At 71.9% G+C, this 114,969-nt stretch carries 91 protein-coding genes, 2 tRNA genes and 1 pseudogene (1 of these 94 cut by a window edge); 66 read left to right on the forward strand and 28 right to left on the reverse strand.

Going from position 1 to position 114,969, the window contains the following annotated elements:
* Positions 1-448: 448 nt before the first annotated feature.
* Positions 449-1,273, forward strand: a complete 825-nt coding sequence (locus tag ACFY0D_RS01645; RefSeq protein WP_390796433.1) for a hypothetical protein — start codon at positions 449-451, stop codon at positions 1,271-1,273.
* 210 nt (positions 1,274-1,483) lie between these two features.
* Here the strand turns inward: ACFY0D_RS01645 and ACFY0D_RS01650 are convergent, their stop codons facing one another.
* Together ACFY0D_RS01650 and ACFY0D_RS01655 are read right to left on the reverse strand one after the other, a co-directional pair.
* The gene (locus tag ACFY0D_RS01650; RefSeq protein ID WP_390796434.1) at positions 1,484-2,197 is read right to left on the reverse strand and encodes a creatininase family protein; all 714 of its coding nucleotides are present in this window, start codon (positions 2,195-2,197) and stop codon (positions 1,484-1,486) included.
* A 19-nt stretch (positions 2,198-2,216) separates the two neighbouring features.
* The gene (locus ACFY0D_RS01655) at positions 2,217-3,410 is read right to left on the reverse strand and encodes a hypothetical protein (RefSeq protein ID WP_390796435.1); all 1,194 of its coding nucleotides are present in this window, start codon (positions 3,408-3,410) and stop codon (positions 2,217-2,219) included.
* Between the two features lie 375 nt (positions 3,411-3,785).
* On the opposite strand from ACFY0D_RS01655, the gene ACFY0D_RS01660 reads away from it, so the two are divergent.
* Positions 3,786-4,904: a hypothetical protein gene (locus tag ACFY0D_RS01660; protein WP_390796436.1), complete on the forward strand. Its 1,119-nt coding sequence runs from the start codon at positions 3,786-3,788 to the stop codon at positions 4,902-4,904.
* A 1,505-nt stretch (positions 4,905-6,409) separates the two neighbouring features.
* On the forward strand, positions 6,410-7,396 hold the full coding sequence (locus tag ACFY0D_RS01665) for a hypothetical protein (RefSeq protein ID WP_390796437.1): 987 nt from the start codon (positions 6,410-6,412) through the stop codon (positions 7,394-7,396).
* A gap of 121 nt (positions 7,397-7,517) precedes the next feature.
* Here ACFY0D_RS01665 and ACFY0D_RS01670 read toward each other — a convergent pair.
* The 3 genes from ACFY0D_RS01670 to ACFY0D_RS01680 form a co-directional block, all read right to left on the reverse strand.
* Positions 7,518-7,591 (reverse strand) — tRNA-Pro (locus ACFY0D_RS01670).
* Positions 7,592-7,629: 38 nt separating this feature from the next.
* Positions 7,630-8,337, reverse strand: a complete 708-nt coding sequence (locus tag ACFY0D_RS01675; RefSeq protein ID WP_390796438.1) for a Pr6Pr family membrane protein — start codon at positions 8,335-8,337, stop codon at positions 7,630-7,632.
* Between the two features lie 12 nt (positions 8,338-8,349).
* The gene (locus ACFY0D_RS01680; RefSeq protein ID WP_189743864.1) at positions 8,350-9,288 is read right to left on the reverse strand and encodes a metallophosphoesterase; all 939 of its coding nucleotides are present in this window, start codon (positions 9,286-9,288) and stop codon (positions 8,350-8,352) included.
* Between the two features lie 68 nt (positions 9,289-9,356).
* Between ACFY0D_RS01680 and ACFY0D_RS01685 the strand changes: the two genes are divergently transcribed.
* The gene (locus ACFY0D_RS01685; RefSeq protein ID WP_301368518.1) at positions 9,357-9,818 is read left to right on the forward strand and encodes a GatB/YqeY domain-containing protein; all 462 of its coding nucleotides are present in this window, start codon (positions 9,357-9,359) and stop codon (positions 9,816-9,818) included.
* A 120-nt stretch (positions 9,819-9,938) separates the two neighbouring features.
* Here ACFY0D_RS01685 and ACFY0D_RS01690 read toward each other — a convergent pair whose 3' ends face one another.
* Complete coding sequence (locus ACFY0D_RS01690; RefSeq protein WP_390796439.1) at positions 9,939-12,248, reverse strand: transglycosylase domain-containing protein; 2,310 nt, start codon at positions 12,246-12,248, stop codon at positions 9,939-9,941.
* Positions 12,249-12,727: 479 nt separating this feature from the next.
* Between ACFY0D_RS01690 and ACFY0D_RS01695 the strand changes: the two genes are divergently transcribed.
* The 3 genes from ACFY0D_RS01695 (at position 12,728) to ACFY0D_RS01705 (ending at position 15,069) form a co-directional block, all read left to right on the forward strand.
* Positions 12,728-13,963, forward strand: a complete 1,236-nt coding sequence (locus ACFY0D_RS01695) for an IS110 family transposase (RefSeq protein WP_390796440.1) — start codon at positions 12,728-12,730, stop codon at positions 13,961-13,963.
* A 50-nt stretch (positions 13,964-14,013) separates the two neighbouring features.
* Positions 14,014-14,316, forward strand: a complete 303-nt coding sequence (locus ACFY0D_RS01700) for a hypothetical protein (protein WP_328789435.1) — start codon at positions 14,014-14,016, stop codon at positions 14,314-14,316.
* Between the two features lie 402 nt (positions 14,317-14,718).
* Positions 14,719-15,069, forward strand: a complete 351-nt coding sequence (locus ACFY0D_RS01705) for a WhiB family transcriptional regulator (protein ID WP_030009547.1) — start codon at positions 14,719-14,721, stop codon at positions 15,067-15,069.
* A gap of 29 nt (positions 15,070-15,098) precedes the next feature.
* On the opposite strand, the gene ACFY0D_RS01710 is transcribed toward ACFY0D_RS01705, so the two are convergent.
* Together ACFY0D_RS01710 and ACFY0D_RS01715 are read right to left on the reverse strand one after the other, a co-directional pair.
* A complete protein-coding gene (locus tag ACFY0D_RS01710; protein ID WP_390796575.1) occupies positions 15,099-16,421 on the reverse strand; it encodes an ArsA family ATPase in 1,323 nt (440 codons plus the stop codon).
* A gap of 23 nt (positions 16,422-16,444) precedes the next feature.
* On the reverse strand, positions 16,445-17,428 hold the full coding sequence (locus tag ACFY0D_RS01715) for an ArsA family ATPase (RefSeq protein ID WP_390796441.1): 984 nt from the start codon (positions 17,426-17,428) through the stop codon (positions 16,445-16,447).
* A 266-nt stretch (positions 17,429-17,694) separates the two neighbouring features.
* On the opposite strand from ACFY0D_RS01715, the gene ACFY0D_RS01720 reads away from it, so the two are divergent.
* From ACFY0D_RS01720 to ACFY0D_RS01740, 5 genes are all read left to right on the forward strand, one after another.
* Positions 17,695-17,856, forward strand: a complete 162-nt coding sequence (locus tag ACFY0D_RS01720) for a DUF4177 domain-containing protein (RefSeq protein WP_007264966.1) — start codon at positions 17,695-17,697, stop codon at positions 17,854-17,856.
* Complete coding sequence (locus tag ACFY0D_RS01725) at positions 17,853-18,323, forward strand: RidA family protein (protein ID WP_030726704.1); 471 nt, start codon at positions 17,853-17,855, stop codon at positions 18,321-18,323. Before ACFY0D_RS01720 ends, ACFY0D_RS01725 begins: the two co-directional genes overlap by 4 nt.
* Before the next feature lie 200 nt (positions 18,324-18,523).
* Positions 18,524-19,504 carry an NUDIX hydrolase gene (locus ACFY0D_RS01730; RefSeq protein WP_390796442.1) on the forward strand — a complete coding sequence of 327 codons (981 nt, stop codon included), beginning with the start codon at positions 18,524-18,526 and terminating at the stop codon, positions 19,502-19,504.
* Entirely contained in the window at positions 19,501-20,346 is an 846-nt protein-coding gene (locus ACFY0D_RS01735; protein WP_030726710.1) for an MBL fold metallo-hydrolase, read from the forward strand. Before ACFY0D_RS01730 ends, ACFY0D_RS01735 begins: the two co-directional genes overlap by 4 nt.
* On the forward strand, positions 20,343-20,642 hold the full coding sequence (locus ACFY0D_RS01740) for a hypothetical protein (protein WP_390796443.1): 300 nt from the start codon (positions 20,343-20,345) through the stop codon (positions 20,640-20,642). The genes ACFY0D_RS01735 and ACFY0D_RS01740 overlap by 4 nt, the downstream gene beginning before the upstream one ends.
* An 84-nt stretch (positions 20,643-20,726) precedes the next feature.
* Here ACFY0D_RS01740 and ACFY0D_RS01745 read toward each other — a convergent pair whose 3' ends face one another.
* Entirely contained in the window at positions 20,727-21,533 is an 807-nt protein-coding gene (locus tag ACFY0D_RS01745; protein WP_390796444.1) for a nucleotidyltransferase domain-containing protein, read from the reverse strand.
* Positions 21,534-21,685: 152 nt separating this feature from the next.
* Positions 21,686-22,360: a Crp/Fnr family transcriptional regulator gene (locus tag ACFY0D_RS01750; RefSeq protein ID WP_003981529.1), complete on the reverse strand. Its 675-nt coding sequence runs from the start codon at positions 22,358-22,360 to the stop codon at positions 21,686-21,688.
* Between the two features lie 269 nt (positions 22,361-22,629).
* On the opposite strand from ACFY0D_RS01750, the gene nth reads away from it, so the two are divergent.
* The 3 genes from nth (at position 22,630) to ACFY0D_RS01765 (ending at position 25,572) form a co-directional block, all read left to right on the forward strand.
* The gene (gene nth / locus ACFY0D_RS01755) at positions 22,630-23,478 is read left to right on the forward strand and encodes an endonuclease III (RefSeq protein WP_382544357.1); all 849 of its coding nucleotides are present in this window, start codon (positions 22,630-22,632) and stop codon (positions 23,476-23,478) included.
* Positions 23,479-23,633: 155 nt separating this feature from the next.
* Entirely contained in the window at positions 23,634-24,356 is a 723-nt protein-coding gene (locus tag ACFY0D_RS01760; protein ID WP_390796445.1) for an NUDIX hydrolase, read from the forward strand.
* Between the two features lie 13 nt (positions 24,357-24,369).
* Complete coding sequence (locus ACFY0D_RS01765) at positions 24,370-25,572, forward strand: MarP family serine protease (protein WP_314242624.1); 1,203 nt, start codon at positions 24,370-24,372, stop codon at positions 25,570-25,572.
* A gap of 21 nt (positions 25,573-25,593) precedes the next feature.
* Here ACFY0D_RS01765 and ACFY0D_RS01770 read toward each other — a convergent pair whose 3' ends face one another.
* The 6 genes from ACFY0D_RS01770 to ACFY0D_RS01795 all read right to left on the reverse strand — a co-directional run bounded on the left by ACFY0D_RS01770 (position 25,594) and on the right by ACFY0D_RS01795 (position 33,730).
* Positions 25,594-25,767, reverse strand: coding sequence for a hypothetical protein (locus ACFY0D_RS01770; RefSeq protein WP_189743888.1), 174 nt, complete (start codon positions 25,765-25,767; stop codon positions 25,594-25,596).
* A gap of 198 nt (positions 25,768-25,965) precedes the next feature.
* Entirely contained in the window at positions 25,966-26,925 is a 960-nt protein-coding gene (locus ACFY0D_RS01775) for an alpha/beta fold hydrolase (protein WP_390796446.1), read from the reverse strand.
* Positions 26,922-27,380 (reverse strand): phage holin family protein, encoded by a 459-nt coding sequence (locus tag ACFY0D_RS01780; RefSeq protein WP_390796447.1) that lies wholly within the window; start codon positions 27,378-27,380, stop codon positions 26,922-26,924. Before ACFY0D_RS01780 ends, ACFY0D_RS01775 begins: the two co-directional genes overlap by 4 nt.
* 63 nt (positions 27,381-27,443) lie before the next feature.
* Positions 27,444-28,877: a Na+/H+ antiporter NhaA gene (nhaA, locus tag ACFY0D_RS01785; RefSeq protein WP_390796448.1), complete on the reverse strand. Its 1,434-nt coding sequence runs from the start codon at positions 28,875-28,877 to the stop codon at positions 27,444-27,446.
* Between the two features lie 241 nt (positions 28,878-29,118).
* Positions 29,119-31,116: an acetate--CoA ligase gene (acs, locus tag ACFY0D_RS01790; protein ID WP_390796449.1), complete on the reverse strand. Its 1,998-nt coding sequence runs from the start codon at positions 31,114-31,116 to the stop codon at positions 29,119-29,121.
* 160 nt (positions 31,117-31,276) lie between these two features.
* Positions 31,277-33,730, reverse strand: coding sequence for a SulP family inorganic anion transporter (locus ACFY0D_RS01795; RefSeq protein ID WP_390796450.1), 2,454 nt, complete (start codon positions 33,728-33,730; stop codon positions 31,277-31,279).
* A 235-nt stretch (positions 33,731-33,965) separates the two neighbouring features.
* Here ACFY0D_RS01795 and ACFY0D_RS01800 point away from each other — a divergent pair, with 235 nt between their 5' ends.
* Positions 33,966-35,273, forward strand: coding sequence for a hypothetical protein (locus ACFY0D_RS01800; RefSeq protein WP_390796451.1), 1,308 nt, complete (start codon positions 33,966-33,968; stop codon positions 35,271-35,273).
* Here the strand turns inward: ACFY0D_RS01800 and ACFY0D_RS01805 are convergent.
* A complete protein-coding gene (locus ACFY0D_RS01805; RefSeq protein WP_390796452.1) occupies positions 35,227-36,249 on the reverse strand; it encodes an ATP-binding protein in 1,023 nt (340 codons plus the stop codon). The two genes, ACFY0D_RS01800 and ACFY0D_RS01805, sit on opposite strands and share 47 nt — an antisense overlap.
* A gap of 109 nt (positions 36,250-36,358) precedes the next feature.
* Here ACFY0D_RS01805 and ACFY0D_RS01810 point away from each other — a divergent pair, with 109 nt between their 5' ends.
* Positions 36,359-37,180 (forward strand): oxidoreductase, encoded by an 822-nt coding sequence (locus ACFY0D_RS01810; RefSeq protein WP_390796453.1) that lies wholly within the window; start codon positions 36,359-36,361, stop codon positions 37,178-37,180.
* A gap of 416 nt (positions 37,181-37,596) precedes the next feature.
* On the opposite strand, the gene ACFY0D_RS01815 is transcribed toward ACFY0D_RS01810, so the two are convergent.
* Positions 37,597-38,472: an HAD-IB family hydrolase gene (locus ACFY0D_RS01815; RefSeq protein WP_351147987.1), complete on the reverse strand. Its 876-nt coding sequence runs from the start codon at positions 38,470-38,472 to the stop codon at positions 37,597-37,599.
* Between the two features lie 539 nt (positions 38,473-39,011).
* Between ACFY0D_RS01815 and ssd the strand changes: the two genes are divergently transcribed.
* Genes ssd through ACFY0D_RS01850 form a run of 7 tightly spaced genes read left to right on the forward strand, consistent with a single transcriptional unit; the run spans position 39,012 to position 43,884 of the window.
* Positions 39,012-40,127 (forward strand): septum site-determining protein Ssd, encoded by a 1,116-nt coding sequence (ssd, locus tag ACFY0D_RS01820; protein WP_390796454.1) that lies wholly within the window; start codon positions 39,012-39,014, stop codon positions 40,125-40,127.
* Positions 40,124-41,272 (forward strand): TadA family conjugal transfer-associated ATPase, encoded by a 1,149-nt coding sequence (locus ACFY0D_RS01825; protein WP_390796455.1) that lies wholly within the window; start codon positions 40,124-40,126, stop codon positions 41,270-41,272. The genes ssd and ACFY0D_RS01825 overlap by 4 nt, the downstream gene beginning before the upstream one ends.
* Positions 41,269-42,153, forward strand: coding sequence for a type II secretion system F family protein (locus ACFY0D_RS01830; RefSeq protein WP_390796456.1), 885 nt, complete (start codon positions 41,269-41,271; stop codon positions 42,151-42,153). Before ACFY0D_RS01825 ends, ACFY0D_RS01830 begins: the two co-directional genes overlap by 4 nt.
* Positions 42,153-42,929, forward strand: coding sequence for a type II secretion system F family protein (locus ACFY0D_RS01835; protein WP_390796457.1), 777 nt, complete (start codon positions 42,153-42,155; stop codon positions 42,927-42,929). Before ACFY0D_RS01830 ends, ACFY0D_RS01835 begins: the two co-directional genes overlap by 1 nt.
* Before the next feature lie 49 nt (positions 42,930-42,978).
* Positions 42,979-43,176: a DUF4244 domain-containing protein gene (locus ACFY0D_RS01840; protein ID WP_037882804.1), complete on the forward strand. Its 198-nt coding sequence runs from the start codon at positions 42,979-42,981 to the stop codon at positions 43,174-43,176.
* A 43-nt stretch (positions 43,177-43,219) separates the two neighbouring features.
* Positions 43,220-43,549, forward strand: a complete 330-nt coding sequence (locus tag ACFY0D_RS01845; RefSeq protein WP_390796458.1) for a TadE family type IV pilus minor pilin — start codon at positions 43,220-43,222, stop codon at positions 43,547-43,549.
* Positions 43,546-43,884 (forward strand): Rv3654c family TadE-like protein, encoded by a 339-nt coding sequence (locus ACFY0D_RS01850; protein WP_390796459.1) that lies wholly within the window; start codon positions 43,546-43,548, stop codon positions 43,882-43,884. Before ACFY0D_RS01845 ends, ACFY0D_RS01850 begins: the two co-directional genes overlap by 4 nt.
* A 110-nt stretch (positions 43,885-43,994) precedes the next feature.
* Here the strand turns inward: ACFY0D_RS01850 and ACFY0D_RS01855 are convergent, their stop codons facing one another.
* Positions 43,995-46,475 carry a DEAD/DEAH box helicase gene (locus ACFY0D_RS01855; protein ID WP_390796460.1) on the reverse strand — a complete coding sequence of 827 codons (2,481 nt, stop codon included), beginning with the start codon at positions 46,473-46,475 and terminating at the stop codon, positions 43,995-43,997.
* Positions 46,476-46,545: 70 nt separating this feature from the next.
* Here ACFY0D_RS01855 and bldG point away from each other — a divergent pair, with 70 nt between their 5' ends.
* The 10 genes from bldG (at position 46,546) to ACFY0D_RS01905 (ending at position 62,923) form a co-directional block, all read left to right on the forward strand.
* On the forward strand, positions 46,546-46,887 hold the full coding sequence (bldG, locus tag ACFY0D_RS01860; protein ID WP_008743037.1) for an anti-sigma factor antagonist BldG: 342 nt from the start codon (positions 46,546-46,548) through the stop codon (positions 46,885-46,887).
* Between the two features lie 122 nt (positions 46,888-47,009).
* The gene (locus ACFY0D_RS01865) at positions 47,010-47,450 is read left to right on the forward strand and encodes an ATP-binding protein (protein ID WP_390796461.1); all 441 of its coding nucleotides are present in this window, start codon (positions 47,010-47,012) and stop codon (positions 47,448-47,450) included.
* 267 nt (positions 47,451-47,717) lie between these two features.
* Positions 47,718-50,120, forward strand: a complete 2,403-nt coding sequence (locus tag ACFY0D_RS01870) for a sodium-translocating pyrophosphatase (RefSeq protein WP_390796462.1) — start codon at positions 47,718-47,720, stop codon at positions 50,118-50,120.
* A gap of 164 nt (positions 50,121-50,284) precedes the next feature.
* Positions 50,285-50,851: a small secreted protein gene (locus ACFY0D_RS01875; RefSeq protein WP_390796463.1), complete on the forward strand. Its 567-nt coding sequence runs from the start codon at positions 50,285-50,287 to the stop codon at positions 50,849-50,851.
* Positions 50,852-50,992: 141 nt separating this feature from the next.
* Positions 50,993-52,507, forward strand: a complete 1,515-nt coding sequence (locus ACFY0D_RS01880; protein WP_390796464.1) for a methyltransferase — start codon at positions 50,993-50,995, stop codon at positions 52,505-52,507.
* A gap of 623 nt (positions 52,508-53,130) precedes the next feature.
* Complete coding sequence (gene topA, locus ACFY0D_RS01885; protein WP_390796465.1) at positions 53,131-55,944, forward strand: type I DNA topoisomerase; 2,814 nt, start codon at positions 53,131-53,133, stop codon at positions 55,942-55,944.
* Between the two features lie 201 nt (positions 55,945-56,145).
* On the forward strand, positions 56,146-59,487 hold the full coding sequence (tmk, locus tag ACFY0D_RS01890; RefSeq protein ID WP_390796466.1) for a dTMP kinase: 3,342 nt from the start codon (positions 56,146-56,148) through the stop codon (positions 59,485-59,487).
* Positions 59,488-59,570: 83 nt separating this feature from the next.
* Entirely contained in the window at positions 59,571-60,782 is a 1,212-nt protein-coding gene (locus ACFY0D_RS01895) for a DNA polymerase III subunit delta' (protein WP_390796467.1), read from the forward strand.
* Between the two features lie 184 nt (positions 60,783-60,966).
* Complete coding sequence (locus tag ACFY0D_RS01900; RefSeq protein WP_390796468.1) at positions 60,967-62,517, forward strand: alpha/beta hydrolase; 1,551 nt, start codon at positions 60,967-60,969, stop codon at positions 62,515-62,517.
* A gap of 332 nt (positions 62,518-62,849) precedes the next feature.
* A tRNA-Thr gene (locus ACFY0D_RS01905) sits at positions 62,850-62,923 on the forward strand.
* A gap of 18 nt (positions 62,924-62,941) precedes the next feature.
* On the opposite strand, the pseudogene ACFY0D_RS01910 reads toward ACFY0D_RS01905, so the two are convergent.
* The 3 genes and pseudogenes from ACFY0D_RS01910 to ACFY0D_RS01920 all read right to left on the reverse strand — a co-directional run.
* Positions 62,942-64,002, reverse strand: a pseudogene (locus ACFY0D_RS01910) (site-specific integrase); the annotation flags it as partial.
* A 135-nt stretch (positions 64,003-64,137) separates the two neighbouring features.
* Positions 64,138-64,977 carry a DUF1932 domain-containing protein gene (locus tag ACFY0D_RS01915; RefSeq protein WP_390796469.1) on the reverse strand — a complete coding sequence of 280 codons (840 nt, stop codon included), beginning with the start codon at positions 64,975-64,977 and terminating at the stop codon, positions 64,138-64,140.
* Positions 64,974-66,344, reverse strand: coding sequence for a hypothetical protein (locus ACFY0D_RS01920; protein ID WP_390796470.1), 1,371 nt, complete (start codon positions 66,342-66,344; stop codon positions 64,974-64,976). Before ACFY0D_RS01920 ends, ACFY0D_RS01915 begins: the two co-directional genes overlap by 4 nt.
* A 265-nt stretch (positions 66,345-66,609) precedes the next feature.
* Between ACFY0D_RS01920 and ACFY0D_RS01925 the strand changes: the two genes are divergently transcribed.
* The 10 genes from ACFY0D_RS01925 to ACFY0D_RS01970 all read left to right on the forward strand — a co-directional run bounded on the left by ACFY0D_RS01925 (position 66,610) and on the right by ACFY0D_RS01970 (position 75,171).
* Positions 66,610-67,206 carry an ATP-binding protein gene (locus ACFY0D_RS01925; RefSeq protein WP_390796471.1) on the forward strand — a complete coding sequence of 199 codons (597 nt, stop codon included), beginning with the start codon at positions 66,610-66,612 and terminating at the stop codon, positions 67,204-67,206.
* Positions 67,207-67,361: 155 nt separating this feature from the next.
* Positions 67,362-67,796, forward strand: a complete 435-nt coding sequence (locus tag ACFY0D_RS01930; protein ID WP_390796472.1) for an NUDIX domain-containing protein — start codon at positions 67,362-67,364, stop codon at positions 67,794-67,796.
* A gap of 39 nt (positions 67,797-67,835) precedes the next feature.
* A complete protein-coding gene (locus ACFY0D_RS01935) occupies positions 67,836-69,722 on the forward strand; it encodes a radical SAM protein (protein ID WP_390796473.1) in 1,887 nt (628 codons plus the stop codon).
* Positions 69,719-70,351, forward strand: coding sequence for a hypothetical protein (locus tag ACFY0D_RS01940; protein WP_390796474.1), 633 nt, complete (start codon positions 69,719-69,721; stop codon positions 70,349-70,351). The genes ACFY0D_RS01935 and ACFY0D_RS01940 overlap by 4 nt, the downstream gene beginning before the upstream one ends.
* Before the next feature lie 5 nt (positions 70,352-70,356).
* Positions 70,357-71,082 carry a hypothetical protein gene (locus tag ACFY0D_RS01945; protein ID WP_390796475.1) on the forward strand — a complete coding sequence of 242 codons (726 nt, stop codon included), beginning with the start codon at positions 70,357-70,359 and terminating at the stop codon, positions 71,080-71,082.
* 6 nt (positions 71,083-71,088) lie between these two features.
* A complete protein-coding gene (locus ACFY0D_RS01950) occupies positions 71,089-71,736 on the forward strand; it encodes a hypothetical protein (protein WP_390796476.1) in 648 nt (215 codons plus the stop codon).
* On the forward strand, positions 71,733-72,599 hold the full coding sequence (locus ACFY0D_RS01955; RefSeq protein WP_390796477.1) for a protein kinase: 867 nt from the start codon (positions 71,733-71,735) through the stop codon (positions 72,597-72,599). The genes ACFY0D_RS01950 and ACFY0D_RS01955 overlap by 4 nt, the downstream gene beginning before the upstream one ends.
* A gap of 113 nt (positions 72,600-72,712) precedes the next feature.
* Positions 72,713-72,856, forward strand: coding sequence for a hypothetical protein (locus ACFY0D_RS01960; RefSeq protein WP_267841490.1), 144 nt, complete (start codon positions 72,713-72,715; stop codon positions 72,854-72,856).
* Between the two features lie 111 nt (positions 72,857-72,967).
* Positions 72,968-73,879: an aKG-HExxH-type peptide beta-hydroxylase gene (locus tag ACFY0D_RS01965; RefSeq protein WP_390796478.1), complete on the forward strand. Its 912-nt coding sequence runs from the start codon at positions 72,968-72,970 to the stop codon at positions 73,877-73,879.
* Positions 73,876-75,171 carry a serine hydrolase domain-containing protein gene (locus tag ACFY0D_RS01970; protein WP_390796479.1) on the forward strand — a complete coding sequence of 432 codons (1,296 nt, stop codon included), beginning with the start codon at positions 73,876-73,878 and terminating at the stop codon, positions 75,169-75,171. Before ACFY0D_RS01965 ends, ACFY0D_RS01970 begins: the two co-directional genes overlap by 4 nt.
* Positions 75,172-75,369: 198 nt before the next feature.
* Here ACFY0D_RS01970 and ACFY0D_RS01975 read toward each other — a convergent pair whose 3' ends face one another.
* Together ACFY0D_RS01975 and ACFY0D_RS01980 are read right to left on the reverse strand one after the other, a co-directional pair.
* Positions 75,370-75,903, reverse strand: coding sequence for a TetR/AcrR family transcriptional regulator (locus ACFY0D_RS01975; RefSeq protein WP_390796480.1), 534 nt, complete (start codon positions 75,901-75,903; stop codon positions 75,370-75,372).
* Between the two features lie 99 nt (positions 75,904-76,002).
* Entirely contained in the window at positions 76,003-77,298 is a 1,296-nt protein-coding gene (locus ACFY0D_RS01980) for an MFS transporter (RefSeq protein WP_390796481.1), read from the reverse strand.
* A gap of 230 nt (positions 77,299-77,528) precedes the next feature.
* Here ACFY0D_RS01980 and ACFY0D_RS01985 point away from each other — a divergent pair, with 230 nt between their 5' ends.
* Positions 77,529-77,699, forward strand: coding sequence for an MbtH family protein (locus ACFY0D_RS01985; protein WP_189743929.1), 171 nt, complete (start codon positions 77,529-77,531; stop codon positions 77,697-77,699).
* A gap of 21 nt (positions 77,700-77,720) precedes the next feature.
* Here the strand turns inward: ACFY0D_RS01985 and ACFY0D_RS01990 are convergent, their stop codons facing one another.
* Positions 77,721-78,728 (reverse strand): helix-turn-helix domain-containing protein, encoded by a 1,008-nt coding sequence (locus ACFY0D_RS01990; RefSeq protein ID WP_390796482.1) that lies wholly within the window; start codon positions 78,726-78,728, stop codon positions 77,721-77,723.
* A gap of 187 nt (positions 78,729-78,915) precedes the next feature.
* On the opposite strand from ACFY0D_RS01990, the gene ACFY0D_RS01995 reads away from it, so the two are divergent.
* Positions 78,916-79,068, forward strand: a complete 153-nt coding sequence (locus ACFY0D_RS01995; protein ID WP_390796483.1) for a hypothetical protein — start codon at positions 78,916-78,918, stop codon at positions 79,066-79,068.
* A gap of 43 nt (positions 79,069-79,111) precedes the next feature.
* Complete coding sequence (locus tag ACFY0D_RS02000) at positions 79,112-80,017, forward strand: LysR family transcriptional regulator (protein ID WP_389114677.1); 906 nt, start codon at positions 79,112-79,114, stop codon at positions 80,015-80,017.
* Between the two features lie 76 nt (positions 80,018-80,093).
* On the opposite strand, the gene ACFY0D_RS02005 is transcribed toward ACFY0D_RS02000, so the two are convergent.
* Positions 80,094-81,125 (reverse strand): aspartate-semialdehyde dehydrogenase, encoded by a 1,032-nt coding sequence (locus ACFY0D_RS02005; RefSeq protein WP_390796484.1) that lies wholly within the window; start codon positions 81,123-81,125, stop codon positions 80,094-80,096.
* Between the two features lie 465 nt (positions 81,126-81,590).
* On the opposite strand from ACFY0D_RS02005, the gene ACFY0D_RS02010 reads away from it, so the two are divergent.
* The 15 genes from ACFY0D_RS02010 (at position 81,591) to ACFY0D_RS02080 (ending at position 109,331) form a co-directional block, all read left to right on the forward strand.
* Complete coding sequence (locus ACFY0D_RS02010; RefSeq protein ID WP_390796485.1) at positions 81,591-82,190, forward strand: NADPH-dependent FMN reductase; 600 nt, start codon at positions 81,591-81,593, stop codon at positions 82,188-82,190.
* Positions 82,190-83,098: a thioesterase II family protein gene (locus ACFY0D_RS02015; RefSeq protein ID WP_390796486.1), complete on the forward strand. Its 909-nt coding sequence runs from the start codon at positions 82,190-82,192 to the stop codon at positions 83,096-83,098. Before ACFY0D_RS02010 ends, ACFY0D_RS02015 begins: the two co-directional genes overlap by 1 nt.
* Entirely contained in the window at positions 83,095-84,780 is a 1,686-nt protein-coding gene (locus ACFY0D_RS02020; RefSeq protein ID WP_390796487.1) for a condensation domain-containing protein, read from the forward strand. Before ACFY0D_RS02015 ends, ACFY0D_RS02020 begins: the two co-directional genes overlap by 4 nt.
* Positions 84,770-86,635: an amino acid adenylation domain-containing protein gene (locus ACFY0D_RS02025; protein ID WP_390796488.1), complete on the forward strand. Its 1,866-nt coding sequence runs from the start codon at positions 84,770-84,772 to the stop codon at positions 86,633-86,635. Before ACFY0D_RS02020 ends, ACFY0D_RS02025 begins: the two co-directional genes overlap by 11 nt.
* Positions 86,632-91,218: a beta-ketoacyl synthase N-terminal-like domain-containing protein gene (locus ACFY0D_RS02030; RefSeq protein ID WP_390796489.1), complete on the forward strand. Its 4,587-nt coding sequence runs from the start codon at positions 86,632-86,634 to the stop codon at positions 91,216-91,218. The genes ACFY0D_RS02025 and ACFY0D_RS02030 overlap by 4 nt, the downstream gene beginning before the upstream one ends.
* A gap of 2 nt (positions 91,219-91,220) precedes the next feature.
* Complete coding sequence (locus ACFY0D_RS02035; RefSeq protein ID WP_390796490.1) at positions 91,221-92,513, forward strand: MupA/Atu3671 family FMN-dependent luciferase-like monooxygenase; 1,293 nt, start codon at positions 91,221-91,223, stop codon at positions 92,511-92,513.
* The gene (locus ACFY0D_RS02040) at positions 92,510-96,607 is read left to right on the forward strand and encodes an amino acid adenylation domain-containing protein (protein ID WP_390796491.1); all 4,098 of its coding nucleotides are present in this window, start codon (positions 92,510-92,512) and stop codon (positions 96,605-96,607) included. Before ACFY0D_RS02035 ends, ACFY0D_RS02040 begins: the two co-directional genes overlap by 4 nt.
* Positions 96,600-97,868: an MFS transporter gene (locus ACFY0D_RS02045; RefSeq protein ID WP_390796492.1), complete on the forward strand. Its 1,269-nt coding sequence runs from the start codon at positions 96,600-96,602 to the stop codon at positions 97,866-97,868. Before ACFY0D_RS02040 ends, ACFY0D_RS02045 begins: the two co-directional genes overlap by 8 nt.
* Positions 97,865-101,023: a condensation domain-containing protein gene (locus tag ACFY0D_RS02050; RefSeq protein ID WP_390796493.1), complete on the forward strand. Its 3,159-nt coding sequence runs from the start codon at positions 97,865-97,867 to the stop codon at positions 101,021-101,023. Before ACFY0D_RS02045 ends, ACFY0D_RS02050 begins: the two co-directional genes overlap by 4 nt.
* Positions 101,020-102,609: an AMP-binding protein gene (locus ACFY0D_RS02055; protein WP_390796494.1), complete on the forward strand. Its 1,590-nt coding sequence runs from the start codon at positions 101,020-101,022 to the stop codon at positions 102,607-102,609. The genes ACFY0D_RS02050 and ACFY0D_RS02055 overlap by 4 nt, the downstream gene beginning before the upstream one ends.
* Positions 102,606-105,143, forward strand: coding sequence for an amino acid adenylation domain-containing protein (locus ACFY0D_RS02060; protein WP_390796495.1), 2,538 nt, complete (start codon positions 102,606-102,608; stop codon positions 105,141-105,143). Before ACFY0D_RS02055 ends, ACFY0D_RS02060 begins: the two co-directional genes overlap by 4 nt.
* A 3-nt stretch (positions 105,144-105,146) precedes the next feature.
* A complete protein-coding gene (locus ACFY0D_RS02065; RefSeq protein WP_390796496.1) occupies positions 105,147-106,403 on the forward strand; it encodes an ATP-grasp domain-containing protein in 1,257 nt (418 codons plus the stop codon).
* Positions 106,396-107,124 (forward strand): HAD-IA family hydrolase, encoded by a 729-nt coding sequence (locus ACFY0D_RS02070; protein WP_351148215.1) that lies wholly within the window; start codon positions 106,396-106,398, stop codon positions 107,122-107,124. Before ACFY0D_RS02065 ends, ACFY0D_RS02070 begins: the two co-directional genes overlap by 8 nt.
* Entirely contained in the window at positions 107,121-108,254 is a 1,134-nt protein-coding gene (locus ACFY0D_RS02075) for a hypothetical protein (RefSeq protein ID WP_390796497.1), read from the forward strand. The genes ACFY0D_RS02070 and ACFY0D_RS02075 overlap by 4 nt, the downstream gene beginning before the upstream one ends.
* Before the next feature lie 99 nt (positions 108,255-108,353).
* Positions 108,354-109,331: an NAD-dependent epimerase/dehydratase family protein gene (locus ACFY0D_RS02080; protein ID WP_390796498.1), complete on the forward strand. Its 978-nt coding sequence runs from the start codon at positions 108,354-108,356 to the stop codon at positions 109,329-109,331.
* Positions 109,332-109,370: 39 nt separating this feature from the next.
* Here the strand turns inward: ACFY0D_RS02080 and ACFY0D_RS02085 are convergent, their stop codons facing one another.
* On the reverse strand, positions 109,371-110,222 hold the full coding sequence (locus ACFY0D_RS02085; protein WP_390796499.1) for a hypothetical protein: 852 nt from the start codon (positions 110,220-110,222) through the stop codon (positions 109,371-109,373).
* Between the two features lie 26 nt (positions 110,223-110,248).
* Complete coding sequence (locus tag ACFY0D_RS02090) at positions 110,249-111,667, reverse strand: PQQ-binding-like beta-propeller repeat protein (protein ID WP_390796500.1); 1,419 nt, start codon at positions 111,665-111,667, stop codon at positions 110,249-110,251.
* 325 nt (positions 111,668-111,992) lie between these two features.
* Here ACFY0D_RS02090 and ACFY0D_RS02095 point away from each other — a divergent pair, with 325 nt between their 5' ends.
* The 4 genes from ACFY0D_RS02095 to ACFY0D_RS02110 form a co-directional block, all read left to right on the forward strand.
* Positions 111,993-113,228, forward strand: a complete 1,236-nt coding sequence (locus ACFY0D_RS02095) for a serine hydrolase domain-containing protein (protein ID WP_390796501.1) — start codon at positions 111,993-111,995, stop codon at positions 113,226-113,228.
* Positions 113,229-113,439: 211 nt separating this feature from the next.
* Positions 113,440-113,946: a GNAT family N-acetyltransferase gene (locus ACFY0D_RS02100; RefSeq protein WP_390796502.1), complete on the forward strand. Its 507-nt coding sequence runs from the start codon at positions 113,440-113,442 to the stop codon at positions 113,944-113,946.
* Positions 113,947-114,047: 101 nt separating this feature from the next.
* Positions 114,048-114,563, forward strand: coding sequence for a SigE family RNA polymerase sigma factor (locus tag ACFY0D_RS02105; protein WP_390796503.1), 516 nt, complete (start codon positions 114,048-114,050; stop codon positions 114,561-114,563).
* A 77-nt stretch (positions 114,564-114,640) separates the two neighbouring features.
* Positions 114,641-114,969, forward strand: the start of a protein-coding gene (locus ACFY0D_RS02110) for a hypothetical protein (protein ID WP_390796504.1). The gene runs 925 nt beyond the window's last position; 329 of the gene's 1,254 nt are visible here — the first part of the coding sequence; the start codon lies at positions 114,641-114,643; the stop codon falls past the right edge of the window.

Raw genomic sequence — 114,969 nt, forward strand, 5'->3', positions numbered from 1 at the left:
ATCCCGGACGTAGGGGAATGAGACCAGAACTGAGACCACGGAGCGAGGTCTTCTGCCAGGATGGCAGCCCGATTCCGTAGCTGGTCACGGGGCTACGGTGCCCAGATCGACGGTACTCGGTTCGTGCAGGGCTTCTTACTGACAGTGAGGCATTTGTGAACCTCCCCAGGGCATAGGGACTTGTGATGGGGCTGAGCCCCGCGATGCTCGGGAGGGGGAGAACGTGTCGAAAGCCGAGTTTGGGGCTCTCATCTTCACTGCTTGGACAGTGTCGATATGGGCCCTGACTATGACGGCGACGTCGCAACGCCGAGGTAACAGAACGCTCTTGGAACGGATCTGCTGGGCTCGCGCGCGGGCACACGCAAGACGGCGCCGCGCTCACCTGGTTCGCCGGGTCCGCGACAGCTCCTTGGCGACGCGTCCAGACCGTCCGACACTGGACTACTTGCAGCGTGAAGATGTCCTGTACCAGGTGTCCCGCAGGGCACTCGCTCTCAAGATGATCGCCCCCGTCGCGATGTCCGTCTCAGCGGGTGGTGCCCTTGCAGCAACCATCCAGCGCAGAAGCGGGCACGTATGGCCCGACGCCGTCGCCATGGGGGCCATGGTGACGCCCATGTTGATCACTGCTGTGATCGCCTCGCTTGTCACAAACCAAGGCATGCAACGGTGGACAACCGAGGCCGTGACGGTCACGGTGCGTAGGGCCTATGAGGCACTCCTCCAGCCTCTGGAGCTAACGGGTAAGGAGCCTCCGACGGCATCGCCCTTCAACTCCCCACACGTTGCGGCAGTCCGAGCGCTGGAAGACTTCGCCATCGCGCTGGAGAGGTATGCCGTGCAACGTGCGCTTCCTGATGGCCGCAACCCCATGCCCCAGGTCGTGGCCCGGTTCTCAGCAGCCGCCGCCCTCGTGCGTGAGCTTCGGGACGGGGTTGAGCTTGATCGCATCGACGGCGCGAAGCGCGCTCTGCTCGAAATGGAGCGAATCCTGAAAGTGCTCGCCAGCAGCCAGCTGCAAGATCTTGCACCTGGGGACGTATCCGCCGAGGGGCTATTGCACAGTCACCGGGAGCGCAGAGCGTGGCGGCAGCAGGTACTGAGAGGATTTGCGTTCACCCTCTGTCTCGCTGGCATCGTCTTTGCCTTGGCTTCGTCAGCTGTCGGCGTCGCCCTGGCGACGGCCGCCGCTGCGGGGGTAGTGGCTACTTGGGACAAGATCCTTCGTCTCTCCACCAACTCGGATGCGAATAGGTCAGCGAGCACCTGACCGCTGGTGGTCGACTCGGATCGGGGGAGTCATCCCGAGCGCCCAGTGCCCACCTTGAAGCCCTCGGCCTGGACTGGGTCCACCGGGGCGCTGCGGATCGTGGGGTGCCACTCACCAGTAGCGAGTGTGGCGACACCGGGCTGGGAGCTAGCAGCCTTTGATGTCGTCGGCGCCGCCCGCCTCGCTCGACGAGCGTTGGCTTGGCCGGCTTCAGTCGTTCGTGCCGAGGGCTTCGAGGTGGCCCGCGAAGCTGCCGGTCAGGCTAGCCAGCACGGCTTTGCCCTTGCCCGCAGTGGCAAAGGACGGAAAGCCGATCACGCCGGATGCGGTGTACGCCCTCATGCCCTGGACCAGGAGGAAGGGGCGGGGGCCGCCGTCATGGTCGGCATTGGCGTTTCCGTCGCGCACGAGCTCTGGGACAGCGGGCAGGAGGATGGAGGTCTCGATCTCGCCTGCGTGCATGTCGGCATGGCGGTCGGAGATCAGGTCCGCGTGATCGCGTGCTCGGTCCCAGTCGGCGCTGAGCGGGAAGAGGGAGACGACGGGGCCGTCGACGTTGGCTTCCTGCACGATGTTCGACAGGACGTAGTTGCCGCCGTGGCCGTTGACGATCACGAGCTTGGTGATGCCAGAGCGCGCGAGGGAGCCCCGGATGTCGTCGATCATGGCGTACAGGGTTTTCGCGCTAATGCTGACGGTGCCAGGGAACGCGGCGTGCTCGTGGCTGCACGACATCGTGATCGGCGGGAGCAGGTGCACGGGGTACGCGCTGGCGATCTCCTGGCCGATGATGCAGGCGATCGCCGTGTCGGTGATCAGTGGGAGGTAGCGGCCGTGCTGTTCGAAAGAGCCGACGGGGAGCACGGCGACGCGTGGCTGCTGGTCCTGGACGTCTGTGCTGGTGGCGGTCGGCAGCAGGTTCACGGCACTCCCTAGGGGTCGACTACGGGGCGGCTCTCTTTAACGTGTCGAGCTCCCTGTTCAGCTCAGAAACTTCCACCAGTTTGCGCCAGGGCGCAAGGTGGGGTTGAAGCCGGTACAGCTCGTTCAGGATGCGTGCCGAGCCTGTCCGTTGGGCGATTCCCAGTGCTTGCTTGGCGGCCTGGTGGGCCCCTTCCACGTCTTCGAGGAGGGCGTTGGCCGTGGCGAGGCGTGCGAGGCACAGACCGCGGTCCCGTTCTTGTACGGCGGGCCAGTGGCTGAGGCTCTCCTGGTAGATCTCCGCTGCCTGGCCTGGCCGTTCCAGGCGGACGTTGCAGTTCGCGGCTTCTATTTCGATGTAGGCCATGGAGGCGTACCCGGGGTCAGCGTCATCTCCTCTGGAGGCGGCAGCGAGAGCTTGGTCGATCGCGCGGTCGGGCTCGGCCGCTTCGCCGAGCCCTGCCTTGCTGTTGGCGAGCTGGCGCAGCACGACCGCATGGACTCGCGGAGAGAGTTGTGCGGCGTAGCGGAGCGCGGCGCTGGCAAGGCCGGCGCCGTGCCCTGCGTGCCCCGCCTCGGTGGCGATGTTGCTACATCGCTGGAACAGGTAGGCGATCAGCATGGGGTCACCCAGCTCCTGGGCGTATTCCATGGCGAGGCTGGTCCATCGCATGGCTTCGTCTGAGTGGCCCGTGTCCTGATGCAACCACCCGAGGAACTCGGTGTACCGAGCGCTGATGCGCAGGACGTCCTCGGGTAAGGGTCCATAGGCGTGTTGGCACATCTGCTCGATGAGGGGCATCTGGCTCTGCACAGGTGCCATCAGGAACTGGGGACCTACAAGCGGTTCGGCCTGGGCGTGCTGGTCGAGGATGGAGGTCAGGTACCTCAGCATCTCCGGGCTGATAGGTACGGGAATCTTCGTCCGGAGTGCGCCCGCCGGTGGATGAGGTGGCTGGCTCTCCAGGAGGACCCCTGGCTCCGGGAAGCCGAGCTCCTCGTTCGTTGCTTGGTACGCCTCGCGGAAGAGGGGCTGGTGGTCCGCGCTCACTGGTCGTCGACCGTTCTCGTACATGGAGACGAGCGTCTTCCAGCTGGCAGGGCTGGGCGACTCGACGTCGAGGCGCTCGGCAGTGGCGACGAGAGCCTCGATGAGGTCGCCCTGCATCCACCCGCGGCTTAGCCGCGCTGTCTGGAGCCTGCTCTTGGACTTCATCGCTCCCCCGAAGCACGTCGCGGCCCGCCCTCTCTCACTATGCGGCCAAGGCGGCGTCTGACGTGGGGAGTTAACAGTTAACAGCTGGTCTTGTTAACCCCGTCCACTGACCGATGGCCGGGAGTCGGGCCTACTTGGCGCAAGCACGGCGGCGGAGCTCCTCCGCCGGCAGCGATCTACGTCCGGTCTGCTTCGGAAGGGCTCCGAGCAGTGACAGCACGAGTGGGAGCAATAAGGGTGGAAACCGACTCTCGAACGTCTCGGGCAACATCGACCTTGGTCTCCAGGCCTCCGACTGTCAGCTGTGTCGAGGAGCCGACTGGACGAGCTGCCGCTCGTCCAGGCCTCCCCGCCACCCGTAGGCACAACCTCGTGGTGGTCGGCTTCGACGAGATCGTCGCCAACAAGTACCTGCCCTGTATCAGGGACGCTGTCGAGGCCGGCTACGTCGACTCGTACTCCGTCATCGACCTGGACTCGGAGAGGTCGACGATCGAGGAACGCATACAGGGCGTCGACCTGAAGCCTCGGGAGGTCATCTACCTTCCGGACTCAGGCCACGGTCCGACCGTGCAGCGGGATCAGCCGGAGCTGATCGGAGCCGCCCTTAGGCAACTTCGTCTGCCCGAGCTGCCTATGAAGGTGTACATCGCGACCGAGGTGCGGGCGCACGAAGCGTATCTGCGCTACTGCGTTGAGAACGGCATCGATTCGCTGGTGGAGAAGCCGGTCCTGGCTCCGCTGGTGGACGGCCGGTTCGCTCCGTACCGGATCACGGAGGTCATGCAGGAGCTCATCGCTCAGGCCGGCCGTACCGGTGCCAAGCACTCCGTGATGACGCTGAGCCGGTATCACCGCATCTACAACGGGGAGTTGCTCCGCTCGCTCGAAGAGCGGGTGCGGGACTGGCAGGCCCCCGTCATGTCCTTCCACCTGCGAGCCGCCGGTGGCGTATGGAACCTCCAGCACGAGTACGAGTCACGGCATGATCACCCCTACCGGTACGGCTACGGGATGGTGATGCACGGCGCGTACCACTACATCGATCTCGCCGTGCAGTGTCTGTCCCTCAACAAGCTCGTGTTTCCCGACCGCCGCTTCAGGCTCGAAGTCAGCTCGTTCGGTGCCTTCCCGACCGACCAGCAGCTCCGGATCCCGAAGCCGGCCGCCAGCCGGTTCGAGGACGGGCACCCGCGCTGGCCGGACGCCGAGAGCCTGGCGCGTTCCTTCGGCGAGACGGACATCACCACAACGTTTTGGCTGGTCGACATCGAGTCGGATCGGACACTGACCGTCGGAACGCTGTCCTTCGAACAGACGACGCCGTCCATCTGCAGCTGGCAGGACCTTCCGGAGGACGTCTACAACAAGAACGGGCGCACTTCCAGCGTCGACCTCAAGCGCAGCTGTCGACCCTCTACTCCGCACACGTCCACTGCTACGACGTGCCCCGCGGGCACAACGCGGACAAGATCGATGCCTTCGCTCGGCTGACCACGAGGGCGAACGCCTCTTTGCTAGCCGCTCGGCCTCGAAGGGGTCCTCTGCCTGGGCTGCGGCCTCATCCAGTGCGGTGCAGAAGGTCCGGATCTCTCCTGCAGCTCGCCACTGTTCCAGCGCAGTGCCGAAGTGCTCGGCACGAGCCGCGTCCACCGCCTTGATCGAAGCCACGCCGACCGCGGCCTCCCACTCCCGCTGGGCGCGCTCCTGCCGCTCGGCCTCCAGTCGGCGGTTCTCAGCTGCTTGCCGTTCCCGCTCGTCCTGCTGTCGGCGCTGTTCGGCCTCCCGCTCCAGACGGGCCCGTTCCTGCTCATCGGCCCGAGTTCTCAGCGCCCGTAGTACCGAACCGATCTGGTCCTCAAGCGGCTTCCTCTCGGTGTCGGCCCACTCCTTCTTCCAGCCGTACTGGTAGCCCTGTTGCTGGGCGAGGACCATCTCCAGTTCCCCGGATGGCTCGAACCGTTGCGCCGGGACGACTCGCTGCCAGTCGTACGTGCGGCGGCCCGCAGGCTTGGGCACGTATCGGACCTGCTTCTGCCGTTCCTTGAAGGTGATCTCGTACGTCCGGCCATGGATCGTGAGCAGCGGTCTCGGCTGCCTGCGCTTCTTGGACACCGCGAGATCCCCGTGGAGAGGGAGGGCCTGCTCGGAGATGAGGCGGAGCAGGGACAGCACACGCGGCAGGACCCCCTCGGAGATCTCGAAGGCGCTGTGGTCCGCGGTCAGGGCTGAGAGGACCTCGTCCACATCGGTGATCACCCGACTGCGCGCCAGACGGATCCGGTTCCACTCCGTGTCGTCCTCGCCAGTCACCCGGAGCAGGCCCAGGAAGAAGTCCCCCTTGGTCCGCCCGCTGTACTTCAGGTGGTACCCGGCAGGCGCACACTGGCGAGCCGCGTCGAATGCCCTTCGGTAGCGGGCTCGCTCCTCCTCGTTCGGGTCGGGGACGCGCAGGAAGCGGCTGGCCTGCTGCACCTCGGTGATCAGCGCCCGTCCGATGTCGGCCGGAGAGGGCCGTGGGGTTCTGGTGATGCGCTGTGCCGGGGGCTTCTGTTCGACAGCGGCCTTCTGCTCAGGGCGGTCGGATTCCTGCTTCTTCGGTCCGGACGTGGTTGCCGCGCGAGACTTTCGTGGTGCCGGCTCGGGCCTGTTGGGGTGATGGCCGTGCTGGAGGTAGAAGCGCCCGACCTCGGTGATCTCCGCCCGCCACCTCCCGTCCTCCTTGGGCATGGCGATGTGCCCCCGTTCCTTCAGCGCTCTGGCGGTGAGGGCGAGTTCGGGTGTGTCTGACGTGACAGGTTCGACGCCTTCACTGATCCGGGTCAGGAGTGCGAGCTGGCGATCGTTGAGGGGTGACCAACGGTGCATGGTCTCGGTGGTACCGGCCGCGTGCAGCCCCGCACAAGCGGAATCGTGATTCGGCTGGAAATCATCGCATTAGCTGACACTGCGTCGGGGAGAGATGAGCGAGTCATCACCGACAGTGAAGAGGGGGTTGCATGCGGCGGAGGGCCGAGACGGACAAGGCACTCAGTCAACTCGACGTCATACGACGCACACTTGAGGACCCTGCTACGGGTCTGAGTGCGCTCTACGTGACGGTGGACCAGACACGCCAGAAGGTCCTCGAAGCAGTGGCGCAAGGCACGATGGGCCTGCGCGAGGAGAACCGTGAGCTCCGGCGGCGGCAGGAACGGATCCTTACCGACCTGGCGGAGGTGCGGAGCGGTCTGGAGGCCCTGGGCCGGCGCCTGGAAGAGAGCATCCAGGCGGTACCGCTGGTGCCGCCTCAGGTGGCGAGCGCCTTGGTGGCCGACGCTCCGGCCACCACCGAGTCCGTTGTGCAGCCGCCCGCTGGGCCGGACCCGGCCGAGCCCGAGGTACTCGGAGAGCCGGCCGAGCTGACCGAACGATCCGACGGGAAGGAACCCCGCGTGTTGGAAGAAGTCCGCAATGCCCACGGTCATGGGAACACGGCAGGAAAGCCGGAGACCGGGCCGCACCTGACGCCTGTCGCGGAGCCGGTCCAGGAGCCCGCTCAGGCCGACCAGGAGGACCAGCGCGCCCACCTGCAGTGCCTCCTGTCGGCTGCCGCGATCGCCTCCGCGACGCTGATCTGTCACCGGGAGACGTGGGACTTCATCGCAGAGCACACCAGTGGGCACACCCACTTCCGGCTCCCCGAGCGGATCGACGACACGGATGGCGGCCGGGTCGAGGCATCCCTCTCGGGAAGGTCGCTGCTCGCCGTGCTCACCACGATGTGGAAGGTGACCCGGGAACACGAGGGCGGCTCAACGTCGTCCGGTGGTGGAGACCAGGACCTGGCCACGTGGGCGCTCGCCGCGGCCGTCTACCGCAGGACGGCTCTCGCGGTCGACCACGTGACGCATCTGGCCGAGAAGGAGAACGGCCCCGCCTTGATCGTCCTCGACGACCGGAGCACGCGCACGACTGCCCTGGACCCCGGCGCCGCCGCTGCCTGACCGGCTCCCCGGGGAGCCGGATTCCGAGGTCGGCTCCCAGATGGCTTCCAAGACAGGCCGGTAAACGCAGGAAGGGCCTGATCCGCAGTGCGGATCAGGCCCTTGACCTGGTCTTACGAAGTCGGGGTGGCGGGATTTGAACCCACGACCTCTTCGTCCCGAACGAAGCGCGCTGCCAAGCTGCGCTACACCCCGATCGCCGCCTTGCAGCGCTTGCTGCCTGGCGACATCGATTACTTTAGCGGACCTCTCGCCGGAGACGAAATCCGGTTTTCGCGGAGCGGTCGCGGGGCCAGGGGTGGCGTCGGGCGCAAGCGGTCCGCAGTGACCAGGGCGAGGCCGAGCGCGTAGAAGGCCGCGCCCAGGACCAGCGCGTTCAGGGTCACCTGGGCGTAGCCGTACCGGGCCGCGTCGATGAAGGGGTACGTGTACCGGCGCGCGGTGCCCGGGGCGAGCAGGGCGCCGCGGACCAGCGCGAAGGTCACGTACGTCAGCGGGTACGCCAGCCACAACGCGGCGTGGCGCGGGCGCAGGGTGCGCGGCGTCGTGAGGAGGAGGAAGTCCAGGAGGGCGCCGGCCGGGGTGACCGTGTGGAGGAGCTGGTTGGCCACGGCCTTGGCGCCGGTCAGCCGGTCGAGGTCGGCGACCACGTTGAAGGGACTCGACGGGTTGGCGAGGACCAGGTGGAAGACGAGCCCGGTGATCAGGATGAAGAGGAGGACACCGCCCCGGTAGAGGGGAGCGACGTCGGGCCGGCGCCGCCAGGCCCGCTCGGCGGACAGGCCGAGGACGACCGCGACCAGGATGTTCGTCCAGATCGTGAAGTAGCTCAGGACGACGGGCACGCTCCCGTACGCGCACTCGATGACCAGCCCCACCACGGCCGCGGCGCAGACCAGGGCGCGGAACACCACCGGGACGAGGCGCGACGGGGTGGTCATCCCGGCAGCGTATTACCCCTTCGGGGTCAGCGTCAGGAGCGTCGCCTCCGGCGGGCACGCGAAGCGGACCGGGGTGAACCGGTTGGTGCCGCAGCCGGCCGAGACGTGCAGGTACGCGCGATTGCCCTCCGCCTCGTGCGTGGAGAGCCCCTTCACCCGCTTCGTGTCCAGGTCGCAGTTGGTGACGAGCGCCCCGTAGAAGGGGATGCACAGCTGCCCGCCGTGGGTGTGGCCCGCGAGGATCAGCGGGTACCGGTCGGCCGTGAAGGACTCCAGGACGCGCAGGTACGGGGCGTGCACCACCGCCATCGAGAAGTCCGCGTCCGCCTCCGGGCCGCCGGCGACGCTCGCGTAGCGGTCCCGTTTGATGTGCGGGTCGTCGAGCCCGGTGAAGGCCAGCTCCAGGCCGTCCAGCTTCAGCCGCGCCCGGGTGTTGGTGAGGTTCAGCCAGCCGGCCGCGTCGAAGGCGTCCCGCATCTCCTCCCACGGGTTGTGGACGGCGCCGACGACCGGCTTGTTGCCGTTCAGCCCGTGCCGGCCCTGGGTCCGCTCGATCAGGTAGCGCCCGGGGTTGCGCAGCCTCGGTCCGTAGTAGTCGTTCGACCCGAAGACGTACACGCCCGGGAAGGACATCAGGGGACCGAGCGCGTCGAGCAGCTCGGGGATGCCCTCGGTGTCGGAGAGGTTGTCGCCGGTGTTCACGACGAAGTCGGGGCGCAGCCCGGCCAGGGACTGCAGCCAGGCACGTTTCTTGCGCTGTCCGCCGACCATGTGGATGTCGGACACCTGGAGCACGCGCAGCGGGCGCATCCCCTGGGGAAGTACAGGCACCGTGACCCGGCGCAGGCGGAAGGAACGCGCCTCGAAACCGGCGGCATAGGCCACACCCGCGGCCCCGACCGCAGCGATTCCGGCAGCCGCCTTCAGGGGTACTCCGTAACGCGCACGCATGGACCCATCGTCGCAGACCGGGAAAACCAGTGAGCGCCACTGCCCCCGCACCTGGCAGACTCACCTGCATGACCACGCTCAAGGCCAAGCTCCAGGAAGACCTCACGACCGCCATCAGGGCGCGCGACGAGCTCCACTCGTCCACGCTGCGCCTGACCCTCTCCGCCATCACCAAGGAGGAGGTCGCGGGCAAGGAGGCACGTGTGCTCTCCGACGAGGAAGTCCTCAAGGTGATCGCCAAGGAGGCGAAGAAGCGCCGCGAGGCCGCGGACGCCTTCGCCCAGGGCGGCCGTCCCGAGCAGGCTGCGCGCGAGACCGCGGAGGGCGAGTTCCTCGACACCTACCTGCCCAAGCAGCTCAGCGACGACGAGCTCGTCGCGATCGTGGCGCAGGCCGTCGCCGAGGCCAAGGCCGCGGGTGCCGAGGGGCCGCGTGCCATGGGTGCCGTCATGAAGATCGTGAACCCGAAGGTCGCCGGGCTTGCGGAGGGCGGACGCGTCGCCGCCGTCGTCAAGCAGCAGCTCTCGTAGGACCGAGAAGCGCAAAGGGGGAGGGCCCCGGCCGGTGTCGGCCGGGGCCCTCCCCCCTTTTGCATGTCGTGCCGTGCGGCGATCGCTGATCGCTGATCGGTCATCGCCGGCCGCCACCGGTCAGTCGCGGCCGCCGATCACGCCGCCGGTGTTCGGGTCGATCGAGATCCCGGGGAACGGGGGCTGCGGCTCGACGTCGCCCGTGGCACCCGTGGCACCTCCGTTGTTCCCGCCGTTCTGACCGCCGTTCTGACCACCGGGCCGGCCGCCGGGCTTGCCGTCACCGCCGGGCTTGCCGGGCCGGGTCGGGGTCGTCGGCGGCTTGTTGCCGCGCGGGCCGCCGGAGGGGACGGTCGGCTCCGGGATGCCGACCGTGATGAAGTTCCCCGACTCGCGGCCGGAGAGCGCGCCGCTGACCGCGTCCTTCCAGATGGGGCCGGGCAGACCGCCACCGAAGACCTTCTCGAAGGGCTTGCCGCCGATCACGATGTTCTCCATCGTGATCTTCTTCGCGCCGCCCGAGCCGACCCACACCGCGCCGGAGACGTTCGGCGTGTAGCCGACGAACCAGGCGTTGTAGCGGGAGTCCGTCGTACCGGTCTTGCCGGCGCTGTCGCGGTCGCTCAGACCGGCGCGCTCACCGGTACCGGAGTCGACCACTCCGCGCAGCAGGGTGTTGATGGTGTCGGCCGTCTCGGTGGACATCGCCCGGTCGCACTTGGACTTCGGCACGGCGAGCGCCTTGCCGTGCGCGTCGGTGATCGACTCGATGGCGACGGGCGTGCAGTAGACACCGCGGTTGGCGAAGGTCGCGTACGCGTTGGCCATCGTCAGCGGGGAGAGCTCGGCGGAGCCCAGTGCGATCGACGGGGCCTCGGGGAGCTTGGAGCCGTCGGCCGGGACCACGCCGAGCTTCTGCGTCATCTCCGTGACCGGGCAGAGGCCGATCTCGCCGATCATCTCGACGAAGTACGTGTTGATGGACTTCTCCATCGCCGTCCGCAGCGCGTACGGCCCGATCTCGTCCTCGGTCTCGTTCTTCGCCGTCTGGATCTTGCCGTCGATCGGCAGGTTCAGCCACTGCGTGCCGTCGCACTTGGAGATCGGCGTCGGATAGTCGATCTTGTTCGGCGCCTGGTACACCTTGGTCGCCGGCATGCCCCGCTCTATGGCGGCCGCCGCGATGAACGGCTTGAAGGTCGAGCCGACCTGGAAGCCGAAGTTCGAGCCGCCCATCCGCTTGTCCACGGAGTAGTTGATCTGCGTCTCGTTCTTCCCGAAGCCGTACGGCTTGGACTGACCCATCGCCAGCACCCGGCCGGTGCCCGGCTGGACCATGGTCACAGCCGTCGCGATCGAGTCCTCCTGGTAGACGTGGTCCTGGATCGACTCGTTGGCCGCGTCCTGCGACTGCGGGTCCAGGGTGGTGCGTACCGTCAGGCCGCCCTGGTTCCAGACCTTCGCCCGGTCCTCACGCGTCTTGCCGAAGGCCGGGTCGGTCAGGAACGAGTTGCGCACGTAGTCGCAGAAGAAGCCCGCGCCCTTCTTGGCGGTGATGCAGCCGTTCTTCGGCTTGGTCACCTTGAGGGTGAGCGGCTTGGCCTTCGCCGCGTCGGCCTCGGCCTGCGAGACGTCCTTGGTGTCGGCCATCCGCTGCAGGACGATGTTGCGGCGCTTCGTCGCCTCCTGTGCGTCGTTCACCGGGTCGTACCGGCTCGGCGACTGCACGACGCCCGCGAGCATCGCGGACTCCTCCAGCGTCAGGTCCTTGGCGGGCTTGCTGAAGTAGCGCTGGGCGGCGGATTCGATTCCGTACGCCTGCTGCCCGAAGTAGGTGATGTTGAGGTAGTTCTCGAGGATCTTCTTCTTCCCGAGCTCCTCCTCGACCTGGATCGAGTACTTCAGCTCGCGGATCTTGCGGCCGAGGCTCTTCTCCTGGGCCTCGCGCACCTTGGTCTCGTCGTCGCCGGCCTCTTCGACGAACACGTTCTTCACGTACTGCTGGGTGAGCGTCGAAGCACCCTGTGCCGCGCCGCCTTCCTGTGCGTTGCGGTTGACCGCGCGCAGGATGCCCTTGAGGTCGACCGCACCGTGCTCGTAGAAACGCGAGTCCTCGATGGCGACGATCGCCTTCTGCATGTACGGGGAGATCGCCGTGAGCGGGACCACCTGCCGGTCGCGCGAATAGACCGTGGCGATCGTGCCACCCTCGGCGTCCAGAATCGTGGTCCGCTGGCTCAGCGGCGGAGTCTTGAGATTGGCCGGAATCTCGTCGAATCCCTCGACCGTCCCCTTGGCCGCCAGACCCAGGGCGCCTGTGGCCGGAATCGCCATGCCGGCCAGTACAACCCCGGAGAGGACGGACACTCCGAGGAACTTGGCGGCCTGCTGGCTCCCCGTGAGCCCGCCGCCCGAGCGCTTCTTTCCCATAGGGGGCAGCCTAATCCGTTGTTAGCGGCATTCCGCGAGACCAGGGGTCTGTCGGGATGTTCGAGTACCAGACCGTGACATCCAAGGGCAGCCGGGCTGTTAAGGCCTCAACGTAGACCGGGTGCGCGGTTGTGGTGCTCAGGGTGGTGGCGGCCAGGCGGGCGCTGAAGGGAATGCCTCCGAGAGACCGGGTCCTGGAGACCTCGGCCAAGATCGGCGACCTTCAGCGTTTGCCTGACCGCCACCACCCGCTTCGAGCACCGTTGGTGTTTGTGGTGCGAGCCCGCCGCGCGGCGACCTCTTGATACGCCCGAGCTTTCTGAGCTCCTGCTGAGACCGAGGCCCGTGGGGTGAGCTGGCGTCACGAACGGCTAGTGAGGTGGCGGACCGGCCCTTGTGCCGAGTCCTGGGATTAGGTCGCTGCGTGGCCCGCATGAGCTCGTGACCAGCGCAAACACCGAAATCTGGCGGAGGGAATCTTGATCTACTGCGGAATCGACTGGGCAGAACGAACCCACGACGTCGCCTTGGTCAACGACACCGGCCAGCTGCTGGCCAAGCGGCGCATCACCGACGACGCGGCCGGCTACAAGATCCTGCTGGAACTGCTCGCCGAGTACGGCGACACCGCCGAGGACCCGATCCCGGTCGCGATCGAGACCTCCCGCGGCCTGCTGGTCGCAGTCCTGCGGACCGGCAAGCGCAAGGTGTTCGCCATCAACCCCATGGCCGCCGCCCGCTACCGCGACCGACACAGCGTCTCGCGCAAGAAGTCAGACCCCGGCGACGCCTTGGTCCTAGCCAACATCCTGCGCACCGACATGCACGCGCACCGGCCCGTGCCCGACGACTCGGACCTCGGCCGCGCGATCGCCGTCCTGGCCCGAGCACAGCAAGACTCTCTGTGGAACCGGCAGCAGCTCGCCAACCAGCTCCGTTCCCTGCTGCGTGAGTACTACCCCGCCGCCCTGGCCGCCTTCGCGGCCTGGACCAACGGCCTGTGCCGCCCCGAAGCCCGCGAACTCCTCAAGACCGCGCCGACCCCGACCAGGGCCGCACGTCTGACCCGCACCCAGATCCAGGCTGCCCTCAAGCGCGCCGGCCGCCAGCGCGGCATCGAAGCCGAAGCCGAGCGTCTCCGCGAGGTCTTCAGAGACGAATGGGCCCACCAGCCGCCGTTGGTTGAGGATGCGCTCGGCAAGCAGATGCTCGCCCTCCTCATCCAGCTTGATGCGGCCTGCACCGCCGCAGACCAGCTCGCCGAAGCGGTGGAAGAAGCCTTCCCCCAGCACCCGGACGCCGAGGTCCTGCTGAGCTTCCCCGGCCTCGGAATCCAGCTCGCTGCCCGAGTTCTTGCCGAGATCGGAGACGACCGCGCCCGTTTCGCTGATGCCCGCGGCCTTAAGGCCTACGCCGGTTCCTCACCCATCACGCGAGCCTCGGGCAAGAAGTCCGCCATCACCAGACGGTGGGTGAAGAACGACCGGCTCAACCACGCCGGCTACCTCTGGGCCTTCGCCTCCCTGAGGGCATCGACCGGCGCCAACGCGCACTACCGGCGCCGACGCGAAGAAGGCGACTGGCACGCAGCCGCCCAGCGCAACCTGTTCAACCGCATGATCGGCCAGCTCTACCACTGCCTTCAGCACCACAAGCTGTTTGACGAGCAGTCCGCGTTCCCGGCACCGTCGTCGGCAGAAGCACAAGCGGCGTGACCTGGGAAGAAGCCTTGCTCACGGTGGCGCCGGCGACCGATCATTCGAACATGAGACCCGAAGTGCAGACGTTCGTTGATGACGGCCCGCTCCCCGACTGGGACGCGAGCGAAGAAGAGATCGACAGGCGTGACCAGCAGCTCCGCGCGATCGCCAAGCCGGTCACTAGGGACGAGGCGCAGGCTCTCGTCTCCTGCTTCGGCCCGGACGACTGCTACGGCGTGGCCTGGACCCTGCTACACCTCATCGAGACCGGCCCGAATCCCGTGCTGACCAGCAAGCCCGCATCTGGCGCAAACGAGTGGCACCAGCGCCTCTACGACCGCGCCGTGTTCGGAGGCCTCATCCCCTGAACTTGACGGCATAACAACGTGAGGTGTCTACGTTCTCATTCGCCGGACACACGCGAATGCCTTGGCCTAAGCTGACCCCAACTGTCACAGCAGTGTGGTGCGACATCAACCCCTCGGCTTGATTTTCACCCTTCCCGAATGGGGTGGACACATGTCCGAATCTTGCCCCTCTGCTGAACTGGAACCGACGATTACACCCGAATTGCCGCAATGGTCGGGCATGTCGCCGGATCACTCCGTCGGGTGATCTGCCGCTTACCCATAGTCCGTTCGGACCATTCAAGATTGGGCCCGTCGGGGGTGTTGCACTGTGCCCGCCTTCCGTAACGTCCTCAACTGGCAGCGGTGAATATGCCGCTACCGCCGTGGGGGAGCCTCGATTCGGGAGAGGACGGCGCCGGGATGGGCTGGGTTACCGACTGGAGTGCGCAGGCAGCCTGCCGCACTACCGATCCGGATGAACTATTCGTTCAAGGAGCGGCACAGAACAGGGCCAAGGCGGTGTGCACCGGATGTCCGGTGCGGACCGAGTGCCTGGCCGACGCGCTCGACAACCGTGTCGAGTTCGGCGTATGGGGCGGAATGACCGAGCGGGAACGGCGTGCGCTGCTGCGCCGGCGTCCCACCGTCACCTCGTGGCGACGGCTGCTCGAAACCGCACGTACGGAGTACGAGCGCAGTACGGGCATCCTCACCATGGATGCAGACGCGGAGATCGACGTGTCGTACGAGACATACGCGGCAGCCGGGTAGATCACACGGCCGCCACGACGTACGAACGCCTACGCTCCGGCCGGTACCCCGGCCGCGAGTCGTTCTCCGATGGCCCGTAGCCCGGCGAGGTCGTGCACATCGCCGGGCAGGGCGGCCACCTCCGCCACCGCCACCTCGGGGTGCAGTGAGGTGAAGCGATCGCGTGTGCGCTGTTCACGCGCGATCACCTGCATTCGTTCGGCGTGCAGGCGCAGCAGGCCTGCCGTGATCCGGTCGACGACCGCGGTATCGCCTTCGGTGCCGGGGGAGTCTGTCTCGGGAGGGTGTGCGGTCGGGGTGGTCCGTGTGCTGTGTGCGGTCTGCGCAGTCTCGGCGGACCCGGCGGTCTCCGCGGTTCCCTTGGGTTCCGCGCCCGGGTCACGAAGTCCAGCTTTCCCGGACTCCTGATCGACAATGCCGCCTTCTTCAAGATTCTCTGCGGCGGCCAACGCCCGCTCGGCGGACAGCTGGTCGGCGCCACTGCCGTGCACCCGGTTCAGTACGAGACCGGCCAGCGGCATGCTCTCCGCGGCCAGCCGTTCCACGAAGTACGCCGCCTCGCGCAGGGCGTCCGCCTCGGGCGCGGCGACCACCAGGAAGGCCGTGCCGGGAGCCTGGAGCAGCCGGAAGGTCGCGTCCGCGCGCGTGCGGAAGCCGCCGAACATCGTGTCCATCGCGGCCACGAAGGTCTGGACGTCCTTCAGCAGCGAGGCCCCCATCAGCTTGCTGAGGGTGCCGGTCATCATCGACATGCCGACATTCAGGAACTTCATCCCGGCCCGGCCGCCCACCTTCGCCGGAGCCATCAGCACCCGGATGAACTTCCCGTCCAGGAAGGACCCGAGCCGTTTCGGCGCGTCCAGGAAGTCCAGCGCGGACCGGCTCGGCGGAGTGTCGACGATGATCAGGTCCCAGTCGTCCCGGGCCCGCAGCTGCCCCAGCTTCTCCATCGCCATGTACTCCTGCGTGCCCGCGAAGCCGGCCGACAGCGACTGGTAGAAGGGGTTGGCGAGGATGGCCTTGGCCCGCTCGCCGTCCGCGTGCGCCTCGACGATCTCGTCGAAGGTCCGCTTCATGTCCAGCATCATGGCGTGCAGTTCGCCGTCCCCCGCCCCTACGGTCTCCACCTTCCGCGGGGTGTTGTCCAGCGAGTCGATCCCCATCGACTGCGCGAGCCGCCGCGCCGGGTCGATGGTGAGCACGACCGCCTTGCGCCCGCGCCCGGCCGCCCGTACGCCGAGCGCCGCGGCCGTGGTGGTCTTGCCGACCCCGCCCGCCCCGCAGCACACGATGATCCGGGTCTCCCGGTCGTCCAACAGCCGGTCGACCGCCAGCCGCGGCGGAGTGTCCATGCTCACGGTGTCCACCCCCTCGCTCATTCGGCCACCGACTGCTTCCGCAATTCCTTGGCCAGCGCGTACAGCCCGGCCAGATCCATCCCCGCGCCGAGCAGGGGCAGTTCGTACGTCGGCAGGTCCAGCCCCGCCAGTACGGCGCGCTGCGCGCGCTCCAGCTCCACCCGGCTCGCGTGCTCGGCCGCCTGGGTGAGCAGCGGGTCCACCAGCCGCTCGGCCAGCCCGCCGCGGCGTGCCCCGCCGAGGCCCGCCCGGGACAGCGACTTCGCCACCTCGGCGCGGTGGTCGCCGGCCGCGGTGCGCAGGGTGTCCTCGTCCAGATGGTGCGGCCGGACCATGTTGACGACGACCCGCCCGACGGGCAGTCCGGCCCCGCGCAGTTCCTCGATGCCGTCCGCGGTCTCCTGGACGGGCATCTCCTCCAGGAGGGTGACCAGGTGCACGGCCGTCTCGGGGGACTTGAGGACCTTCATGACGGCCTGGGCCTGGTTGTGGATCGGCCCGAACCGGGCCAGGCCCGCCACCTCGTCGTTGACGTTCAGGAACCGGGTGATCCGCCCGGTCGGCGGCGCGTCCATGATCACGTGGTCGTAGACGTACCGGCCGGACCTGTCCTTGCGCCGCACCGCCTCGCAGGCCTTGCCGGTCAGCAGCACGTCGCGCAGCCCGGGAGCGATGGTCGTCGCGAAGTCGATGGCGCCGAGCTTCTTGAGCGCGCGGCCGGCCGAGCCGAGCTTGTAGAACATCTGGAGGTAGTCCAGCAGCGCCCGTTCGGCGTCGATGGCGAGCGCGTAGACCTCACCGCCCCCGCCGGGCGCCACGGCGATCTTCCGTTCCTCGTAGGGAAGTGCCTCGGCGCCGAAGAGCTGCGCGAGCCCCTGCCTGCCCTCGACCTCCACCAGAAGAGTCCGGCCGCCCTCGCGTGCGAGGGCAAGCGCGAGTGCTGCGGCGACCGTGGTCTTGCCGGTGCCGCCCTTGCCGCTGACCACCTGGAGCCTGCTCACAGCGTCCGAGCCTAATTCCTCGGGTTCGACTCCGGTGGTGCCGGGTGGTTCTGCCGGAGTGTTCGGGGGTGAGCTCCGTTACGTCCGCGCCGGATGGGCCCGGTCCGGATCCGGTCGGGGTCCGGTCGGAGTCCGTGCCCGGGTCCGTGCCGGAGTCCGTGCCCGGGTCCGTGCCGGGGCGGTCCGGCGCCTGCCCGGGTGAGGTGCCCGACCGTCGGTTCCGGGGGCGGCATGCGCCCCGCACGACAGGCACTACCCTCGCTCCCATGACCAAGAAGTTCGAATATGCGACGGTCCCCCTGCTGGTTCACGCCACCAAGCAGATCCTGGACACCTGGGGCGAGGACGGCTGGGAGCTCGTCCAGGTCGTGCCCGGCCCGAACAACCCCGAGCAGCTCGTGGCCTACCTCAAGCGGGAGAAGGCATGAGCGCGGTAGAGGCGAAGCTGGCCGAGCTCGGCCTGACGCTCCCGGGCGTCGTCCCGCCGCTGGCCGCGTACCAGCCCGCCGTGCGGTCGGGCTCGTACGTCTTCACCGCGGGGCAGCTCCCGATGGTCAAGGGCAGCATGCCGATCACGGGCAAGGTCGGCGCCGAGGTCTCGGCGGAGCAGGCCAAGGAGCTGGCGGCGATCTGCGCGCTGAACGCGCTGGCCGCCGTCAAGTCCGTCGTCGGTGACCTCGACAAGATCGCGCGTGTCGTGAAGGTCGTCGGCTTCATCGCCTCCGCCCCCGACTTCACGGCCCAGCCGGGCGTGCTGAACGGTGCGAGCGAGCTGCTGGGCGAGGTCCTCGGCGAGAAGGGCGTCCACGCCCGCAGCGCGGTCGGCGTGGCGGTCCTGCCGCTGGACGCGCCCGTCGAGGTCGAGATCCAGGTGGAACTGGTCGCCGGAGCCTGACCTCCCGCTTCCGCCGGGACGGGCCGGGTCGCGCACCGCGCGATTCCCGGCCCGTCCCGCGTGGTGCCTCCGGGGGCCGGATCGCCTGTGCCAGCCACGCGTGCCGGCCACCTGTGCCGGCCACCCGTGCCGGCCCCGCGTGTCGGCCACCGGGACGGGTGACCCTCGAACATCGGGCCGGATGGCCGTAGCATCCGGCCATGCCGAATGGTCAGCATGGTCAGCAGCAGCCCCCCGCCGGAGGCCAGTGGTACCCGCCGGAGTGGCCCGACCGCATCCGCGCGCTCGCGGACGGCTCGCTCGTCCCGGTGGAGCCGCGGCGCGCCGCCACCGTGATGCTCCTGCGCGACACGCCCGACGGTCCCGCCGTGCACATGCTGCGCAGGCGGGCCTCCATGGCCTTCGCCGGGGGCGCGTACGCCTATCCGGGCGGCGGGGTCGATCCCCGCGACGAGGAGCACCAGGTCGGCTGGGCGGGCCCCTCCCGGGAGGACTGGGCGGCCCGGCTCGGGACCGACCCCCTCACCGCCCAGGCCATCGTCTGCGGCGCCGTACGGGAGACCTTCGAGGAGGCGGGCGTCCTGCTCGCCGGACAGACCCCGGACGAGATCGTCGGTGACACCACCGGAGACGACTGGGAGGCCGACCGGCAGGCCCTCGTGGCGCGGGAGCTGTCCTTCGCGGAGTTCCTCGACCGCCGAGGCCTGAGGCTGCGCTCCGACCTGCTCGGGGCCTGGGCGCGCTGGATCACCCCCGAGTTCGAGCCGCGCCGCTACGACACCTGGTTCTTCGTCGCCGCCCTCCCCGAGGGCCAGCGCACCCGCAACGCCTCCACCGAGGCCGACCGGACCGTGTGGATCCGCCCGGCCGACGCGGCCGCCGGATACGACAAGGGCGAGCTGCTGATGATGCCGCCGACCATCTCCACGCTGCGGTCGCTGGAGCCGTACCGGAGCGCCGGGGGCGCGCTCGCCGCCGCGGCCGAGCAGGACCTCGCCCCGGTGCTGGCCCGGGCCACGCTGGAGGACGGCGAGCTGGTGCTCAGCTGGCCGGGGCACGACGAGTTCACCAAGCGCGTCCGCCCCGGAGGTCCCGCAGGTCCCGCAGGTCCCGTCGCCCCCGCAGGTACTGCCGATCCTGCTGGTCCCGCCGATCCCGCTGGTCCCGGAGGTCCCGCATGACCGACGCCGCCGCTCTGCCCGGACAGCCCCGCGGAGTCGTCACCTCCGGGCCCGCGACCGCCCGCGCGGTGAACGTCCTGGCTCCCAACGCCTCCGCGATGACCCTCGACGGCACCAACACCTGGCTGGTGTCCGAGCCCGGATCCGACCTCGCCGTCGTGATCGATCCCGGCCCGCTGGACGACATACACCTGCGGGCGGTCATCGCCACCGCCGAACAGGCGGGCAAGCGGATCGCCCTCACCCTGCTCACCCACGGCCACCCGGACCACGCCGAGGGCGCGGGCCGCTTCGCCGAGCTCACCCGTACGAAGGTCCGCGCCCTGGACCCGGCACTGCGCCTCGGCGACGAGGGCCTGGCCGCCGGGGACGTGATCCGGACGGGCGGGCTGGAGCTGCGCGTGGTGCCGACCCCCGGCCACACCAGCGACTCGCTCTGCTTCCACCTGCCCGCCGACCGGGCCGTGCTGACCGGCGACACCATCCTGGGCCGCGGCACCACCGTCGTCGCCCACCCCGACGGCCGCCTCGGCGACTACCTGGACTCCCTGCGCCGCCTGCGCTCGCTCACGGTGGACGACGGGGTGCACACCGTCCTGCCGGGCCACGGGCCGGTCCTGGAGGACGCGCAGGGCGCCGTCGAGTACTACCTCGCCCACCGCGCGCACCGGCTCGCCCAGGTCGAGACCGCCGTCGAGAACGGCTGCCTGACCCCGGAAGCGGTCGTTGCCCAGGTCTACGCGGACGTGGACCGCTCCCTGTGGCCGGCCGCGGAATGGTCCGTCCGGGCGCAGCTGGAGTACCTTCAAGATCACGGACTGATCCCGGGAGGGCCCGAATGAACACCGTGTTCTTGCTGGTCATGCTGGTTGCGACGGCCGGTTGGATCACCTCGACGGTGACCCTCCGGGTGCAGAGCCTCCAGAACAAGGCGGACCGCATGGAACGCCGCCTGGCCCTGGTGCTGGACCACTTCGGCATCGAGGAGCCGGAGCCGGCCGGGATGGACGAGGTACGGGCCCATCTGAGGGCCGACCGGCGGATCTCGGCGATCAAGGAGTACCGCCGGATCACCGGCGCGGGCCTGGCGGAGGCCAAGCTGGCCGTCGACGCCCTCGCCGAGGCCGAGCAGGCCTGAGCCGGCCGCGGGGGCGCCTGAGCCGTCCCGCGGCCGTCCCGCGGAGCCCCGAAGGGGCCGCCGGGGCGCTGCCAGGGCCGGCGTTCAGCCCTGGCGCGGCGTCTTCGTGCCGTGCCGGGCCGTGTACTCGTCCGCCAGCCACGGCCCGAGGTCCTCGACGTAACCGCGCAGCACCTCCGGGTCCGCGACGGGATCCAGCGCGACGGCGGCCGCGGCCTCCAGCTGCGCCGCGCGTTCCGGGTAGTACATGCCGAAGATCTCCGCGGACTCGCCGAGGTCGCTGGTCCAGCCGCCCCACCGCGGCATGACCAGCGTGAAGGCGGTGCGCACCAGGTGCCGGGAGAAGAGGCGGCTCAGCTTCCGGTACTCCTCCGGGGTCGACGCCTCCCGCACCCGCGTCCGCCACCCGGGCAGCAGGTCGGCCAGGTCGCCGTTGGTCTCGCGGGCGAGCAGGCTGTCCGGCCGGTAGCGCGGCAGGTGCTCGGCCAGGTCCGCGCCGAGCAGCGGGGTGCACAGGCAGGCGAGGAACCAGCCCAGGTCGAATCGTTCCGCCTCGCTCAGCACGGCGGCCTTGTCCCGGAGCAGGATGCCGACCCCGTCGACCTCAGGGAAGTCCTCGTCGAGCCCGCGCGCGAGCACCTCGGCGGTGTCCCGGTCCTCGTCGGAGGGCTCGTGGTGCAGTACGAACAGCAGGTCCAGGTCCGACCGCCCGGGCCGGGCCGTCCCGCGCGGCACGGACCCGTAGAGGTACGCGCTGTGCAGCCGTCGGCCGTACGCCTCGGCGGTCCGGGCCCGCGCGGCCGCCACGATGCCCTTGAACCCGCTCTGCACCCGCCCGAGGGACCCCTCCCGCTCGAAGTACCCGTACGCGTCCAGCCCTCTGTGCTCCATGGCTCCACTGTGCCTGGCCGCCCGCCCGGGGCGGCGGACCGACCGCCGTGCGTCGGCCGGGCCGGGCTCGCCAGGGGCCTGCCGCGCCCGGGGAAACGCGAAGGGGCCCTTGCCCGGTCGGGCAGGACCCCTTCGAACGGCTGTGGCCGGCGTCAGCGGGAGCGCTTCGCGAGGCGCTCCACGTCGAGCAGGATGACCGCACGCGCCTCCAGGCGCAGCCAGCCGCGGCCCGCGAAGTCGGCCAGGGCCTTGTTCACGGTCTCGCGCGAGGCGCCGACGAGCTGGGCCAGCTCCTCCTGCGTGAGGTCGTGCACCACGTGGATGCCCTCCTCCGACTGCACGCCGAAGCGGCGCGACAGGTCGAGGAGAGCCCGTGCCACACGGCCGGGAACGTCGGAGAAGACCAGGTCGGACATCTGGTCGTTGGTCTTGCGCAGGCGGCGGGCGACGGCGCGCAGCAGCGCGGTCGCGACCTCGGGCCGGGCGTTGAGCCAGGGCTGGAGGTCACCGTGGCCGAGGCCGAGGAGCTTGACCTCGGTCAGCGCGGTGGCGGTGGCGGTGCGCGGGCCCGGGTCGAAGAGCGACAGCTCGCCGATCAGCTCGCCGGGGCCGAGGACGGCCAGCATGTTCTCGCGGCCGTCGGGGGAGGTGCGGTGGAGCTTCACCTTGCCCTCGGTCACGACATACAGCCGGTCGCCGGGGTCGCCCTCGTGGAACAGGGCGTCACCGCGTGCGAGGGTCACCTCGCCCATGGAGGCGCGGAGCTCCGCGGCCTGCTCGTCATCGAGCGCCGCGAAGAGCGGGGCGCGCCGCAGAACGTCGTCCACGAGTCTCTCTCCTATGTCGACCAGCTCAGGGGACCGTGCTCCCCATTTTGCCGGACGGCTCAAACAGTGCGATCAATCACAAGGATGCCGGACGGACGGGCGTGCTGTGCGGCGAGAGGCCAATCGGAGTGGTGTTACCTGAGGTCCGGGCGGGTGTCAGCGGTCGGCCTTAGGCTGGCCGGGTGTCCAATAAGCCGGTGAGAGCACAGGCCAAGGGGTCCGCCGGAGTGACGGAGCCCCCAAATTCTGCCGTGGGCGAACATGTCCCAGTGAAGACGCCCGAGAGGGTCGCGGCCACCCCTCAGGGCAAAGTTTCGGCCAAGAAACCGAAGTCGGCCAAGCCGGAATCGCACCTGGCCATGGTGCGCAGGGCGCGGCGCATCAACCGCGAGCTGGCCGAGATCTATCCGTACGCCCATCCGGAGCTCGACTTCCGCAATCCCTTCGAGCTGCTCGTCGCGACGGTGCTGTCCGCTCAGACGACCGACCTGCGGGTGAACCAGACGACCCCGGCCCTCTTCGCGGCCTACCCGACCCCCGAGGACATGGCCGCGGCCGCCCCCGAGGATCTGGAGGAGCTGATCCGGCCGACCGGGTTCTTCCGGGCCAAGTCGAGGTCCCTGCTCGGCCTCTCGCAGGCCCTGCGGGACAACTTCGGCGGGGAGGTGCCGGGCCGGATCGAGGACCTGGTGACGCTGCCCGGAGTGGGCCGCAAGACCGCCAACGTGGTCCTCGGCAATGCCTTCGGTGTCCCGGGCATCACCGTGGACACCCATTTCGGCCGCCTGGTGCGCCGCTGGAAGCTGACCGAGCAGGAGGACCCGGAGAAGGTCGAGGCGGAGATCTGCGCGATCTTCCCGAAGAGCGAGTGGACGATGCTCTCGCACCGGGTCGTCTTCCACGGCCGCCGGATCTGCCACTCGCGCAAGCCCGCCTGCGGGGCCTGCCCGATCGCCCCGCTCTGCCCGGCGTACGGGGAGGGCGAGACCGATCCGGAGAAGGCGAAGAAGCTGCTCAAGTACGAGAAGGGCGGCCAGCCGGGCCAGCGGCTGACCCCGCCGCCGGACTATCCGGGCCTCCCGGCCCCGCCGCTGGGCGGGGCCGTGGCGGCGCCGTAGCGGGCGCCCGCAGGCGGCGGGACGAGGGGCGGGTACGCAGACGCGCGGGGGCGTGAAGACCTGCGGACCCGGGGAGTTAGGAACGATTCGGTACCCGGACCGCGTTTGTGGTGTGGGAGACGGCGCTGGACAGGACGACGCGGACAGAGGTGCCTATGACGCGCGGTACACGGGACGAGACCGGAACCACGGTGGGAGCCCGCGAGGGCGGCGGCCCTGCCGTCACTGCCGACGGCCTGCCCGGCTGGCTCGACCCCGTCGTCGAGGCGGCCCGGTCCGTCCAGCCGGGTCAGCTGAGCCGCTTCCTGCCGCCCGAGGACGGCCGCGGGCGGCAGTCCGCCGTCCTCGTCCTGTTCGGGGAGGGCGCCCGCGGCCCCGAGCTGCTCCTGATGGAGCGCGCCGGCACCCTGCGCTCGCACGCGGGCCAGCCGTCCTTCCCCGGCGGCGCGCTGGATCCGGAGGATGGCGATCCGCACACCACCGGCCCCCTGCGCGCCGCGCTGCGCGAGGCGGAGGAAGAAACCGGACTGGATCCTTCCGGTGTTCAGCTCTTCGGCGTGCTGCCCCGGCTCTACATTCCGGTCAGCGAGTTCGTCGTGACCCCGGTCCTCGGCTGGTGGCGCGACCCCAGCCCGGTCGGAGCCGTGGACCTCGCCGAGACGGCGCGGGTCTTCACGGTTCCCGTGGCCGATCTCACGGATCCCGAACACCGGGTCATGACCGTTCATCCGAGCGGCCACCTGGGGCCGGGGTTCACCGTCGAATCGGCTCTGGTCTGGGGTTTCACCGCCGGAGTGATCGACCGGATCCTGCACTTCGCGGGCTGGGAGCGTCCGTGGGACCGCTCACGGCAGGTCCCACTCGACTGGCGCGCATGAGACGGTGGCCCACGTGAACGTGCTGGACATCCTGTTGCTGCTCGCCGCCGTATGGTTCGCGATCGTCGGCTACCGCCAGGGGTTCGTCGTCGGCATCCTGTCGGTGATCGGCTTCCTCGGCGGTGGTCTCCTCGCCGTGTCCCTGCTCCCGCTGATCTGGGACCGGGTGACGGACAACGGCACCCAGGTGTCCACCACGGTCGTCGTGATCTCCGTGGTCGTGATCATCATCTGTGCCTCGATCGGCCAGGCCCTGACCACCCACCTCGGGAGCAAACTCCGCCGCCAGATCACCTGGTCACCGGCGCGCGCGCTCGACGCGACCGGCGGCGCCCTGGTCAACGTGGTCGCGATGCTGCTGGTGGCCTGGCTGATCGGGTCCGCGCTCGCCGGGACCTCGCTCCCCACGCTGGGCAAGGAGGTCCGCAACTCCAAGGTCCTCCTCGGCGTGTCGCGAGTGCTGCCCGAGCAGGCGAACACCTGGTTCTCCGACTTCAGTTCCACCCTCGCGCGCAACGGCTTTCCACAGGTGTTCAGCCCGTTCTCCAACGAGCCCATCACCGAGGTGAAGGCGCCCGACCCGACGCTCGCCAGCAGCCCCGTCGCCGAGCTCGCGAAGCGCTCGATCGTGAAGGTCGTCGGTACCGCGCCCAGCTGCAGCAAGGTGCTGGAGGGCACGGGCTTCGTCTTCGCGCCCGGCAAGGTGATGACCAACGCGCATGTCGTCGGCGGGGTCAGCGAGCCGACCGTGCAGATCGGCGGCGAGGGCAGGCTGTACGACGCCAAGGTCGTGCTCTACGACTGGGCGCGGGACATCGCCGTCCTGGACGTGCCGAAGCTGAAGGCCCCGGTGCTGGAGTTCTCCGAGAAGGACGCGGCGAGCGGCAACGACGCCATCGTCGCCGGCTTCCCGGAGAACGGCGGGTACGACGTCCGGTCGGCCCGTGTCCGCGGGCGGATCAACGCCAACGGCCCGGACATCTACCACCGGGGTACGGTCCGAAGGGACGTCTACTCGCTGTACGCGACGGTCCGCCAGGGCAACTCCGGCGGTCCGCTGCTGACGCCCGACGGCAGGGTGTACGGAGTCGTCTTCGCGAAGTCCCTCGACGACCCCAACACCGGTTACGTGCTGACGGTGGACGAGATCCGCGACGACATCCGGGTCGGCAAGGACGCCGTACGCCGGGTCGACAGCCAGGGCTGCGCGCTCTGAGACGCCGCTCCCGCCGGGTCCCTACGTCCGTGGATGGCGCAGGCGCGCGGAGACCCAGCGGGCCCGTCGGCGCAGGATGAGCGGAATCCCGAGGCGGGGGTCGTGGCCGTGCCGGCCGGCCCTCTCGTGGGTGCCCGGCGTAGCTGCCGAGCGGCGTTCGTGCGCGGTGTCACCGTAGTCGTGCGTCCAGCTCATACTCCGAGCTCTGCCCGTGGCCCAAGGTCCGTAATCCCGTCAGGGGCGGCCAATTGGCCTATGCGCCAGGCAATTGAATGCTCGTAAGACAACCGCACGATCGAACTCCCGCCCCTTCAGGGGACGGTCGCCGGGCCCGTGGTCCGTTCAGCGCCGCGTTCCGCGGCCCGTCCGGCGGCGGAACGGCCGGTCGTCGCGTCAGCGGTCCGGCTCGGGGTCCTTGAGCCAGTTCACCAGCTCGGACGAGAAGGCGACCGGGTCCTCCTCGTGCGGGAAGTGCCCGAGCCCGTCGAACAGCCGCCACCGGTACGGGGCTTCGACGTACTCCCCGGAACCGGCCGCGCTGCGCGTGCGCATCACCGGGTCGAGCGAACCGTGCAGATGCAGCGTCGGCACCCGCACCGGACGCTTCATCCGCCGGTTGAACTGGATCCCGTCGGGCCGCGCCATCGACCGCATCATCCAGCGGTACGGCTCGACCGAGCAGTGCGCGGTGGACGGGATGCACATGGCCCGCCGGTACACGGCCAGATCCTCGTCCTCGGGCGGCCGCGGCCCCGACCAGTCCCGGATCAGCTCCCCTACGAGCGCCCCGCCGTCGGCGACGAGCTGCCGCTCGGGAACGAACGGCCGCTGGAAGCCCCAGATGTGTGAACTCGCCCGGGTCTGCCCGAAGTCCGACAGCATCGCCGAGCGCCAGCGGCGCGGATGCGGCATGGAGGAGACCACGAGCCGGCGCACCAGCTTGGGCCGCATCACGGCCGCCGTCCAGGCGAGGTACCCGCCCAGGTCGTGCCCGACGAGCGCGGCGTCCGGCTCGCCGAGGGACCGTACGACTCCGGTGATGTCGAGCGCCAGGTTCGCGGGGTCGTAGCCGCGCGGGGTGCGGTCGCTGCCGCCCACCCCGCGCAGGTCCATCGCGACCGCGCGGTACCCGGCATCGGCGAGCGCGGTCATCTGATGGCGCCAGGTCCACCAGAACTGCGGGAAGCCGTGGAGCAGCAGCACCAGCGGCCCGTCGCCGAGCTCGGCGACGTGGAAGCGGGCGCCGTTCGCGGCGACGTCCCGGTGCGTCACCGCCTGCCCGCCGGGGAGGTCGAGCCGTACCGCCGTGGCAGCCGTGGGAGGAACGCTGGAGTCCGGCGTGGGCGCTGTCATGAGGACGAGCGTGCCACACCCACAGCCTTGTCACTCACCGGCCGCGGGTGCGGCTTGACGGTCCCGACCAGCGCGGCGGTCTGCTTCACGGAGGCGATGGACTTCTCCGGCGGCTTGATCTTCTTGAACTTCCGTACGGCGATCAGCGTGAGCACGCCCGCGATCAGCAGGAACGCACTGCCGACGATGAGGAAGGACCACGCGAGCCCGAGCCCGAGGTTGTGGATCCCGTACGCCGCGGCGAAGGTCAGCACCGGGAGGGAGAAGACCGCGAACACGCCTGCGGCGGCGATGGAGGCGGATCCGCTGCCCACGCGCTTGACGTCCTCGCGGATCTCCGCCTTGGCGAGGGCGATCTCGTCGTGCACCAGCGCGGACATCTCGGCGGTGGCCGAGGCGACCAGCTGGCCGAGTGTGAGCTCGGCTCCCTGCGCCTCTTGGTCCACTGCGCTCATCGCTCTCTCCCTCTGTCGTCTGCTGCCGGGCGGCGCGGCTGTCCTGCGTCGTCGTCAGTCAGATCATGCCGGACGGTCGCCGTCGTTGGTGGACCCGGCTGCTGTTTGGAGCGCGGCGGCGGCCGCCTCCTCGGCCTTGCGGCGGTGTTCCGCGGCCCGCTCCTCGTAGATCCTGGCCATCCGCAGGTGGTACGCGGGGTTGCGCTGCTCGTAGATGTCCGGGATGCCGTCGTGGTCCTCGTCGCGCTCCTCGGCCTCGGTGAGCGCCTTGTACCTGCGGTTGCGGAGCTTGAGCATGACGCACGCGATCACGGCGGCGATCAGCGAGCCGATCAGTACGGCGGCCTTGACCTCGTCGGTGAGGACGGCGTCGCCGGCGAAGGCGAGTTCGCCGATCAGGAGGGAGACGGTGAAACCGATCCCGGCGAGCGAGGCCACGGCGAGTACGTCCGGCCAGGCGAGGTCCTCGTTCAGCTCGGCCTTGGTGAAGCGGGCGGCCAGCCAGGTGCCGCCGAAGATGCCCACCGTCTTGCCGACGACGAGGCCGAGGACCACGCCGAGGGTCTCGGGCCGGGTGAAGACCTGGGCGATGGCCTCGTCGGAGAGGGAGACACCGGCGGAGAGGAGGGCGAAGAGGGGCACGGCGAGACCGGCCGAAATCGGCCGGACCACGTGCTCGATGTGCTCGCCGGGGGACTGCCGCTCGCCGTCCTGGCGGGTGCAGCGGAGCATCAGGCCCATGGCGACGCCGGCGATGGTGGCGTGGACGCCGCTGTTGTACATCAGGCCCCAGATGACCAGGGCGAGCGGAACGTAGACGTACCAGCCGCGCACGCCGGTGCGGAGCAGGAACCAGAAGAGGGCCAGGCCCACGAAGGCCCCGCCGAGGGCCAGGAAGTCGATCTCACTGGTGAAGAACACCGCGATGATCATGATGGCGAAGAGGTCGTCGACGACCGCGAGGGTCAGCAGGAAGGCGCGCAGGGCCGACGGCAGCGAGGTGCCGATGACGGCCAGGACGGCGAGCGCGAAGGCGATGTCGGTGGCGGTCGGGACGGCCCAGCCGTCCGTGGAGCCGTTGCCCACGATGTTGACGAGTACGTAGACCACCGCGGGTACGGCCATGCCGCACAGGGCGGCGATCACCGGGAGCGCGGCCGCTCTGGCATCGCGCAGATCGCCCGCGACGAGCTCGCGCTTGAGCTCGATGCCGGCGACGAAGAAGAAGATGGCGAGGAGTCCGTCGGCCGCCCAGTGCTGGAGCGAGAGGTCCAGGCCGAGGGAGGCGGGGCCGATGTGGAAGGACCGGACCTCGGCGTAGCTCTCCGAGATGGCGGGGATGTTCGCCCACACCAGGGCCGCGATCGCGGCCACGAGCAGCAGCACACCGCCGACGGTCTCGGTGCGCAGCGCGTCGGCGACGAACCGGCGCTCGGGCAGAGAGAGCAGGCCGAGCAGCTTGCGGCTCTGGTGGTCGGTGGGGCTGGGCGCGGCCACGAGGGGACACCTCCGGGGGTCGGTTGGACGGCATGGCGAAGCTCATTGCCGACCAGACTTCCCGGCGCACCCTGTGGTCTTTCTTTACGCTTTCAATATTTTACAGGGATGCACACGAGGGCGTATCCGGTGATCATCACTTTAAGTGCGAAAGGGGCACCCGGCGCGGTGCGCCGGGTGCCCCTTTCGGTGTGTTCCGCGTGTCTCGGTCTGTCCTGGGCGGTGGGCCTCGGCCCGTGGCTCAGTCCTCGCTGCCGGCGGCCGGGAGCTTGCTCTGGATCAGGTCCATGACCGAGGAGTCGGCGAGCGTGGTGACGTCACCGACCGCGCGGTTCTCCGCCACGTCGCGCAGCAGACGGCGCATGATCTTGCCCGAGCGGGTCTTCGGCAGCTCCTGGACCGGCAGGATCCGCTTCGGCTTGGCGATCGGGCCCAGCGTGCTGCCCACGTGGTTGCGCAGGTCCGCGACCAGGTTCTCGGTCTCGGAGGCGCTGCCGCGCAGGATGACGAAGGCGACGATGGCCTGACCGGTGGTCTCGTCGTTGGCGCCGACCACGGCCGCCTCGGCGACCGAGGGGTGGGAGACGAGGGCCGACTCGACCTCGGTGGTCGAGATGTTGTGGCCGGACACCAGCATCACGTCGTCCACCCGGCCCAGCAGCCAGATGTCGCCGTCGTCGTCCCTCTTGGCGCCGTCACCCGCGAAGTACTTGCCCTCGAAGCGCGACCAGTAGGTGTCGATGAACCGCTGGTCGTCGCCCCAGATGGTGCGCAGCATCGACGGCCACGGCTCGGTGAGGACCAGGTAGCCACCCCCGCCGTTCGGGACCTCGTGCGCCTCGTCGTCCACGACGGTGGCGGAGATTCCGGGCAGGGCGCGCTGGGCGGAGCCCGGCTTGGTGGCGGTGACGCCCGGCAGCGGGGAGATCATCATCGCGCCGGTCTCGGTCTGCCACCAGGTGTCCACGATCGGGCAGCGGTCGCCGCCGATGTGCTTGCGGTACCAGATCCAGGCCTCGGGGTTGATCGGCTCGCCGACCGAGCCCAGCACGCGCAGGCTCGACAGGTCGAACTTCGCGGGGATGTCGTCGCCCCACTTCATGAACGTACGGATGGCCGTGGGCGCCGTGTAGAGGATGGTCACCCCGTACTTCTGGACGACCTCCCAGAACCGGCCCTGATGCGGGGTGTCGGGGGTGCCCTCGTACATCACCTGGGTGGCGCCGTTCGCGAGCGGCCCGTAGACGATGTAGGAGTGCCCGGTCACCCAGCCGATGTCGGCGGTGCACCAGTAGACGTCGGTCTCCGGCTTCAGGTCGAAGACCGCGTGGTGGGTGTACGCCGCCTGCGTCAGGTAGCCGCCGGAGGTGTGCAGGATGCCCTTGGGCTTACCCGTGGTCCCCGAGGTGTAGAGGATGAAGAGCGGGTGCTCGGCGTCGAAGGGCTGCGGGGTGTGCTCGGCGGACTGCCGGCCGACCACGTCGTGCCACCAGACGTCGCGGCCCTCGGTGAAGGCGGTGTCCTGGCCGGTGCGGCGCACGACGAGCACGTGCTCGACCTGCGGACACTTGGCGACGGCATCGTCGATGGCGGGCTTCAGGGCGGTGGGCTTGCCGCGGCGGTAGCCGCCGTCGGCGGTGATGACCAGCTTGGCGTCGGCGTCCTGGATGCGGGAGGCGACGGCGTCGGCGGAGAAACCGCCGAAGACCACCGAGTGCGCGGCGCCGACGCGGGCGCACGCGAGCATCGCGACGACCGCCTCGGGGATCATCGGCAGGTAGACGGCGACCCGGTCGCCGGCCTCGACACCCAGCTCGGTCAGGGCGTTGGCGGCCTTGGAGACCTCGTCCTTGAGCTCGGCGTAGGTGATCGCGCGGCTGTCGCCGGGCTCGCCCTCGAAGTGGATGGCGACGCGGTCGCCGTTGCCGGCCTCGACGTGTCGGTCCACGCAGTTGTACGCGACGTTCAGCTTGCCGTCCGCGAACCACTTCGCGAAGGGCGGGTTCGACCAGTCGAGCGTCTCGGTCGGCTCGGTGGCCCAGGTCAGCCGCCGGGCCTGCTCGGCCCAGAAGCCCAGCCGGTCCGCATCGGCCTGTGCGTACGCAGCCTCGGTCACATTGGCGGCGGCGGCCAGATCGGCGGGCGGTGCGAACCGCCGCTCCTCCTTGAGCAGATTGGCCAGGCTCTCATTGCTCACGACATCTCCCTTTCCCAGGGTGTCCGTTGTGTCCCCGGGCATAGCTCATCAGTCAGCGGCCCAGGTGACAAGGGGTAGCCGAGAATTGGTTTAGACCTATATCACGACCTGGCCCGCGCGAGAACGGAGTGCGAATGGCCCCTCCCCGCTGCAGGGCGCGGGAAGGGGCCAAACGATTGCACGAATACGGGAGGGTATCGGTTCAGGCGTGCTGGCCCACACTGTCGAAGACCCGGCAGTCGAAGAAGTCCTCGCCCTCGGACAGGAGATACGCCTGCGCCTCGCCCACGTGGAAGTACATGCCGTGCAGCTCCAGGGTGCCCTCGGCGAGCCGCCGGGCCACTGATTCGTGGGCCCGCAGATGCTCCAGCTGCTGGACCACATTGGTCAGGCACAGCTGCTCCACCGCGTCCGCCGGGAGGCGGCCCGAGATCCGGGCCCAGGCGTGGTGGCGGCTGGCCATCCGCTCCAGGCTGGGCAGCCCGTGCTTCAGCCAGCGCCGCAGCGGGGTCACCGGGGCGCCGGGCGTGGAGGAGAGCAGGGCCTGCATGGCACCGCAGCCCGAGTGCCCGCACACCGTGATGCTGTCCACCTGCAGTACGTCCACGGCGTACTCGATGGCCGCGGCGACGGAGTCGTCGGTGGACTCCGCGCCGGGCAGCGGGACCAGATTGCCGACATTGCGGACCGTGAACAGGTCGCCCGGCCCACTGGCCGTGATCATGCTGGTCACCAGGCGGGAGTCCGCGCAGGTGAGGAAGAGCTGGGAGGGCCGCTGCCCCTCGCGGGCCAGCCGGGCCAGCTCGTCCCGCACGTGGGGTGCGGTGTCGCGCTGGAAGGCGCCGATCCCACTGGCCAGTTGGCCCGCGCCGCGCCGCCGGGGCGCGGGCGAGCCGGTCTGCCCGTCGCCGGCCTCCGCCTTCGCCTCGGTGGCCGCCGCGGCTGCCCTGGCCGCGTCCGCGGCGGTGATGGTACGGGTACCCGCGGGTCGGTGGTCGCAGTGGTTCTGCCATGGCGTCCAGGGGCGGCAGCACTGGTGCACGCCGCGCTGCGGTGCGCGGCGGGACCGGTCCGTGTGGTGGCTTCCGTCGGCGGGCCCGTCGTCGGGAGCGGTTCCTGGAGCGGTTCCGGGCATGGTTCCGGTCACGGCTTCGGGCAGCCGCGCAGACGATCCGGCGCGGCCGGTGACCTCCAGCGAGCCCCCGTGCGCCAGATGGGAATCCTGCCAGTCGTGCAGCGTCTCGTAGGCCGCGTGGTCCATGAACGAGCCGTCCAGCTCGACCACCGCGTGCCCGGCGTGCGGGATCTGGTTCAGCACCCGGCTCAGCCGGGGCACCGCGAGGAAGGTCAACTGCCCGCGCGCCCGCACCCGGTGGGCCCCGCTGTCCAGTCGCTCCACGGTGATCCGGGTCCGGGTGAGCCGGTACAGGGCCAGCGCGACGGCCACCGCGATACCGATGGCCACGCCCTCCAGGACCCCGCCGAGCACCACGGCGACGATGGTCGTGCCGTAGACCAGGATCTCCCGGTGCCGGGTGACACTGCGCAGGTGCGTGATGTTGACCATCTGCACGCCGACCGCCATCACCAGGGCGGCCAGCGCGGCGAGCGGGATCAGGTCGAGGACCGGGACCAGCAGCCCGGCCGCGAGCAGTACCCACAGTCCGTGCAGCATGGACGACTTCCGGCTGACCGCACCGGACTTGACGTTCGCCACGCTGCGGACCGCCACGCCCGTGATGGGCAGCCCGCCCAGCGCGCCGGAGACGATGTTCGCCGCGCCCTGGCCGCGCAGTTCCCGGTTGAGGTCGGCGCGGGGCGGGCGGTTGCCCGTACGCCGCTCGGAGGCGATCAGCTTGTCGGTCGCGACGGCGGAGAGCAGGGACTCCACACTGCCGACCAGGGTGATGGTCAGTACCGCGGCGATGAGACCGAGGACCGGCCCCTCGGGCAGCTCGGGCAAGGCGTGGCTGCGCCAGGACGGCAGGTCCACGCGCGGCAGGCTGAGTCCGGCCAGTGCGGCGAAGGCGGTGGCCGTGGCGACGGCGGCGAGGGCCGCCGGCACCTTGCGCAGGGCGCGGCCCACCCGTCCGGGCAGCCGGGGCCAGCCGAGCAGGACGATCAGGGTCAGCACGCTGATGCCCAGCGCGACCGGGTGCAGATCGGCCAACTGGCCCGGCAGTCCTAGGACGTTGGCCACGGCGTTGCTCTGCGGTGTGCCGCCGAGCACGATGTGCAGCTGGGCCAGTGCGATGGTCACGCCGATGCCCGCGAGCATGCCGTGCACGATGGCCGGGCTGACCATGAGCGCCGACCGGGCGGTGCGCAGGGCGGCGAGGCCGAGCTGACAGAGACCCGCGAGCACGGTGATGGCGCAGGTGGTGCGCCATCCGTAGTGCTGGATCAACTCGGCGGTGACCACGGTGAGTCCGGCGGCCGGGCCGCTCACCTGGAGCGGAGCGCCACCGAGCCGCCCGGCGACGAGCCCGCCGACCGCTGCGGCGACGAGCCCCGCCTGGAGCGGGGCGCCGGTGGCCAGGGCGATGCCGAGCGAGAGGGGCAGGGCGATCAGGAAGACGGCGATGGAGGCGGAGAGATCTGCGGGAAGGTCCTTGCGGATCTCTTGTGTGGTGCGTGAGGGGGAGGTGGCTGTCATGGGTTCCCGTCTCCTCGGGGGAGGGGTGAAGCGGCGGGAGTCTCAACACTCGGTAAATGGATGGTAATGGAGAGTAAAGGTGAGCGGTGAATAATACGGGCAAATGGCGTACAAATTAGCACTCAAGGGTGATTAAGCATTTTGTACGGCTTGTCATACCTCTCCCAAAGCGGACCGCATGGGACGTTGCGGCGCGGAAGTCCTGCGATGGAACTGCGAGGGAGAGGTGGGGCGGATGATCGCCGCCACGAAGAAGATCGCCGGCGGCCTGGTCGCCACGGCGCTGGTCCTGGGAGCCGCCGCATGCAGCACCTCGGAACCCGCCAAGTCCCCGGCTCCCGGGGCCCCGAACGCGCTGAAGGGGGCCGCCGCCCCGGAGGCTCCGGGCAGCGTCAACCGGCCCATCGGTGACGGTTCGACCGCGTACACCGGCATGCAGCCGAACGTGCAGAAGCCGCAGAAGCTCAAGCCGGGCGAAAAGCCGCCACAGTTCGTGGTGTTCTCGTGGGACGGGGCCGGCGAAGACAGCCAGAAGCTCTTCTCGCACTTCCGCGAGGTCGGCAAGAAGTACAACGCCCGCATGACGTACTTCCTCAGCGGCGTCTACATGCTCCCGGAGGAGAAACGTTCCCTCTATACGGCGCCCCAGCACGAGCCCGGCCGCTCCGACATCGGCTTCGGCGACCTCCAGGGCATCAAGGACACCGCCACCCAGGTCCGCTCGGCCTGGCTGGAGGGCAATGAGATCGGCACCCACTTCAACGGGCACTTCTGCGGTCCCGACGGCGGCGTCGGCACCTGGTCGGTGGAGGAGTGGAAGAGCGAGATCAACCAGGCCAAGTCCTTCGTCAAGAACTGGAAGACCAACTCCGGCCTGAAGGACCAGGAGGCGCTCCCCTTCAACTACGACAAGGAGCTCATCGGCGCCCGCACGCCCTGCCTGGAGGGCCAGAAGAACTTCATGCTGGCGGCGAAGGACATGGGCTTCCGCTACGACTCCAGCGGCATCAGCAAGCAGATCTGGCCGAAGAAGACCGACGGGCTCTGGGACATCCCGCTCCAGCTGGTGCCCATGCCGGGGCGTGCCTTCGACACCCTGAGCATGGACTACAACTACATGGTCAACCAGTCCGGGACCACCTCACAGGGTGACCCCTCCCAGCACGCGTACTGGGGTGACCAGATGCGCGACGGCCTGCGGGAGGCCTTCGACCGCGTCTACCAGGGCAACCGCGCGCCGCTGATCATCGGCAATCACTTCGAGTCCTGGAACGGCGGCACCTACATGCGCGCCGTCGAGGAGTCCATCAAGACCATGTGCACCCAGAAGGAGGTCCGCTGCGTTCCGTTCCGGGAGCTGGCGGACTGGCTGGACGCGCAGGACCCGAAGGCCCTGGAGTGGATGCGCACCCTCGATGTCGGCGAGGCGCCGAAGGAGGGCTGGGCGAAGTTCCTGACCGCGGGGCCGCCGGCGGCGCCGGCCGCCCCCGCGGGCGTCAAGCCGGCTGCGGAGCCGGCCGGGGGGAGTGCGGACGAGGGCTGACGAGCGCCTCGGCCCCCTCGCGCAGGACGAAGCCGGGGTCGACCTGGTCCGCCAGGTCGACCCCGGTCTTGGCGTTGCCCCAGCTCTGCGCGTTCTTGAGGTGGAAGCTCACCATCTGCTCCGTGTACCGGGCCCAGTCGCGGTGCGCGTACGAGTCGTCGGCGGCGTCCTGGAGCTCCTGCAGGGCGAACCGGTTGGACGCCTCCAGCAGCTCGAAGGGGGCCGGCCGGCCCTTCTCCATCGCCCGTACCCAGTCGGAGTGCCCGACGGTGACCAGCAGGTCCTCGCCCACCTCGTCCTGGAGGAACTCGATGTCCTCGGGTCCCTGCACCTTGTTGCCGATGACCTTGAGCGCGACCCCGAAGTCCCGTGCGTACTCCTTGTACTGGCGGTAGACGGAGACGCCCTTGCGGGTCGGTTCGGCGACCAGGAAGGTCACGTCGAAGCGGGTGAACATGCCGGAGGCGAAGGAGTCCGAGCCTGCCGTCATGTCGACGACCACGTACTCGTCAGGGCCGTCGACCAGGTGGTTGAGGCACAGCTCGACCGCTCCGACCTTGGAGTGGTAGCAGGCCACGCCCAGGTCGGCCTCGGTGAACGGCCCGGTGGCCATGAGCCGTACGGGCTCCCCGTCGAGCAGGAGCGTGCGCGCGCAGGCTTCGTACACCGGGTTGTCCTCGGTGACGCGCAGCAGGCGCGAGCCGCGGCCGGGCGGGGTCGTCTTGATCATCGCGTCGGCGGACGCGATGCGCGGATTGGAACCCCGCAGGTACTCCTTGATCAGGGGCAGGTGCGCGCCGAGAGCGGGCAGTGCGGCGGCCTCCTCCTCGGTGAGCCCGAGCGCGGCGCCCAGGTGCTGGTTGATGTCGGCGTCCACCGCGACGACAGGGGCTTCATTGGCGGCGAGGTGGCGGATGAAGAGGGAGGACAGGGTCGTCTTGCCGCTGCCGCCCTTCCCTACGAAAGCGATCTTCATGTTCACCAAGCGTAGCGGCTCGATAGCACTGTGTTGTCAAGGTGAGTGAAGAAGACCACTCCAAGGAGGGGTCGGTGCTATGGGTGCGCAGTGCGTAGGCTCCCTACTTATGAGTAGCGCTTCTGACCCGCTCGTCCCTCTGGCCGGGCTGCCTGGTGTCGCCGAGTCCGTGGATTCCGTACGCAAGGCCGTGGACCGCGTCTACGGGCACCGGGTGATGCGTCGCCGCAGCGGTGAGATCACCTCGGAGGCCGCCCTGCGCGGCGCCCGCGGGAGCGCGGCGCTGTCCGGTGCGGACTGGGCCCTGGAGGAGGTGCGCCGCCGGACCGACTTCGGGTCGGAGCCGGAAGCGCTGACGGTGGGCGCGGCGCTGAGGCTCACGGCGGAGGCCGGCCAGCTGCTGAGCATCTGGCGGCAGTCGCCGCTGCGGGTCCTGGCGCGGCTGCACCTGGTCGCGTGCGGGTCCACGGCGGACGGCGATGTGGTGGGCCGCCCCCGACTGGCGGGCGAGCCGGTGACCGAACCCCTGGTCGGACTCCCGCTGCCGAGCGCCGAGGAGGTGGCGGGCCGTCTCGACGGGCTGTCCCGCCTGATCATCGCGGGCGGCTCCGCCCCGGCCCTGATCACGGCCGCGGTGGTGCACGGTGAACTGCTGGCGCTGCGTCCGTTCGCCTCGTACAACGGGCTGGTCGCGCGGGCGGCCGAGCGGATCGTCCTGATCAACAGCGGTCTGGACCCGAAGGCCATCTGTCCGGCGGAGGTCGGCCACGCGGAGCAGGGGACCGACGCCTACCTGGCCGCGTTCGAGGGCTACGTCTCCGGTACCGCGGAGGGGATGTCCGCCTGGATCGCGCACTGCGGCCGGGCGGTCGAGCTGGGTGTCCGCGAGTCGACGGCGGTGTGCGAGGCCCTGCAGCGCGGCGCGGCCTGAGCCGCCCGTCCCGCCCGTCCCTCGCGTTTCATTCGTTCGGCCCCGTGTCCGAGGCTTTCGGGCCCCGGACATGGGTTGCGGCGACACCGTCTTGCGCTGGTGTCGCCGCTGGCATTTACGCCCAGTTACCAAGCGTCCTCGAAAGTTGCCCATCAGGTCGGGGTCTTTGCCCGTTACCTGGTGCGGCTGGCCCGTAATCGACGGGTCGACGTCGCGTGGGTGCTCGGCGCTCATGCTTCGGTCCGTGGGCCTTACTGCGTTTTAAAGATGATCCTCTCGGATGTTCTTTGGTCTCGCGGGCCGTTGCTTTATTTGTACTCCGCTTCGGAGCCATGCGAAACCCCTGGCTCCACTTTTTACTTTCCGGGACGACCGAGGGCGAACCGGACATGCCTTATCCGTGCAGGTCAGGACATTCAGGCAGAGCGGGCCGCGGCCAGTGCATTGGCGCGGCGCCGGCTCGCGTACCAGACCAGCCCGGCCGTGGCGGCTGCCGCGCCCACGGCCGCCGCGGCGACCAGGGCGGGCCGGGTCGGCATGGACAGCCCGGGAAGGCGCTGCTTCAGCCGTACGGGCCGGTTGAAGACCAGGACCGGCCACTCGCGCGCCACGGCTTCCCGCCGCAGCGCCCGGTCGGGGTTGACGGCGTGCGGGTGCCCGACCGCTTCGAGCATCGGGATGTCGGTGGCCGAGTCGCTGTAGGCGTAGCAGCGGGTGAGGTCGTACCCCTCGGACTCCGCGAGTTCGCGTACGGCCTCCGCCTTGGTGGGTCCGTAGGCGTAGTACTCGATCTCGCCGGTGAAACAACCGTCCTCACCCACGACCATGCGGGTGGCGACGACCCGGTCCGCGCCGAGCATCTCCCCGATGGGCTCGACGACTTCCGCCCCGGAGGTGGACACGATCACCACGTCGCGGCCCGCGGTGTGGTGGGCCTCGATCAGGGAAGCGGCCTCGTCGTAGATGATCGGGTCGATGAGGTCGTGCAGGGTCTCGGCGACGATCTCCCGCACCTGCTGCACGTTCCACCCCTTGCAGAGGGCGGACAGGTACTCCCGCATCCGTTCCATCTGATCGTGGTCGGCACCGCCGGCCAGGAAGATGAACTGCGTGTACGCGGTGCGCAACACGGCTCGCCGGTTGATCAGGCCGCCTTGGTAGAAGGACTTGCTGAACGTCAAGGTGCTCGACTTCGCAATGACCGTCTTGTCCAGGTCGAAGAAGGCTGCGGTACGAGGCGAGGAGTGCGGCAAGGGCTGATTTTCCACGCCCCGAGCATATGCGCCCACCATTCGGCGTAAGGTGTGGCGCGTGGGTTTGCCTGAGAAGGCTCTCGGGTACACCATGGAAGTCACGGATCGTTCGCGACCGTGCTAACCCGGTCTGGCTCCTCCCCCCCCGAGTCGGACCGTGGGGACGACCCCCGCTCTCCCCCCCGGCGGGGGTCGTCGCATGTCCGGACGCGGTTTGCGTCCCTGCCTTCGGCCCCAAGCGACCATCCTCCGGCCCTTCCTCTTGCGTGGGGCCGACGCGGCGAAGGCCCTCACCACATCAGACTCGTGACGGTGCGTAGTGGTTCCGCCGCGCTCCGGAACTCACCTGAGAGGGTGACCGGGTTATTCACAACCGATGGGTTGTCCACAGTTATCCAACAAGATCCACTTGTTTTTCCTGATCGCTGCACGGTGATTCCAGCCGCGAAGTCCGTGGCGGAAGCATTTGCAGTGAGAAGGGGGCGGAGATCGTGGCGCGATCGAAGTCGTGTGAATCGCCGGAGTCCGTGGTCGGCGGAAGGGGGACAGGGGTCGGGGCGGGCCCCGGGCCCGGATCCATGGCCGGATCCGCACCCGGCGGCGGGCGGCCGCTGATCATCACCGAGGACCCGCTGCTGCTCGACGACCTGCTGAGGCTGTGTGCCGCGGCGGGTGCCGAACCGCATGTGCGCCACACGGCTCCCGAGCGGGGCGGGGCCGTCGGGGCGGGCGGGGAGGCGGGGAACGCGGGGTGGGAATCCGCGCCGCTCGTGCTGGTGGGCGACGACGCCGCCCGACGGGTGCGCGGGGCACCGCGCAGGGCCGGGGTGTTCCTCGTCGGCCGGGACCTAGACGACCCCCATGTGTGGCAACGGGCGGTGGAGATCGGCGCCGAGGAGGTGCTGCGGCTCCCGGACGCCGAGAGCCGGCTCGTCGACCGCATCGCCGATGTCGTGGAGGGGGCCGGGCGGCCCGCCCTCGCCGTGGGGGTGATCGGCGGCAGCGGCGGCGCCGGAGCCTCCACCCTGGCCTGCGCGCTCGCCGTGCGGGCCGCCCGAGCCGGGGAGCGGACCATCCTCATCGACGGCGACCCGCTGGGCGGCGGCATGGACGTCCTGCTCGGGGGCGAAAGCGCCGAAGGGCTGCGCTGGCCGGACTTCGCGGCCTCGCGGGGCCGGGTCGGCGCGGGAGCGCTGGAGGAGTCCCTGCCCGAGCTGCACGACCTTCGCGTGCTCAGCTGGGACCGCGGTGACCGGGTGGTGGTGCCACCCGCCGCGATCCGGTCCGTGGTGGCCGCCGCGCGCCGCCGGGGCGGCGTGGTGGTGGTCGACCTCCCGCGGCGGGTCGACGAACCCGTGGCCGAGGTGCTGGCCCAGCTCGACCTGGTGCTGATGGTGGTGCCGGGCGAATTGCGGTCGGTGGCCGCCGCCCGCCGGGTCGCCGCCGGGGTGCGGATGGTGGCCCGGGACGTGCGGGTCGTCGTACGGGCACGCTGCCCGGGCGGCCTCGATCCGGAGTCCGTGGCCGGCCTGTTGGGGGCACCCCTGGCCGGGGAGGTGCCGGTCGAGGTGGGACTCCCGGGGCGGGTGGCCGAGGGCGAAGCACCGGGGACGCAGGGGAAGGGCGCGCTGGCCCGCTTCTGCGACGGCTTCTGGCAGCGCGCACTCGGCTCCGCCCAGGGGGTGTCGGCATGAGCGCGGTGCTCCTGGACGCGGTGCGCCGGCGGCTCGCCGAGAGCGGGGCGGAACCGACCCCGGCGAGGGTGGCCGCGGCCCTGCGGGCCCAGGGCAGGCTGCTCGGGGACGCCGAAGTGCTCGGGGTGGCAGCCGAGTTACGGTCCGAGCTGGTCGGCGCAGGCCCGCTGGAGGCATTGCTCGCCGATCCGGAGGTCACCGATGTGCTGGTGGCGGCCCCCGACCGGGTGTGGGTGGACCGCGGTGGCGGGCTGGAGCTGACCGCAGTGACCTTCGCCGACGCCGAGGCCGTGCGCAGGCTCGCCCAGCGGCTTGCTGCCGTCGCGGGGCGGCGCCTGGACGACGCCCGGCCCTGGGTGGACGCCCGGATGCCCGACGGCACCCGGTTGCATGCCGTGCTGCCCCCGGTCTCGGTGGGCTCGGCCTGCCTCTCGCTGCGGGTGGTGCGGCCGCGGGCGTTCACGCTGGAGGAGCTCGTCGCCGCGGGGACACTGCCGCCGGGCGGGCACCGACTGCTCAGGGACATGGTCGAGGCCCGGCTGTCGTTCCTCGTCTCCGGCGGCACCGGAACGGGCAAGACCACCCTGCTCAGCGCCCTGTTGGGGCTGGTCGGCCCCGGCGAGCGGATCGTGCTGGCCGAGGACTCGGCCGAGCTGCGCCCCGACCATCCGCACGTGGTGCGGCTGGAGACCCGGCCGGCCAACCAGGAGGGGGCGGGTCTGGTCACCCTGGCGGACCTGGTCCGCCAGGCGCTGCGGATGCGGCCCGACCGGCTGGTGGTGGGCGAGGTGCGGGGCGCCGAGGTGGCGGACCTGCTCGCCGCCCTGAACACCGGGCACGAGGGGGGCTGCGGGACGGTCCACGCCAACGCCGCAGCCCATGTCCCCGCCCGGCTGGAGGCGCTCGGGACGGCCGCCGGGCTCGACCGGGCCGCCCTGCACAGCCAGTTGGCCGCGGCGCTGACCCTGGTGCTCCATCTGGTCCGGGACCGGGAGGGGCGGCGCCGGCTGGCCGAGGTGCACGTGCTGGAGCGCGACGCCGCCGGGCTGGTGGTCACCGTACCGGCGCTGCGCTGGGCCGCTCGGGGCTTCGTGCGGGAGCGCGGCTGGGAACGGCTTCGCCCGCTGCTGCGAGGCGTCCGGTGAGCGCGGGAGCGGGGCTGCCGGTGCCGCTGTTCGCCGGGGTGCTGTGTGCCGGGGCCGCCGCCTGGGGGCTGGCCGGCGGCGACCGGGTGTCCCGGCGGGCCCAGGTGGTGCTCGCCGCGGGCGGTCCGGTGGTTCCGGTCGGCCCGCTGCGCCGGGAGCGGCTGCTGATCGCCGTACGGGTGCGGGCGGCGCGGTGGCGGGAGTGGGTCTGCCTCGCGGCGGGGCTGGTGGTCGCGGTGCTCGGCGGGTCCGTGATTCCGCTACTGGCGGGGGCGGCGGCGGTGCCGCTGGTGCGCCGGTGGCTGCGGGTACGGGCGCGGGAGCGGGCCCGGGCGGCGCGGGCCGCTGAGGTGGTGGCCCTGTGCGGGGCGGTGGTGGGTGAACTGCGGGCGGGAGCTCAGCCCGGGCAGGCGCTGACGGCCGCGATGCGCAGGACGGCCGTCGGCCCCGGCGGGCCGGGTGCGGCGGAGACGGGCGTACTGGCCGCAGCGGCCTTCGGTGGGGACGTGCCCGGTGCGTTGCGCCAGGCGGCGCGGGAGCCCGGGGCGGAAGGGCTGGCCGGGATGGCGGCCTGCTGGCGGGTCTCTGTGGACGGCGGTGCGGGACTGGCCGCCGGACTGGAACGGCTGGAGGGGGCCCTGCGGGCCGAGCGGGACCGGCAGGAGTCGCTGCGGGCCCAGTTGGCGGGGGCGCGGTCGACGGTGCTGGTGCTCGCCCTGCTGCCGCTGGTGGGCCTGCTGATCGGTACCGGGCTGGGCGCGGATCCGCTGCGGGTGCTGCTGCACACGCCGATGGGGTGGGGCTGCCTGCTGGCCGGTGGGGTGCTGGAGGCGCTCGGGCTGCTGTGGTGCCAACGGATCGTCCGGGCGGGGGAGCGGTGATGGGCGGCTTCGTCGTCCACAGGCTGGGGATCGCCGTCTGCCTGGCCGTGGTCGCGCTGTGGCTGGTGTCGGCGGTGGCGGCGCGGGTCCGCAAGCGGGCGGCCGGCCGCAGGACGGCGGCCCTGATGGGAGCTGGACCAGGGCTACGCGCCCCGGTGTTCGGCTCCGCGCTCAGAGGTGTGGTGACTGGATGGGCCGGGCCGGCCGGGGCGCTGCTGGCGGGCTGGGTGCTCGTCGGCGGGGTGACCGGTGTGGCGGTCGGTGGCCTGGCCGCGCTCGGTGTGCGGCGGTGGCAGGCCAGGGCGCGGCCGCCGGCCGGAGTGGATCCACGGGAGGCGGAGCGTCAGTTGCCTTTCGCCGCAGATCTGTTGGCCGCTTGCCTGGCGGCCGGGGCGGGCCCGGTCGAGGCCGCCGAGGTGGTGGGGGAGTCGCTGGGCGGCCCGGTGGGCGACCGGCTGGCGAGGGCCGGGGCGGAGCTGCGGCTCGGCGGCGAACCGGGCGCCGGGTGGGGGAGGTTGGCGGAGATACCGGGCGCCCGGCCGCTCGCGGACTGCCTGGAACGGGCCGCGCGGACGGGGGCGCCCGCGGCGGAGCCGGTCTCCCGGCTCGCGTCCGGGCTGCGGGAGGACCGGGCCCGCACGGCGGGAGCGCGGGCGCAGCGGGCGGCGGTCCTCGTCACCGCACCCGTGGGGTTGTGTTTTCTCCCCGCTTTTCTCGCGATCGGGGTCGCGCCGGTGGTGATCGGTATGGCCTCGGGACTTCTCTCGAACACCTGAAGTCGCATTGACCACACGCATCAACAGCGGAAATACACAGGAGGTTGTCATGAGGATCATCTGGTTTCGTGTGCGGACGGCGTTGCGGGCGCGCGGGGGTGACCAGGGGATGTCCACGTCGGAATACGCGATGGGCACGATCGCGGCCTGCGCATTCGCAGCAGTCCTCTACAAGGTGGTGACGAGTGAAGTCGTCGCCACGGCCCTTCAGTCGACCATCGGAAAGGCACTCGATGTGCCGTTCTGAGGGTGGGTCACGGAGCACCCGGGGAAAATCTGACCGGGGATATGTGACGGCGGAGGCCGCCCTGGTGATTCCGGCGCTGGTGCTGTTCGCGGCGCTGCTGGTGTGGTCCCTGATGGCGGCGGCCGCGCAGATCCGGTGTGTGGACGCGGCCCGGGCCGGAGCCCGGGCGGCGGCCAGGTCGGAGCCGGTGGAGGTGGCCGAGGCGGCGGCCCGGGCGGCCGCCCCACCGGGGGCGCGCGTGGAGCTGGAGCGGGAGGGCGACCTCTGGCGGGTCCGGGTGGCGGCGAAGGCGCCCGGGCCGGGCGGGCTGCCGGTACGGCTCGGGGCGCAGGCTGTGGCCCTGGCGGAGGACAGCGTGGGGCCGCCGCCGTGAGCCGGGACCGGGGTTCGGCCACGGTCTGGGCGGCGCTGGTGGCGACGGTGCTGGGTGCGGTGTTCGGCGGGGCGCTGCTGCTCGGCCAGGCCGTCGTGGCCCGGCACCGGGCGGCGGCGGCCGCCGACCTGGCGGCGCTCGCGGCGGCGGCCACCTGGGCCCACGGGCCGGAGACGGCGTGCGCGGTGGCCCTGCGGGTGGCTCGGGCGCAGGGCGCGGCGCTCGGCGGGTGCCTGCTCGGGGGCGAGGTCGCCGAGGTCACCGCCCGGGTCGTGGCGGGGCCGTTCACGGCGACGATCCAGGCCCGGGCAGGCCCGCCCGGGCCGCGGGGCTGACGCCCTGGGTCCCGGGGCCGTGTCGGGTCCCGGGGCCGCGTCGGGTCCCGTCAGGCCCCGGAGGGTCCCGTCAGGCCCCGGAGGGTCCCGTCAGGCCCCGGAGGGTCCCGTCAGGCCTCGGAGGGTGCGGCGGGTGGTGTGGCCGGGGATTCGGAGAGGAGGCGGGTGAGGAGGCGGATGGCGCCACGCTTGTGCAGGGGCTCGTTGCCGTTGCCGCACTTGGGGGACTGGATGCAGGAAGGGCAGCCGGCCTCGCACTCGCAGGCCGCGATCGCGTCGCGGGTCGCCGTCAGCCAGGCGCTCGCTGTGCTGAAGGCGCGCTCCGCGAAGCCGGCGCCGCCGGGATGGCCGTCGTAGACGAAGACCGTGGGGAGGAGGGTGTCGGGATGCACCGGCACGGAGACGCCGCCGATGTCCCAGCGGTCGCAGGTGGCGAACAGCGGAAGCATGCCGATGGAGGCGTGCTCGGCGGCGTGCAGGGCGCCGCCCAGGATCTCCGGGTTGATCCGGGCCTCGTCGAGCTGGTCCTCGGTCACCGTCCACCACACGGCCCGGGTGCGCAGGGTGCGGGGCGGCAGGTCGAGCTTGGACTCGCCCAGCACCTCGCCGGTGATCAGCTTGCGGCGCAGATAGGAGACGACCTGGTTGGTGACCTCGACGGAGCCGAAGCAGAGCCGGGCCGAGCCCCACGGGATCTCGGTCTCGGTCTCCAGGATGGAGATGGAGGTGGTGTCACGGGCCGTGGTGGAGAAGGGCGGATCCGCCTGCTCCACGAGGGCCACAGAATCCTCCAGGTCCAGGTGCTTCACGAGATACGTGCGGCCCTGGTGGAGGTGGACGGCCCCTTCGTGGACGGCGGTGTGGGCCGCGGACTCGTCGACCGTACCCAGCAGCCGGCCGGTCGAGGCCTCGACGATCTGCACCGGGCGGCCGCCGCCGCCCCGGATGTCGGTCAGGTCCGAGGCCCGCTCCCGGCGGGTCCAGTGCCAGGCGGTCGCCCGGCGGCGCAGCAGCTTCGCCGCTTCGAGCTGAGGAAGGAGGTCCTCGGTCGCCGGGCCGAAGAGTTCCAGGTCCGCGTCGGTCAGCGGCAGCTCCGCCGCCGCCGCGCACAGGTGGGGGGCGAGGACGTACGGGTTGTCGGGGTCCAGGACGGTGGCCTCCACCGGGCGCTGGAACAGCGCCTCCGGGTGGTGGACGAGGTAGGTGTCCAGCGGGTCGTCCCGGGCGATCAGCACGGCCAGGGCGCCCTGGCCCGAGCGCCCCGCGCGGCCCGCCTGCTGCCACAGGGAGGCCCGGGTGCCCGGGTAGCCGGTGATCAGGACGGCGTCCAGGCCGGAGACGTCCACACCCAGCTCCAGGGCCGTCGTGGCGGCCAGACCGAGCAGCTCGCCGGAGTGCAGGGCCCGCTCCAGGGCCCGGCGCTCCTCGGGGAGGTAGCCGCCCCGGTAGGCGGCGACCCGGCGGGCCAGCGACCGGTCGACCGACGCGAGCCGTTCCTGGGCGATCACGGAGATCAGCTCGGCGCCGCGCCGGGAGCGCACGAAGGCGACCGTACGGACCCCCTGGATCACCAGGTCGGTCAGCAGGTCGGCCGTCTCGGCGGTGGCCGTACGCCGTACGGGCGCGCCCTTCTCGCCGCGCAGCTCGGTGAGCAGCGGCGGCTCCCAGAGGGCGAAGACCACCTCGCCCCGCGGTGAGGCGTCGTCGGTGATCTCGATCACCCGTACGCCGGTCAGCCGGGACGCGGCCGCCGCCGGGTCGCTCGCGGTGGCGGAGGCCAGCATGAAGACGGGTTCCGCGCCGTAGCGGGCGCACAGCCGCCGCAGCCGGCGCAGCACCTGTGCCACATGGGATCCGAAGACCCCGCGGTAGGTGTGGCACTCGTCGATCACGACGTAGCGCAGGGCCCGCAGGAAGGAGGACCAGCGCGGGTGGGCCGGGAGGATCCCGCGGTGCAGCATGTCGGGGTTGGTCAGGACGTAGTTCGCGTACTGCCGCACCCACTCGCGTTCCTCGACGGGCGTGTCCCCGTCGTAGACCGCGGGGCGTACGGCGTTGCCCAGCGGGGCGGCCAGTTCCCGCACGGCGCGCCGCTGGTCGGCCGCCAGGGCCTTGGTGGGGGCCAGGTACAGGGCGGTCGCGCCCCGGCCGTTCGGGGCCTCGGCGCCGTCCGCGAGGGCGGAGAGCACGGGCGCGAGGTAGGCGAGGGACTTTCCCGAGGCGGTTCCGGTGGCCACGACCACGGACGTTCCGTCGAGGGCGAGCTCGGCCGCCGCGGCCTGGTGTTCCCACGGATGGTCGATTCCGGCCGATCCGATCGCGGCTACGACGTCTGTTCGGATGCGGTCCGGCCAGACTGCATGACGACCCGCCCGAGGGGGCAAGTGCTCCGTATGGGTGATGCGCGCAGCACGGGAAGGCCCCCGTGACAGGCGGTCCAGGACCGTGTCGGGGGTGGGTCGTGGGTCCGCGGGTGCCGTGGGCCGTCCGGGACCAGATGTGTTGGCCATCGGAACCGAGTGTGTCACCGGCGTGCGGGACAATGGTCCGAAGGCGTCGTGCGCGCCTGCCGGTAAGTGATTGAATGCCATCGCGGCAGCCAATCCCTCGCCTACCTTCGGGTGAGGGGGCGTCGCTCGATAGCAAGGTGCTGGAGGATCCGTGGACCTGTCCCTGTCGACTCGCACTGTCGGCGACCGTACGGTCGTGGAGGTCGGTGGCGAGATTGATGTGTATACCGCGCCCAAGCTGCGCGAGCAGTTGGTCGAGTTGGTGAACGACGGCAGCTACCACCTGGTTGTCGACATGGAGCGGGTGGACTTCCTCGACTCCACCGGCCTCGGTGTGCTGGTGGGAGGCCTCAAGCGCGTCCGTGCGCACGAGGGCTCGCTCCGTCTGGTGTGCAACCAGGAGCGCATCCTGAAGATCTTCCGCATCACCGGTTTGACCAAGGTGTTTCCGATCCACACCACGGTGGAAGACGCCGTCAACGCGACCGACTGACGGCTCCGCGCGGCCCCCTGCAGCCTCCGGGCGGCAGGGAGCCGACAAGGAGAGCGGGGGTACCGGGCCATGGTTGGCCCGGGCCCCTGTCAAGGCACGCCCGTAGTCCGAGGGGGATGCGCATGGCCACCGTTGAACTGCGCTTCAGCGCCCAGCCCGAACACGTCCGGACGGCCCGCCTGGTCGCGGCCGCCGTGGCGCGCCGGGTCGGCGTGGAGGAGGCCGTCCTCGACGAGGTCCGCCTCGCCGTGGGTGAGGCCTGTACGCGTGCCGTCGGACTCCATCGGAGCAACGGACTGACCGCGCCCGTCCGGGTGGTGCTGACCGAGGAGGACAAGGTGTTCTCCATCGAGGTCGGCGACGAGGTCCCCGGGCCGTCCGGCGGTGCCTCCGACGCGGTGTCCGGCATCACCGCCGTCCTGGAGTCCGAGGGCGAGACCGAGGACGAGATGGGTCTCGCGGTGATCAGCGGGCTCGTCGACGACGTCGAGGTGAGCAGCGGCGAATCGGGCGGGACCATCCGGATGAGCTGGCCCGTCTCCGGGGTCTCCGAGCTTCCCTGAGGTCCACCGCGATCCTCGCCGCGCGCAATCCTTCGTATCTTCCGATCTTTATCAAGGCCCTGCTGAGCAGGGCCTTTTCCATTTCCCTAGATCAATGATGGGGCGTCAATGCCTTTGCCCCATTACCACTTTCGAGGGTAATGGAGTGACGCGATCTATTGCTGAGGAGCGAGAGCACGCCAATTACGTTTCCTGCGCACTGTTTTGATCGGGTCGCGCTCCCTACAATCCGTCCACATCTTGAGCTCATCGCGTCAAGGAGGACGAATGACGGGGCTCTTCACCCCTATCGCGCCGGATCGCACCACAGATCTGGCAGCCGCAGTACTCACCGATGACAATCGGCTCATCGTGATCGTCATTGCGGCCGTGGCACTCGCCGCACTCGTCGTCGCGCAGATCCTGGTCCGCCAGGTCCTCGCCGCCGACGAGGGAACCGACAGCATGAAGGAGATCGCCGCAGCCGTCCAGGAAGGCGCCAACGCCTATCTCGGCCGGCAGCTGCGCACCCTCGGCGTCTTCGCCGTCGTGGTCTTCTTCCTGCTCTTCCTGCTCCCCGCCGACGACTGGACGCAGCGGGGCGGGCGCTCCGCCTTCTTCCTCGTGGGCGCCATCTTCTCGGCCGCCACCGGCTACATCGGCATGCGCCTGGCGGTCCGCGCCAACGTCCGTGTCGCCGCTGCCGCACGCGAGGCGACCCCGGCCGAGGGGGAGCCCGCCAAGGACCTGACCGAGGTCTCCCACAAGGCGATGAAGATCGCCTTCCGGACGGGCGGCGTCGTCGGCATGTTCACCGTCGGCCTCGGCCTCTTCGGCGCCTCCTGCGTCGTCCTGGTCTACGCCGCCGACGCCCCCAAGGTCCTGGAGGGCTTCGGTCTCGGCGCCGCCCTGATCGCGATGTTCATGCGCGTGGGCGGCGGAATCTTCACCAAGGCCGCCGACGTCGGCGCCGACCTGGTCGGCAAGGTCGAGCAGGGCATTCCGGAGGACGACCCGCGCAATGCCGCGACCATCGCCGACAACGTGGGCGACAACGTCGGAGACTGCGCCGGAATGGCGGCCGACCTCTTCGAGTCCTACGCCGTCACCCTGGTGGCCGCGCTCATCCTCGGCAAGGCCGCCTTCGGCGACCTGGGCCTCGCCTTCCCGCTGATCGTGCCCGCGATCGGTGTCATCACCGCGATGATCGGCATCTTCGCGGTCTCCCCGCGCCGCAGCGACCGCAGCGGCATGACCGCCATCAACCGCGGGTTCTTCATCTCCGCCGTGATCTCCCTGGCACTGGTCGCGATCGCCGTCTACGCCTACCTGCCGGCCACCTACAAGGAGCTCGTCGGCGTCGAGAACCCGGCGATCACCAACCACACCGGTGACCCGCGGATCCTGGCCGTCGTCGCCGTCGCCATCGGCATCGTGCTCGCGGCCCTGATCCAGCAGCTGACCGGCTACTTCACCGAGACCAACCGGCGCCCCGTCCGGGACATCGGCAAGTCCTCCCTGACGGGAGCTGCCACCGTCGTCCTCGCCGGAATCTCGGTGGGCCTGGAGTCCGCCGTCTACACGGCTCTGCTCATCGGCCTCGGTGTCTACGGCGCGTTCCTGCTCGGCGGTACGTCGATCCTGCTCGCGCTCTTCGCGGTGGCCCTGGCCGGCACCGGCCTGCTCACCACCGTCGGCGTCATCGTCGCCATGGACACCTTCGGGCCCGTCTCCGACAACGCCCAGGGCATCGCCGAGATGTCCGGCGACGTCGAGGGCGCCGGTGCGCAGGTCCTGACCGACCTGGACGCCGTGGGCAACACCACGAAGGCCATCACCAAGGGCATCGCCATCGCGACGGCGGTGCTCGCCGCGGCGGCGCTCTTCGGCTCGTACAACGACGCGATCGCCACCGCGGTCAAGGAAGTCGGTGCCAAGGCCGGGGAGATGAACCTCAGCCTGGACATCGCACAGCCCAACAACCTCGTCGGGCTGATCCTGGGCTCGGCCGTCGTGTTCCTGTTCTCCGGCCTCGCCATCAACGCCGTCTCCCGTTCTGCGGGCGCCGTCGTCTACGAGGTGCGCCGCCAGTTCCGCGAGCACCCCGGGATCATGGACTACACCGAGAAGCCCGAGTACGGGCGCGTCGTGGACATCTGCACCAAGGACGCGCTGCGCGAGCTCGCCACGCCCGGCCTGCTCGCCGTGCTCACCCCCATCGCCGTGGGCTTCTCCCTCGGCGTGGGCGCGCTCGGCTCCTTCCTCGCCGGTGCCATCGGAACGGGCACCCTGATGGCGGTCTTCCTCGCCAACTCCGGTGGCGCGTGGGACAACGCGAAGAAGCTCGTCGAGGACGGCCACCACGGCGGCAAGGGCAGTGAGGCCCACGCCGCGGTCGTCATCGGCGACACGGTCGGCGACCCGTTCAAGGACACCGCCGGGCCGGCGATCAACCCGCTGCTCAAGGTCATGAACCTGGTCGCGCTGCTGATCGCCCCCGCGGTCGTGCAGTTCAGCTACGGCGGGGACAGCAGCCCGGTCGTGCGGGCCGTCGTCGCGGTCCTCGCGATCGGGGTCATCATCGGCGCGGTGTACATCTCCAAGCGCCGCGGCATCGCCGTCGGCGACGAGACCGAGGGCGGAGCCGCCGAGCGGGTGGCCCAGTCGGCCGACCCCGCGACGGTCTCCTGACCCGAGGTCCGGTCAGCGGTACGGGCAGGGCCGGGCAGGGCCGGCCGGTACGCCCGAAAGGCGGATGGGCGGCGCGGACTCACGCGCCGTCTGTCCGCCTTTGTGCGTCTCCGGAGGGCGGGCGTGTATCTTCCGGGCCGAGAGCCTTCGAAGGGACCAATCCGGTGAACAAGAAGATCGCGGCCGCGTTGTCGGGCAGTGCGGCACTGATGCTCGTCCTGTCCGGATGCGGCGGGGACGAGACCGACCAGAAGGCCGGCTCATGGGCCAAGAAGGTCTGTGACCAGTGGCAGCCCCAGCTTGAGAAGATCGAAGCCGCCAACCTTGAGATCAAGCGGGTGGCCTCGGAGAGCAGCAAGCCCGACGAGGTCCAGAAGACCGACTCGGCGGCGTTCGGGACCATGACCGAGTCGTACAAGGCGATGGCGGACGCCCTGCGGTCGGCGGGCGTTCCGCCGGTCAAGAACGGCGCCGCGACCCAGGAGGCGGCGGCCAAGGGCTTCGAGACGACCTCCACGGGCTACGCCGACCTGAAGGCGAAGACGGACGCCCTCGACCCCCAGGACAAGACGAAGTTCGCCGACGGCCTCAAGGAGGTCGCGGGCGGGCTCAAGGACGTGACGAAGGGCGGTCAGGACGCGCTCGCCCAGCTCAAGGCGGGTGGCCTCGGCCCGGCGATCAACGGCCAGAAGGGCTGCCAGGTCGCGGCGGCACCGGCGTCCTCGCAGTAGCACGGCGCGCCCGCGCGGGCGCTGTTCCGCGCGGTACGCCGCTCAGGGCGGCCGGGGTCCCGGAAGGGGCCTCGGCCGCCCTTTCGCACCTGCGGGCCCGGTGTGATCGGCAGGACGGGTCCCAGCGGACACAATGGACGCGTGAGTACCACCAGCCTCCCCAAGCCCGATCGCGCCCCCGAACTCCGCGCCGCCCTGCTCGCCGCCGGTTTCACCGCCGACGGGCTGCTCGACCTGCTCGGCGCCCCCGCCTACGCCGCGCTGGCCCGCAGCGAGACCGTCCCCGCCCTGCGCGCCACGCGCGGCCCGGGCGACGGTGCGCTCGCGAGCCTGGTCCGGCTGTTCCTGCTCCAGCAGCCGGAGCCGTACGTGCACGCCGTGGAGGCGCTGCCCGTCGAGGCGGCGCTGGCCGACGGCTGGCTGCGGCTGGAGGGCGACGAGGTGCACGCCACCGTCGACGTGCGCCCGTACGGCGGCCCGGACGGCGAGGACTGGTTCATCGTCTCCGACCTCGGCTGCTCCGTCGGCGGGGCCGGTGGGATCGGCAGCCGCGATGAGGGCGTGGTCCTCGGCGTCGGCGGCGCCTCCACCACCCTGGCCGGGATCACCGTCCGCACCCCGGTCGGCTCCGCCCTCGACGTCGGCACCGGATCCGGAATCCAGGCGCTGCACGCGTCCCGGCACGCCACCCGGGTCACCGCCACCGACGTCAACCCCAGGGCCCTGGAATTCACCCGTCTGACGCTGGCCCTGTCCGGGGCCCCGGAGGCCGAGCTGCTCACCGGGTCGCTGTTCGAGCCGGTCGGCGAGGCCACGTACGACCTCATCGTGTCGAACCCGCCGTTCGTGATCTCGCCCGGCGCCCGGCTGACGTACCGGGACGGCGGTATGGGCGGCGACGACCTGTGCCGGACCCTGGTGCAGGAGGCCGGCGCGCGGCTCAACCCGGGCGGGTACGCGCAGTTCCTCGGCAACTGGCAGCACGTGGAGGGCGAGGACTGGCGCGACCGGCTGCGCTCCTGGGTGCCGCGCGGCTGCGACGCCTGGATCGTGCAGCGTGACGAGCAGGACGTGACGCAGTACGCCGAGCTGTGGCTGCGCGACGCGGGCGACCACCGGACCGACCCGGCCGAGTACACGCGGCGGTACGAGGACTGGCTGGACGAGTTCGAGGCCCGCGGGACCAAGTCCGTCGGCTTCGGGTGGATCACCTTGCGCCGGACGGACGCGGCCGAGCCCTCGATCGTGGTCGAGGAGTGGCCCCACACGGTGGAGCAGCCGCTCGGCGAGGCCGTCCTGGCCCATTTCGCGCGCCAGGACTACCTGCGGCAGCACGACGACGCGGCCCTGCTGGAGGCCTATTTCGCACTGGCCGAGGAAGTGGTCCAGGAGCAGGTCGGCGCGCCCGGCGCGGAGGATCCGGAACATGTCGTGCTCCGGCAGAACCGCGGAATGCGGCGCGCCACCAAGGTCGACACGGTCGGCGCCGGCTTCGCCGGAGTGTGTGACGGCTCACTGAGCGCGGGCCGGATCCTGGACGCGATCGCGCAGCTCGTCCAGGAGGACCCGATCGTGCTGCGGGACCGCACTCCGGAGGCCATCCGGCTGCTGGTCGAGCAGGGTTTCCTGGACCCCGTGGCGGGCCCCGCGCAGTAGTCGGCCCCGGGATGTAACCCGGGGTTCGCCCGCTGTATTCGCAGGGCTGCGAGTCTCCTGCGCAGGGGGATCCGGGGGGATCCCGTGAGCGGCCCGGGGGTAAGGGGAAGCGGCGCGGAAAACGGTCCGGCGATCTTCGCGGCGGCCGTGTTCCCGCTGTTCGGGGCCGCTCTGCAGGCCTGACGAGGGTGCGTGCTCCGCCACCGTGCGCCGGTGGCGAAGGGCACGCGCCCCGTCGCGGCCGTGGCGCCGGCCGGGCGCGTCGGCCCGGCTCGTCGGCGGGCGGCGACGGCCCTGGTACCGGGTCGCCTCGCGCGGCTTCGGCACCGAGTTCGAAGGACCCGGGCGGACCGGGCCGCGGCCCCGGATCCGGCCCGGAAAGCCGAGGTCGGAGCAGGCCCGGGACCGGGTGCGAAGGCGCGGCCAGACGGCCCCCCGGCCACCCTGCCCGGTGATCGGGAACGCCCCGGCGCGGCATCCGGGCGGCAGAAACGGCACTTGTCGGGTTACCGTTCGAGTGGCCGTTGCGGGCTTCTGCCGTTTGACACGGGGGCGGGTTGTACCGTCACACTCCGCAGCGTCGCCGTACTGCGACCGAGTGCCGACCGGAGAGAAGAGCCAAGTTGTCCCCGACTAGCGAGACCGCAAAGGGCGGCCGCCGACTCGTCATCGTCGAGTCCCCAGCCAAGGCGAAGACGATCAAGGGCTACCTCGGCCCCGGATACGTCGTCGAGGCGAGCGTCGGGCACATCCGCGACCTCCCGAACGGCGCGGCCGAGGTTCCCGACAAGTACACCGGTGAGGTCCGCCGCCTCGGTGTGGACGTCGAGCACGACTTCGCGCCGATCTACGTCGTCAACGCGGACAAGAAGTCCCAGGTCAGGAAGCTCAAGGAGCTGCTGGCCGAGTCCGACGAACTCTTCCTCGCCACCGATGAGGACCGCGAGGGCGAAGCCATCGCGTGGCACCTGCAGGAAGTCCTCAAGCCCAAGGTCCCCGTCCACCGGATGGTCTTCCACGAGATCACCAAGGACGCGATCCGCGACGCCGTCGCCAACCCGCGCGAGCTCAACCAGCGCATGGTCGACGCCCAGGAGACCCGCCGCATCCTCGACCGCCTCTACGGCTACGAGGTCTCGCCGGTCCTGTGGAAGAAGGTCATGCCGAAGCTGTCGGCCGGCCGCGTCCAGTCGGTTGCCACGCGCATGGTCGTCGAGCGGGAGCGCGAGCGCATCGCCTTCCGCTCCGCCGAGTACTGGGACCTGACCGGCACCTTCGCCACCGGCCGCGCCGGTGACGCCTCCGACCCCTCCACGCTGGTCGCCCGGCTGAACACGGTCGACGGCAAGCGCATCGCCCAGGGCCGTGACTTCGGCTCGAACGGGCAGCTCAAGAGCGAGGTGCTGCACCTCGACGAGGCAGGCGCCCGGGCGCTCGCCGCCGCTCTGGCGGACACCTCGTTCGCCGTCCGGTCGGTCGAGTCCAAGCCGTACCGCCGTTCCCCGTACGCCCCGTTCCGTACGACGACGCTGCAGCAGGAGGCCTCGCGCAAGCTGGGCTTCGGCGCGAAGGCGACGATGCAGGTGGCGCAGAAGCTGTACGAGAACGGCTTCATCACCTATATGCGTACCGACTCCACCACGCTGTCCGACACCGCGGTGTCGGCGGCGCGGGCGCAGGTCACGCAGCTGTACGGGGCCGACTACCTGCCGGAGAAGCCGCGCGTCTACGCCGGCAAGGTCAAGAACGCCCAGGAGGCGCACGAGGCGATCCGTCCTTCGGGTGATCGTTTCCGCACCCCGGCCGAGACGGGTCTGACAGGCGACCAGTTCCGCCTGTACGAGCTGATCTGGAAGCGGACCGTCGCCTCCCAGATGAAGGACGCGGTCGGCAACAGCGTCACCGTGAAGATCGGCGGCCGCGCCTCGGACGGACGTGACGCCGAGTTCACCGCCTCCGGCAAGACGATCACCTTCCACGGCTTCATGAAGGCCTACGTCGAGGGCGCGGACGACCCGAACGCCGAGCTCGACGACCGCGAGAAGCGCCTGCCGCAGGTCGCGGAGGGCGACGCGCTCGCCGCCGAGGAGATCACGGCGGACGGGCACTCGACCAAGCCGCCGGCCCGCTACACCGAGGCCTCGCTGGTCAAGGAGCTCGAAGAGCGCGAGATCGGCCGTCCGTCGACGTACGCGTCGATCATCGGCACGATCCTCGACCGCGGATACGTCTTCAAGAAGGGCACGGCGCTCGTGCCGTCCTTCCTGTCGTTCGCCGTGGTCAACCTGCTGGAGACGCACTTCGGGCGGCTCGTCGACTACGACTTCACCGCGAAGATGGAGGACGACCTCGACCGCATCGCGCGGGGCGAGGCCCAGTCCGTGCCGTGGCTGAAGCGGTTCTACTTCGGCTCGGAGGACGCGACCGAGGTCGTGCCGGCCGACGGGGACCACCTCGGCGGTCTGAAGGAGCTGGTCACGGACCTCGGCGCGATCGACGCCCGGGAGATCTCCTCCTTCCCGGTCGGCGAGGGCATCGTGCTGCGCGTCGGCCGCTACGGGCCGTACGTGGAGCGCGGCGAGAAGGACGCGGAGGGCCACCAGCGGGCCGACGTCCCGGACGACATGGCTCCGGACGAGCTGACGGTCGCGTACGCGGAGGAGCTGTTCGCCAAGCCGAGCGGCGAGTTCGAGCTCGGCAAGGACCCGGTCAGCGGGAACGAGATCGTGGCCAAGGACGGCCGCTACGGGCCGTACGTGACGGAGATCCTCCCCGAGGGCACCCCGAAGACGGGCAAGAACGCGGTCAAGCCGCGGACGGCCTCGCTCTTCAAGTCCATGAGCCTGGACACGGTCACCCTCGACGAGGCGCTCAAGCTGATGTCGCTGCCGCGCGTGGTCGGCGCGGACGCGGAGGGCGTGGAGATCACGGCCCAGAACGGCCGCTACGGCCCGTACCTGAAGAAGGGCACGGACTCGCGGTCGCTGGAGACCGAGGACCAGCTCTTCTCGATCACGCTGGACGAGGCGCTCGCGATCTACGCGCAGCCGAAGCAGCGGGGCCGGGCCGCGGCCAAGCCGCCGCTGAAGGAGCTGGGCACCGACCCGGTCAGCGAGAAGCCGGTCGTGGTCAAGGACGGCCGCTTCGGTCCGTACGTGACGGACGGCGAGACGAACGCGACGCTGCGGCGGGACGACGACGTCGAGACGATCACGCCGGAGCGCGGCTACGAGCTGCTCGCGGAGAAGCGGGCGAAGGGCCCGGCCAAGAAGGTGGCGAAGAAGGCCCCCGCCAAGAAGGCCCCGGCGAAGAAGGCGACGGCGACGAAGGCCGCTGCCGCGAAGAAGACGACGGCGGCCAAGAAGACGACCGCCAAGAAGACCGTCGCGAAGAAGACGGTGGCCAAGAAGGCCGCCGCGGCTCCCGCGGACGAGTAGTCGCGGCAAGAGCCCCACGCGAAGCGTGGGGCTCTTGTGCGTCGCCCCGCCGCATTCAGCCTCGCCGGCGTTTGAGGCGCGGGGTCCGGGGCAGGGCTCCGCAACGGCGCCGGGCTGCTTCCCGGAAGGTGGGTCCGGGGTCACACCCGGCCTTGTCCACAGGCTTCCGCACCCGCATAGCGCAGCGGATAGGCTGGGCGGATGACGCGAGCCGAGCAGCCGGCGGTCGTGACCGCCCCGGCGAACCCCACCTACGACGAAGCCCTAGCCGCGGATTCCCGCGAGCGTGCGGTGCGCGCACTGCTGCGCACTCCCAGGCTGCGCCGGCTGTGGAGCGCCCAGTTGGTGAGCGGCATCGGTGATGCCCTGGCCCTGCTGGTGCTGGTGCTGCTGGCCCTCCAGGCAGCGGCCTCGGAAGGGAGCTTCGGCGGCGGGTTCCGCGGCGCGGCCCTCGCCGTCGCCGCCGTCTTCGGGGTCCGTATCCTCGCCACCCTGCTCTTCGGCGCGGTCCTCCTCGGCCCGCTGGCCGGGCTGCTGGGCGCCGACGGCAAGCTGGACCGCCGCTGGACCATGATCGGGGCCGACGGGGTCCGCCTCGGGCTCTTCGTCGTCGCCCCGCTGTGGCTCGACTGGATCGCGGCCCACGCGCTGACCGCGCTGCTGGCCACCGTCTTCGTCTCCGGCGCCGCCGAGCGGCTGTGGACCCTGGCCAAGGAGAGTGCGGCTCCCGCCCTGCTGCCCGCGCCGCCGCCGGAGGGGGCGACCGTACGGCCGCTCCCGGACCACCTGGACGCGCTGCGCCGGCTGACCCTGCGTACGTCCTTCGCGGCGCTTCCGATCGCCGCCGCCGCGCTGCTCGCCGCGACCCTGGTCGGCAAGGCACTCGGCCTCGGCATCGACTGGTTCGTCGCGAACCAGGCCGCCCTCGGCTCGTACGTGGCCTCCGGCCTCTTCGCCGCCTCGGTCTCGCTGCTGCTGCCGCTGGTGCTGCCCGGCGGGGCGACCCCGCGTCCGCGTTCGCCGCTGGAGGGCCTGCGCACCCCCAAAACGGGCGACCGGCCCGACAAGGGCCGTACGGGCGTCATCCCCCTTCTCGTCCTGAGCTGCGCCGCGGTCGCCGGAGCGGTGTCCTGCGCCGTGTCCGTCTCCGTGCTGCACGCCTTCGACCTGGGCGGCGGCCCGGCCGCCTTCGCGCTGTTCGTCCTCGCGCTGGTCGGCGGCACCGCCGCGGGCATCCGCGCCACCCAGGCCGGCAAGGTGCTGCCCGCGCTGTCCCGCCGCCGGCTGATGGCCCTCGCCATAGCGGTCACCGGGCTCGCGCTGCTCCTGACCGGGCTCGTCCCGGACATGGCGACCGTGCTGTTCCTCTCGCTGCTCGCCGGCACGGCCGCGGGCGTCGCGGCCAACACCGGCCACACCCTGCTGGACCAGGAGACCGAGGAGTTCCGGCGGGCCCGGATCACCGAGCACCTCCAGGCGGTCGTACGGGTGGCCGTGGCGCTGGGCGCCGTGGCCGCGCCCCTCCTGGCCGCGGCCATCGGCCCGCACCGGCTGACCGGTGCCGAGGTCGTCTTCGCACACGGCGGCGCCGCCTTCACCCTGATGCTCGTCGGCGCCCTGCTGCTGCCGGTCGCCGTGCTCGTGCTCACCAAGGCCGACGACCGCCGGGGCGTACCCCTGCGGCGGGACCTGCGCGAGGCGCTGCGCGGCGGGGAGCCCGTACAGGCGGCGTCCGCCACCGGGTTCTTCATCGCCCTGGAAGGCGGCGACGGAGCCGGCAAGTCCACCCAGGTCCAGGCGCTGGCCGACTGGATACGGGGCAAGGGCCACGAGGTCGTGGTGACCCGGGAGCCCGGGGCGACCCCCGTCGGCAAGCGGCTCCGCTCGATCCTGCTCGACATCTCCTCGGCCGGTCTGTCGAACCGGGCCGAGGCACTGCTGTACGCCGCCGACCGGGCGGAACACGTGGACACGGTGGTGCGCCCGGCCCTGGAGCGCGGCGCGGTCGTCATCTCGGACCGCTACATCGACTCCTCGGTGGCCTACCAGGGGGCCGGCCGTGACCTCTCCCCGACGGAGATCGCCAGGATCTCGCGCTGGGCCACCGACGGGCTCGTCCCGAACCTGACCGTGCTGCTCGACGTATCGCCGGAGGCGGCGCGCGAGCGGTTCACGGAGGCACCGGACCGCCTGGAGTCGGAGCCGGCGGAGTTCCACCAGCGGGTGCGGTCCGGGTTCCTGACCCTCGCCGCGTCCGACCCGGGCCGCTACCTCGTGGTCGACGCGGGCCAGGACCCGGGGTCGGTGACCACCGTCGTACGGCACCGCCTGGACCGGATGCTTCCGCTCTCGGAGGCCGAGGTGGCCGCCCAGGCGGAGGCACGGCGCCTCGCCGAGGAGGAGGCCCGGCGCAAGGCCGAGGAAGAGGCGGCTCGCAAGGCGGAGGAAGCGCGCCTGCGGGCCGAGGAGGAGGCCCGGCTGGCCCGCGAGGCCGAGGAAGCGCGGATGAGGGCCGAGGCGGAGGCCGCCCGCAGGGCGCAGGAGGAGCGGCTGCGCGCCGAGGAGGAGGCCCGGGCCCGCGCCGAGGCCGAGCGGCTGCGTCTGGAGGCCGAGGAGAAGGCACGTGCGGCGGAGGCCGAGCGGCTGCGCCGGCAGGCCGAGGAGGAGGCCCGGCTGCGGGCCGAGGCCGAGGAGCGACGGCTGGAGAAGCAGCGGCGGGCCGAGGAGGCCCTGCTGAAGGCCGAGGAGGCACGCCGGCTGGTGGCGGCCGAGGCGGCGGCGAAGGCCGCGGCTGCCGCTGCTGTGGCGGCCGCGCAGGCTGCTGCGGTCGCGCCGCCTGCTCCCGCGCCTGCTGCTGCCCCTGCGCCTGCCCCTGCGCCTGCCCCTGCGCCCAAGGTCGGTATGACCAAGAAGCCGGAGCCGGAGCCGAAGCCGGAGCCGCACCCGGACGACGCGGTGACGGTGGAGACCCCGGTGGTCCCGGTGGCTCCGGAGTCCAAGCCGGTCAAGCGGGTCGTCCAGCCGGACGACGTCACCCAGACGGTCCCGGTGCCGAAGATCGACCCGGCCTCCGCCGCGGAGACGGCGGTGCTGCCGCCGGTCCGCGCGGCCGACGAGACGGCGGTGCTGCCGCCCGTTCGCCCGGCCGACGAGACGGCGGTGCTGCCGCCCGTTCGCCCGGCCGACGAGACGGCCGTGCTGCCGCCCGTACGTCCGGCCGCCCCGCAGGCGCCGCAGCCCGCGCAGGACAGCGGTGGCGGACGGGCCCGGTCCGCCACGCGGCCGACGGCCCAGCGTCCCGAGGAGGACCCGGCCGACCGGGTGCCGTCGGGCATCTTCCGGGACTCCGGCAACGACCGGACGCGGGAGCTCCCCGTCGTCGACGGCGAGGGCCGGCCGCGCCGGCCGCGCCCGGACTGGGCCGAGGAGACCCCGCTGGACGACCTGCCGACGCTGGCGGACGAACTGCTGGGCCGCCACCGGGGCGACGAGGACGGCGACGAGGGCGACGAGGGCGAACGGCGACCGCGCCGCCGCCGCTGACCCCGGCGGCGACGGGACCGGGACGGGATTGTCGGTGGCGCCCGCCACAATGGGTGCACGGAGAGTGAAAGGCGGTGGGCGGGATGCCCGTATGGGACGACCTGGTGGGACAGGAGCGGGTCCAGACGCAGCTGGCCGCCGCCGCCCGCGATGCCGACGCACTGGTCACGGCCATCACGGCCGGGACCGCGCCGCCCGAGGGGTCCAAGATGACCCACGCCTGGCTGCTCACCGGTCCGCCCGGATCCGGGCGGACCACCGCCGCCCGGGCCTTCGCCGCCGCCCTGCAGTGCACCAGCCCCGACCGCGCCCTCGGCGGTGAGCCCGGCTGCGGGTTCTGCGACGGCTGCCACACCACGATGGTCGGCACGCACGCGGACGTCTCCACCGTCGTTGCGGTCGGCAGCCAGATCCTCGTCGACGACATGCGGGACACCGTCCGCAAGTCCTACACGTCCCCGGCCACGGGCCGCTGGCAGGTCATCCTCGTCGAGGACGCCGAGCGGCTGAACGAGAAGTCCGCCAACGCGGTCCTCAAGGCCGTGGAGGAGCCCGCGCCCCGCACGGTCTGGCTGCTGTGCTCGCCCTCCGTGGAGGACGTGCTGCCCACCATCCGGTCCCGCTGCCGCCACCTCAACCTCAGCACCCCGTCGGTCGCGGCCGTCGCCGACATGCTGGTGCGGCGGGACGGCATCGAGCCGTCGGCGGCCCTGGCCGCCGCCCGGGTCACCCAGGGGCACGTCGACCGCGCCCGTCGGCTGGCCACCGACGAGGGGGCCCGCGAGCGCAGGGCTGCGGTGCTGAAGCTCCCGCTCCGGGTGGACGACGTCGGTGCCTGCCTCAAGGCCGCCCAGGAGCTGGTGGACGCCGCCGCCGAGGACGCCAAGCAGGTCGCGGAGGAGGTCGACACCAAGGAGACCGAGGAGCTGAGGACCGCGCTCGGTGCCGGAACGGGCGCCGGCAGCCGGATGCCGCGCGGCACGGCGGGCGTGATGAAGGAGCTGGAGGACCGGCAGAAGCGCCGTCGCACCCGCACCCAGCGCGACACCCTCGAACTGGCGCTGACCGACCTCACCAGCTTCTACCGGGACGTCCTGGCCCTGCAGCTCGGCTCGTCCGTGGCCATCGCCAACGAGGAGATACGGCCGGACCTGGAGCGGATCGCCCGCGCCTCGGGCCCGGAGCGGACCCTGCGCCGGATCGAGGCGATCATCGCCTGCCGGGACTCCTTCGACCGCAATGTCGCCCCGCTGCTCGCGGTCGAGGCGATGACGATGGCGCTGCGCGCGGGCTGACCGCGTCCGGGCCGCCGGGCGGTGGTCCATACCCGGTTGACCGGCTCACCCGTACGGGCGAACCGGTCGCCGGGGCCGGGTAGCGGCCGGTCCGTGCCGGGCCCGGCACGTGCCACGGAAGGCGTGCGGCCGTCCGGTCCCGGAGCGCCTGCTCACGTCCGCCGGTAGGACGTACGCTCCGGGGATGGACACCAGTCGCCTGCTGCGTACCACCGGAACCGTGATCGCAGCCGCCGGGCTGCTGCTCTCCGGGTGTACCTCGGGCGGGCTGGGGGAACCCGGGGCCGCCGCGTTCTCCCCGGCGGCGCAGCCGTCCCCCGACGCGGCCGCGCTGCGCCCGTACTACAAGCAGAAGCTGACCTGGCGCGACTGCGGTGTCCCCGGATTCCAGTGCTCCACCATGAAGGCCCCGCTGGACTACGCGAACCCCGGCTCCGGCCAGGACGTCGACATCGCGGTGTCGCGCCGTACGGCCACCGGTCCCGGCAAGCGCCTCGGCTCGCTGATGGTCAACCCGGGCGGCCCGGGAGGCTCCGGCATCGGCTACCTCCAGGCGTACGCCGGCATCGGCTATCCCGCGGCCGTCCGGGCCCGGTACGACATGGTGTCCTTCGACCCGCGCGGGGTGGAACGCAGCAGCCCCGTCGAGTGCCTGAACGGCCCGGCCATGGACAAGTACACACAGGTGGACCAGACGCCGGACGACCCGGCCGAGCGGGCGGAGCTGGTGGCGGCCTTCAAGGAGTTCGCGGCCGGCTGCCGGACGAATTCCGGACGGGTCCTGCCGCATGTCTCCACCGTCGACGCCGCCCGGGACATGGACCTGCTGCGCGCGCTGCTCGGGGACGAGAAGCTCAACTACGTCGGGGCCTCGTACGGCACCTTCCTGGGCGCCACGTACGCGGACCTCTTCCCGGACCGGGTCGGCCGGCTGGTCCTGGACGGGGCGATGGACCCCACCCGGCCCGCGCTCGAACTGAACCGGGACCAGACGGAGGGCTTCGACACGGCCTTCACCGCCTTCGCCAAGGACTGCGCGAAGCAGCCCGACTGCCCGCTCGGCAAGGGCGGCCCGGACGCGGTGGGGGCGCGCCTGAAGGAGTTCTTCCGCAAGGTCGACGCCCAGCCCGTGTCGAGCGGCGACCCGGACCGCCCGCTGGGCGAGGCCCTGGCGACGACCGGGGTGATCGCGGCGCTGTACGACGAGAGCGCCTGGCCGCAGCTGCGCGAGGCGCTCAGCTCGGCGATGAACGGCGACGGATCGGGCCTGCTGAGCCTGGCCGACAGCTATTACGAGCGCGAGGCGGACGGCAAGTACGCCAACCTGATGTTCGCGAACGCCGCCGTCAACTGCCTCGACCAGCCCCCGGCCTTCAGCGGCCCCGAGGCCGTCGACACCGCCCTGCCGTCCTTCGAGAAGGCCTCCCCGGTTTTCGGCGCGGGTCTGGCCTGGGCCGCGCTGAACTGCACGTACTGGCCCGTGAAGGCCACGGGCCAGGCGAGGGAGCTGACCGCGAAGGGCGCCGCGCCGATCGTGGTGGTGGGCACCACGCGCGACCCGGCGACCCCGTACAAGTGGGCCCAGGCGCTGGCCGGCCAGCTCGAATCGGGCACGCTCCTCACTTACGACGGCGACGGCCACACGGCGTACGGGCGCGGCAGCGACTGCATCGACGCCGCGATCAACCGCTACCTCCTGGAGGGCAAGGCCCCGCAGGACGGCAAGAAGTGCTGAGGCCGCCGCCCCGGTGCTGGTTGGTGCCGCTGTCGCGCACGGAGCGGTTCCACAAGCCGGCCCCGCCGACGCAGGAGTTTCCGCCCGATCCCGGGTCCCTGTGGCGCACGGACGCCGAGCACTCCGGGCTGCCCGAGCAGACCCCGGCGCACCTGCGGGACCCCCGTCCGGCTTGGTGACGAAACGCGCCGGATGTGCCGCGATCGCCCCGTTCTGTGACCAGCGCCCCGCCTCCGCGAAACCTGGTTCAGGGCACCCTCCCACACCCTGTAGACTTGGCGCCGCTGCTGATGAGCGCCCCTCTTCGAGGGAACACTTGTCTGACCAGCGGTGCCGCCTTAGCTCAGTTGGCCAGAGCAACGCACTCGTAATGCGTAGGTCTCGGGTTCGAATCCCGAAGGCGGCTCTGTAGAAGCCCCAGGACTCACTCGCCGTGACCTGGGGCTTTTGCTATTTCCGGGATCGGTCGGCGCCTGCGGTGGCCGGGACCCGAGATCCCGTGCGTGAGCGATGCGTGAGCGGAGGGGCTGTCAGCTCTTCTTCGTGGCCTTCTTGGCCTTGCCCTCTTCCTCCCCTTGACCTTGACCTTGGCCTTCGCGGCTCGCTCGGCCGTCCTGGCGGCCTTGCGGGCCTGCTCCTCGTGCTCCGCCTTGCGCTGGAGAGGGACCAGCTTGGCGGTGGCCTCGGCGGCGCTCTTGCCGATGTGGGGGAGCACGCTCTGGTAGATGCCGCGCGTGTCCGACACGATCTTGATGTCGATGTCGGCCGCGGGCATGAGCGTGGCCGCCCCGCGCCGGAGGTCGTGCCCGCTCGAAGAGATCGGTCACCTTGCCCGGGTGGAGCGAGGAGCCGTCCTCCTGGGTGAAGACGAGCGCGGCGTTCGCCCAGGCCGACCCCCACTCGGCGCGGTCGGCCTCCTGTCGCCTGCGTGGCCCGTCCAGGACGCCGACGGTGTCGTCATCGAGCGCGACGCCCCGGAACCCGCTGTCCGCCTTCCGCTCGGAGGCCTCACCCCCCGTCCGTGTTGGACCAGTTGCCCGGGCACGGTGAGGGAGTGCCGGTCGAGGTTCGTCTCGGACCAGGGCTGCCCGTACGCCTCGCCACGCCGCAGGCCGCGGAAGGCGATGAGGTGCCACAGGGCGTACAACCGGTCGCCGGCGATGGAGTCGAGGAAGGCGCCGGTCTGTTCCGGCGTCCAGACCGTCACGGGGGAGGGCTTCTCGCCGGCCTGCTCCTACTTGGCGACCCGCTCGTCTGTCCACACGAGCGCCTTCGCCTTGCGCACGGGATCGATCTCGACGCGGGCCGCCGGGTGGCGGGGCCGGTCACCCGGCGGAAGGCCGGCAGCGCGTCGAGCGCCGCCTTCAGCGCCTTCCGGCGAACACGGTTCTCCGCCCACTTCCACGGGATCGTCGCCAACTCCTCTACGGCGGAACGCCGCTGGGAGTTCTGCTCCAGGACCTCGGCGTTGCCGCCGGCGATGGCGCAGCTTCTTGCCTGCCGGGAACTGCCAGGAGAGTTGCTCGGCGTCGCACGAGCAGCACCCGCCCCTTGTGGACGACGACGGCAGCGGCGACGGGTTGCTGCTGGACTTCGTCCGGGGAGAGTACTGGTCGCTGCTCACTCACCCTGGCTCCGCAGGTGGGACAAGACGTCGGTGAGCTCCAGGTCGTACCGGTCCTTGTCTCCTTCCCAGCGCGACATCACCGTCACCGCAGCCTCGGCCATGTCTGCGGGCAGACCGGCTGCGCGGAGAGTCTCGGCGATGTCCTCCATCTCCGGTGCCCAGCGCCAGGCTCGTGCGGCCACGCTGGGCAGGTATCCGGGGTCGGCGAGGATGTTGGAGGCCATCGCCTGCGCCTCGACGGTGAGCTCGTCGCCGACTCCATGGGCGTCGGCCAGTGCGTGGGCCACGCCGGCGAGGGTTCGGGCGGCCTTCTGGTAGCTGGCGAACGCCATCTTCAGTGCGGAGGCGGAGCCGACGCTGCCGCTCGCGCGGCGGACGTGCAACGCGGTGTCCTTGAACAGGCGCTCCATCGTGTCCACGGCCTGGGCTTCGCCGGCCAGGTAGAGCCGAGCAGCCCGCTGGCCACCGGGCGGCGGGCCGAAGATCGCCCCGTCGAGGACCACGGCGCCCGGCCTGATCCCCTCCGCGATTCGCTGCATGCGCTGGGGGTTGATCGCGTTGGCGTCCACGTACACCCCGGCGAAGGCGCGGTCAGCGACCGTGGTCGCCACGTCTTCGGCGGCCTGCGGCGGGCAGATCGACAGGACGATCTCGCTGCGTTCCAGCGCCTCGTCGAGCGAGTCACATGCGGTGGCGCCGACTTCCTTCGCGCGCCGGCGGGTGGCGTCGCTGCGGCCCACCGGCACCCACAGCACCTCGTGTCCTGCGGCGACGGCCTGGGCGGCGACGGCCGCGCCCATGGCGCCGGGGTGCAAGAGGGTCACGGTCGTCACTGGCTGCCTCCTGGCGGGAGCTGAGCGGGCATGCGCTCCTGATGAGCAATGATCACCTCACGAAGCCCGATCGCGGCAGGTGATCCGGCCCCGGGGTGCAGCGCGAGCTGACGACTGAAGTGGCCGATCCGGCGATCGACGCTCTCGGTGCGGCGCCGGGCACTGACCCCGAGGACAGCGTGGATCTGGGTCGCCGCTCCGTCGATGTCCCCTCGGCCCAGCCGAGCCATCGCCAGGTCCATGCGGGCCAGGGACATCTCACCGAGTCGCTGCTGCTCCGGAGGCGCGGACTGGAAGAGCTCCACCGCTTCGTCGGCGCGGGCCTCGGCGTCACTGAGGTGCTGCCCGCCGGCCAGCCACAAGTGAGTGCTGCTGGAGTAGAACAGCTGCTTCTCGACGGGGAAGGCCATCATTCCGCCGGGCAGCTCGTCACCTTCGACGAGGTGGTCTCGTAGGCGGTCGGCGGCACTGAGGGCCGCCAGAGCATCGCTGGCCCGGTTGAGCTGGCCGAAGGCACGCGCCTTGATGCTCTCCAGCCGGATCTGCGCCGTGCCGGATTCGGGGGTGAACGTGCTTCCCGAGTCGGCGAGGCGCACGGCGTCTACCGGGCGACCGTCCCAGTACGCGATGAGTGCCTGGAGCCCGCGGACCCAGGAACGCAGTCCGTTGTGGCCGGCCAGCTCACCGAAGAGGAAGGCAGTGCGTGCCTGTGTCTCGGCCGCGTCGTAGCGGCCCAGGTCGAAGCTCGCATTGGCCAGTACACCGCACAGGACGCCGGCGCCCACGTAGAGGTCTGAGGTGTACCGCGGTGGTTGACGTCCTTCGAGGAGTTCGAAGGCGCGGTCGCGCAGGGCGCGTACCTCGCGAAAAAGGGGCCCGACGGGCCGGTTGGGGTACGTAACGACGAGGCGGCGGATGTCAGCTTCCAGCTGCTCCAGCGTGTGCGGTCCCACGTTGCTGCTCTCTGCCCTGGCTGCGAACTGCGCCGACTCGTTCGCCGCCGCCATGACCACGTCTTCAAGGCCGTACTCGGATGGATCCACTGCATTGCGACCGTCAGCCGCTGGATGATGGTCCGGCAATGCCGTCGGCTTGGGCTCCGCAGGCCCGAGGAGTCGGGCGGCCGGGAGGCCCGGGAACATGAACTCCAGGACACGGCGGGCGACGGTCTGCGGGGTGCGGACCTCGCCATGCGCGTACCGGAAGAACTGTCGCTTCTCGATCGTCGCGGTCGCGATCGATGGCGGTCCCTCCAGCTCGGCTAACTGCTTGGCTGCCTGCTCGTAGCGCCGCTTGAAGACCTGGTAGTCCTGCCAGCCCCGCTGGTTGATCAGGGTTTGGAAGAGGGTCGGTCCTGATGGCTCCACAGCCGCTCCCTCATGCCGGGGTCCTTGTCCGGTCTCCACGCTAGACATCAACAGCCGCCGATCGAAGATCTGTTGTCCAGAAATTCCAGGTGGACAGCGAATAGACATCGGTTAGGCACGAAAGGACGGCGTTCGGCGCCGCTCAGGGCCTCGTTCAGGCGGGAGCCGCCGGGAACACTTCATCTTCGCCCCGGCAAGACAGCGGCCCTGCGAGGCCGAGTCTCCGCCGTGGTTACGCAAGTCAGGCAGCCCAGGAGGCCCGCTCATGGCAGCGCACCACCAGCTCGCGTTCACCGTCGCCCGCACGGCAGCCGCCGCCCAGCAGGCACGACACCACGTCGTCGCCGGCATCCGTTCTTGGGGCATACGGCTCGACGAGGAGGCATTGGACGGAATCGAGCTGGCGGCTGGTGAGCTGATTTCCAACGCCGTGCGCCACAGCGCGTCGGGGCTGGTCACCGTCAGTGCCTGCCAGGAGGGGCCTGTGCTTGTGGTCGAGGTGCATGACGCTACGAAGGTGCTGCCGCGGCCGGAGCCCTTGAGCGGTAGTTCCGAGTCCGGGCGCGGCCTGTATCTCGTATCCGTGCTCGCCGACCGCCACGGTGCTGATCTGACGGCGACGGGCAAGCGCTGCTGGGCGGAGTTCGCTCTGCCCAGCAGCGCGGGGGATCAAAGGTCGGATCAGGCCAGTGGTCAGGTTCGACGCCTGCCCTCCGGTAGTGCCGGCGAAGTAGCCAAGCGGGTGGCGGCGAGGGCTCGTACATCAGCAGCAGGCCCGGTATCGCACACCCGAACGAGGGTCAGGCGCCGGACCGCAGCTCCAGCAGCCGACAGGCCCTTTGCAGGCCAGCTTGTCGACTGAATGACGCTGATTCGACAGCAAGTTGGAGCCCTAGAATCGTGGGCTTCCCCGTGACACCGACCAGCCACAGGCGGCCGGGGGGGATAAGCAGTTCCCCGGCCCTCTGCTGGGCCGGGCCCACTCATCAGCTCCTGTACCAAGTGGAGGTTGTTGCCATGCCCGAGAAGGTGACGAAGGAAAAGGTCCTCGTCTACGTCGTGCGCGACGGGCGCCTTCTGGTGTTCCGCCACACCGACTACTCCTACGAGGAGGTCGGCATCCAGGTCCCCGCGGGCAGCATCCGCCCCGGTGAGACCCCGGAGGCCGCCGCCCTGCGCGAGGCCCGCGAGGAGACCGGTCTGTCGGACTTCAAGATCGTCCGCAAGCTCGGCGAGACCGAGTACGACATCAGCCCGTACCGGTTCGAGATCCAGCACCGGCACGTCTTCCACCTGGAGCTCACCGAGCCGACCCCGGAGCGGTGGATGAGCCAGGAGGACCACGACGGCGAGCAGGAGCCCACTCACTTCGAGTGCTTCTGGATCCCGCTGGGGGCCGCGCACATTCTCCAGTCCGGCCAGGGCGCCCTGCTGGGGCGTCTGTCCGACTAGCCAGTCACCCGGTCACGGCAGCATAGGAGGGGGCAGCCGATGAACCTCAGCACAGAACAGCGCCACACGATCGACGGGCTCTACCGGAGCCTCGACGCCGATGACACCGGCACCGCGGTGTCGGTCATCGTCAAGACGCGCGGCGAGACGTGCGACATCGACTGCCTCTACTGCTACGAGAAGCGCAAGGAGGCCCCTGGGGGTGCCAGGGTCAGCGCCGACCAGATCAGGCGCCTGGCCGACATCTTCAAAGGCCGCAAGCTCGCCGTCGAACTCCACGGCGGCGAGCCCCTGACGGCGGGGCGGGAGCACATCGGCGAGATCCTGGCGGAGCTGGCCGAAATGCCGCAGGCCGTCCGTGTCAGCCTGCAGACCAACGGTGTCCTGCTCGACGCCGACTGGCTCGACATGTTCGACACCCTCTGCCCGGACCTCCGGATCGGCATCTCCCTCGACGGTGACGCCCAGGGCAACGCCTGGCGTGTCGGCTACGACGGCAAGCCCGTGTATCCGCGCGTCGCCGCCGCCCTGAGTCTGCTCGCGGAGCGGGGCCGGAGCGTCGGTGTGATCGCCGCCGTGACCCCGGCGGTGCTGGACCGCGCCGAAGAGGTGCTGGACCACCTCGCCGGCTTCGGTTCGGTCAACGCGGTCAGCTTCGTACCCTGCTTCGACTCCACGATCCGCCGCTCCACGGCCCTGCCGAGCAGGCGCACGTCGGCCAGTCGACTGCTTCAGCAGGCTGCCGTGAACACAGCCGATGGCCCGGCCTGGGCGATCCATCCCGACGAGTACGCCCAGTTCGTCCTTGCCGCCACCACTCACTGGATCACCGCCGGACACTTCGCCCGCATCAAGCTGGAACCGGCCGTCTCCACGATCCGGCGGTTACGGGGTCTGACGACGGGGTTCTGCCACTTCTCCGACCTCAAGTGCGACCACGTCTTCACCCTCTACCCCGACGGCCGGCTCGGGAGCTGCGACGAACTTCCTTGGCCGCAGGCCCGCCTCACCCAGCTGGAGTCCACAGCCGACGAGCACGAGGTGGTCCGTGCCCAGCAGGCCTCGCTCCTCCTGGATCAGGGCAAAGCCCTGATGGACAAGTGCATGACCTGCGACTACCGCACCACCTGCGGCGGAGGATGCATCGCCACCCGCTGGCGCCAGGACCCGGCCAACGATCACGACGCGTACTGCGACTACCGCATGCGGATGATCGACGGCGTTGCCGCACTGCTGGCCCAGCCCGCGCACCCCGCCGGCGCCTGGTGCCAGAGCCTGCGCTGGCGCCCACGCACCCCGAACAGCATGCGCGACGTGAACGCCTTCCTGACCGGCTGGGACACTCCCGACCCCGTCGGCAGCGAAGTCAGGCTGCACACCAGTGAGCACGGCAACATCAACACTGTGGGCCTCGCCGGCGTCCACGAGGCCGACGATCTCACCCCAGCCCACCCGATGTGGCAGGCGGCCATCGAACCCGGCGTCTGGCCGTTGGTCGACACGGTCACCCGAGCCTGGGGGCTCGTCACGTACGACAGCTGCCAGGGCCACCAGTACACCGGCGCGGACCTGGCCCCCACGGGGCTGCGCATCGGGATCCTCGCCCGCGACCGCCAGGAGTACGCACGCGCTGCCGCGGCCCTGTGCCGGGCCGCCACGTTCGCAAGCGCCCTTCTCCCCACGGGCATCGAGGCCAACGTCGGCCGCTCGGAGCTCACCTGCGAGAACACGGGCACAACCACCCCGGTCCTCGACCTGAGCCTGGACCCCGCCCCGGGCCAAAGGTGGGACGACTACTTCGCCCGCCTGAACGAGGCCACCGCTGTGCTGGCCGCAGCCCTCGATGCCGAGCGCCCGAAGACCCGCACCACGTGCGCCTGCCCACTGCCGGTGTCGCCGCAAGCCCCCGAGGGGGTGCCGCGATGAAGCCCGGCGACACGGTCACCATCCACCAGCTCCTGGGACGCATCACCTACTTCCACACTCTGTTCATCGAACCCGCCCTCACCTCCAGCGAGCAGCCCGGAGCGGGCGATCCTTGCTGCAACCACAGGAACATCGCGGGATACGGACAGCCAGACGTCGGTACTGTCCTGGCCCGTACCGCTTGGGCAGTCCTCGACGAGATCGGAACCACCCTCGGCGAGCACCTCCGCCTCTGCCCGGACTCCGACCACCGGTGCTGCGCCACCTGCCGCATCGCAGCCTGCGGCGCCGCCATCGCCCAGGCATGGACAGCCGCCGAACACCGCTCGTATGGCCTGCCGCTGCCCCCGGACCACCTCGTACGGGCCTGCCGCGCCGCGGCCGCGTCCCGTCTCGCCCTCGTCTTCACCCAGCAGCACGGGGCCTCGTGCGGCGCCCTGGCCCAGGCCGAGACACCTGACGCTGACCTGCTGCCCGACAGCGGCGACTTCCCGTTGATCGGAGAACTCCTCGCCCTGTGGCAGGACCCGCTGGCCGCCACCCGCAGCCCGGTCATCAGCTGGCTCAACCACTGCACGGACCTGAACGACATCCACCGCGTGCTCCAGCAAGGGGGGACCACGAAGTGATCCACATGGCCGAGACCGTCGGCGTCGGAAGCATCGAGAACTTCCTCAGCGATGCCGAGCGGACCCACCTCGCCGACCTGATGAACGACGTCCTGACCAGCGGCGGCACCAGCCGCTTCGGTGAAGAGCGCCGCACCTCCATCCACGAAATCCCCGGCCACAGCCCCGAACAGGCCATGGCCGTCTACGAACCGGCCGGACGCGTTGAGATCCCCTCGATCCCCGAAGCCGCCGAAAAGCTCCTGGGCGACGCCTTCGAACGCGCCCGGCCGGCGCTCTCCCGCGTCATGCCCTCGATCACCCTCTGTCGCCCGTGGACCTACGTCGAGTACGGCGTCGGCCAGCACATCACCAGCCACCTCGACGGCATCGCCCCCGACCCACTCGCCTGGCCCCGCCAGATCGCCGGTATCAGCGTCGTGATCACCCAGGCCGACGCCGGAGGCGACTTCTACGTCGAGACCGCCTCCAGCAAACGCCTGTGGAACGGCAATGTCCCCGATGCCGCCTCGAACGGTTATGCGGAGGGCATGTGGCTGGCCCACGACGGAGCCGACAACTCCGCCTCCTGGTTCCAGCAGATGCCCCGCACCCGCTGGAGCGTCGCCCCGGCCCCCGGAACGGCCCTGCTCTACGGCTCCCAGCTCGCGCACGGAACCCTCCCGGTCACCGCCGGCAGGGTTGCCAAGTTCATCAGCTGGCTCATCGCCGAGCCCACCGCGGCCGGGTGAGCGCGCGTGCTCTTGGCCCTGGAGGGCATAGCCGGCGCCGGAAAGAGCACCCTCCGCGACCGACTCCTGGCCACCGCCCACGCCGAGGGCATCCCCCTCAGCCACATCGGCCAGTTCTCCTGGCTATCCCACCCCGCCACCCGCACCCTGATCCGCCTGCGGGCCGGGCACGGGGGCGATGAGCAGGAGGCCATCGACGCCGCTGCCCAGGACCTGGCCCTGCACTCCCGCCTCAATATCGCCGTAGCCCTCACCGAGGGCCCGGTCCTTGCCGACCGGTTCACCCTCTCCACCGCCTGCCTGCTTGCCCTGCTCCACCAGCAGCCCGTCGACGCGTACGTCGAGCGCCTCGCCGAGCGAACCCAGGCCCGTCCGCAGCTGACCGTTCTGCTGACCACCGAGCCCGTCATCTGCCACACCAGGATCACTCGACGTGCGACAGAGCGCCGCTTCACCGAACGCCCCGAGACCGCCGCCCGGCTGGCCGACCTCTACGACGAGGCCGCAGACGCCTGGACCAAGGCCACTGGCCTTCCCGTGCTGAAGCACCCCTGCACCACCCATGCCGACCTCGAAGTCCTGGTCGACGCCTGCATGGAGGACCTCCGCTCGGCCGGCAGCCCCACGGCCACGAACAAGGAAGCGAGCCGATGAACCTGCACCCGATGCATCCCGCAGCATGGGTCCTCGATCAGCTCCGCACGGACGGCTGGCGTATCAGCGACCTCCTCGCGTTCACGCGGGCCAGCACCCTGGTCAGAGCGAGCCACCCCGGCCAGGAGGACGTCGTGCTGAAGGCGGGCTTCGGCAGCAACCACGTCCTGGCCGAGCTCGACCCCGCCGAGAAGCCCGCCGCGTACGGCTTCTACTGGTATGCACAGATGACCGAGACCGAACGTGCCCTCACCCGCGCAGACTTTCGCCACGAGGCGGATCTGACCACCGCCGCAGGAGCAACTGATCACGTCGTCCCGCTGCTGGAACAGGGCAGCTCGGAGCGGTTCGACTGGTACACCATGCCGCACTGCGACGGCGGGAACTTCCGGGCCTTCATGGCCTCGTCCAAGGACACCGGCAAGGGCCTCGGCATCCTTGCCGACGTCGCCGACGGCCTGGCCAACCTGCACCAGCGCGGAATCGTCCACCGCGATGTCTACCAGGAGAACATCCTCATCGATCAGGACCGGGGCCTGATCACCGACCTCGGAGCCGCCCGGCACCTGTCCACCCCGCGCGGGCCTGAACAGCGCGGCCCCGAGGTCCACTGGCCGCCCGAATACCTCACCGGCTATCACGAGGCCACCCCGGCAGCCGATGTCTTCAGCCTCGCCGTCCTCGTCTACCGCTACCTGTGCGGGGACATCCCCCGCTTGGCCGGCCGCACGAACCTGCCTCTCATCCCGGAACCGCTGCGCAGCATCGTCGCTGCCGCGCTCTCCGACGAAGCGGACGACCGGCCGGCCATGGAGGACCTCTACACCGCACTCCGCACCGCGGCCGACCTCCACCAGCGCTGACCGACACGCGGGAGCCCATCATGCCCAGGGCGAGATCTCCACCCCGAATCCGGCCTCACAGCAGAGCAAGCGGAGCAAACCGAAGCCAACGAGACCGAAAGGCGGAACACCCCATGAACCAGGACCGCATCGCCGACTTCCTCGCCAACGTCGAGGACCTGCGCGGCGAGGACGAGACCGTCCGTACCACCGCCCACACTTCCAGCGTCTCGGCCGAGGGCTGGCCGACGGCCGAGGCGGAGACCACCACCGCCTGAACACCGACAGCCGCCCGGTGCTCTGAGCGCCGCCGGTGAACACAACCGGGGCCGGGCCGCCAACACCTGCGGCCCGGCCCCGGGCCCACCGCCGAACAGGAGAGCCGCCTCATGCCCACCCCCGCCGACCTCTTCGATCTCCCTCCGATCGACCGCCTGCACCACGAGCGCACGCAGCGCATCCATGCGGTCATCCGCCCCGGAGCCCAGCTACCTCAGCCCGGCACCAGCACGGCGGCCGACTACTGCCTGGCTCACCACGCCCTCGAAGGAGCCGAATCCGCCGCCCGCGCCGGCGATGGCGCAACCCTCGACTGGTACGTCACCCACCCCGACTCGGGGGCCACCACCAGCTCCGTCCCCACCGAGGTCGGCACACGCGTGGTCGTGGCGCCCACACTCGCCGACCTGCCCCGATCCGCGATCTCCGAGACCCCCTACTACGTCCTGGGCCCCGGCACCGAACCCGCCCAGCCCCACCTGCGCAGCCTCGCGGCAGACGCGTACGCCAGCGCCGCACGAGCGGGCTTCGGCGAACTGCTCGCCGCGCACGCCGTCGTCCTGTGCCTGCTGCGGACCAAGAGCCTCGGCGAGACCCTCGACAGCTGGACCATCAGCCGTCTGCCCGGCACGGTCTTCATGGACCACGTCGACGACCCGGTCGTCCTGGCCCGCGACCTCATTCACGAAGCCGGGCACAACTGGCTGAACGACGCCCTCGCGGCAACGGGATGCAAGATCAGCGATGCCGCGCACTTCCACTCCCCGTGGAAGCAGACAACGCGGCCGGCGTTCGGATTCCTCCATGCCTGCTGGGCTTTCCCGCTCACCATGCTGTTCACCGCACACGCGCTGAACAGCACCGCGGGAGACCTGCGCCGGTTCCTCACCGCCTACCTCGACCAGCAGCGAAGCCTCCTCGCCGGCACCGCGACCGACCATGCCCGTGCTCTTGAGCTGATCAGCGACGACGGTCTCCGCCACCGCCTCGCCGCCGCACACCACCAGGCACTCGCCCTGTGAACGCGGCCCGCGACGAGGAGCCCGGCCTGTCCCTGCTGGTCCACCGGCCAGGCGAAGAGTCCGCTTTTCTGCACACCGGTCTGGCAAGTCTCGAACACGGACTGCCCATCGGACCGGACACCACCTTCAACGTCGGCTCGGTCGCGAAGCAGATCACCGCCCACCTGATCCTGCTCGCCGCTCGTGACAACCTCCTGCGTCTGGACCAGTGGGCCGCGGACCTGCTGCCCCGACTCAAGATCAGCGATGTCACCATCGCGGACCTTGTCACCCACAGATCGGGCATACGCGATGCCGAGTCCCTGCTCGCCCTCGCCGGCTTCCGAGACCTCGATCACTACACGGCCGACGACCTGCGTACCCTCGCCTACCGCCAGCACCAGCGCGCCGTCCCTGAAGACCACTTCCTCTACAGCAACACCAACTACCTCCTTTTGGCCGAGATCCTCGAAACGGTCCATGGCACACCTCTGCCCGTCCTCGCCCGGCGCCGCCTCCTTGGCCCGCTCGGCATGAACGCCACCCGCTTCAAGGCCGATCCCCGCCAGGTCATCCCCAGAGCTGCGTCCGCCTACCGGGTCGCGCTTGACGGCTGGCAGCACACAGTGGCGCCCGTCACCCTGCCGGGCCCTGGAGCCCTATGGACCACCGCCGACGACCTCGACCGGTGGCTCGGCCACCTCCACCAGCACTGGCAGTGCGAGCACCAGCTCCCCTGGCAGGACGCCCTCGGCTACCAGGCCAGTGACCACCAGCCGTACCTCTACGGACCCGGCCTCTACGCCGACACCCGCCCTGGCCGAACCGCTGTCTTCCACTACGGTCACGAACAGGGGTTCTCCGCCGCGACTCACCTGGACGCGACGGGACTGCGGGTGATCTGCCTGTCTAACAACGCCGATGTCGCCGCCGACCACATCACCGCGGCCATCCTGCGGGGCCTCGGAGAGCACCCAGGGCCGGACCCAGAGGGCGTCCTCCGCACGGCCGCGACCTTGCGGCCAGAGCCCAAGGCCGCCGCCCATACCCAGCATGCCCACCGCGATCGCAGCCCGGACGTCGAGCTCGGTACGTTCTCCTGCGACTTGACCCCCGGCTGTCTGCGGCTCACCCGGAGCGCCAACATCCTCTACATGTGGCGCCGAGGAAGCCGAGACCAGCTCACCCAGACGGGGCCGGCAGCGTACGTCGGCAACGGCTACACGCTCACCCTGACCGGCAGCACGGACCAGTTGGACAGCTTCACCCTTGACCTCGACCGCGCCCCCGGACTGACGTACGTCCGCCGGTAGCCATCGAATGCGAGGCCGGAACAGGATTTGGTGGCACGGCCCGGCATCAGGCGGGATGTTCTTGTGGGGCCTCGTGATGCGTAGGCCTCGGGTTCGAATCCCGAAGGCGGCTGTGGAGCCCCAGGACTCATTCGCCGTGACCTGGGGCATTTGCTGTTTTCTGGGCCGGTTGGAGCCCTCCGCCCGGCGCCTTCCGTCTCAGAGCGCGTGTTTCAGTGCGAGGTGGGCGGTGGACTCGATGAGGTGCTTGTCGGCCGGTGTGCCGAAGACGAGTACGCGGTAGTAGATCGGGCCGAGCAGGAGGTCGGCGAGTCGGGTGAGGGTCTCCTCGTCCGGGGTCCTTCCCGTGTGGCGTTCGATGATCGCGCGCAGGCCGGCCAGGTCGCGTTCGCGCTGCTTGAGCAGGAATCCCTCGCGCAGGGAGGCGGCGGCGTCCTGGTCCAGTTGGGCGTGGCCGAGGAGCGCCTGGAGTACCCGGCCCGCCGGCTCCTGGAAGAAGTCGGCGACGCGGTGCAGGTGCGCGGTGAGGTCTTCTGCGGCGGTTCCGGCCGGCTCGGCCCAGGCGAGCCCTTCGAGGGCGTCGTCCTCCAGGGCGTCGAGCAGGATCTCGACCTTCGACTTCCACCACCGGTAGATCGTCTGCTTGGCGACGCCCGCCCGGGCGGCGATGCCTTCGATCGTCGTCGCGGCGAAACCCTGTTCCACCAGCAGGTCGTCGGCGGCGTTCAGCACCGCGACGCGAATGCTTTCACTGCGCCGCGGACCCGTGCGGCTCACGACGGGTGAGGGGGCGCGGCGGCCTTCGGTCTTCCGTGCGGCGCTGATGGTCGTTCACCTCTTGTTCCGTGCGAATGCCGCGATTCTGGCACACCGGATCGGTGCCGTGACCGGGCCGATCGCGCGGGCGAGGCTCAGCAGCACGGTGAGTGCGAGCAGGGCGACCACGGCGCTGAAGATCTCCCCGGCCGGCCGCAGACTCGTGGCGCGGATCAGTACGCCGACGCCGATCGCCGGGACGGCGAGCATGGAGTAGAGGATCGCGAAGAACGTCGACACCGACGCGCCGCGGTGCTGCGGGTCGCTGCGGGTGGTGATGCTGCCGATGCCGTGGCCGAGGGCGATGCCGGTGGCCAGGCCGTTCACCGCGGCGCCGATGAGCAGCGGGACCAGGGAGGCGACCGCCATGGCGAGCGCGATCAGCGCCGCGGCGAGGATCAGCCCCAGGCAGGCCACGGAGAGGGCGGCGCCCGGCCTGATCCGGCGGACCAGCAGCTGACCCAGCGCGGTGCAGGCGAAGGCGGTGAAGACGACGAGTCCGGTCAGGGAGTGGCTGCTCTCGTGGAGGACCGTGCCGAGGAACAGGCCGGTGACGGCGGTGAGGACGCCGAGCACCGCGAATCCCGCCCCGGCGGCCATCGCGGAGCGCAGGAAGTCGGAGCGGATCTCCGCCGGGATGTGCAGCGGCTGGAACCGGAAGGTGAATCCGGAGCGGTGTGCGGCCGTTTCCCGGGACGAGGCCACGCCGACCAGCCCGATCGCGGCCAGGACGAGCATCACGATCCACGGCGTGCGCAGCGGCGCGGGCGCGGCGTCGGCCAGGATCCCGGCGAGCAGGGTGCCGCAGGCGAGGCCGCCCATGTTGGCGAACAGGGCGACCGTCGCGGGCCGGACCCCGCGGTCCTGCGGGAGGAGTTCCGTGAGCGAGGCGGTGGCCGCGCCGGTGACGAGTGCGGCGGAGAAGCCGGAGATCACGCGGGCGACGAGCAGGCCGGCCACGTTGCCGGCGGCCAGGAACACCAGGGCGGCGCAGACGGAGAGCAGGGTCGCGGCGACCAGTACGGGGCGCCGCCCGATCTGGTCCGACAGGCGCCCGAAGGCGAGGAGTCCGGCGACGACCCCGATGGCGTAGACGGCGAAGATCACGGTGACGGTGATCGGGGAGAAGCCGAAGTCCTCGCCGTACACCGGGTAGAGCGGGGTGGGCGCCGTGGTTCCCGCCATGGTGATCCAGAAGGCGAAGGCCACGACGGCGGCGGCCAGTCGGCTGCGGGGCTCGTGTGACGTCGGCGCGTCCGGCGGGGAGACGGCGCGGTCGGTTCGGTCGGCGCGGTCGGTTCGGTTCGGCACGGGATGACCTCCGGCATAAGACTGGACGGTGCGTTGCGTCTGAGCGTGACATTAGACTAGACGTTGCGTCTACTCAATGTCGCGCACGCCGTCGGCGATCGGCTGGGGCGATTGCGCGGTTCGGGAGCCGGTATGGGGTGGGTGTTGTGGTGGCGGGGTGGGCCGATGAGGCTGGGGCCCGCAGATGAGGTCGCCGGGCTGTCGGGCCGGCGCGTACGTGGAGGTGCGGCGTGGGGCGGTTCACCGTTGTCGTCAACGGCGAGGAGCAGTACTCGATCTGGGCCGAAGGGCGCGAAGTGCCCCTGGGCTGGCGGGACACGGGTGTGGCCGGGACCAAGGAGGAGTGCCTCGCGCACATCGACGAGGTGTGGACGGACCAGCGCCCGCTGAGCGTGCGCTAGTCCGCCGCCAGCGGTTCCGGGTTACGCGTCCGGGGGGAGCCAGCCGCGCTGGACCGCTCGGACGCCGGCTTCGAAGCGGCTCCGGGCGCCCAGGCGTTCCATCAGGACCGTGGCGATGCGGCGGGCCGTGCGGTGGGAGACACCGAGGCGCTTGGCGATCCCCTCGTCGGTGTGGCCCTCGGCGAGCAGGCGCAGGCTGGCGGCTTCCTGATGGTCCAGTTCGGACTCGTCGCGGCGCGGGGCCTGGCCCAGCGGGCGGGCGTTCTCCCACACCGTCTCGAAGAGGGTGCACAGGGCGGTGAGCGTGCCCTGGCCGGTGAGGGCGACCGCGCCCTCACCACTGTCCTCGCTGTTCACGGGCAGGACGGCGGTCGTCCGGTCCACGATGGTCATCCGCAGCGGCAGCACGGCGATCGTGCGGACCTGGCCGCCCAGCTCCGTCAGCCACTTGGCGTGCGCCTCGCTGGCCGGGTTGTTGCGCACGCTGTCGAGGTAGATCGTCCGCATGGTGACGCCCCGGCCGAGCAGCCGCTCGTTGAGCGGGCGGGAGGCCGCCATGTTCGCCTCCGTCTGCGCCCCGCCGGGGGCGAAGACCATCACCTCGTTCCGGACGTTCTCGGTGAGCACCGCGAGGCGGGTCCGGACCTCGTCGACGTCGGCGAGGTGTTCCACGCTGACCGGTGCCCCGACCGGGCGCAGGTCCTCGTACTCGGAGACCAGCTGCCGGGCCGCGGCCCGGGCGCCCGCGATGCGCTGGTTCTCCAGGGACAGCTCGGCCTGGCGCCGGGCCAGCAGGTACTCCAGGCCGACCTCCGGGCTGACCGCGCGGGGCGCCGCCGACGCGTCGGCCGCTCTGTCGGCGGGGTACTGCACGAGCGAGAGGCCGGACAGCCGGTCCCATGCCGCACGCACGGCCTCTTCGGAGATTGCGAGCAGCCCGGCCAGGGCCTCGGCGTCGTCCCGCGGGTGGCTCAGCATCGCTCGGTAAACGGCTTCGGTCGGTCCGTCCAGTCCCAGTACGTCGAGCATCGGCCCCCCATCCGTCAGCAGGTTCCAGTATCTCCGGTGGGGCCCGTTCGGGCCCTGCTGGCCAGATTGGGTCAGGGCCCAATCTGGCCACCGCAAAACCCTTTCCCGAGTCTGTGACGCGTGGTGATGCTGTAGCTGCAAGAAACACGCATGACACAGGGGGATGTTCTTCATGCTTAGCACTCGTATGGGCAAAGCCGTAGCGATCGTCGTCTTCGGTGCCGCCGTGCTGATGGCGCCCGCCACCGCGCAGGCCGCCACCACCGAAGTACCGCAGGGCGCCGCCGACGCGCCCACCACTCAGGCAGGCGCCCAGAAGACGGACATGGGCTGGCAGTGACCGGCGCCACCAGCACGGGGACGGCGCGGCGCCGGGACAGCGCATGGATCTGAAGCAGCTCACCACCTTTCACCGGGTCGCGACCCTGCTCAGCTTCACCCGCGCAGCAGCCGACCTGAAGTACGCGCAGTCCAGCGTCACCGCCCAGGTCAAAGGCCTGGAGGTGGCGCTGGGCGTGGAACTCTTCGAGCGCCTGCGGGGGCGGATCCGGCTGACTCCGGCCGGAGAACGGCTCGTTCCGTACGCCGAGCGGATCCTGTCCCTGGTCGACGAGGCCCGGGACCGGACCACCGGCCTGGGCGAACCTTCGGGGGTGCTCACCATCGGCACGATGGAGAGCTTCACGTCCTACCGGATGCCCCCGGTCCTGGAGTACTTCCACCACCGCTACCCGCAGCTCCAGCTCGCCCTGCGGCCCAGCCTGTGCCGGGACACCTGTGAGGCGCTCCGGCAGGGCACCTTCGACCTGGGCTTCCTCATGGAGGCCGAGACCGACCATCCCGGGGTCAGGACCGAGATCCTCGGCTCCGAGCCGCTGGTCGCGGTCGCCGCCCCGGACCATGTCCTGGCGGGCGCCCGCAACGTCTCCACCAGCGATCTGCGCGCGGTGCCGATCCTGGCGCCGGAGGCGGGCTGCTCGTACGGGGCGATGTTCGAGGCGGAGCTCAACGGCGGCGCCGAGCAGCCCGTACCGCTGCTGCAGTTCGGCAACATCGAGTCGATCAAGCGCGGGGTCTCGGCCGGTCTGGGCGTCAGTGTGCTGCCCGCGATGGCGGTGGCCGCCGAGATCGAGGCGCAGTCGCTGACGGTGCTGGACTGGAAGGCTCCGTTCGAGGTCTACACACAGATCGCGTGGCGGTACGGGCGCCACCTCACGCGCGAGATGCGGGTGTTCATCGACTGGATGGTCCGTTTCGCCGAGCAGGACCGGCAGCTGGTGGCCTGCTGAAGGCCGCCCTCCTACGGTTCCGTCAGCGCCCGTGGCCCCGCCGGTCCTGCCTTCGGGCGGGCCGGCGGGGCCGTGTTCACAGGGCGCCCCGGGCCAGCAGTTCCTCCACTATCCGTACGGCGTCCAGCGCGCCGCCCACCCGGAGGTTGTCGGTGGCCAGCCACAGCCAGAAGCCCTCGGGGGCGGTGGCCGAGACCCGGATGCGCCCCACGTGGAGCTGGTCCGGGTCGCCCAGCGCCGCCGGGGTCGGGCCGCCGAGGTCGTGGACCACGACCTCGGGCAACGCCCGCAGCAGCGCGACCAGTTCGGTACGGTCCACCGCCGCACGGCACTGCACCCACACCGCCGCGCCGTGCCCGCTGACCATCGGGACCCGGACGCAGGTCGCCGTGACCTCGATGCCGGGCAGCCCCAGGACCTTGCGGACCTCGTCGGCCACCTCCCGCTCCTGGAGGGTCGAGCCGTCCTCCAGGACGTCGCCGATGCCGGGCAGCACGTTGAAGGCCAGCGCGGGCGAGAACTGCGCCGAGGGCACGATGGCCTGCGGGTCCTGCAGGACCGTGCGCGAGCCGTCCTGGAGCTCCTCGATACCGCCGTGCCCGGCGCCCGAGGCGCCCTGGTACGTGCTGACGACGATCCGGCGGATCCCCCAGCGGCGCTCCACGTCCCGCAGCACGCGGACCACGGGCACCGTGGCGGCGCCGGGCACCGCGATCACCCCGCCCGCCGGACGGCGGTCCAGCTCGGCCGCGTTGAGCTGCGGGACGATCAGGGGGGTGCCCGGGGTCATCCGGAAGGCGGGGGTGCTGTCGATGGCCAGGGCGCCGTGGGCGACGGCGACCGGGACCCACTCCCTGCTGATCTGCTCGCCGGCGCAGAACAGGGCGGCGTCCACCGTGCCGAACGCGAACCGGGAGAGCTCGGTGACGCGTTGGTCGCGGCCGTCGACGCGGATCGTACGGCCGGCCGAGCGGGCGGAGGCCACCAGGTGCAGACGCCGGTACGGCAGAGCGCGGTCCTCGATGAGTTCGAGCAGGGTCCCGCCCACCGCGCCGGTCGCTCCGACGACGGCGATGCGGGGGGCGGCGGGGTCGTCGACCTGGGGCATGGGCTTCTCGGATCCGCGGGGGGCAGGGAACACGGACGGCCGGCGGCCGTGCGGGCCGTCGGTTCCGGGACATGACCCTGTTCGAGTACGCGCCGGAAGCTCGGCATGGGGCGGTGTGCGCGATCGGCGCCGCTCCCATGATCCGCGCATCCGGGGCGCCCGGCAAAGGGCGGGCCGACGGGTATCTCCGATGGCTCCCATCAGTGGGAACGATCGGTGGCGGCGGCCCGGGTGCTCCGCTGGGGGCGGGGCCGACGACGGGTGCCGGTCCTTACCGCAAGCGCCATCGGAATGTCCGAACGGGGCCATCGGATTCCCCCGGACAACGGGCGTTGACCTGCAAGTTGGCGTGCCGAAGGCTGTGGCCGGTCCTGATCGACCGGGGAGAGCGACCACCGGGGAACCCAGAGTGCCACGAGGACGGGCAGCCGGCTTCCGGACCAAGACACGCGAAACGGGGAGTTCATGCAGCAGGCCGTGAAGGTCGTCGGAATCGGGGGGTCCTCCCGGCCTGGCTCCACCGCGGAGCTCGGGCTGCGGGTGGTGCTCGCGGAGGCCGCCCGGCTGGGCGCGCAGGTCAGTCTCGTCAGCGGCGCCGACCTCGTCATGCCGCTCTACGACCCGCGCGTGGCGGCCTGCCCGCCCCAGGCCCGCCGGCTCCTCGACGAGGTGGCCTCGGCGGACGGCGTGGTGCTGGCGAGCCCCGCGTACCACGGCACGGTGTCCGGGCTGCTGAAGAACGCCCTGGACTACACCGAGGAGCTCCGCGGCGACGCCCGGCCCTACCTCTCGGAGCGGGCCGTCGGCTGCCTGTCCGTCGGGATGGGCTGGCAGGGCGCGGTGACCACGCTTGCCGCGCTCCGGGACGTCGTGCACGCCCTGCGCGGCTGGACCACCCCGCTGGGGGTGGCGCTCAACAGCGCGACGGCCGGGTTCGGCGCGGACGGCGCGTGCTCCGACCCGCACATCCAGCAGCAGCTGACGGCGATGGCCGGCCAGGTCGTCGAGTTCGCGGAGGCGCGCCGGGCCCACCGGGCGCTGCGTGCGGACGCGGTGCACGCCTGATGAGCGGCGTCGACGAAGGCCACTGTCCCGACGGCGGCACGGCCACGACGACACCGGTGCGGGTCCTCGGGACCGGCCCCGCCCCCACCACCTGGATCCGCTGCTTCCACCCGAAGCCGGCGGCCCGGTACACCCTCGTCTGCTTCCCGCACGCGGGCGGGTCGGCCAGTTACTACTTCGACCTGTCGGCGGCGCTCGACCCGGACATCGAGATGCTGGTCGTGCAGTACCCGGGGCGCGAGAACCGGCTCTTCGAGGAGCCCGCGGGATCGGTGGCGGCGCTGGCGGACGGCGTGTACGAGGCGCTGCGTACCCGGCTGCCGCGGCGTCCGGCCTTCTTCGGGCACAGCATGGGCGGGCTCATCGGCTTCGAGGTCGCCCGGCGGCTGGAGTCGGCCGGGGGCACCGCTCCCCACCTCCTCGTCGCTTCGGCCAGTTCGGCGCCCTCGGTGCGTACGGACCGGCTGACCTCGGGGGAGGCTCGCAGCGGGTCCGACGCCGGGTCCGACGCCGGGTCCGCGGCCGAGGCCGAGGAGGCCGAGCCCGAGCCCGACGAGGCCGTGCTGGCGCGCATCATGGGCCTCGGCGGCACCAGTGACGGAGTGCGCCAGGACCCGGAGCTGCTGCAGCTCGTGCTTCCCGCCATCCGCGGCGACCTGCGCGCCCTGGCGGAGTACCGGGTCGACGCGGGCGCCGTGGTCGGCTGCCCGGTCACCGTGTTCGTCGCCGACGGCGACCCCGACGTGCCGCTCGCCGAGGCCGGCGCCTGGGGCGCCCACACGACGGCCGACGCCGACGTGCACGTCTTCGAGGGCGACCACTTCTACTTCAGCGGCAACCCGCCGAAATTCCTCGAACTGCTCCAGGACGCCGTGCGTCACTCTCACTCCGGGACACAACTCATATGACAGTCATGGGATTCGTGGAGGAGGAGCTCGCCCTGATGTGGGCCGAGATCCTCGACGCCACCGACGTGACGCTCGGCTCGCACTGGCAGGCACTCGGCGGGCGGCCGGAAGCGGTACACACCCTCGCCGACCGGATCGACGAGGAGCTCGGCGCCCGCGTCGAGCCCGCGGGGCTGCTCGACGCGGGCACCCTGGAGGGCATGGCCCGCCTGGTGCGCGGCGCCATGGCGGCCAGGAAGGCGGGGACGGGACCGGGGGCGGGAGCCGCGGCGGCGGGACCGTCGGGCCCGCGGGCCGGGGCGCGGCCGGAGCGGCCCGCACTGTCCTTCGCCCAGCAGCGGCTCTGGTTCATGCAGCAGATCGACCCCGACACCACGCTCTACAACGTGCCGACCGTGCTGCGGCTGCGAGGCGCCCTCGACCCCGGCCGGCTCGGCCGGGCGCTGACCGCGCTCGTCGCCCGGCACGAGGTGCTGCGCACGACCTACCAGGCGACGTCCGGGGTGCCCCACCAGGCCGTCGCCGCACCCGGGGAGTTCCCGCTCCCGTCCACCGACCTGAGTGCCGAGGCGGAGCCCGTGGCCGAGGCGGCGCGCATCGCCGCCGACGTGGGCGCGTACGTCTTCGACCTCGCCGCCGACCTGCCGCTGCGGGCCCACCTGCTGCGGCTCGGCGCCGAGGACCACCACCTGGTGGTGACGTTCCATCACATCGCCATCGACGGCTGGTCCGTCGAGATCTTCTTCCGGGAGCTGGGGGAGCTGTACGGCGACCCGGGCACGGGTACGGGCACGGGCACGGGTGCGGACGCGGACGGCGAGCCCGCGCTGCAGTACGCCGACTACGCCGTCTGGCAGCGCGAGCGGCTCCAGGGCGACACCCTGGACGCCCTGACCGCCCACTGGAGGGCGGTGCTCGGCGACGACCCGCAGGCCCTCGCCGTGCCCACCGACCACCCCCGGCCCCGCCACCGGTCCTTCCGCGGCGCGGTCGTCACCCGCGATCTCGGGCCAGAACTCACCGCCCGCCTGCGGGAGTTCGGTCGCACCGAGCGCGGAACGCTCAACATGACGCTGCTCGCCGGGTTCCAGGCGCTGCTCGCGGGCTGGTCCGGTACCGAGGACGTCACCGTGGGCATCCCGGTCGCGGGCCGCACCCGGCCCGAGCTCCAGGAGCTCCTCGGCTGCCTCATCAACATGGTCCCGGTCCGCGTCGGACTCGGCGGGGACCCGGCCTTCCGGGGGCTGCTCGCCCGTACCCGTACCGCGCTGCTCGACGCCTCCGCGCAGCAGGAACTGCCCTTCGACAAACTGGTCGAGGCCCTCGTGTCCCGGCGCAGCCGGGACTTCCTGCCGGTGTTCCGGGTGATGTTCAGCTTCCTCAAGGAGCAGTCGGACCCGGTCTTCGCCGGGCTGGAGCACTGCTCCCTCGACCTCACGGGCCCGCAGGACACCGCGAAGTACGACCTCAGCCTGTACGCGCAGGAGAGCGGTGCGGGTGTCGCGCTGACCCTCGAATACGACACCGACCTGTTCGGGCCCGAGACCCCGGCCGCGCTGCTGGCCGCCTACGAGCAGACGCTGCACGACGCAATCACCTTCCCGGACGGGCCCGTGCTGGATCTCCCAGCGGTCCGCTTCCGGGTGTCCGGCACCGAGAGGAACACGCACCGTGACCGCTGACCCACTGGCCGCCCCGGGAACGGGCACCATCGACGCCTGGTTCGCGCGGCAGGCGTCGGTGCGGGGCGACGCGATCGCCGTGACCGGCATCGACGGCCGGCTGACCTACCGCGAGCTCGACCGCTCCGCCAACCGCCTCGCCCACCACCTTCGCTCCCTCGGCGTCGGCCCCGAAGTGCCGGTCGCCGTCTGCATGGAGCGCACCACCGCGCTGGTGACGGCGCTGCTCGCGGTGCTCAAGGCGGGCGGCGCGTACGTGCCGCTCGACCCGGCGAGCCCGGACGAGCGGATCGCCTTCACCCTCGCCGACGCCGGCGCCACCGTCCTGGTCACCGACCGGGACGGGCGGGGGCTGCCCGCCGCGCACACCGTCCTGACCGGCCCCGGCGGCACCGACCTCGGCGGCCACCCGGACACCGCGCCCGAGGACGCGGGCACCGGTCCGGCGAGCCTCGCGTACGTCATCTACACCAGCGGCTCGACCGGCACCCCCAAGGGCGTCATGATCGAGCACCGCAACGTGACGGGCCTGCTCACCGGCACCCGGGGCCACTTCGGCTTCGGCCCCGACGACGTCTGGTCCATGTTCGCCTCCGCCGCCTTCGACGTGTCGGTGTGGGAGATGTGGGGCGCGCTGCTGCACGGCGGGCGGCTCGTCGTCGTACCGGAGGAGACCCGGCGCTCGCCGCAGGAGTTCCACGCGCTGCTGCACCGCGAGCGGGTGACCGTCCTCAACCAGACCCCGGCCGCCTTCCGGCAGCTGGTGCGGTACGAGGAGGAGCAGCCGCCCGGCGCCGGACCGGCCGCCCTCGGCGCGCTGCGCCTGGTCGTCTTCGCAGGCGAGGCGCTGCCGCCCGAGATGCTGCGGCCGTGGATCGCCCGGCACGGTGAGGACCGGCCCGAGCTCGTCAACATGTACGGGATCACCGAGACCACCGTGCACTCCACCTACCGCCGGATGACCTCGGCCGACCTCGACGCCGCGGCCGGCTCCATGATCGGCGGCGCGTTCGGGGGCTGGACGATGGAGGTCGCCGCCGCGGACGGCACCCGGGCGGCCGACGGCGAGGCCGGCGAGCTGTTCGTCGGCGGCGCCGGGGTGGCCCGGGGCTACCTGGGCCGGCCCTCCCTGACCGCCGAGCGTTTCCTGCCCGACCCGGACGCGGCCGAGCCCGGCGCCCGCCGCTACCGCTCGGGCGACAGCGCCCGGCGCGGCGCGGACGGCGACCACGAGTACCTCGGCCGGCTCGACCACCAGGTCAAGGTGCGCGGTTACCGCATCGAGCTCGGCGAGATCGAGAACGCCCTGACCCGCCACCCGGACGTCCGGGACTGCGTGGTGATCGTCGACGAGGACTCGGTGGGCGAGCCGCGCCTGGTCGCGTACTGGGTGTCCGCGGGGGCCGGACCCGGCGACGGCACGACCGGGTTGCGCGAGCACCTGGGACGCACCCTGCCCGCGTACATGCTGCCGAACGTCTTCGTCCCGCTGGAGCGTCTGCCGCTGACCCTCAACGGCAAGGTCGACCGGCGGGCCCTGCCCGCGCCCGAGGCCGTACGCCCCGACCTGGGCGGCGACTTCGAGGCCGCCGGCACCCCGGTGGAGAAGGCCCTCGCGGAGATCTGGGCCGATGTGCTCTCGGTCGACCGCGTCGGCCTCGACGACGACTTCTTCGACCTCGGCGGGCACTCGATGCTCGCGACCCAGGTCGTGGCCCGTGCGAAGGAGCAGTTCGGCGTCGCCGTGACGCTGCGGATCTTCTTCGACCTGCCCACGGTCCGAGAACTCGCGGCGGCTCTGGAAGAGCTGCTCGCCGCACAGTCCACAACCAACCCGCACGGGGAGAACGCATGACGTACGAAGCGGATCTGCCGCTGCCCGAGCAGTCCGTGGCCATCATCGGGATGAGCGGCCGCTTCCCCGGTGCCGGCGATGTCGACGCCCTGTGGCGCATGGTGGCGGCGGGCGAGGAGGGCCGCACCGACTACTCCGACGAGCAGCTCGCCGGGGCGGGCGTGCCCGAGGCGCTGCTCGCCGACCCGGCCTACGTGAAGTCGGGCTTCCCCGTCGAGGGGTTCGACCGGTTCGACGCCGAGTTCTTCGGCGTGACCCGCTCCGAGGCCGAACTGATCGACCCGCAGCACCGGTTGCTGCTGGAGACCGCCTGGCAGGCTCTGGAGCGGGCCGGCTACCCGGCGGGCTCCTTCGAGGGCCGCACCGGCGTCTTCGCCGGCACCTCGGGCAGCGGCTACCTGCGCGAGCGGATCGCCCACGACGGCGCCGACGGCCGGATCTCCGACGAGATCCAGGTCGCGATCGGCAACGACCCCGGCATGCTGGCGCTGCGCGTCTCCTACAAGCTCGGTCTGACCGGGCCCAGCTTCACCGTGCAGAGCGCCTGCTCCTCCTCGCTGGTCGGCGTGCACCTCGCCGTGCAGTCGCTGCTCGGCCGTGAGTGCGACCTGGCCCTCGCGGGCGGTGTGGCGGTGCGCGCGTTCGAGCCGCGCGGCTACCGCTACGAGGAGGGCGCGATCCTCTCGACGGACGGCCACTGCCGCCCCTTCGACGCGGACGCCTCCGGCACGGTCTCCGGCGACGGCGTCGCCCTGGTCGTCCTCAAGCGCCTGGAGGACGCGGTCGCCGACGGCGACCACATCCACGCCGTGATCCGCGGCTCGGCCGTCAACAACGACGGCGCCGCCAAGATCGGCTTCACCGCGCCGTCCCCGCACGGCCAGGCCGAGGTCATCGCCGAGGCGCTGGCCGTCGCGGGCGTGGAGCCCGGCACCGTCCAGTACGTCGAGGCGCACGGCACCGCCACCCCGCTCGGCGACCCCATCGAGGTGCAGGCGCTCACCGAGGCGTTCGGTCCCGACGCGGCCGCCGGCTCCGTCCACCTGGGCTCGGTGAAGTCCAACATCGGCCACCTCGACGCGGCCGCCGGCGTGGCCGGCCTGATCAAGGCCGCGCTCGCCCTGGAGCACCGCTTCATCCCGCCGACCGCGCACTTCCGCGCCCCCAACCCGCGGCTCGCCCTCGACAAGGGCCCGTTCGTGGTCACCGGCGAGGGCACCCCCTGGCCGCGGACCGCGACCCCGCCGCGCGCCGGGGTGAGCGCCTTCGGCATCGGCGGCACCAACGCCCACGTGGTCCTGGAAGCGGCCCCCGCCGTCGCCGCGGAACCCGGCACGGACGGCGACTGGCAGGTCCTGCCCCTGTCGGCCCGCACCCCCGAAGCCCTCGACGCCGCCGCGGAGCGCCTCGCGGACGCGCTCACCGGGAGCGGCGCGGCCCTCGCGGACGCCGCCCACACCCTGCAGTCGGGCCGCACCGAACTCTCCTGCCGCCGCGCCGTGGTGGCCGACAGCCGGGAGGGCGCCGCCGCCGCGCTGCGCCAGGACCGGCCCGCCGTGGCCGCCGGGCGGGGCGAGGGGACGCCCGAGGTGGTGTTCCTCTTCCCCGGCCAGGGTGCCCAGTACCCGGGCATGGGCGCGGACCTGTACCGCACCGAGCCCGTCTTCCGGGCGGCCCTCGACCGGTGTGCCGAGCTTCTGCTGCCCCAGCTCGGCTGGGACGTCCGGGACGTGGCGTTCGCCGCCGACGGCGAGGAGACCCGCGAGCGGCTGCGGCAGACCCTCTACACCCAGCCCACCGTCTTCTGCGTCGACTACGCCACCGCGCAGCTGCTGCTCTCCTGGGGCGTCGAGCCGTCCGCCATGACCGGCCACAGCCTGGGCGAGTACGTATCGGCCTGCCTGGCGGGGGTGTTCAGCCTGGAGGACATCCTGCGCGTGGTCGCCCGCCGCGCCCGGCTGATGCAGGACCTCGCGCCCGGCCGGATGCTGTCGGTGCTCCTCGACGAGGAGGCGCTCACCCGGGCGCTGGAGGGCCGCGCGACGATCGCCGCGGTCAACGCGCCCGGCTCCTGCGTGGTCGCCGGCACGCCCGAGGAGGTCGCCGGGGCCCGCCGGGTCCTGGAGGCCCAGGGCGCCTCCGTCCGCGAGCTGGAGACCTCGCACGCCTTCCACACCGCGCTGGTCGAGTCCGCCCTGCCCGGCCTGGAGGAGGTGCTGCGCTCGGTCACGCTGAACGCGCCGAAGATCCCCTTCCTGTCCAACGTCACCGGTACCTGGATCACGGACGAGCAGGCCACCGACCCGGCGTACTGGGTCGCCCACACCCGCCGGCCCGTCCGGTTCTCCGACGGCATCGCCGCCCTCGCCCAGCGCGGCCCCGCCGTGTTCGTCGAGGCCGGCCCCGGCAGCCAGCTCGGCGGGCTCGTCAAGACCCACCCGGAGCCGGGCCCCGTCGTCACCCTGCTGCGCAAGCCGCGCGCCGGCGCCGAGGCGCCCGCCGAGCACCGCGCGGTCCGCGAGGGCCTGGCCGAGCTGTGGCGCCACGGCGTCGGCGTCGACTGGAGCGCCCTGCACGAGGGCGGCGCGCGCCGCCGGGTGCCGCTGCCCGCCTACCCCTTCCAGGGCCGCAGCTTCCTGCTGCCCAAGCCGGCCAAGGCCACGAGCGTCCGCACCGACAGCGCGCGCTGGACGTACGCGCCGGTCTGGCACCGCGCGCCGCTGGCCGCCGCCCCGGAGCCGGCCGGACCGGGCACCTGGCTGGTGCTGGCCGACGAGCGCGGCCTGGCCGACGACCTGGCCGCCGCCCTGCGCGAGCGCGGCGACAGCGTCACCACCGTGCGCAAGGCGGCGGCGTACGCCCGTACCTCCGAGCGCGGCTTCGACGCCGACCCGGCGGACGCCGGGCACCTGGGCCGGGTCCTGGCGGAGCTGCGGCAGGACGGGTCGGCCCCGGACCGGATCCTGCACGCCTGGGCCGTCACCGGGCCGGACGGTTCGGCTCCGGCCACGGCCGCGGACCGCTACGCCGACGGCGTGGCCACCGGCTTCCACAGCCTGGTCGCGCTGGCGCAGGCCCTCGGCGAGAGCGGCGTCGCCACCCCGGTGCGCGTCGACGTCCTCACCGACCGGCTGCAGGACGCGTACGGCTCGGACGTGACCCGCCCCGAGCGGGCCGCGCTCTACGGGGCGGTCACCGTCCTGCCGCAGGAGTACACCTGGCTGACGTGCCGGAGCATCGACGTGCTGCCCCCGGCGGACACCGCCGCGCGGACGCGTCTCACCCGGCAGCTCACCGCCGAACTGGCCGGTCCCGGCACCGAGACCCTCGTCGCCTACCGGGGCACCCAGCGGCTGGGCCGCGCCTTCGCGCCGGTCGAGCCGGCGGCCGTACCCGTCGAGCGGGCCTGGCGGGCCGACGCCGGCTACCTGGTCACCGGCGTGTCCGGCGAGGCCGGGCTGGGCTTCGCCGAGCAGCTCGCCGGGGCGGGCGCCCGCCTGGTGCTCGTCGGGGACCCGCGGTTCCCGGCCGAGAGCGAGTGGGCCGCGCTGCCCGCGGGGGCCGAGCGGGCCCGCGCCGAGCGGATCGCCGCGCTGCGCGCCGCCCGTCCCGGTGCCGTCACCTACCGGGCGGCGGACCTGGCCGACCCGGAGCAGGCCCGGCTGCTCGTCGAGGAGGCCCGCTCCGTGCTGGGCGCTGTCGACGGCGTAGTGCACTGCGCGGACGCCCGCGGCACCGGACTCGTCGCGCTGAAGTCGCGGGAGGACTTCGAGGCCGTGCTGGGAGCGCGGGTGCGCTCCACGCTGCTGCTCGAAGAGCTGCTCTCCGACGACGGGCTGGACTTCTTCCTCTCGGGTTCGGCCACCACCGGCATCGTCGGCGGCTTCGGCCAGGCCGACAACTGCGCGGCCGCCGCCTTCCTGGACGCCTTCGCCGCCGCGGGCTCCGCCCTGGGACGCAACACCGTCACCCTCGACTGGTCGCAGTGGGAGTGGGACGACTGGTTCGAGCTGCAGATGGCCGGACTGCCCGAGGTGCGCGAGCTGTACGAGCGGCTGCGCGTGAGCCAGGGCATCCCCGTCGCCGACGGTCTGTCGCTGGCCCGTGCCGCGCTCTTCGCGGGCCTGCCCCAGCTGGTGGTGTCCCGGGCCGACTTCCAGGACGTCCTGGCCGATCAGCAGGGCATGACCGCGGCCTCCTTCACCAACGCGCTCGGCAGCGGCCGGGGCGAGGAGAGCGACTGGGACCCCGCCACCGTGTGGCCGGACGACGAACTGGCCCAGTCGGTGGCCCGGGTGTGGCAGGAGATGCTCGGCGCCTCCCCGATCGGCCCGGACGACGACTTCTACGACCTGGGCGGGAACTCGCTGTTCGCCATCCAGATCGTGGGCCGGCTGCGCCAGGCGCACGGTGACTTCCCGATGAGCGCCGTCTTCGAGGCGCCGACCGTACCGGGGCTCGCGGCGGCGATCCGCGCCCACCAGGCCGAGTCCATCGGTCTGGACGAGTTCGAGGCGATGCTGCGCGAGGTCGAAGCCCTCTCCGCCGCCGAGGCCGAGCACAAGCTGAAGGGTGACAGCTGACCATGGCTGACGAGAACACGACCACCGGCGCCGAGGCGGCGCAGGCCCGCATGCTCCAGGAGCGGCTCGCCTCGCTGAGCCCGGACCAGCGCGAGGTCCTGCTGCGCGCGATGCGCGAGCGCGGCCTTAAGGCGCCCGCCACCGTGGACGCGGGGGAGCGGGCCGGCGCCCGGCAGGCCGCCGCGCCGCGCCGCACCCGGCGCCCCGGCAGCACCATGGAGTTCAGCCTGTTCTTCTTCTCCGGCGACGGCACCGCCGCCGGCCCGGGGAAGTACGACCTCCTCATGGAGAGCGCCCGGTTCGCCGACGCCAACGGCTTCGCCGGGATCTGGGTGCCCGAGCGGCACTTCGTGGACTTCGGCGGGCTCTACCCCAACCCGTCGGTCCTGGCCGCGGCCATCGCCGTACAGACGCAGTCGATCCAGATCCGGGCGGGCAGCTGCGTCCTGCCGCTGCACCACCCGGTGCGGGTCGCCGAGGAGTGGGCGGTCGTCGACAACCTGTCCGGCGGGCGGGCCGCGATCTCCGCGGCCTCCGGCTGGCACCCCGACGACTTCCTCCTGGCCCCCGGCGACGGGCAGCAGCGCTACCCGCGCCGCAAGGAGGAGATGTTCGAGGCGATCGAGACGATCCAGCGGCTGTGGGCCGGGGAGAGCGTCGAACTGCCGCGCGCCGACGGCTCGCTCCAGTCGGTGCGCACCCTGCCGCGCCCGATCCAGCCCGAGCTCCCCGTGTGGGTGTCGGCGCAGGGCAGCCCCGAGACGTTCGTCAAGGCCGGTGAGGCCGGTGCGTACCTGCTGACCGGTCTCGTCGCGCAGCGGCCCGCCGACCTCAAGGACAAGATCGCCGCCTACCGGGAGGCGCTCGTCGGAGCCGGGCACGACCCGTCCCGCGCCAAGGTCACCGCGATGGTGCACACGTTCCTGGACTCCGACGACGAGAGCGCCCGGGAGATCGTGCGGGAGCCGCTGACCGGCTACCTCAAGACCTTCCTCGCGCAGCAGGACAGCTTCGGGAGCGAGTACTCCAAGCTCTCCGAGGCCGAGCGTGACGTGATGCTGAACGCCACCTTCGAGCGGTACTTCGACACGCTCGCGCTCCTCGGCACGCCCGACAAGTGCGAGTCCCTGATCGAGGACCTGGTCGACATCGGCGTGGACGAGGTGGCCTGCCTGGTCGACTTCGGCCTCGCGCCGGGCCAGGTCGTCAAGGGCCTGGAACACCTCACCGAACTCAAGAACCGGTACCGGGCCGCCGAGGCTTCCGAGGCCGCCGCCGAAGGAGACCAGTCGTGACCGAACTCGCCAACCGGCTGGCCGGCCTCACCCCCGCCCAGCGGGCCCTCCTGGACAAGAAGATGCGCGAGCGCGCCCGGACGCCCGCGACGGCCGGCCCCATCCCCCGGCGCACGGGCGGCGACCGGGTGCCGCTCACGGTGGACCAGGAGCGCATCTGGCTGATCCACCAGTTCGACGCCGAAGACCCGCTCTACAACGTGTACTTCGCCTCGAAGCTGCACGGAGAGCTGGACCGGGACGCGCTCCAGCGCGCCACCGACGCCTTCGTGGACCGCCACGAGGCGATGCGCACCACCTTCGAGCAGGACGGCCACACTCCCGTCCAGGTCGTCCACCCGGCCATGGAGGTGCCGGTCCGCCACGTCGACCTGCGCTCCGTACCGCAGGAGCGGCGCGAGGCGGAGCTGACGCGCCTGGCCACCGAGGAGATGCGCGCCCCCTTCGACCTGGTCAAGGGACCGCTGCTGCGCATCGCGGTGCTGCGGGTCGCCGACGACCGGCACGTCCTCGTCGGCACCGTCGACCACCTGGTCTGGGACCGCGGCTCGATGGGCATCTTCAACGCCGAGTTCGCCGAGTTCTACACGGCGTTCGCGACGGGCCGCGAGCCCGGACTCCCGCCCGTCGAGGTGCACTACGCGGACTACTCCGAGTGGCAGCCGCAGTGGCTGCGCGAGGAGGTCCGGCACAAGCACCTGCCGTACTGGAAGCAGAAGCTCGAAGGCGCCGAGCTGGTCCTGGAGCTGCCCACCGACCGGCCGCGCCCGCCGGTCATGACCTCCAACGGCGCCCGCTACCAGTTCCCGCTCACCCCGGAGCTGACCCAGGCGATCCGCGACCTCGCCAAGCGCGAGGACGTCACGATCAACATCGTGCTGCTCGCCGCCTGGAAGACGCTGCTGCACCGGCTCACCGGCCAGCAGGACATCGTCGTCGGCACCACCTCCTCGACCCGCGGCAGGCCCGAGACCGAGCCGATGATCGGCTACTTCCTCACGATGCTGCCGCTGCGCACCACCGTCTCGCCCGCGATGACGGTGCGCGAGCTGCTCCAGGCGACCCGCTCCACGATGCTGGGCGCCTTCGACCACTTCGACATCCCGTTCGGCACCCTGCTGGACGAGCTCGACATCCCCCGCGATCCCAGCCGTACCCCGATCTACCAGGCCTCCTTCATCCTGGTGGACTTCGTCCACGAGGACCCGCCGCCGATGGCCGGGCTGCGCGTCGAGGAGCTGATGCTCGACAACGCCACCGCCAAGGACGACGTGTTCCTCGGGTTCCTCGACGACCCGCAGCTCGCCGCCGACCACCTCCACGGCCTGTTCGAGTACAACACCGACCTGTTCGACGAGAGCACGATGGCGCGGATGGCCCGCCAGGTCGTGCGCCTCCTGGAGCAGATGACCGAGGACGCGGGACGCACCGTCCAGGACCTGTCCCTGGTCGACGCCGACGAGGCGCACACCCTGCTCGTCGAGTGGAACAGCACCGAGGCCGCGCGCGAGCCGGGCCTCGGCCTGGACGACCTGGTGCGCCGCCAGGCCGCCGCCACCCCCGACGCGGTCGCCGTCTCCTGCGGCGACGAGCGGCTGACGTACGGCGAACTCCTGGACCGCTCCGGCCGGCTGGCGTCCCACCTGCAGGCGCGCGGCGTGGTCCCCGAGACCGTCGTCGGCGTCTGCCTGGACCGCTCGGTGGACCTCGTCGTCGCCCTGCTCGGCGTGATCATGTCGGGCGGTGCCTACCTCCCGCTCGACGCCGCCTACCCGGCGCAGCGCCTCGCCGACATGACCGGCGACGCCGGCACCGGCTTCCTGCTCACGCGGGAGGCTCTGCTCGGCGCGCTCGCCGAATGCCCCGGCGAGCGGATCCGCCTGGACACCGACGCGGAGGCGATCGCCGCCGCGCCCGCCGTCCCGGCGAAGCCCGCCTCGGGCGAGGACCGGCTCGCGTACGTCATCTTCACCTCGGGTTCCACCGGCCGCCCCAAGGGCGTCGAGGTGACCCACCGCAACCTGGTCAACCTGCTCCTCTCGATGGCCCGCGAGACCGGGCTCGCCCCCGGCGACACGCTCGCCGCCGTCACCCCCGTCACCTTCGACATCGCGGGCCTGGAGCTGTACGCCCCGCTGATCAGCGGGGCCCGGGTGCACGTCGTCACCAAGGAGCAGGCCGTCGACGGCCGGCGGCTCGCCGAGCTGCTCGCCGAGACCGGCGCCACCGTCATGCAGGCCACCCCCGCCACCTGGCACCTGCTGGTGGAGGCGGGCTGGCACAACGACGGCTCGCTGCGCGTCCTGGTCGGCGGCGAGGCCCTGCCGCCCGCCCTGGCCGAACAGCTGGTCCGCGAGCCCGGCCGCACCTGGAACGTGTACGGCCCCACCGAGACCACCATCTGGTCCACGTTCCAGCGCCTGGACAGCGGCACCGAGCAGATCTCCATCGGCCGGCCGCTCGACAACACCCAGGTGTACGTCCTGGACGACCGGCTCGCCCCGGTCCCCGTCGGCATGCCCGGTGACCTGTACCTGGGCGGCACCGGCGTCGCCCGCGGCTACCGCGGCCGGCCCGGCCTGACCGCCGAGCGGTTCGTGCCCGACCCGTTCGGCGGCCGCCCCGGTGCCCGCCTCTACTTCACCGGCGACAAGGCGCGGCTGCGCGAGGACGGCACGCTCGTCTTCCTCGGCCGCGACGACGGCCAGGTCAAGCTGCGCGGCTTCCGCATCGAGCTGGGCGAGATCGAGGCCCGGCTGGAGGAGCACCCGGCGGTGCGCCGCGCGGTCGCCCTGGTCCGCGAGGACCGCCCCGGCGACAAGCGGCTCACCGGGTACGTCGAGTCCGCCGACGAGACGCTGACCGCCGAGGAGCTGCGCGAGCACCTGCGCGGCTTCCTGCCCGACTACATGGTCCCCGCCGCGATCGTCCGCCTGGAGACCTTCCCGCTGAACACCAGCGGGAAGATCGACCGCCGGGCGCTGCCCGCCCCCGCCGCCCCGCGCGACGCGGCGAGCTACGTGCCCCCGCGCGACGCCGTCGAGCTGGAGGTCGCGCACATCTGGGAGGAGGTCCTCGGGGTCTCCCCGATCGGCCTGCACGACCGGTTCTTCGACCTGGGCGGCCACTCGCTGCTCGTGCTGCGCCTGATGGCGGAGATCGAGAAGCGGTTCGGGCAGCAGCTCCCGATGGCGGCGATCTTCCGTGGCGCCACCGTCGAGCGGTTCGCCCGGATGCTGCGCGAGGGCTACCAGGACGAGACCGGGGTGCACCTGGTCGAGCTCGGCTCCGGCGACGGCACCGGCTCCCCGGTGTTCTTCGCCCACCCGGCCGGCAGCGAGGTCGTCTGTTACATGCCGTTCGCCGCGCTCGTCGAGCCCGCCGGGCGCCCGCTGTACGCGCTGGCCTCGCCGCCGCCCGTCGACGGCGAGCTGCCGTTCACCGGCTTCGGCGACCGCGCCGCCCAGTACGCCGCGCTGATCCGCGAGACCCAGCCCGAGGGCCCCTACACGGTGGCCGGCTGGTGCTACGGCGGGGCCAACGCCTTCGCCGTCGCCGGGGAGCTGGAGAAGAGCGGCGCCGAGGTGTCGGTGGTCATGATGGACGCGCACGCGCCCGCCGTCGTACCGGCCGGCTCCGAGCCGGACCCGGCCGAGATCGTCGAGGCCATCGCCGCCAACCTGCAGTGGGACTACGGCCGGCGCCTCAAGCCGCTCGCCGAACTGCAGACCATGGACGAGGACGCGCACCTCGACTACCTGCTCGGCATCGCCCGCGAGTGCGACTACCTGCCGCCGGACGCCGGACGCGAGCAGATCCGCGACATCTACGAGCTGTGGGTCGCCAACCTGCGCCTGGTGTGGAACTTCCGGCCCGGCCCCGTCCGGGGCAAGGTCACGCTGATCCGCGCCGACGAGGAGGAGTGGGACCTCGCCACCTCCTGGAACGAGCTCACCGGGCAGCACTTCGACGTCCGCACGGTCGGCGGCAACCACTACACGATGATGCGCCACCCCCACATCGAGGGCGTCGCCGAAGTCCTCAACGAGGTACTGAACGGCGCTGCCGGGAACGGTGAGGGAGACCATGCTTGAGCTGCTGAAGGACCGGACCTACATCCGGTACTGGCTGGCCGTCGTCGCCTCCTTCCTCGGTGACGCCATCACCAAGATCACCCTGATCTACGTGGTGGCCACCGAGACCGACGACCCGGTCCTGTACGTGTCCCTGGTCGTCATCGCGCAGCTGCTGCCCTTCGGCGTGCTCGGCGCGTTCGTGGGACCGCTGGCCGACCGGCTGCCGGCCCGGCTGCTCATGGTCGGCTCGGACCTGGTCCGCGTCGCCCTGGTGCTCGCGATGATCGTCGTACGGGACTCGCCGCTGCTGCTGCTCGTGCTCATCCTGCTCAGCGGCATCGCCAAGGCCTTCTTCGAGACGGCCCGCATCACCGCGATCCCGCTGATCGTGCGCGGGCACAGCATCCCCACGGCGGTCGCCCTCTTCCAGTCCACCAACCACACCCTCAACCTGGTGGGCCCGGCGCTCGGCGGGCTGCTCATCGCCTTCGGCAGCGTCACCACGGTCTTCGTGTTCGACGCGGTGACGTTCGTGCTCTCGGCGGTGCTGCTCGCCAGCATGGCGGTGCTGCGGGAGGTGCCCGTGCGGGGCGCCGCCAGCGGCCGCGAGGGGTACTGGCAGTCGCTGCGGACCGGCATCTCCGGTGTGCTCGCCGTGCCCTCGCTGCGCTTCCTGGCGATCGTCATGGTCCCGGTGATGCTGGTCCTCGGCCTGTTCACCACCAACCTCAACTCCCAGCTCCTGAGCGTCTTCGAGCTGCCGGCCTTCGAGTACGGGCTGGCGCAGGCCGGCTTCGGCGCGGGCTGCGTGATCGGCGCGCTCACCGGTCCGCCGCTGGTGCGCCGGTTCTCCGACCGGGGGCTGCTCATCGGGTCGATCGTGCTCTTCGGCGCCTCCCTGCTGCTGCTCGCCCCCACGGGCGCGGCATGGGAGGCCACCGACCAGGGCGCACTCGGTCTGACCGTCGTCCTGCTCTGGTGCGTCCTGGCCGGTCTCGGCTCGGGGCTCTTCCAGGTGCCGGTCGCCAACACGCTCCTCAGCGACCTGCCCGAGGAGCTGCGCGGCCGCGGCGTCGGCCTGCTCAACGCCCTGATGGTCAACTTCACCGTCCTCGGCGTGGTCGTCGGCGGCCTGCTCGCCGGACTCGTCGGCATCGCCGACTCCATCGTCGTGGCCGGCGGCGTCCTCGTCGTCGCGGCCCTCGTCCTGCTCGTCCCCCGGCTGCGCGGCGGCCGCGGGGACCGGGCGGGCACCCCGGAACCGGAGGCCGTCGCATGAGCACGCTTGACCTGCCCGCGCTTCCCCTGACCCCCGCCCAGCGGCGGCTGTGGGCCCTGGGCCAGCTCCGGCCCGGCGACCCGTTCTTCAGCATCCCCTTCGCCGTCACCATCGAGGGCCCGCTCGACGGCGACGCCCTGCAGCGCGCCCTGGACGCCCTCGTCCAGCGGCACGACGCGCTGCGGGTGCGCATCGAGCGGGACGCCGACGGCGAGCCCGTACAGCGGATCGGGGCGCCCGGTCCCCTCGCCCTCGACCGTGTCGACGTGACGCGGGAGGAGGCGGCCGGCCGCGCGGACGCCTTCGCCCGCACGCCCTTCGACCTCGACGGCGGGCCGCTGCTGCGGGCCGAGCTGCTGCGCCTGTCCGAGACGCGGCACCAGCTCCTCGTCGGCGTCCACCACATCGTGTTCGACGGTGCCTCGCTGGAACTGTTCACCGCGGAACTCGTCGCCCTGTACGGGGCGTTCGCGGGCGGCCTCGCCGACCCGCTGCCCCGTCCCGCCGTCGGGTACGGGGAGTTCCTCGCCGCACGCACCGCGCTGGACGAGGCGGCCAGGCCCGAACGGCTCGCCTACTGGACGCAGCGCCTGGCCGGCGCCCCCGAACTCCTCGAACTGCCGCTCGCCGGGCCCCGCCGGGCGCGGGCCGGGCACGCCGGGGCCCGGGTCACCACTCTCGTACCCGAGCCGGTCGTGGAGCCGCTGCGCCGGCTGGCCCGCACCAAGCGCGCCAGCCTGTTCATGGTGCTCAAGGCCGCGGTGGACGTGGTGCTCAGCCAGTACGGCGGCACCGACGTGCTGACCGGCATGGCCGTCTCCGGCCGCGACACCACCGAGAGCGCCGGCGTCATCGGCTACCTCACCCGGCCCGTCGTCCTGCGCGGAGAGCTTGCCGGCGACCCGGAGTTCACCGACCTGGTCGGCCGGGTGCGCGGGGACCTCCTCGACGCCCTCGACCACCCCGACCTGCTCGTCGACGAGGTCATGGACCGGCTCGGGCTCGCCCGCGACCCGAGCTACCACCCGCTCTACCAGGTCATGTACACGCACGCGCCGGCCGCGCCCGTCCACGAGGCGGCCGGCTCCCGGTTCGGCGCGGCCGAGCTGCGCCTGCCCACCATGAAGACCGATCTGGCGATCGACACCGTGGAGACCGGGGACGGCCTGCTGGCCCTCGCGGACTACCGCACCGACCTCTTCGACGAGGCCACCGCCCGGCTGCTGCTCGACCGGCTGCGCACCGTCCTGGAACGCATCGGCGCGGACCCGAAGTCCCGTGTCTCCGCGCTGCTGCGCACCGAGGCCCCGGCGCCCGTGGCGGCGTACGAGGACGCGGCCACCCTGCACGGGCTGGTCGCCGAGCAGATCGCCCGCACCCCCGACGCGGTCGCGGTGGCCGCGGGGGCGCGCACCTGGACGTACCGCGAACTCGACCGCGCGGCCGACCGGGTGGCGGCGCGCCTGCGGGCGCTCGGGGCCGGCCCCGAGACCCCCGTCGGGGTGTGCGTCCCGAAGTCCTTCGCGCTGGCCGCGGCCCAGCTCGGGGTGGTCAGGGCGGGCGGCACGTGCGTACCGCTCGACCCGGAGCTGCCCGCGTTCCTGCTGCGGCTCGCCGTGGACGACGAGGGACTGCGGACGGTCCTCGCCGACCCGTACTCCGGCGCCCTGTTCGACCACACCCGGGTCGACGTGCTCGACCCGGAGGACGCCGCCGGCGAGGACGGGGCGGCGCCGCAGGCCCCAGGGGTCACCGCGCGGGGCGCCGCCTGGGTGCTGCGCACGGCCGGCGTCACCGGCGAGCCGCGCGCGGTCGTCGCCGAGCACCGCAACCTGGTGTCCCGGCTGCGCTGGGCCCACCGCGAGCTGCCCGCGCCCGCCTTCGACGCGGTCGCCCTGCTGGCGGCCCCGGACTCGCCGGCCGCGTTCCTGGAGCTGTTCGGCCCGCTGACCCGGGGCGGCCGCGCGGTCGTCCCCACCGGCGGCGACGCGGCCACCGTGCTCGCGGCCCCCGCCGAGCTCGCGGGGCTGCTCACCGGCGGCGCGCGGGTCCCCGTACTCACCACGGGCGAGCCCCTGTTCCCCGGCACCCTCGCGGCCGCGCTGGCCGCCGGGGCCACGGACGTGCACCAGCTGTACATGTGCGCCGAGACGGCCGGCCCCGCGCTCGCGGGCCCGGCGCGGTCCCCGGAGGGGGCGGGCTACGGCCCCCTGCCGCTGGGGCTGCCGGCCGGCGCCACGGCGTACGTCCTGGACGCGCGCGGTGCGATCGCGGCGACCGGCGCGGTCGGCGAACTGCACATCGGCGGCCCGGCCGTCACCCGCGGCTACCTGGACCGGGCGCGCGCCACCGCCGAAGGGTTCCTGCCCGACCCGTTCGGCGGGGAGCCCGGCGCACGCCTGTTCGCCACCGGCGACCTGGCCCGCCGGCTCCCCGACGGGCGGATCGTCCTCGCCGGCCGGTCCGGCGACCACGCCCTGGTGCGGGGCGTCCGCGTGGCCGCCCTCGACGTCGAGGCCGCGCTGCTCGCGCACCCCGGTGTCGTCCGGGCGCAGGTCCTGACCGACCCGGCGGACGGCTCCCTCGCGGCGGCCGTGGCGGCCCGGCCGGGCGCGGACCTCACCGTCGACGCACTCCGTACCCACCTGCGGGACCTGCTGCCCGGCCACCTGCTGCCCGCCCGGCTGCACCTGGCCGACCGGCTGCCGCTGCTGCCGGGCGGGCGCCCCGACCGGGAGGCGATCGCCAAGCTGCTCGCCGAGGCGGCCGCCGCCGGGGCCGGGCAGCCGGCCGACGGAGCCGACGCGCAGCCGGCGAGCGACGCCGAGCGGACCGTCGCCGCGGCCTGGGAGCAGGTGCTGGGCCGGCCGGTCGGAGCGTCGGAGAACTTCTTCGACGTCGGCGGCAACTCGCTGCTCCTGATCCGGCTGCGCGACCGGCTGCGCAGCGCACTGGAGCGGGAGGTCGACGTCGTGGACCTGTTCCGGCACTCCACCGTCCAGGCGATGGCCGCCTTCCTGGGCGGCGCCCCCGCCACGGACGCCCCGTCGGCCGCCGGGGAGCGCGGGCAGAGCCGGGCCCAGGCCCGCGCCGAGGCCATGCGCGCCCGCGGCCGCACCCGCCAGACCAGCACACCGATACCGAGGAAGCGATGAACGACCGGCAACAGCGCACGCTCTACCAGTGGTTCGAGGAATCGGCCCTGCGTCACCCCGGCCTGCCCGCCCTGGAGATCGGCGACGAGGTACTGACCTACGGCGAGGTGCGCGCCCTCGCGCTCACCCTCGCCGACCGCATCGCCGCCAAGCACGGCTCGCTGCCCACCCGGGTGGCGCTCGCCGCCACCCGCTCGGTCGCCGCGTACGCCGGCTACCTGGCGATCCAGCGGCTCGGCGCGAGCGTCGTCCCGCTCAACCCCGACTACCCCGCGCAGCGCAACCTCGACATCGCCCAGCGGGCCGGTGTGCAGGTGGCTCTCGTGGACACCCGGTCCGCCGGCCTGTTCACCCGGCTGCCCGAGCGCCACCGGCCGACCGTCCTCGGACTCGACGAGGACGAGCGGGTGTCCGCGGCGGCGGCCGAGGTGCCGGAGCAGTCGCTGCCGCCGGTCCCGGACGACCCGGACCGCGAGGCGTACCTGCTGTTCACGTCCGGTTCCACCGGCCAGCCCAAGGGCGTGCCGATCCGGCACCGGAACACCTCGCTGTTCCTCGCGCACACCATCGAGCGGTACGAGATCGCGCCGGGCGCGCGGCTCACCCAGACCTTCGGCCTGACCTTCGACGCGAGCCTCATCGACCTGTTCGCGACCTGGGGCGGCGGCGCCACCCTGGTGGTGCCGCTCGCCGCCGACCTGTACCGGCCGGTCGACTTCATCGTCGAACGCGAGCTCACCCACTGGTTCTCGGTGCCCTCGGTGATCCGGGAGGCCCAGCGGCTCGGCAACCTGCCCCTGGGCCGCGCCGGGAACCTCCGGCACAGCATGTTCGGCGCCGAGCCGGTCACCGCCCAGCACGCCGCGCTCTGGCGCGCGGTCGCCCCGAACGCCGTGATCCACAACGTGTACGGGCCCACCGAGCTGACGGTGTGCTGCACCAACCACGCTCTGTCCGGGCCGAGTACGCACTGGCCGGAGTTCTCCAACGGCACCGTGCCGATCGGCGTCCCGTTCCCCGGCATGGAGATGGTGCTGCTCGACGAGGACGGCCTGGCGGCCGACGAGGGCGAGCTGTGTGTGCGCGGCCCGCAGCGCTTCGGCGGCTACCTCGACCCGCGCGAGAACGCCGGGCGGTTCGTGTCGTACGAGCCCGGCGCCGGCCCCGCCGCGGGCTACGACGGCAGCACCGCGCTGACCGACCGCCACTGGTACCGCACCGGCGACCGGGTCCGGCGCGAGAACGGGCTCTACGTGCACTGGGGCCGCCTCGACCAGCAGGTCAAGGTACGCGGCTTCCGCATCGAGCTCGGCGAGGTCGAGGCGGCCGTGCACCGCCACCCGCACGTCATCGACGCCGCGGTGCTCGCGCTGCCCGGCCCGGACGGCGAGACCGAGCTCGTCGGCGCCTACGCGGGCCGCGAGGTGGACCCCGAGCGGTTCGACGCCTGGCTGCGCGAGCTGCTGCCGCTGCACATGGTGCCCGCCTCGCTCACCCACCTGCCGGGCGGGCTGCCGCTCAACGACAACGGAAAGACGGACCGCAAGGCACTGGCGCGGATCCTCGACACGACGGAGGGGTCATGACCGACGCGCTGGAGTACTGGCGAACCGAACTCGCGGGCCTGGAACCGCTGGAGCCGGCCACCGACCGGCCGCGCCCCTCGGCGCGCACCGGCGCCCTGGGCCACCTCACCCGCACCGTCCCGGCCGGCACGGCGCAGGCGCTGGACAAGGCGGCCGCCGAGTACGGCGCCCCGCTGTCCGCCGTGCTGCTCGCCGCCTACCAGGTGCTGCTCGGCCGGTGGACCCGGCAGCGCGACCTCGCGGTGGGCGTCCCGGGCGCCGACGGCGGCCTGGCCGTCGTACGCGCCGACCTGGCCGCGGGCCCGGCCTTCGCCGAGCTCGTGGCCCGGACCGACGCCGCGCTGACCCGCGGCCGGGCCGCCGCGCTGCCGGTGGCCCGCCTGGCCGCCGCGTTCGAACCCGGAGCCGACGGCCACCACCCCGTCGTCCAGGCCCTGTTCACGGACGGGCCGGCCTACCGGGCCGAGGGCGTCTGCCCGCCCGACCTGACCCTGGCGCTCGACCCGGTCCCCGGCCGGGGCGGCCTCGGCCTGCGCGTCGGCTTCGCCGCCGAGCTGTTCGACGCGGCGAGCGCGGAGCGGTTCACCGACGGCTACCTGACCCTGCTCACCGCGATCGCCGAAACCCCCGGCATCGCGCTGGACGGACTCGATCCGCTCGGCGCCGCCGAGCGCGAGCTGCTGCTCACCGGCTGGGGCCGCGGCCGCGCCGCCTTCCCCGAGGCCGCCGACGCGGACGCCGACGCGGACGTGGCCGTGGACGTGGCCGGTCTGGTCGCCGGGCAGGCCCGGCGCGTCCCCGACGCCGTCGCGGTCGTCTTCGGTACCGAGGAGGTCACCTACCGGGAGCTCGACGCCCGCGCCGACCGCCTCGCCCACCACCTGCGCGGCCTCGGCGCCGGCCCCGACGTGCCCGTCGCGGTCTGCCTGGAGCGCGGCCCCGAACTGGTCGTGGCGCTGCTCGCCGTGCTCCGGTCGGGTGCGGCCTACGTGCCGCTCGACCCCCAGCACCCGGTCGACCGCCTGGAGTTCGTCCTGCGGGACACGGCCGCGCCGGTGGTCGTCACCCAGGAGTCGCTGCGCGGGCGGCTGTCCGGTGGCGACGGCGCGGGGCCCCGTACGCTCGTCGCGGTCGACACCGACGCGGCGGCGATCGCCGCTTCCCCCGTCGTGGAACCGGCGACGGCCGCCGGGCCCGGGCACCTCGCCTACGTCCTCTACACCTCCGGCTCCACCGGCACCCCCAAGGGCGTCGCCGTCACCCGCGGCGGCTTCCGCAACCTGCTGTGCGGCATGCGGGAGACCTTCCCGGCACCGGCGAACGAGCGGGTCCTGTTCACCACCTCGGCCACCTTCGACATCGCGGGCGTCGAGGTGTTCCTGCCGCTGATCACCGGCGGCCGGATCATCGGCGCGTACCAGGACCAGATCCACAACCCGCCCGCCCTCGCCGAGCTGATCGACCGGCACGCCGTCACCCTCGTCCAGGCCACGCCGTCCGCGCTGCGCCCGCTCCTGGACGCGCTCGGCGACCGGCCGCGCGCCCTGGAGATCTTCGCCGCCGGAGAAGCCCTGCCCGCCGAACTGGCCGCGCGGATGCTGCGCGCCGGCACCCGGGTCCTCAACGGCTACGGCCCGACGGAGACCACCGTCTACGCCTCCGTCGCCGAGATCGCCGGCGCCACCGGCGCCGTCCCCATCGGCCGCCCCACCGCCGGCACCGAGCTGTACGTCGTCGACGACGCGGACCGCCCGGTCCCCGTCGGCGTACCCGGCGAACTGCTCATCGGCGGCGCCGGCGTGGCCCGCGGCTACCTCGGCCGCGACGACCTGACCGCCGAGCGCTTCACCCGCAACCCGTTCGCCGCGGGCCGCGTCTACCGCACCGGCGACCTGGTGCGGTGGCTGCCCGGCGGCGAACTGGAGTTCCTCGGCCGCCTCGACCACCAGGTCAAGGTCCGCGGGTTCCGCATCGAACTCGGCGAGATCGAGGCCGCGCTGCTGGCCCACGAGGACGTCGGCTCCTGCGCCGTCACCGTCCGCGAGGACGTGCCCGGCGAGAAGACGCTCGTGGCGTACGTCGTCCCGGTGTCCGGCCGCCCGGTGCCGGGCATCGGCGCGCTGCGCGACTGGTGCGGCCGCACCCTGCCCGGCTACATGGTGCCCGGTACGTACGTCTTCCTGGACCGGATGCCGCTGACCACCAGCGGCAAGACCGACCGCAAGGCGCTGCCCGCTCCGGACGGCGAACGCACCGGCCTGGAGGCCGAGTTCATCGCCCCGCGCACCCCTGCCGAGCGGGCCGTGGCCCGGGTGTGGGCCGAGACGCTGTACGCCGACGAGGTCGGCGCCGGGGACGACTTCTTCGACCTCGGCGGCGACTCGCTGACCGCGACCCGGGTGGCGCTGCGGCTCCAGGAGGAGTTCGGCCTGGAGATACCGGTGCGCACCCTGTTCACCTACTCGACCGTCGAGTCGCTCGCGGGGGCCCTGACCGTCGCCCGCCGCACCGGCGCGTTCCCGGCCGGAGGCTGACCCATGACCGCGACCCCCGCCAACCCCGTGCTGCTCGTCGTCTACGACGCCGGCAGCCTCGCACCCACCCGGCTCGCCGAGGCGGCCCGGCAGGCCGGCTGCGACCTGGTGTTCGTGACCGCGGACACCGCGCACGCCCAGGAGATGATCCCGACCCTGGAGATGGTCGGCACCGTGGTGAACACCGCGGGCCACACCGAGGCACAGACCGAGGAGGCGCTGCGCGCGCTCGCCCCGGCGGGCATCATCACCTTCAGCGAGTTCCAGATCGCCCCCACCGTGCGGCTCGCGGAGGCGCTCGGCCTGCGCTACCACCGGCCGGCCGACGTCGACGCCATCACCCACAAGGACCTGCAGCGCCGGCGGTTCGCCGAGGCCGGCGTCGACAGCGTGCGCTTTCGCACCCTGACCGACCCCGCCCAGGCGGACGAGGCGATCGCCCACGTCGGGCTGCCGGCCATCATCAAGCCGGTGATCGGCGCGTCCAGCCGCAACACGCAGGCCGTGGCCACCCCCGAGGAGTGCCGGGCCGCCCTCGCGGCGATCTTCACCGGCTCCGACGGCGGGCCCGCCGAGACGGCCGTGATGCTGGAGGAGCTCCTGGTCGGGCGGCCCACCCCGGCGCCCTGGGGCGACTACATCGCGGTGGACTGCGTGGCCGACGGCGACGACGTCCGGCCGGTGTTCGTCACCAGCAAGTTCGCCCTGGCCGAGCCGTTCCGCGAACGCGGCGGCTACGGCGGCTTCTCCGTCGTGCCGGAGGCCGAGGAGCGCGAGGTCCGCGACCTCGCCTGCCGCGCGGTGCGCGCCCTGAACATCCACGGCGTCGCCGACGTCGAGATCAAACTGACCGCCGACGGCCCCCGGGTCATCGAGGTCAACGGCCGGCTCGGCGCCTGGGTCGACGACCTCGCGGTCCGCTCCGGCACCTCCGACCCGGCGTACGTCGCGGTCGCCGCCGCGCTCGGCCTCCCGTACGAGACCCCCGAGGTCAAGCAGGGCGGGCCGATCGCCTTCCACTACCTGACCGTGCCGCCCGTCGGCGCCCGCCGGGTGCGCGCCATCCGGGGCGTCTCCGCGCTGCGCCGCCTCGCCCGCGTCGACCGGGTCGTCGTCCTCGCCGAGCCCGGCGCCGACGTGGACTGGCGGATCGGCGCGCGCGGCAACACGGCGGCCGTCATCGGCTCCGCCGCCACCCATGAGGAACTGGCCGCGACCGTCGCCGCCATCGAGAGCGTGGACTGGATCGACTATGAGTGAGTTCCCCGCACGAGCAGCCGAGTTCGTCGTCTTCGACCTGGACGGCGTCCTCGTCGACACGCAGGACGCCGAGAACGGCGGGATCGCCCACGTCGGCGAGATGATGGGCCTGCGGCTGGACAAGGACCAGCGGGACGAGCTGTTCTCCGGCAAGAAGATGCAGGAGTGCTTCGACCTGATGGCGGACCTGTCGGGCAACGCCCCGCCGCAGGACGCCATGGTGATCGCCCGCGCCAGGTGCGAGGAGCTGATCGGCGACCGCATCGAGCCCATCGACGGCGTCGCGTACGCCCTCGAACAGCTCGCCGCCGCCGTCGGCGACCGCATGTGCGTGGCCTCCAACAGCCCGCTCGCCATCATGCGCAGCCGCCTGGAGAAGGCCCGGATCCTGCACCACTTCGGCGACCGGCTCTTCTCGGCGTACGACGCCGACGCCTGGAAGCCCGACCCGAAGCTGTTCCGCTGGGCCGCCGAGAGCTGCGGTGTCACGCCCGACGAGTGCGTCGTGGTCGAGGACAGCCCGGTCGGCGTGGACGCCGCCGTGGCCGCCGGGATGCGGGTCCTTCAGTACACCGCCGACCCGGCCACCCCGCCCCACCGGGAGGGCGCCCTCACCTTCCCGTCCATGCGCTCGCTGCCCCGGCTCGTCCGCGACGCCCACCTGATGGCGCCCGTCGCCGCCCCCTTCGCCGCTGCCGCACCCTTCGGAGGTACGTCATGAACAACGCCCGCAAGATCATGGTCCTGGGTGCCGGCGACATCGGCCGCCGTGTCTTCCACGAGCTGGCGCACAGCCCGAACCCCCGCCACGTCCAGCTCGTCGGCCGCGACGAGGAGACCGTCCTGAAGGCGGTCAACCTGACGCGCTTCTGCAGCGTCCAGCGCGGCTACACCAACGAGGTCAGCCACGCGCAGACCGACATCACGGACGTGGCGCGCACCGCCGAGCGGATATCCGCCTTCGACCCCGACATCATCTTCCTGGCCGTCAGCTACCAGTCCTGGTGGGTCATCTCCACCCTCCAGCAGGACGCCTTCCAGCGGGTCTACGCCGCCAACTACGGCCCGTGGCTGCCCATGCACCTGGTCCCGGTGATGAAGGCCATGGAGGCCGTGCGCCTCTCCGGCACCCAGGCCCTGGTCGTCAACGCCGCCTACCCCGACGCCGTGCACCCCGCGCTCACCGCGATCGGCCTCTCCCCGGACATCGGCATCGGCAACGTCGCCAACAACGTCCCCGGCATCACCGCCGTGGCCGCCGACGAGCTCGGCCGCAGCACCGCCGACGTCGAGGTGCGCCTGGTGGCCCACCACTACGTCTCGCACCGCCTGTCCCGCACCGGCAACAGCGGCCCCGCCGGCATGGGCCTCGGCATCCGCCTCGACGGGCGCGACGTCACCGGCGAGCTGGACGTCGCGGAGCTCCTGAACCGGCTGCCCGGCGCGTACCGCCGTACCGGCGGCCTGCCCGGCCAGACGATGACCGCGTCCTCCGCGCTCAGCGTGCTGGAGCCGCTCGCCGACGGGCGCGACGCGGTGGTCCACGCGCCCGGGGCGGACGGGGCGCTCGGCGGCTACCCGGTGGCGATCGAGAACGGCAAGTTCCGTGCGCTGCTCCCCGACGGCATGACGGCGGACCAGGCGCACGCCATCAACGTCTCCGGTCAGCTGCACGACGGCATCGGCGAGATCCGCGCGGACGGCACCGTCGTCTTCGAGCCCTCCGCCATGGCGATCATGAAGGAGGAACTCGGTTACGACTGCGCCGAGATGAAGCTCTCGGAGGCCGAGGGCCGGGCCCGGGAGATCGCCGAGCGCTTCGCGGCGTACCGGGACCGCACCGCCCGCTGACCGGGCACCTCCGCGAACGCCGCCGGCGGCCCGCACGGCCCCCGGCGGCGTTCGCGCGCTGTACGACACGACGGACGAGTTCCACGGAGAGGGACCAGGATGAGGCTGTTGCTGCTGGGCGGAACGGACTTCGCGGGGCGCGCCGTCGCCGAGGGCGCGGTCGCCCGCGGCTGGGACGTGACCGTCTTCCACCGGGGCGAGCACCCGGCCCCGCCCGGCGTGCGGGTCCGTCACGGCGACCGTACGCACGAGGACGGTCTGGCCGCCCTCGCGACGGGGGAGTGGGACGCCGTCGTCGACACCTGGTCGGGTGCCCCGACCGTGGTGCGCGACGCGGCCGCCCTGCTGGCCGGGCGCACCGGGCGCCACGCCTTCGTCTCCAGCCGCTCGGTGTACGCGTGGCCGGTGCCGGCGGGGCTGGACGAGTTCGGACCGCTGGCCGAGGGCGACCCGGACGCGGAGGCGGCCGACTTCGCGGCCGACAAGCGGGGCGCGGAACTGGCCGTGCTGCGCGCGTTCGGCGAGGACCGCACCCTGCTGGTCCGGCCGGGCCTGATCCTGGGCCCGCGCGAGAACGCGGGCCGCCTGCCGTGGTGGCTGTCGCGCATCGCCCGGGGCGGCGAGATCGCGGCGCCCGGCCCCCGGGACACCCCGCTCCAGTACGTCGACGTACGCGACCTGGCGACGTGGCTGCTGAACGCGCTGGAGTCGTCCCTGCACGGCCCCTACAACCTCGTCTCGCAGCCCGGCCACACCACCATCGGTGAGCTCCTGGACATCTGCGTACGCGTCACGGGAGCCGCCGCCGAACTGCGCTGGATCTCCCCCGGGGCGATCGCCGCCGCGGACCTCTCCCCGTGGACCGACCTCCCCGTCTGGGCCCCGCCCGGCACGGACTTCCACGCCGCGATCCACGCGGGAGACGTCTCCCGGGCCCATGCCACGGGCCTCGTCTGCCGCCCGGTCGCCGAGACGGTCGCCGACACCTGGGCCTGGCAGCGATCGGTCCCGGAGGGCGGGCCGACCCTGGCGGACGGCCTCGCCGAGGAGGCGGAGGCCCGGCTCCTGAAGGGCTGACGCGGCCCCTGGTCCCGGAGGGCGGGCGGCCGCGGGCGATCACGGCCCGGGGCCGGGATCCTTCGGGTCGCCGGCCAGCCGGACCGTGCTCAGGATGCGCATGATCAGGGCGTCGTCGACGGCGCCCGGGACGCCCGTGCGGCCGTAGAAGTCCCAGGAGACGAGGTCGCCCCGGGAGTTCTTGAAGCCGAAGACGACCGCCTGGCCGTCGCCCGCGCAGCGGTTGGGCCGCTGGGCGCCGGAGGAGCGCGCTTTGACGTAACTCCCCCTGACCCCCGCCTTGGTGGTGTACTCCACCGGCTTGTCCGCGGTGACCACGCTCTTGTCCGGCTGGGTGTAGGCGGCGTAGACCCAGGTGGGCGCCTCCTTCACGGCGATGTCGGCGGGGTCCTTGGCGCCACCGGCGCCCTTGGTGCCGACGTTGCCGAGCCGGACGTCCGTGACCTGGCCGTCGCCGTTCGCGTCGATGCTGCACCACTGGGACTTGTAGAAGGCAGGGGCCGTGTGCCCGATGAGGACCTTCTCCCTGTCCTTGGTGTCCTCATAGCCGCTGAAGACCTGGGGCTCCAGGACCTCCCACCCCGGCGGCACGTCGAACGCGGTGCCGTGCGTGGGGTTGATCACGGTCTTCCAGCCCGCGACGAGCGGCTTCGTCGGGTCCGCCGCCGAAGCCGCCGCGGCTGCCGCCGAGCGGTCCCGGTTCTCGCGGACGCCGAGTACGACGCCGGCCGCCGCGGCGGCGACCGCCATGGCGGTCAGGGCGCAGATCCCGGCGACGAGCCGTCCTCTGCCGATCCGGCGCCTGCCGCCGCCGGGCTCCTGCGGCGGCGCGAAGGGCGGCGGCCGGTACGGGCCGCCGGGGTGACTGGGCTGTTGGTACGGGTTCTGCACGGTGCCCCTCCTGGTACCTGCCTGCCCTACTTGCCGAAGGACAGGATCGCGCGGCTCGCCTTGCGCGGCTCCGGGCTGTTGACCCGGCCGTTGAGCAGGAACAGCCGTCCGCCCGCCCACGTGATGCGGATGCCGTGGGGGTAGAAAACGCCCTGGGCGCCGCGGGCCGCGGCCGGGCTCTGCAAGGCCGGCTGGGAGGCCCCGTCGGCCGCGGCGAGGGAGACGACCGCCCCCGCCTCGTTGTTGCCGGGGGTGACGTACGTGAGGACCCTGCCGTTCTCGACCGCCAGCGGCCACATGGTGCGCCCCTTGGGCTGCTCGGCGGTGCGCCACCGCTCCTTGCCGGTGTTCAGGTCGACGGCGACGACCTGGTCGGTGACCTCGGTGTCGAGGGTGGTGCCGGGCTTGCCCGCGCCGATGTAGAGCGAGTCGGCGTCGGCCGCGGCGGCGTAGCACTCCTGGAAGCCGCTCCCGTTGCCGAATCCGTTGCACCGGCCGCTGACCCCGAAAGCCGGAGTGCTCTGTGAGCGGACGGTGCCGTCGGCGGCGAACGCCGTGAGGTTCCAGGTCTTCTTGTCCTTGTGGTGCGCGGCGATCACCAGCGGGTCGACGGAGAGCACCCGGCCGACCGTCCAGTCCGGGGCGTACTTGTAGCTCCACCGCGCGCCACCGGTGGCCGGATCCAGCTCCTCGACCATCTCCTGTCCGCGTGCGTGGATGTCGGCCGGGTCGGGGCAGCGGCGGATGCCGATCAGCCGCGAGCCCCCGGCGAAGGCGGACGGGTAGCAGCCGTTCGGGCTCGACGTGCCGAAGAGCTTGCGACCGTCGGTGACCGAGAAGCCGCTCATGACGGCCGACCGGGCGACGACCACGGTGTCGCCGCTGATCGCCAGCTCGAACTGCGTCGTGGTGTCGTGGTCGTTCTCCGGCGGCAGCGGAATCTTCCAGCCCGCCCGCCCCGTGGTGAGGTCGATCTGCTGGAGGTGCGTGCAGCGCGAGCTCTCCGACGTGCTCTCCTTCACCCCCACGACGAGCTTGCCCTGCGCGGACGGGGCCGGCGGGACCCCGCACAGCGGGGTCTGGAGCGGGAGTTTCCACTTCTCCTGGCCGTCGGCCGCCGCGTAGCCGGTGAAACCGCTCGGGATCGCGCTGACCACGGTGTCGCCCACCCGCCAGGGGCCGTACTGCGAGACACCCGCCCCGGCCACCTCGGCCTGGTTGTCGCGCACCCAGACCCGGGCCTCGCCCGCCCGGATGCCGGCGTTGGGGTCGTAGGTGTCGGGTCCCCCACCAGGGCCCTTGCCGTCGCCCAGGTCGATTGAGGGCGAGCCGGAGGGCCCGGCCAGGGGCTGCGCGGGGCCGCCGCGGACCGTGAGGTGATAGGCGCCGCCGCCGATGAGGAGCAGGGCGGCGAGCAGCACCGCGACGGATCCGGCGGCGGTCACGGGCCGGGGCAGCCGCGGTCGGCCGCCGGATCGCGGTGCGGGTGGTGCGAGAGATGCAGGTGGTGCGGGAGGTGCGGGCGGGGGGAGCGGGGCGGGGGCTGCGAACGGGGCGGGCGGCGGGCCGAAGCCGGCGGGTCGCTGCTCGTCGGGTTCCGGCCGTGGGCCGGAGGTACGACCGGTCATGGGGGAAGTCTGGCTGATCCGGAGATATTTCTAGAATAGATTTTTGGACGAATTCGCCGCGAGCAGCTCCGGTCGCCCGCCCGGGTGCACAGGTCTAGCGTGAAGTGATGGTTCCTTGGCTCGCGGGGTGAGGAGGCCGGGCATGACGACACGCCGGCGCAGTGCCGCCGTGGCCGTGGCGGCGGCCGTACTCGTGGCGGGGTCCGTGGGTGCCGGGGCGGGTGCGGTGTACGCGCGGGACGCGGCGGCGCCCGCGGCCCCCGTGCCGGCCGCGACGGTCCCGGCGCCGACCCCGGCACCCGCCTCGGACGGGTTCGCGCAGCTGACCCCCGCCGTCACCCGCCGACTCGATGCCGCGATCAAGAACGTGCTGGCGGAGGCGAAGATCCCCGGCGTCATCGTGGCCGTGTCGGCCCCGGGCAAGGGTGACTACGTACGTTCCTTCGGCATCGCCGACAAGGCCACGGGCGCGCCCATGACCCCGAACCTGAACATGCGGATCGGCAGCGTGACGAAGACCTTCACCGTGACCGCCCTGCTGGAGCTGGTCGACCAGGGGAAGGTGGGCCTGGACGATCCCATCGGCACGTACATCGACGGCGTGCCGAACGGCGACCGGATCACCCTGCGCGAGCTGGCCGGGATGCGCAGCGGCCTGTTCAACTACTCGGCGGACGAGGACTTCTACAAGGCGCTGACCAGCAATCCGGACCGGCCCTTCACCCCGCAGGAGCTGCTCGCCTACTCCTTCAAGCACCCGGTGCTCTTCGAGCCGAACGCGAAGTTCTACTACTGCAACACCAACCTGATCCTGCTCGGGCTGGTGGTGGAGAAGGTCAGCGGCGTCCCCCTCGACCGGTTCATCGACCGGGAGGTCGTCGAACCCGCCGGGCTGAAGCACACGGTGTTCCCCACGGGCCCGGAGTTCCCCAGTCCGCACGCCCACGGCTACACGAACCAGACGGCCTCCGGGAAGATCGAGGACGCCACCGGCTGGAACCCCTCCTGGGGCTGGGCGGCCGGCGCGATGATCTCCGACCTCCCCGACCTGCGCAGCTGGGCGAAGACCCTGGCGACCGGGACCCTGCTGACCCCCGCCACCCAGGCCCAGCGCCTCGACGTGGTCGACGCCCTCCCGGGCACGGGCTACGGCCTCGGCATCTTCAACGTCCAGGGCTGGATCGGGCACAACGGCTCACTGCCGGGCTACGGATCGCTGGTCCTCTACCTGCCGGAATCGAAGGCCACGCTGGTCGTGCTGGTCAACACGGACATCGGGTACCAGGGCCAGGAGCCCAGCACCCTGTTCGGCGAGGCGATCACCAAGATCGTGACCCCCGGCCGGATCTACACGCTCCCCGCCCAGCCGGCGTCCTGAGCGGCCCCGCCGGCCCCGCCGGCCCCGCATGTGCACGGCGGACCCCGGGACTTCGGTCCCGGGGCACGCCGTCGCGGGTGCGGCCCGTCCTTCGCCACGGCCGACTCCCGCCGTAGCGTAGGCAGTCGAGGGCGCCGGGGGCCGCGGACAGCTCGGCACCCTCCACCCACCACGGTCCGCGGCGCGCGAAACACCCCCGAGGGAGACGCACATGAACGGTCAGGCAGCACAGAAGGACGGCCGGCCCCCGGCGGAGGACTCCGCTTCCGCGGTCTCGGTCCGCACGGCGGGCGAGGCGGACGTCGACGCGGCGGCCGTGCTGTTCCGCGGCTACCTCGACTTCTACGAGGTGGACATCGAGGACCCGGACGCCCCGCGCGCCTTCCTGGCGGAGCGGATCGCCAAGGACGAGTCGCTGGTGCTGCTCGCCGATGTCCCGGAGGCCGGCACGGTCGGCTTCGCGCAGGTCTACCGCGGGTTCTCCTCCCTCTCCCTGCGGACCGCCTGGGTCCTCAACGACCTCTACGTCGCCCCGGCCGGCCGCCGCACCGGGGCCGGCCGCGCGCTGCTGCGCGAGGTGCTGCGCCGGGCCCGCGAGGCCGGGGTGTCCGGCGTGCAGCTGGAGACCGCGTACGACAACACCGTCGCGCAGGGGCTCTACGAGGCAGAGGGCTTCGTCCGTGAGGAGTTCCACGTGTACTTCCACGACCTGGGCTGACCGGCCTGCGGCAGGAGTACCGACGGGAACGGCGGCGGGGGATGAAACGTTCTCCGCCGCCCTCGCGTCACAGGGGTGGGACGGACGTGAGGGGGGAGCACATGCGCCAGGGGCGCAGAGACGGGTTCCGTGAGTTCGCCGCGGGCCGCTCGGGCCCCCTGTACCGGTCGGCATGTCTGCTCGTGGGCGGGGACACCCGCCTCGCGGAGGACCTGGTGCAGGAGACCCTGGGGCGGATGTACCAGCGGTGGGGCCGGATCTCCCGGATCGACAATCCGGCGGCCTACGCCCAGACGGTGCTGGTACGGGTCTTCCTCACGCACCGGCGCCGGCGCCCGGCGGGGGAGCGGCCGGTCGGGGAGCACCCCGACCGGGCCGCGCCCGCGCCGGCCGGCGCGGATCCGGCGCCGCGGCCGACGCTGCTGGAGGCCTTGGGGCGGCTGGAGCCCAAGGACCGGGCGGTGCTGGTGCTGCGCTACTGGGAGGACCGCAGCGTCGAGGAGACCGCCGACGCGATGAACGCCTCCTCGGCCGCGGTCCGTACCCGGACCTCGCGGGCGCTCGACCGGCTGCGGGAGCAGCCGGGAGGCAGCCTCACCGCCTTCGTGGACCGATGAGAGCGCCGGTCCGCTCCGGCCGGCCGCTCCGGCCGGCTCCTCCCCTCACCCCCGGCAAACGGAAGACCTGGCTCCCTGTGTCCATCGAAGACGAACTCGCCGAAGCCCTCCGGCGCACGGGGGAGGGCTTCACGACCGACCCCGAGGCCCTCGCGGACGCGGGCGAGGAGCGCGGCCGGCGACGGGTGGCGCGCCGCCGGGCCGCCGTGGCCGGCGGATCCGTGCTGGCCCTCGCCCTGATCGCCACGGCGGGGGCCTGCTCCGGCGGCCTGTTCGGCGGCTCCGGGGACGAGGGCGCGGTCCATGGCGCGGCGCCGCCGCCGACCCCGCCGGCCGACGGGCGCCGGACCGGCACCGGCGCGGTCACCGCCGACCAGATGATCGGCAACCTGAAGTCGCTCCTGCC

It is taken from the genome of Streptomyces sp. NPDC001502 (assembly GCF_042894785.1).
Taxonomy (GTDB): domain Bacteria; phylum Actinomycetota; class Actinomycetes; order Streptomycetales; family Streptomycetaceae; genus Streptomyces; species Streptomyces kutzneri.

What these genes read in the sequence shown, in the direction of transcription:
- ACFY0D_RS01655 (WP_390796435.1), bottom strand. Translation starts at nt 3,410, where the DNA reads ATGAAGTCCAAGAGCAGGCTCCAGACAGCGCGGCTAAGCCGCGGGTGG.
- ACFY0D_RS01665 (WP_390796437.1), top strand. Translation starts at nt 6,410, where the DNA reads ATGCGGCGGAGGGCCGAGACGGACAAGGCACTCAGTCAACTCGACGTC.
- ACFY0D_RS01675 (WP_390796438.1), bottom strand. Translation starts at nt 8,337, where the DNA reads ATGACCACCCCGTCGCGCCTCGTCCCGGTGGTGTTCCGCGCCCTGGTC.
- ACFY0D_RS01680 (WP_189743864.1), bottom strand. Translation starts at nt 9,288, where the DNA reads ATGCGTGCGCGTTACGGAGTACCCCTGAAGGCGGCTGCCGGAATCGCT.
- ACFY0D_RS01685 (WP_301368518.1), top strand. Translation starts at nt 9,357, where the DNA reads ATGACCACGCTCAAGGCCAAGCTCCAGGAAGACCTCACGACCGCCATC.
- ACFY0D_RS01690 (WP_390796439.1), bottom strand. Translation starts at nt 12,248, where the DNA reads ATGGGAAAGAAGCGCTCGGGCGGCGGGCTCACGGGGAGCCAGCAGGCC.
- ACFY0D_RS01700 (WP_328789435.1), top strand. Translation starts at nt 14,014, where the DNA reads ATGAGACCCGAAGTGCAGACGTTCGTTGATGACGGCCCGCTCCCCGAC.
- ACFY0D_RS01705 (WP_030009547.1), top strand. Translation starts at nt 14,719, where the DNA reads ATGGGCTGGGTTACCGACTGGAGTGCGCAGGCAGCCTGCCGCACTACC.
- ACFY0D_RS01710 (WP_390796575.1), bottom strand. Translation starts at nt 16,421, where the DNA reads ATGGACACTCCGCCGCGGCTGGCGGTCGACCGGCTGTTGGACGACCGG.
- ACFY0D_RS01720 (WP_007264966.1), top strand. Translation starts at nt 17,695, where the DNA reads ATGACCAAGAAGTTCGAATATGCGACGGTCCCCCTGCTGGTTCACGCC.
- ACFY0D_RS01725 (WP_030726704.1), top strand. Translation starts at nt 17,853, where the DNA reads ATGAGCGCGGTAGAGGCGAAGCTGGCCGAGCTCGGCCTGACGCTCCCG.
- ACFY0D_RS01730 (WP_390796442.1), top strand. Translation starts at nt 18,524, where the DNA reads ATGCCGAATGGTCAGCATGGTCAGCAGCAGCCCCCCGCCGGAGGCCAG.
- ACFY0D_RS01735 (WP_030726710.1), top strand. Translation starts at nt 19,501, where the DNA reads ATGACCGACGCCGCCGCTCTGCCCGGACAGCCCCGCGGAGTCGTCACC.
- ACFY0D_RS01740 (WP_390796443.1), top strand. Translation starts at nt 20,343, where the DNA reads ATGAACACCGTGTTCTTGCTGGTCATGCTGGTTGCGACGGCCGGTTGG.
- ACFY0D_RS01745 (WP_390796444.1), bottom strand. Translation starts at nt 21,533, where the DNA reads ATGGAGCACAGAGGGCTGGACGCGTACGGGTACTTCGAGCGGGAGGGG.
- ACFY0D_RS01760 (WP_390796445.1), top strand. Translation starts at nt 23,634, where the DNA reads ATGACGCGCGGTACACGGGACGAGACCGGAACCACGGTGGGAGCCCGC.
- ACFY0D_RS01770 (WP_189743888.1), bottom strand. Translation starts at nt 25,767, where the DNA reads ATGAGCTGGACGCACGACTACGGTGACACCGCGCACGAACGCCGCTCG.
- ACFY0D_RS01775 (WP_390796446.1), bottom strand. Translation starts at nt 26,925, where the DNA reads ATGACAGCGCCCACGCCGGACTCCAGCGTTCCTCCCACGGCTGCCACG.
- ACFY0D_RS01780 (WP_390796447.1), bottom strand. Translation starts at nt 27,380, where the DNA reads ATGAGCGCAGTGGACCAAGAGGCGCAGGGAGCCGAGCTCACACTCGGC.
- acs (WP_390796449.1), bottom strand. Translation starts at nt 31,116, where the DNA reads ATGCCCGGGGACACAACGGACACCCTGGGAAAGGGAGATGTCGTGAGC.
- ACFY0D_RS01795 (WP_390796450.1), bottom strand. Translation starts at nt 33,730, where the DNA reads ATGACAGCCACCTCCCCCTCACGCACCACACAAGAGATCCGCAAGGAC.
- ACFY0D_RS01800 (WP_390796451.1), top strand. Translation starts at nt 33,966, where the DNA reads ATGATCGCCGCCACGAAGAAGATCGCCGGCGGCCTGGTCGCCACGGCG.
- ACFY0D_RS01805 (WP_390796452.1), bottom strand. Translation starts at nt 36,249, where the DNA reads ATGAAGATCGCTTTCGTAGGGAAGGGCGGCAGCGGCAAGACGACCCTG.
- ACFY0D_RS01810 (WP_390796453.1), top strand. Translation starts at nt 36,359, where the DNA reads ATGAGTAGCGCTTCTGACCCGCTCGTCCCTCTGGCCGGGCTGCCTGGT.
- ACFY0D_RS01815 (WP_351147987.1), bottom strand. Translation starts at nt 38,472, where the DNA reads ATGGTGGGCGCATATGCTCGGGGCGTGGAAAATCAGCCCTTGCCGCAC.
- ssd (WP_390796454.1), top strand. Translation starts at nt 39,012, where the DNA reads ATGGCCGGATCCGCACCCGGCGGCGGGCGGCCGCTGATCATCACCGAG.
- ACFY0D_RS01825 (WP_390796455.1), top strand. Translation starts at nt 40,124, where the DNA reads ATGAGCGCGGTGCTCCTGGACGCGGTGCGCCGGCGGCTCGCCGAGAGC.
- ACFY0D_RS01835 (WP_390796457.1), top strand. Translation starts at nt 42,153, where the DNA reads ATGGGCGGCTTCGTCGTCCACAGGCTGGGGATCGCCGTCTGCCTGGCC.
- ACFY0D_RS01840 (WP_037882804.1), top strand. Translation starts at nt 42,979, where the DNA reads ATGAGGATCATCTGGTTTCGTGTGCGGACGGCGTTGCGGGCGCGCGGG.
- ACFY0D_RS01855 (WP_390796460.1), bottom strand. Translation starts at nt 46,475, where the DNA reads ATGGCATTCAATCACTTACCGGCAGGCGCGCACGACGCCTTCGGACCA.
- ACFY0D_RS01865 (WP_390796461.1), top strand. Translation starts at nt 47,010, where the DNA reads ATGGCCACCGTTGAACTGCGCTTCAGCGCCCAGCCCGAACACGTCCGG.
- ACFY0D_RS01870 (WP_390796462.1), top strand. Translation starts at nt 47,718, where the DNA reads ATGACGGGGCTCTTCACCCCTATCGCGCCGGATCGCACCACAGATCTG.
- tmk (WP_390796466.1), top strand. Translation starts at nt 56,146, where the DNA reads ATGACGCGAGCCGAGCAGCCGGCGGTCGTGACCGCCCCGGCGAACCCC.
- ACFY0D_RS01895 (WP_390796467.1), top strand. Translation starts at nt 59,571, where the DNA reads ATGCCCGTATGGGACGACCTGGTGGGACAGGAGCGGGTCCAGACGCAG.
- ACFY0D_RS01900 (WP_390796468.1), top strand. Translation starts at nt 60,967, where the DNA reads ATGGACACCAGTCGCCTGCTGCGTACCACCGGAACCGTGATCGCAGCC.
- ACFY0D_RS01925 (WP_390796471.1), top strand. Translation starts at nt 66,610, where the DNA reads ATGGCAGCGCACCACCAGCTCGCGTTCACCGTCGCCCGCACGGCAGCC.
- ACFY0D_RS01930 (WP_390796472.1), top strand. Translation starts at nt 67,362, where the DNA reads ATGCCCGAGAAGGTGACGAAGGAAAAGGTCCTCGTCTACGTCGTGCGC.
- ACFY0D_RS01935 (WP_390796473.1), top strand. Translation starts at nt 67,836, where the DNA reads ATGAACCTCAGCACAGAACAGCGCCACACGATCGACGGGCTCTACCGG.
- ACFY0D_RS01940 (WP_390796474.1), top strand. Translation starts at nt 69,719, where the DNA reads ATGAAGCCCGGCGACACGGTCACCATCCACCAGCTCCTGGGACGCATC.
- ACFY0D_RS01945 (WP_390796475.1), top strand. Translation starts at nt 70,357, where the DNA reads ATGGCCGAGACCGTCGGCGTCGGAAGCATCGAGAACTTCCTCAGCGAT.
- ACFY0D_RS01955 (WP_390796477.1), top strand. Translation starts at nt 71,733, where the DNA reads ATGAACCTGCACCCGATGCATCCCGCAGCATGGGTCCTCGATCAGCTC.
- ACFY0D_RS01960 (WP_267841490.1), top strand. Translation starts at nt 72,713, where the DNA reads ATGAACCAGGACCGCATCGCCGACTTCCTCGCCAACGTCGAGGACCTG.
- ACFY0D_RS01965 (WP_390796478.1), top strand. Translation starts at nt 72,968, where the DNA reads ATGCCCACCCCCGCCGACCTCTTCGATCTCCCTCCGATCGACCGCCTG.
- ACFY0D_RS01990 (WP_390796482.1), bottom strand. Translation starts at nt 78,728, where the DNA reads ATGCTCGACGTACTGGGACTGGACGGACCGACCGAAGCCGTTTACCGA.
- ACFY0D_RS01995 (WP_390796483.1), top strand. Translation starts at nt 78,916, where the DNA reads ATGGGCAAAGCCGTAGCGATCGTCGTCTTCGGTGCCGCCGTGCTGATG.
- ACFY0D_RS02000 (WP_389114677.1), top strand. Translation starts at nt 79,112, where the DNA reads ATGGATCTGAAGCAGCTCACCACCTTTCACCGGGTCGCGACCCTGCTC.
- ACFY0D_RS02005 (WP_390796484.1), bottom strand. Translation starts at nt 81,125, where the DNA reads ATGCCCCAGGTCGACGACCCCGCCGCCCCCCGCATCGCCGTCGTCGGA.
- ACFY0D_RS02010 (WP_390796485.1), top strand. Translation starts at nt 81,591, where the DNA reads ATGCAGCAGGCCGTGAAGGTCGTCGGAATCGGGGGGTCCTCCCGGCCT.
- ACFY0D_RS02015 (WP_390796486.1), top strand. Translation starts at nt 82,190, where the DNA reads ATGAGCGGCGTCGACGAAGGCCACTGTCCCGACGGCGGCACGGCCACG.
- ACFY0D_RS02020 (WP_390796487.1), top strand. Translation starts at nt 83,095, where the DNA reads ATGACAGTCATGGGATTCGTGGAGGAGGAGCTCGCCCTGATGTGGGCC.
- ACFY0D_RS02030 (WP_390796489.1), top strand. Translation starts at nt 86,632, where the DNA reads ATGACGTACGAAGCGGATCTGCCGCTGCCCGAGCAGTCCGTGGCCATC.
- ACFY0D_RS02035 (WP_390796490.1), top strand. Translation starts at nt 91,221, where the DNA reads ATGGCTGACGAGAACACGACCACCGGCGCCGAGGCGGCGCAGGCCCGC.
- ACFY0D_RS02045 (WP_390796492.1), top strand. Translation starts at nt 96,600, where the DNA reads ATGCTTGAGCTGCTGAAGGACCGGACCTACATCCGGTACTGGCTGGCC.
- ACFY0D_RS02050 (WP_390796493.1), top strand. Translation starts at nt 97,865, where the DNA reads ATGAGCACGCTTGACCTGCCCGCGCTTCCCCTGACCCCCGCCCAGCGG.
- ACFY0D_RS02055 (WP_390796494.1), top strand. Translation starts at nt 101,020, where the DNA reads ATGAACGACCGGCAACAGCGCACGCTCTACCAGTGGTTCGAGGAATCG.
- ACFY0D_RS02060 (WP_390796495.1), top strand. Translation starts at nt 102,606, where the DNA reads ATGACCGACGCGCTGGAGTACTGGCGAACCGAACTCGCGGGCCTGGAA.
- ACFY0D_RS02065 (WP_390796496.1), top strand. Translation starts at nt 105,147, where the DNA reads ATGACCGCGACCCCCGCCAACCCCGTGCTGCTCGTCGTCTACGACGCC.
- ACFY0D_RS02070 (WP_351148215.1), top strand. Translation starts at nt 106,396, where the DNA reads ATGAGTGAGTTCCCCGCACGAGCAGCCGAGTTCGTCGTCTTCGACCTG.
- ACFY0D_RS02075 (WP_390796497.1), top strand. Translation starts at nt 107,121, where the DNA reads ATGAACAACGCCCGCAAGATCATGGTCCTGGGTGCCGGCGACATCGGC.
- ACFY0D_RS02080 (WP_390796498.1), top strand. Translation starts at nt 108,354, where the DNA reads ATGAGGCTGTTGCTGCTGGGCGGAACGGACTTCGCGGGGCGCGCCGTC.
- ACFY0D_RS02095 (WP_390796501.1), top strand. Translation starts at nt 111,993, where the DNA reads ATGACGACACGCCGGCGCAGTGCCGCCGTGGCCGTGGCGGCGGCCGTA.
- ACFY0D_RS02100 (WP_390796502.1), top strand. Translation starts at nt 113,440, where the DNA reads ATGAACGGTCAGGCAGCACAGAAGGACGGCCGGCCCCCGGCGGAGGAC.
- ACFY0D_RS02105 (WP_390796503.1), top strand. Translation starts at nt 114,048, where the DNA reads ATGCGCCAGGGGCGCAGAGACGGGTTCCGTGAGTTCGCCGCGGGCCGC.